Annotated in this window: 94 protein-coding genes, 3 tRNA genes and 1 pseudogene; 54 read left to right on the top strand and 44 right to left on the bottom strand. The window is 67.2% G+C overall.

Features of this window, described 5'->3' with window-relative positions; all coding sequences use genetic code 11:
* The first annotated feature begins 48 nt into the window (after positions 1-48).
* Positions 49-125: transfer RNA gene (locus CA236_RS14680), tRNA-Met, on the top strand.
* A gap of 137 nt (positions 126-262) precedes the next feature.
* Here CA236_RS14680 and CA236_RS14675 read toward each other — a convergent pair.
* Positions 263-1,165, bottom strand: coding sequence for a LysR family transcriptional regulator (locus CA236_RS14675; RefSeq protein WP_164518953.1), 903 nt, complete (start codon positions 1,163-1,165; stop codon positions 263-265).
* Between the two features lie 93 nt (positions 1,166-1,258).
* Between CA236_RS14675 and CA236_RS14670 the strand changes: the two genes are divergently transcribed.
* The 4 genes from CA236_RS14670 to CA236_RS14655 are packed head-to-tail and all read left to right on the top strand — an operon-like array spanning position 1,259 to position 6,344.
* Complete coding sequence (locus CA236_RS14670; RefSeq protein WP_125946139.1) at positions 1,259-2,428, top strand: isovaleryl-CoA dehydrogenase; 1,170 nt, start codon at positions 1,259-1,261, stop codon at positions 2,426-2,428.
* Positions 2,429-2,437: 9 nt separating this feature from the next.
* Complete coding sequence (locus tag CA236_RS14665; protein ID WP_125946138.1) at positions 2,438-4,033, top strand: carboxyl transferase domain-containing protein; 1,596 nt, start codon at positions 2,438-2,440, stop codon at positions 4,031-4,033.
* Positions 4,034-4,038: 5 nt separating this feature from the next.
* Entirely contained in the window at positions 4,039-5,892 is a 1,854-nt protein-coding gene (locus tag CA236_RS14660) for a biotin carboxylase N-terminal domain-containing protein (protein WP_125946137.1), read from the top strand.
* Entirely contained in the window at positions 5,892-6,344 is a 453-nt protein-coding gene (locus CA236_RS14655; protein WP_125946136.1) for a MaoC family dehydratase, read from the top strand. Before CA236_RS14660 ends, CA236_RS14655 begins: the two co-directional genes overlap by 1 nt.
* 50 nt (positions 6,345-6,394) lie before the next feature.
* Here the strand turns inward: CA236_RS14655 and CA236_RS14650 are convergent, their stop codons facing one another.
* Positions 6,395-7,840 carry an FAD-linked oxidase C-terminal domain-containing protein gene (locus tag CA236_RS14650; protein ID WP_241212680.1) on the bottom strand — a complete coding sequence of 482 codons (1,446 nt, stop codon included), beginning with the start codon at positions 7,838-7,840 and terminating at the stop codon, positions 6,395-6,397.
* 111 nt (positions 7,841-7,951) lie between these two features.
* On the opposite strand from CA236_RS14650, the gene CA236_RS14645 reads away from it, so the two are divergent.
* The gene (locus CA236_RS14645) at positions 7,952-9,550 is read left to right on the top strand and encodes a peptidase dimerization domain-containing protein (protein ID WP_241212679.1); all 1,599 of its coding nucleotides are present in this window, start codon (positions 7,952-7,954) and stop codon (positions 9,548-9,550) included.
* Here the strand turns inward: CA236_RS14645 and CA236_RS14640 are convergent.
* Genes CA236_RS14640 through CA236_RS14625 form a run of 4 tightly spaced genes read right to left on the bottom strand, consistent with a single transcriptional unit; the run spans position 9,537 to position 12,387 of the window.
* A complete protein-coding gene (locus CA236_RS14640) occupies positions 9,537-9,911 on the bottom strand; it encodes a reverse transcriptase-like protein (RefSeq protein ID WP_125946135.1) in 375 nt (124 codons plus the stop codon). The two genes, CA236_RS14645 and CA236_RS14640, sit on opposite strands and share 14 nt — an antisense overlap.
* Positions 9,908-10,447, bottom strand: a complete 540-nt coding sequence (locus tag CA236_RS14635) for a pseudouridine synthase (protein WP_046407218.1) — start codon at positions 10,445-10,447, stop codon at positions 9,908-9,910. Before CA236_RS14635 ends, CA236_RS14640 begins: the two co-directional genes overlap by 4 nt.
* Positions 10,444-12,063 carry an NAD(P)/FAD-dependent oxidoreductase gene (locus tag CA236_RS14630; RefSeq protein WP_125946134.1) on the bottom strand — a complete coding sequence of 540 codons (1,620 nt, stop codon included), beginning with the start codon at positions 12,061-12,063 and terminating at the stop codon, positions 10,444-10,446. Before CA236_RS14630 ends, CA236_RS14635 begins: the two co-directional genes overlap by 4 nt.
* Positions 12,064-12,072: 9 nt before the next feature.
* Positions 12,073-12,387: a hypothetical protein gene (locus CA236_RS14625; RefSeq protein WP_125946133.1), complete on the bottom strand. Its 315-nt coding sequence runs from the start codon at positions 12,385-12,387 to the stop codon at positions 12,073-12,075.
* Between the two features lie 129 nt (positions 12,388-12,516).
* On the opposite strand from CA236_RS14625, the gene CA236_RS14620 reads away from it, so the two are divergent.
* The 5 genes from CA236_RS14620 to CA236_RS14600 all read left to right on the top strand — a co-directional run bounded on the left by CA236_RS14620 (position 12,517) and on the right by CA236_RS14600 (position 17,391).
* Entirely contained in the window at positions 12,517-12,888 is a 372-nt protein-coding gene (locus tag CA236_RS14620) for a DUF6481 family protein (protein ID WP_125946132.1), read from the top strand.
* The gene (locus tag CA236_RS14615; protein ID WP_046407223.1) at positions 12,885-13,556 is read left to right on the top strand and encodes a spermidine synthase; all 672 of its coding nucleotides are present in this window, start codon (positions 12,885-12,887) and stop codon (positions 13,554-13,556) included. The genes CA236_RS14620 and CA236_RS14615 overlap by 4 nt, the downstream gene beginning before the upstream one ends.
* A 99-nt stretch (positions 13,557-13,655) precedes the next feature.
* Positions 13,656-14,882, top strand: coding sequence for a polysaccharide pyruvyl transferase family protein (locus CA236_RS14610; protein ID WP_125946131.1), 1,227 nt, complete (start codon positions 13,656-13,658; stop codon positions 14,880-14,882).
* Positions 14,879-16,141, top strand: a complete 1,263-nt coding sequence (locus CA236_RS14605) for a Coenzyme F420 hydrogenase/dehydrogenase, beta subunit C-terminal domain (protein ID WP_125946130.1) — start codon at positions 14,879-14,881, stop codon at positions 16,139-16,141. The genes CA236_RS14610 and CA236_RS14605 overlap by 4 nt, the downstream gene beginning before the upstream one ends.
* A gap of 50 nt (positions 16,142-16,191) precedes the next feature.
* The gene (locus tag CA236_RS14600; RefSeq protein WP_125946129.1) at positions 16,192-17,391 is read left to right on the top strand and encodes a hypothetical protein; all 1,200 of its coding nucleotides are present in this window, start codon (positions 16,192-16,194) and stop codon (positions 17,389-17,391) included.
* A 12-nt stretch (positions 17,392-17,403) separates the two neighbouring features.
* Here the strand turns inward: CA236_RS14600 and CA236_RS14595 are convergent, their stop codons facing one another.
* Genes CA236_RS14595 through gltX form a run of 3 tightly spaced genes read right to left on the bottom strand, consistent with a single transcriptional unit; the run spans position 17,404 to position 20,330 of the window.
* Positions 17,404-17,604, bottom strand: coding sequence for a hypothetical protein (locus CA236_RS14595; protein WP_046407229.1), 201 nt, complete (start codon positions 17,602-17,604; stop codon positions 17,404-17,406).
* A gap of 1 nt (position 17,605) precedes the next feature.
* Positions 17,606-18,886: a citrate synthase gene (locus CA236_RS14590; protein ID WP_125946128.1), complete on the bottom strand. Its 1,281-nt coding sequence runs from the start codon at positions 18,884-18,886 to the stop codon at positions 17,606-17,608.
* Positions 18,879-20,330 (bottom strand): glutamate--tRNA ligase, encoded by a 1,452-nt coding sequence (gene gltX / locus CA236_RS14585; protein WP_125946127.1) that lies wholly within the window; start codon positions 20,328-20,330, stop codon positions 18,879-18,881. Before gltX ends, CA236_RS14590 begins: the two co-directional genes overlap by 8 nt.
* A gap of 29 nt (positions 20,331-20,359) precedes the next feature.
* On the opposite strand from gltX, the gene CA236_RS14580 reads away from it, so the two are divergent.
* A complete protein-coding gene (locus CA236_RS14580; RefSeq protein WP_206430580.1) occupies positions 20,360-22,597 on the top strand; it encodes a ComEC/Rec2 family competence protein in 2,238 nt (745 codons plus the stop codon).
* On the opposite strand, the gene lexA is transcribed toward CA236_RS14580, so the two are convergent.
* The 6 genes from lexA to CA236_RS14550 form a co-directional block, all read right to left on the bottom strand.
* On the bottom strand, positions 22,588-23,250 hold the full coding sequence (lexA, locus tag CA236_RS14575; protein WP_125946126.1) for a transcriptional repressor LexA: 663 nt from the start codon (positions 23,248-23,250) through the stop codon (positions 22,588-22,590). The genes CA236_RS14580 and lexA overlap by 10 nt on opposite strands.
* A gap of 55 nt (positions 23,251-23,305) precedes the next feature.
* Positions 23,306-24,490, bottom strand: a complete 1,185-nt coding sequence (locus CA236_RS14570) for a molybdopterin molybdotransferase MoeA (protein ID WP_046411621.1) — start codon at positions 24,488-24,490, stop codon at positions 23,306-23,308.
* Positions 24,491-24,556: 66 nt separating this feature from the next.
* Positions 24,557-25,024, bottom strand: coding sequence for a cyclic pyranopterin monophosphate synthase MoaC (gene moaC / locus CA236_RS14565; RefSeq protein WP_125946125.1), 468 nt, complete (start codon positions 25,022-25,024; stop codon positions 24,557-24,559).
* Positions 25,021-25,824: an indole-3-glycerol phosphate synthase TrpC gene (trpC, locus tag CA236_RS14560; RefSeq protein ID WP_125946124.1), complete on the bottom strand. Its 804-nt coding sequence runs from the start codon at positions 25,822-25,824 to the stop codon at positions 25,021-25,023. The genes moaC and trpC overlap by 4 nt, the downstream gene beginning before the upstream one ends.
* Positions 25,825-25,844: 20 nt before the next feature.
* On the bottom strand, positions 25,845-26,834 hold the full coding sequence (trpD, locus tag CA236_RS14555) for an anthranilate phosphoribosyltransferase (protein WP_125946123.1): 990 nt from the start codon (positions 26,832-26,834) through the stop codon (positions 25,845-25,847).
* The gene (locus CA236_RS14550; protein WP_125946146.1) at positions 26,831-27,409 is read right to left on the bottom strand and encodes an aminodeoxychorismate/anthranilate synthase component II; all 579 of its coding nucleotides are present in this window, start codon (positions 27,407-27,409) and stop codon (positions 26,831-26,833) included. Before CA236_RS14550 ends, trpD begins: the two co-directional genes overlap by 4 nt.
* Before the next feature lie 142 nt (positions 27,410-27,551).
* Here CA236_RS14550 and CA236_RS14545 point away from each other — a divergent pair, with 142 nt between their 5' ends.
* Positions 27,552-28,073, top strand: coding sequence for a hypothetical protein (locus CA236_RS14545; protein WP_206430579.1), 522 nt, complete (start codon positions 27,552-27,554; stop codon positions 28,071-28,073).
* Positions 28,074-28,126: 53 nt separating this feature from the next.
* Here the strand turns inward: CA236_RS14545 and CA236_RS14540 are convergent, their stop codons facing one another.
* The 4 genes from CA236_RS14540 to CA236_RS14525 are packed head-to-tail and all read right to left on the bottom strand — an operon-like array spanning position 28,127 to position 33,035.
* Entirely contained in the window at positions 28,127-29,224 is a 1,098-nt protein-coding gene (locus tag CA236_RS14540) for an alpha/beta fold hydrolase (protein ID WP_125946122.1), read from the bottom strand.
* 55 nt (positions 29,225-29,279) lie between these two features.
* Complete coding sequence (locus CA236_RS14535) at positions 29,280-29,594, bottom strand: YciI-like protein (RefSeq protein WP_125946121.1); 315 nt, start codon at positions 29,592-29,594, stop codon at positions 29,280-29,282.
* Positions 29,591-31,114, bottom strand: coding sequence for an anthranilate synthase component I (trpE, locus tag CA236_RS14530; RefSeq protein WP_241212678.1), 1,524 nt, complete (start codon positions 31,112-31,114; stop codon positions 29,591-29,593). Before trpE ends, CA236_RS14535 begins: the two co-directional genes overlap by 4 nt.
* Entirely contained in the window at positions 31,092-33,035 is a 1,944-nt protein-coding gene (locus CA236_RS14525; protein WP_125946120.1) for a SurA N-terminal domain-containing protein, read from the bottom strand. The genes trpE and CA236_RS14525 overlap by 23 nt, the downstream gene beginning before the upstream one ends.
* Before the next feature lie 78 nt (positions 33,036-33,113).
* Between CA236_RS14525 and tpiA the strand changes: the two genes are divergently transcribed.
* On the top strand, positions 33,114-33,848 hold the full coding sequence (gene tpiA / locus CA236_RS14520) for a triose-phosphate isomerase (protein WP_046411606.1): 735 nt from the start codon (positions 33,114-33,116) through the stop codon (positions 33,846-33,848).
* 51 nt (positions 33,849-33,899) lie between these two features.
* Here tpiA and CA236_RS14515 read toward each other — a convergent pair whose 3' ends face one another.
* The gene (locus tag CA236_RS14515) at positions 33,900-35,285 is read right to left on the bottom strand and encodes a leucyl aminopeptidase family protein (protein ID WP_125946119.1); all 1,386 of its coding nucleotides are present in this window, start codon (positions 35,283-35,285) and stop codon (positions 33,900-33,902) included.
* Between the two features lie 77 nt (positions 35,286-35,362).
* Here CA236_RS14515 and trxB point away from each other — a divergent pair, with 77 nt between their 5' ends.
* Together trxB and CA236_RS14505 are read left to right on the top strand one after the other, a co-directional pair.
* Positions 35,363-36,331 (top strand): thioredoxin-disulfide reductase, encoded by a 969-nt coding sequence (trxB, locus tag CA236_RS14510; protein WP_046412027.1) that lies wholly within the window; start codon positions 35,363-35,365, stop codon positions 36,329-36,331.
* A 127-nt stretch (positions 36,332-36,458) separates the two neighbouring features.
* Positions 36,459-37,973: a peptidase S10 gene (locus tag CA236_RS14505; protein WP_125946118.1), complete on the top strand. Its 1,515-nt coding sequence runs from the start codon at positions 36,459-36,461 to the stop codon at positions 37,971-37,973.
* Here the strand turns inward: CA236_RS14505 and CA236_RS14500 are convergent.
* From CA236_RS14500 to CA236_RS14490, 3 genes are read right to left on the bottom strand one after another with little or no spacing between them, the layout of a single operon-like run.
* Positions 37,960-38,754 carry a hydrolase 1, exosortase A system-associated gene (locus CA236_RS14500; RefSeq protein WP_125946117.1) on the bottom strand — a complete coding sequence of 265 codons (795 nt, stop codon included), beginning with the start codon at positions 38,752-38,754 and terminating at the stop codon, positions 37,960-37,962. The two genes, CA236_RS14505 and CA236_RS14500, sit on opposite strands and share 14 nt — an antisense overlap.
* Complete coding sequence (locus tag CA236_RS14495) at positions 38,751-39,419, bottom strand: hypothetical protein (RefSeq protein WP_125946116.1); 669 nt, start codon at positions 39,417-39,419, stop codon at positions 38,751-38,753. The genes CA236_RS14500 and CA236_RS14495 overlap by 4 nt, the downstream gene beginning before the upstream one ends.
* Positions 39,420-39,423: 4 nt before the next feature.
* Positions 39,424-39,696, bottom strand: a complete 273-nt coding sequence (locus tag CA236_RS14490) for an acyl carrier protein (protein ID WP_125946115.1) — start codon at positions 39,694-39,696, stop codon at positions 39,424-39,426.
* Positions 39,697-39,775: 79 nt separating this feature from the next.
* On the opposite strand from CA236_RS14490, the gene CA236_RS14485 reads away from it, so the two are divergent.
* The 12 genes from CA236_RS14485 (at position 39,776) to CA236_RS14430 (ending at position 55,052) form a co-directional block, all read left to right on the top strand.
* Positions 39,776-41,299 (top strand): AMP-binding protein, encoded by a 1,524-nt coding sequence (locus CA236_RS14485; RefSeq protein ID WP_125946114.1) that lies wholly within the window; start codon positions 39,776-39,778, stop codon positions 41,297-41,299.
* Positions 41,296-42,516, top strand: coding sequence for a pyridoxal-dependent decarboxylase, exosortase A system-associated (locus CA236_RS14480; protein ID WP_125946113.1), 1,221 nt, complete (start codon positions 41,296-41,298; stop codon positions 42,514-42,516). Before CA236_RS14485 ends, CA236_RS14480 begins: the two co-directional genes overlap by 4 nt.
* A 100-nt stretch (positions 42,517-42,616) precedes the next feature.
* Complete coding sequence (locus CA236_RS14475) at positions 42,617-43,264, top strand: XrtA/PEP-CTERM system exopolysaccharide export protein (RefSeq protein ID WP_046411593.1); 648 nt, start codon at positions 42,617-42,619, stop codon at positions 43,262-43,264.
* A 12-nt stretch (positions 43,265-43,276) separates the two neighbouring features.
* Positions 43,277-44,800, top strand: coding sequence for an XrtA system polysaccharide chain length determinant (locus CA236_RS14470; RefSeq protein ID WP_125946112.1), 1,524 nt, complete (start codon positions 43,277-43,279; stop codon positions 44,798-44,800).
* Positions 44,797-45,930, top strand: coding sequence for an AAA family ATPase (locus CA236_RS14465; RefSeq protein WP_125946111.1), 1,134 nt, complete (start codon positions 44,797-44,799; stop codon positions 45,928-45,930). The genes CA236_RS14470 and CA236_RS14465 overlap by 4 nt, the downstream gene beginning before the upstream one ends.
* On the top strand, positions 45,914-47,554 hold the full coding sequence (locus CA236_RS14460) for a hypothetical protein (RefSeq protein ID WP_125946110.1): 1,641 nt from the start codon (positions 45,914-45,916) through the stop codon (positions 47,552-47,554). Before CA236_RS14465 ends, CA236_RS14460 begins: the two co-directional genes overlap by 17 nt.
* Positions 47,555-47,565: 11 nt before the next feature.
* A complete protein-coding gene (locus tag CA236_RS14455; RefSeq protein WP_125946109.1) occupies positions 47,566-48,630 on the top strand; it encodes an AAA family ATPase in 1,065 nt (354 codons plus the stop codon).
* Position 48,631: 1 nt separating this feature from the next.
* Positions 48,632-49,471 (top strand): XrtA system polysaccharide deacetylase, encoded by an 840-nt coding sequence (locus CA236_RS14450; protein ID WP_241212677.1) that lies wholly within the window; start codon positions 48,632-48,634, stop codon positions 49,469-49,471.
* A gap of 8 nt (positions 49,472-49,479) precedes the next feature.
* Positions 49,480-50,493 (top strand): FemAB family XrtA/PEP-CTERM system-associated protein, encoded by a 1,014-nt coding sequence (locus tag CA236_RS14445; protein ID WP_206430583.1) that lies wholly within the window; start codon positions 49,480-49,482, stop codon positions 50,491-50,493.
* 1 nt (position 50,494) lies between these two features.
* Entirely contained in the window at positions 50,495-51,634 is a 1,140-nt protein-coding gene (locus tag CA236_RS14440; protein WP_125946108.1) for a TIGR03087 family PEP-CTERM/XrtA system glycosyltransferase, read from the top strand.
* A 47-nt stretch (positions 51,635-51,681) separates the two neighbouring features.
* Positions 51,682-53,160, top strand: a complete 1,479-nt coding sequence (gene xrtA / locus CA236_RS14435) for an exosortase A (RefSeq protein WP_241212676.1) — start codon at positions 51,682-51,684, stop codon at positions 53,158-53,160.
* The gene (locus CA236_RS14430) at positions 53,160-55,052 is read left to right on the top strand and encodes an XrtA/PEP-CTERM system amidotransferase (protein ID WP_125946106.1); all 1,893 of its coding nucleotides are present in this window, start codon (positions 53,160-53,162) and stop codon (positions 55,050-55,052) included. The genes xrtA and CA236_RS14430 overlap by 1 nt, the downstream gene beginning before the upstream one ends.
* Before the next feature lie 6 nt (positions 55,053-55,058).
* Here the strand turns inward: CA236_RS14430 and CA236_RS14425 are convergent, their stop codons facing one another.
* The gene (locus CA236_RS14425; protein ID WP_125946105.1) at positions 55,059-56,744 is read right to left on the bottom strand and encodes a M1 family metallopeptidase; all 1,686 of its coding nucleotides are present in this window, start codon (positions 56,742-56,744) and stop codon (positions 55,059-55,061) included.
* A gap of 123 nt (positions 56,745-56,867) precedes the next feature.
* Here CA236_RS14425 and lon point away from each other — a divergent pair, with 123 nt between their 5' ends.
* The 3 genes from lon (at position 56,868) to CA236_RS14410 (ending at position 59,849) form a co-directional block, all read left to right on the top strand.
* Complete coding sequence (gene lon, locus CA236_RS14420; RefSeq protein ID WP_046411577.1) at positions 56,868-59,264, top strand: endopeptidase La; 2,397 nt, start codon at positions 56,868-56,870, stop codon at positions 59,262-59,264.
* 160 nt (positions 59,265-59,424) lie between these two features.
* Positions 59,425-59,697 (top strand): HU family DNA-binding protein, encoded by a 273-nt coding sequence (locus tag CA236_RS14415; protein ID WP_046411576.1) that lies wholly within the window; start codon positions 59,425-59,427, stop codon positions 59,695-59,697.
* Positions 59,698-59,774: 77 nt separating this feature from the next.
* Positions 59,775-59,849, top strand: a tRNA-Val gene (locus tag CA236_RS14410).
* Between the two features lie 163 nt (positions 59,850-60,012).
* Here the strand turns inward: CA236_RS14410 and CA236_RS14405 are convergent.
* Positions 60,013-60,627 carry a methyltransferase domain-containing protein gene (locus tag CA236_RS14405; protein WP_125946104.1) on the bottom strand — a complete coding sequence of 205 codons (615 nt, stop codon included), beginning with the start codon at positions 60,625-60,627 and terminating at the stop codon, positions 60,013-60,015.
* A 206-nt stretch (positions 60,628-60,833) separates the two neighbouring features.
* Between CA236_RS14405 and CA236_RS14400 the strand changes: the two genes are divergently transcribed.
* From CA236_RS14400 to CA236_RS14365, 8 genes are all read left to right on the top strand, one after another.
* Entirely contained in the window at positions 60,834-62,111 is a 1,278-nt protein-coding gene (locus CA236_RS14400; protein ID WP_241212675.1) for an MFS transporter, read from the top strand.
* A 43-nt stretch (positions 62,112-62,154) separates the two neighbouring features.
* Positions 62,155-63,378 (top strand): argininosuccinate synthase, encoded by a 1,224-nt coding sequence (locus tag CA236_RS14395; RefSeq protein ID WP_046411570.1) that lies wholly within the window; start codon positions 62,155-62,157, stop codon positions 63,376-63,378.
* 160 nt (positions 63,379-63,538) lie between these two features.
* Complete coding sequence (locus CA236_RS14390) at positions 63,539-63,802, top strand: hypothetical protein (protein WP_046411568.1); 264 nt, start codon at positions 63,539-63,541, stop codon at positions 63,800-63,802.
* A gap of 2 nt (positions 63,803-63,804) precedes the next feature.
* Positions 63,805-65,397, top strand: a complete 1,593-nt coding sequence (locus tag CA236_RS14385) for a L,D-transpeptidase family protein (protein WP_241212674.1) — start codon at positions 63,805-63,807, stop codon at positions 65,395-65,397.
* A gap of 87 nt (positions 65,398-65,484) precedes the next feature.
* The gene (locus CA236_RS14380; protein WP_125946102.1) at positions 65,485-66,999 is read left to right on the top strand and encodes an NAD(P)/FAD-dependent oxidoreductase; all 1,515 of its coding nucleotides are present in this window, start codon (positions 65,485-65,487) and stop codon (positions 66,997-66,999) included.
* A 16-nt stretch (positions 67,000-67,015) separates the two neighbouring features.
* Positions 67,016-68,860: a hypothetical protein gene (locus tag CA236_RS14375; protein ID WP_125946101.1), complete on the top strand. Its 1,845-nt coding sequence runs from the start codon at positions 67,016-67,018 to the stop codon at positions 68,858-68,860.
* Between the two features lie 9 nt (positions 68,861-68,869).
* Positions 68,870-70,540, top strand: coding sequence for a hypothetical protein (locus CA236_RS14370; RefSeq protein WP_125946100.1), 1,671 nt, complete (start codon positions 68,870-68,872; stop codon positions 70,538-70,540).
* Positions 70,541-70,692: 152 nt separating this feature from the next.
* Positions 70,693-71,430, top strand: coding sequence for a DUF2490 domain-containing protein (locus CA236_RS14365; RefSeq protein WP_125946099.1), 738 nt, complete (start codon positions 70,693-70,695; stop codon positions 71,428-71,430).
* 3 nt (positions 71,431-71,433) lie between these two features.
* Here CA236_RS14365 and CA236_RS14360 read toward each other — a convergent pair whose 3' ends face one another.
* From CA236_RS14360 to CA236_RS14345, 4 genes are all read right to left on the bottom strand, one after another.
* Entirely contained in the window at positions 71,434-72,561 is a 1,128-nt protein-coding gene (locus tag CA236_RS14360; protein ID WP_046411563.1) for a GNAT family N-acetyltransferase, read from the bottom strand.
* 149 nt (positions 72,562-72,710) lie between these two features.
* On the bottom strand, positions 72,711-73,175 hold the full coding sequence (locus CA236_RS14355; protein WP_046411562.1) for a RidA family protein: 465 nt from the start codon (positions 73,173-73,175) through the stop codon (positions 72,711-72,713).
* Positions 73,176-73,208: 33 nt separating this feature from the next.
* Positions 73,209-73,865 carry a hypothetical protein gene (locus CA236_RS14350; RefSeq protein WP_046411560.1) on the bottom strand — a complete coding sequence of 219 codons (657 nt, stop codon included), beginning with the start codon at positions 73,863-73,865 and terminating at the stop codon, positions 73,209-73,211.
* Entirely contained in the window at positions 73,862-74,137 is a 276-nt protein-coding gene (locus CA236_RS14345; protein WP_125946098.1) for a DUF3572 family protein, read from the bottom strand. Before CA236_RS14345 ends, CA236_RS14350 begins: the two co-directional genes overlap by 4 nt.
* Before the next feature lie 38 nt (positions 74,138-74,175).
* On the opposite strand from CA236_RS14345, the gene CA236_RS14340 reads away from it, so the two are divergent.
* A complete protein-coding gene (locus tag CA236_RS14340) occupies positions 74,176-74,538 on the top strand; it encodes a response regulator (protein WP_046411556.1) in 363 nt (120 codons plus the stop codon).
* A 13-nt stretch (positions 74,539-74,551) separates the two neighbouring features.
* Here the strand turns inward: CA236_RS14340 and CA236_RS14335 are convergent, their stop codons facing one another.
* Complete coding sequence (locus CA236_RS14335; RefSeq protein WP_125946097.1) at positions 74,552-74,956, bottom strand: DUF1489 domain-containing protein; 405 nt, start codon at positions 74,954-74,956, stop codon at positions 74,552-74,554.
* Positions 74,957-74,995: 39 nt separating this feature from the next.
* On the bottom strand, positions 74,996-76,405 hold the full coding sequence (gene mgtE / locus CA236_RS14330; RefSeq protein ID WP_046411553.1) for a magnesium transporter: 1,410 nt from the start codon (positions 76,403-76,405) through the stop codon (positions 74,996-74,998).
* A 137-nt stretch (positions 76,406-76,542) separates the two neighbouring features.
* On the opposite strand from mgtE, the gene CA236_RS14325 reads away from it, so the two are divergent.
* Complete coding sequence (locus CA236_RS14325) at positions 76,543-76,998, top strand: peptidylprolyl isomerase (RefSeq protein ID WP_046411551.1); 456 nt, start codon at positions 76,543-76,545, stop codon at positions 76,996-76,998.
* Between the two features lie 102 nt (positions 76,999-77,100).
* Here the strand turns inward: CA236_RS14325 and CA236_RS14320 are convergent, their stop codons facing one another.
* Positions 77,101-77,991, bottom strand: a complete 891-nt coding sequence (locus CA236_RS14320) for a LysR substrate-binding domain-containing protein (protein WP_046411550.1) — start codon at positions 77,989-77,991, stop codon at positions 77,101-77,103.
* Positions 77,992-78,318: 327 nt separating this feature from the next.
* Here CA236_RS14320 and CA236_RS14315 point away from each other — a divergent pair, with 327 nt between their 5' ends.
* Positions 78,319-80,610, top strand: a complete 2,292-nt coding sequence (locus CA236_RS14315; protein ID WP_046411548.1) for a CDC48 family AAA ATPase — start codon at positions 78,319-78,321, stop codon at positions 80,608-80,610.
* A 54-nt stretch (positions 80,611-80,664) separates the two neighbouring features.
* On the opposite strand, the gene rlmN is transcribed toward CA236_RS14315, so the two are convergent.
* The 3 genes from rlmN to CA236_RS14300 are packed head-to-tail and all read right to left on the bottom strand — an operon-like array spanning position 80,665 to position 83,044.
* Positions 80,665-81,870 (bottom strand): 23S rRNA (adenine(2503)-C(2))-methyltransferase RlmN, encoded by a 1,206-nt coding sequence (rlmN, locus tag CA236_RS14310; protein WP_046412018.1) that lies wholly within the window; start codon positions 81,868-81,870, stop codon positions 80,665-80,667.
* Between the two features lie 58 nt (positions 81,871-81,928).
* Positions 81,929-82,378 (bottom strand): hypothetical protein, encoded by a 450-nt coding sequence (locus CA236_RS14305; protein WP_125946096.1) that lies wholly within the window; start codon positions 82,376-82,378, stop codon positions 81,929-81,931.
* Between the two features lie 24 nt (positions 82,379-82,402).
* The gene (locus tag CA236_RS14300; RefSeq protein ID WP_046411545.1) at positions 82,403-83,044 is read right to left on the bottom strand and encodes a histidine phosphatase family protein; all 642 of its coding nucleotides are present in this window, start codon (positions 83,042-83,044) and stop codon (positions 82,403-82,405) included.
* Positions 83,045-83,328: 284 nt separating this feature from the next.
* Here CA236_RS14300 and CA236_RS14295 point away from each other — a divergent pair, with 284 nt between their 5' ends.
* Both CA236_RS14295 and dnaN read left to right on the top strand, forming a co-directional pair.
* A complete protein-coding gene (locus CA236_RS14295; protein ID WP_046411544.1) occupies positions 83,329-83,982 on the top strand; it encodes an outer membrane beta-barrel protein in 654 nt (217 codons plus the stop codon).
* A gap of 155 nt (positions 83,983-84,137) precedes the next feature.
* Complete coding sequence (gene dnaN, locus CA236_RS14290; RefSeq protein ID WP_125946095.1) at positions 84,138-85,256, top strand: DNA polymerase III subunit beta; 1,119 nt, start codon at positions 84,138-84,140, stop codon at positions 85,254-85,256.
* A gap of 60 nt (positions 85,257-85,316) precedes the next feature.
* Here dnaN and recN read toward each other — a convergent pair whose 3' ends face one another.
* Both recN and CA236_RS14280 read right to left on the bottom strand, forming a co-directional pair.
* Entirely contained in the window at positions 85,317-86,972 is a 1,656-nt protein-coding gene (gene recN / locus CA236_RS14285) for a DNA repair protein RecN (protein ID WP_046411542.1), read from the bottom strand.
* A gap of 49 nt (positions 86,973-87,021) precedes the next feature.
* Positions 87,022-88,071 (bottom strand): outer membrane protein assembly factor BamD, encoded by a 1,050-nt coding sequence (locus CA236_RS14280; RefSeq protein WP_125946094.1) that lies wholly within the window; start codon positions 88,069-88,071, stop codon positions 87,022-87,024.
* Between the two features lie 120 nt (positions 88,072-88,191).
* Between CA236_RS14280 and CA236_RS14275 the strand changes: the two genes are divergently transcribed.
* The 5 genes from CA236_RS14275 (at position 88,192) to CA236_RS14255 (ending at position 92,663) form a co-directional block, all read left to right on the top strand.
* Positions 88,192-89,016: a class I mannose-6-phosphate isomerase gene (locus tag CA236_RS14275; RefSeq protein WP_125946093.1), complete on the top strand. Its 825-nt coding sequence runs from the start codon at positions 88,192-88,194 to the stop codon at positions 89,014-89,016.
* Between the two features lie 76 nt (positions 89,017-89,092).
* Positions 89,093-89,851, top strand: coding sequence for a sulfite exporter TauE/SafE family protein (locus CA236_RS14270; RefSeq protein WP_241212673.1), 759 nt, complete (start codon positions 89,093-89,095; stop codon positions 89,849-89,851).
* An 80-nt stretch (positions 89,852-89,931) separates the two neighbouring features.
* On the top strand, positions 89,932-90,630 hold the full coding sequence (locus tag CA236_RS14265; protein ID WP_241212672.1) for a cytochrome b/b6 domain-containing protein: 699 nt from the start codon (positions 89,932-89,934) through the stop codon (positions 90,628-90,630).
* Positions 90,627-91,382, top strand: a complete 756-nt coding sequence (locus CA236_RS14260; RefSeq protein WP_125946090.1) for a molybdopterin-dependent oxidoreductase — start codon at positions 90,627-90,629, stop codon at positions 91,380-91,382. The genes CA236_RS14265 and CA236_RS14260 overlap by 4 nt, the downstream gene beginning before the upstream one ends.
* A gap of 51 nt (positions 91,383-91,433) precedes the next feature.
* Positions 91,434-92,663: a cyclopropane-fatty-acyl-phospholipid synthase family protein gene (locus CA236_RS14255; protein ID WP_125946089.1), complete on the top strand. Its 1,230-nt coding sequence runs from the start codon at positions 91,434-91,436 to the stop codon at positions 92,661-92,663.
* A gap of 205 nt (positions 92,664-92,868) precedes the next feature.
* Here CA236_RS14255 and CA236_RS14250 read toward each other — a convergent pair.
* Together CA236_RS14250 and CA236_RS14245 are read right to left on the bottom strand one after the other, a co-directional pair.
* Positions 92,869-93,477 (bottom strand): annotated as a pseudogene (locus CA236_RS14250) (SDR family NAD(P)-dependent oxidoreductase); the annotation flags it as partial.
* Positions 93,474-94,268, bottom strand: a complete 795-nt coding sequence (locus tag CA236_RS14245) for an enoyl-CoA hydratase/isomerase family protein (protein ID WP_231023644.1) — start codon at positions 94,266-94,268, stop codon at positions 93,474-93,476. The gene CA236_RS14245 and the pseudogene CA236_RS14250, both read right to left, overlap by 4 nt.
* A gap of 133 nt (positions 94,269-94,401) precedes the next feature.
* Here CA236_RS14245 and CA236_RS14240 point away from each other — a divergent pair, with 133 nt between their 5' ends.
* From CA236_RS14240 to CA236_RS14230, 3 genes are all read left to right on the top strand, one after another.
* Positions 94,402-95,190 carry an SDR family NAD(P)-dependent oxidoreductase gene (locus tag CA236_RS14240; protein ID WP_125946088.1) on the top strand — a complete coding sequence of 263 codons (789 nt, stop codon included), beginning with the start codon at positions 94,402-94,404 and terminating at the stop codon, positions 95,188-95,190.
* A 73-nt stretch (positions 95,191-95,263) separates the two neighbouring features.
* Positions 95,264-96,361 carry an acyl-CoA dehydrogenase family protein gene (locus tag CA236_RS14235; RefSeq protein ID WP_125946087.1) on the top strand — a complete coding sequence of 366 codons (1,098 nt, stop codon included), beginning with the start codon at positions 95,264-95,266 and terminating at the stop codon, positions 96,359-96,361.
* Positions 96,362-96,381: 20 nt separating this feature from the next.
* Positions 96,382-97,581, top strand: coding sequence for an acyl-CoA dehydrogenase family protein (locus CA236_RS14230; protein ID WP_046411527.1), 1,200 nt, complete (start codon positions 96,382-96,384; stop codon positions 97,579-97,581).
* A gap of 125 nt (positions 97,582-97,706) precedes the next feature.
* Here CA236_RS14230 and CA236_RS14225 read toward each other — a convergent pair whose 3' ends face one another.
* The 4 genes from CA236_RS14225 to CA236_RS14210 form a co-directional block, all read right to left on the bottom strand.
* Entirely contained in the window at positions 97,707-97,892 is a 186-nt protein-coding gene (locus tag CA236_RS14225) for a hypothetical protein (RefSeq protein WP_046411525.1), read from the bottom strand.
* 2 nt (positions 97,893-97,894) lie between these two features.
* Complete coding sequence (gene tgt / locus CA236_RS14220; RefSeq protein WP_125946086.1) at positions 97,895-99,031, bottom strand: tRNA guanosine(34) transglycosylase Tgt; 1,137 nt, start codon at positions 99,029-99,031, stop codon at positions 97,895-97,897.
* Entirely contained in the window at positions 99,028-99,507 is a 480-nt protein-coding gene (locus CA236_RS14215; protein WP_241212671.1) for an EF-hand domain-containing protein, read from the bottom strand. Before CA236_RS14215 ends, tgt begins: the two co-directional genes overlap by 4 nt.
* A 96-nt stretch (positions 99,508-99,603) precedes the next feature.
* Positions 99,604-99,677: transfer RNA gene (locus CA236_RS14210), tRNA-Gln, on the bottom strand.
* Positions 99,678-99,915: 238 nt separating this feature from the next.
* Here CA236_RS14210 and CA236_RS14205 point away from each other — a divergent pair.
* Both CA236_RS14205 and CA236_RS14200 read left to right on the top strand, forming a co-directional pair.
* A complete protein-coding gene (locus CA236_RS14205; protein ID WP_241212681.1) occupies positions 99,916-100,908 on the top strand; it encodes a Ppx/GppA family phosphatase in 993 nt (330 codons plus the stop codon).
* Positions 100,905-101,609 carry an RlmE family RNA methyltransferase gene (locus tag CA236_RS14200; RefSeq protein WP_046411519.1) on the top strand — a complete coding sequence of 235 codons (705 nt, stop codon included), beginning with the start codon at positions 100,905-100,907 and terminating at the stop codon, positions 101,607-101,609. Before CA236_RS14205 ends, CA236_RS14200 begins: the two co-directional genes overlap by 4 nt.
* An 88-nt stretch (positions 101,610-101,697) precedes the next feature.
* Here the strand turns inward: CA236_RS14200 and CA236_RS14195 are convergent.
* On the bottom strand, positions 101,698-102,558 hold an 861-nt coding region (locus CA236_RS14195; protein WP_164518952.1), incomplete at its 5' end, for a ferritin-like domain-containing protein.

Raw genomic sequence — 102,558 nt, 5'->3', positions numbered from 1 at the left:
CTAATCACGGAGGCGTTCGTGTTTCCAAAACGGACAAAAACACAGTGTCGCGGGGTGGAGCAGCCCGGTAGCTCGTCAGGCTCATAACCTGAAGGTCACAGGTTCAAATCCTGTCCCCGCAACCAAATACACACACACGCTCGCCGCCCTTCGGGGCGGCGTTGTCGTTTGTACGGTCCGGCCAGTGCCCTGAGAACGCACCAGCTCCGGCGCGGCAACTAGCCTCGCTCAGCTGCGGCAGGCCGACGTCTTCCACGTCCGACTAGAGCGGCCGCGCAAAGCTGTCCTCGTCGGAATCAGCGCGGACAATGCGTTCCAACGCCGCGGTCAACGACGTCCGCCGGCCCCGCTCTGCCTGCATGTGCGGTGCCCACAAGAGCGAAACGTCACGCGTGAAGTCGAACCCCTCCAGCGGGACCATTATGATGCCCGGCTCCGCCAAGGTGCGGGGCATGATGGTGACGCCCAACCCAGCTCTGACGTAGCTCACCGCCTTGGCCTCACTGGTAGTCCGCGCCGCAAAGAAGGGGCGGACGCCGTGAGCGGTGAAGAAGCGGCTCGTTTCCGGCAGCAATTCGCACTGACGGCGCAGGATCATCGCGTCGTTCATCAGTTCCTCGACCCGCACCGTGCGGCGTGCCGCCAGCCGGTGGTTACGGCTCAAAGCGAGCTGGTAGCTTTCGCGGTTGAGCCGCTGGGCAGCGCCACCCGCATCACCCTCCCGCAGGATCGTCACTGCAGCGTCGATGCGGCCTCGACCGAGGCGGCCGCGCAGGTCGCGTTCGCTGCCCTCGACGATTTCGATCCGCGCGCCATCGCGAAACAAGTCCGCGTCGCCGAGCAGTTCCTCGATCCAGCGGCGGGCGATCGTCGTCAGGACGCCGAGCCGCAGCGTCTGCGGCGCGCTGCTGCCCGCGACGTCGCGCTCCGCTGCGGCAAAGCCCGCCTCGATCGTCCGCGCATGAAGCAGCAGCTTGGCGCCGGCATCGGTCAGCGCCACGCGCCGGTTGGTGCGACTGAATAGCGGCCCGCCCAGCAGCTTCTCGAGCTTCGCGATCCCTACCGACAGCGTCGGCTGGGACACATTGCATGCCGCCGCCGCCCGCGAGAAATTGCCGGTCGTCACCACCGCGAGAAAATAGCGTAGGTGATAGCGCTCGATCATAGAGCGCATCTATAACGTGCTTCCCGCGCTTTCAATTTTCCAAATGTCCTCGCTGATCCTAGGTTGCCGCCAAAGGATCGATCGGAGGCTGACATGGCGGATCTGGATTTCAGGCTGGGTGAAATGGCGGACACGATCCGCGCGACCACGCGGCGCTTTGCGCTCGACCGGATCGAGCCGATCGCCGCGCGCGTGGATGCGGAGGACAGCTTCCCGCGCGATCTGTGGCCGGAAATGGGCGCGCTTGGCCTGCACGGCATCACGGTCGAGGAAAAGGACGGCGGCCTTGGCCTCGGCTATCTCGAACATCTGATCGCCTGCGAGGAAGTCAGCCGCTCCTCCGCCGCGATCGGCCTCAGCTATGGCGCGCATTCCAACCTGTGCGTGAACCAGATTCGCCGCTGGGCGAGCGAGGAGCAGAAGACGAAATATCTGCCCAAGCTCATCTCCGGCGAACATGTCGGCAGCCTCGCCATGTCGGAGGCGGGTGCCGGCTCAGACGTCGTGTCGATGAAGCTGCGCGCCGACAAGGTCGATGGCGGCTGGCGCCTGAACGGCACCAAATTCTGGATCACCAACGCGCCTTATGCGGACACCTTGGTCGTCTATGCCAAGACCGCGCCCGACGCCGGCTCGAAAGGCATCACTGCCTTCCTGATTGAAAAGGATTTCCCCGGTTTCTCGATCGGGCAGAAGATCGACAAGGTCGGCATGCGCGGCTCCCCCACGGCGGAGCTGGTGTTCGACGATTGCTTCGTGTCCGATGACCAGGTGATGGGGCCGCTGAACGGCGGCGTCAAAGTGCTGATGTCCGGCCTCGATTATGAGCGCGTGGTGCTGTCGGGCATCCAGATCGGCATCATGCAGGCCTGCCTCGACGTGGTGCTGCCCTATGTGCGGGAGCGCAAGCAGTTCGGCCGGCCGATCGGCGACTTTCAGCTGATGCAGGCCAAGGTGGCGGACATGTATGTCGCGCTCAATTCCTCGCGCGCTTATTGCTACGCGGTCGCCCAGGCGTGCGACGCGGGGCAAACGACACGCTTCGATGCCGCCGGCTGCATCCTGCTGGCGTCCGAGAATGCGGTGAAGGTTGCGGGCGAGGCGATCCAGGCGCTGGGCGGCGCAGGCTATACCCGTGACTGGCCGGTCGAGCGTTATTGGCGCGACGCCAAGCTGCTCGACATCGGCGCCGGTACCAATGAAATCCGTCGCATGCTGGTCGGCCGTGAGCTGGTCGCCGGCGACGCGCCGCGCGCGCAATAGGGAGCGGCCATGCCACGTATCGCAACGCAGGTGTCGGCGTCGTCCGACGATTTCCAGGCCAACGCCGCGCACAATCGCACGCTCGCGGACGATCTGCGCGCCACCATCGCCCGCACCGCGCTCGGCGGGTCGGAGCAGCATCGCGCCCGCCATGTCGCGCGTGGCAAGCTGCTGCCGCGCGACCGGGTCGAGCGGCTGCTCGATCCCGGCTCGCCGTTCCTTGAGATCGGCGCGCTGGCCGCCAACGGCATGTATGACGATGGCGCGCCGGGCGCCGGCATGATTGTCGGCATCGGCCGGGTGTCGGGCCGCGAGTGCATGATCGTCGCCAATGATCCCACGGTGAAGGGCGGCGCCTACTTCCCGATGACGGTGAAGAAGCATTTGCGCGCGCAGGAGATTGCGCAGGAAAATCATCTGCCGTGCATCTATCTGGTCGACAGCGGCGGGGCGAACCTGCCGCACCAGGCGGAGGTGTTCCCCGACCGCGATCACTTCGGTCGCATCTTCTTCAACCAGGCGCAGATGTCCGCGAAGGGCATTCCGCAGATCGCCTGCGTGATGGGCAGCTGCACTGCCGGCGGCGCCTATGTCCCGGCGATGTCCGACGAAAGCGTCATCGTGCGCAACCAGGGCACGATCTTCCTGGCCGGCCCCCCGCTGGTGAAGGCCGCGACGGGCGAGGTCATCTCGGCCGAGGAACTGGGCGGCGCGGATACGCACGGGCGCAAGTCCGGCGTCGTCGATCACGTCGCCGAGAATGACGAACATGCCCTCCTGATCGTGCGCGACATCGTCGCCACGCTCAACCGGCCCAAGGCGATCGATATCGAAATCACCGCCCCCGTGCCCCCGCGGCTGGACCCCGCTGACCTCTACGGCATCGTGCCGCAGGACGTGCGCGCGCCCTATGACGTGCATGAGGTGATCGGGCGGATCGTCGACGGCTCCGAATTCCATGAGTTCAAGCCGCTCTACGGCACCTCGCTCGTCTGCGGCTTCGCCCGCATCTGGGGCATGCCGGTGGCGATCCTCGCCAACAATGGCGTGCTGTTCTCCGAAAGCGCGCTGAAGGGCGCGCATTTCATCGAACTGGCCTGTCAGCGGCGCGTGCCGCTGCTGTTCCTGCAGAACATCTCCGGCTTCATGGTCGGCGGCAAATATGAGGCGGAGGGGATCGCCAAGAATGGCGCCAAGCTCGTCACCGCCGTCGCCACTGCCTCGGTGCCCAAGATCACCGTGCTGATCGGCGGCAGCTTCGGCGCGGGCAATTACGGCATGGCCGGCCGCGCCTACAGCCCGCGTTTCCTGTTCACCTGGCCCAATGCGCGCATCTCGGTGATGGGTGGCGAGCAGGCCGCCAGCGTGCTCGCCACGGTGCACCGCGATGCCGAGACGTGGACGCCGGAGGAGGCCGAGCAATTCAAGGCGCCGATCCGCCAGAAATATGAGGATGAGGGCAATCCCTATTATGCCACCGCCCGGCTGTGGGACGATGGCATCATCGATCCGGTGCAGACCCGCGACGTGCTGGGCCTTGCCTTCTCCGCGGCGTTGAACGCGCCGATCCCTCAGACGCCGTCCTTCGGCGTGTTCCGGATGTAATGGCCATGATCGACAGTCTCCTTATCGCCAATCGTGGCGAGATCGCGCGCCGCACCATCCGCACCGCGCGCCGCCTCGGCATCCGCACCATCGCGGTCCATTCCGACGTCGATGCCGGCATGCCCTTCGTGCGCGAGGCGGATGAGGCGGTGTGCATCGGCACCGCCGCCGCTGCCGACAGCTATCTGCGGCAGGACCGCCTGCTGGACGCCGCGCGCGCAACCGGCGCACAGGCGATCCACCCCGGCTACGGCTTCCTGTCCGAAAATGCGGAATTCGCCGAGGCAGTGGTTGCCGCCGGCCTCGTCTGGGTCGGTGCGCCGCCGGCCAGCATCCGCGCCATGGGGCTGAAGGATGCGGCGAAGGAACGGATGATCGCCGCTGGCGTGCCGGTCACCCCCGGCTATCTCGGCGCGGACCAGTCGCCCGACCGCTTGCGCGCGGAGGCGGATTCGATCGGCTACCCCGTGCTGATCAAGGCGGTCGCCGGCGGCGGCGGCAAGGGGATGCGCAAGGTCGACGCCGCGGCCGATTTCCACACCATGCTGGAAAGCTGCAAGCGCGAGGCCGCGGCCTCGTTCGGTGACGATCGCGTGCTCATCGAAAAATACATCCTGTCGCCCCGCCATATCGAGGTGCAGGTGTTCGGCGACACAATGGGCAATGTGGTCCATCTGTTCGAACGCGATTGCTCGCTGCAGCGCCGCCACCAGAAGGTGATCGAGGAAGCGCCGGCGCCGGGCATGGACCCGGAAACCCGCGCCGCGATCTGCGACGCGGCGGTGCGCGCCGCCAAGGCGGTCGATTATGTCGGCGCGGGTACGATCGAATTCATCGCCGACGGCTCTGAGGGGCTACGCGCGGATCGCATCTGGTTCATGGAAATGAACACGCGGCTTCAGGTCGAACACCCGGTGACCGAAGCGATCACCGGGCAGGATCTGGTCGAATGGCAGCTGCGCGTCGCCTCGGGTGAGCCGCTGCCGCTGCGGCAGGAGGATCTGGCGATCGACGGCTGGGCGATGGAGGCACGGCTCTACGCGGAAAATCCCGCCAGCGGCTTCCTTCCCTCCACCGGCCCGCTCGACCGGCTGCGCTTCCCCGCGGGCGTTCGCATCGACAGCGGCGTCGAGGAAGGCGGGGAGGTCACGCCCTTCTACGATCCGATGATCGCCAAGCTGATCGTCCATGGCGACACCCGCGCCGCCGCCGCCGCGAAGCTGGCCGACGCCGCGCGGCAGGTTCAGGTCTGGCCGGTGCGCACCAATGCCGGTTTCCTCGCGCGCGCCGCTGCGGACGGTGATTTCGTCGCCGGCCGGATCGATACCGGCTTCATCGAGCGGCATGCCGACCGGCTGATCCCCGGCGCGACGCCGTCGGAATCGGTGCTTCAGGCGGCGGCTGCCGCGATCGTGCCGGCGCCGAGCGGCGATCCGTGGCAGGATCTGGTCGGCTTCCGCGCCAATGCCCCGGCGGTACGGCGCGTGGAGGTGGAGGTCGACGGCACGCCCTATCTGGTCGAGCGTACCGTCGCACCGGCCGCCACGATCGACGGCGATGTGCTGTATCTCGACGGCGAGGCATGGTCCTTCGGCCTGCCGCGCGCGGATCATGCGGGCGGCACAGGTGAGGGCGATGGCGCGATCATGTCACCGATGCCCGGCCGGGTCATCGCGGTTCTCGTCAAGGAAGGGCAGGCGGTCGCCCGTGGTGAGCGGCTGCTGGTGCTGGAAGCGATGAAGATGGAGCAGGCACTGCTCGCGCCGTTCGATGGCGTGGTCGGCGCGCTGAAGGTGGCGGCTGGTGAGCAGGTGCCCGAAGGCACGCTGCTGGCGCGGATCGAAGTGGGAGAGGGCTGATGGCGGGACGCTATTTCGATCAATGGCAGGTGGGCGACCGTCTGGTACATGAGATCCGCCGAACGGTCACGGAAACGGACAACCTCCTGTTTTCCACCATGACCCACAATCCGCAGCCCCTGCACCTCGATGTGGAGGCGGCGCGGGCTAGCGAGTTCGGCCAGATCCTCGTCAACGGCACCTTCACCTTCGCGCTGATGGTGGGGCTATCGGTCGGCGACACCACGCTCGGCACGCTGGTCGCCAATCTCGGCTATGACAAATTGGTCATGCCGAAGCCGGTGTTCATCGGCGACACGCTGCGCGCCGAGAGCGAGGTGCATGAACTGAAGGAAAGCCGCTCGCGCCCTGGGGCCGGCATCGTTACCTTCGCGCACCGGCTGCTGAACCAGCGTGACGAGGTCGTCTGCCAGTGCCTGCGCTCGGCGCTGATCAAGAAATCGACCGCCTGAGCGGGTTCTGGTGTGCGCCGGCGGTCACCTGCCGGCGCACCAGCGATCCTTTAGAGCGCGAAGATCTTGCCCGGGTTGAACAGGTTCTTCGGGTCCATCGTCCGCTTCAGCATGCGCATGATGTCGACGGCATCGCCCAGTTCGGCGACCAGCCAGTCCTGCTTGCCAAGGCCGATGCCATGCTCGCCCGTACAGGTGCCGTCCATCGCCAGCGCGCGCTCCACGATCCGCGCATTGACCGCGGCGACCTCCGCCAGTTCGTCGGGTGACGTCGGGTCGATCGAGAAGATGACGTGGAAATTGCCGTCGCCGACATGGCCGACGATCGTCGCCGGCACGCTGCACGTCGCCAGATCCGCCTGGGTCGCCAGGATGCACGCCGGCAGCCGGCTGATCGGTACGCACACGTCGGTTGACCAGCCGACCGCATTGGGCCGCAGGTTCACCGCCGCCCAATAGGCCTCGTGCCGCGCCTTCCACAGCCGCGCGCGTTCCTCCGCCAGCGTCGACCAGGCGAAATCGCCGACGCCATTCTCCGCCGCCAGCGCCTCCACCGTCGCGACCTGTTCGGCGACGCCGGCGGGCGATCCATGGAATTCAAAGAACAGGGTCGTCGTCTCCGGTAGGTCCAGCTTCGACCAGCGATTGACCGCCCGGATCTGCATCACGTCGAGCAGTTCGACCCGCGCCAGCGGCACGCCCGACTGGATCGACTGAACCACCGTATCCACCGCCCCCTGCAACGTCGCGAAGCCGCAGACCGCGGCGGAAATCTGCTCCGGGATCGGATGCAGCCGAAGCGTCACTTCGGTGATGATCCCAAGTGTTCCGTCGGCGCCGACGAACAGCCGTGTCAGGTCATAGCCGGCGGCCGACTTGCGCGCCCGGCTGCCGGTCCTGATGACCTTCCCATCGGGCGTGACGACGGTCAGCGCCAGCACCGCCTCGCGCATCGTGCCATATCGTACCGCGTTGGTGCCGCTGGCGCGCGTCGACGCCATGCCGCCGATCGTGGCATTGGCGCCGGGGTCGATCGGGAAGAACAGCCCCATGTCGCGCAGGTGCAGGTTCAATTCCTCGCGCCGGCACCCCGCCTGAACGGTGCAGTCGAAATCCTCGGCATGGACAGCGAGGATCGCGTTCATATCCGACATGTTGACGCTGACCCCGCCATGGATCGGCAGCGCATTGCCCTCGATCGATGTGCCGGCACCAAAGGGCACGATCGGCACGTCATGCGCGGTGCACAGCTGGACCAGATCGACGACATCCTGCGTGCTGCGGGCGAACAATACCGCGTCCGGAGGAGCGGGGCCGAAATGTGCCTCTGAGCGGCCATGTTGCGCCAGCATCGCGCCGCTCTCATGCCATTGGTGGCCGAACCGCTCCCGCGCCGCTTCGAGAAAGGCCGGGGCAAGTGGCGGACGGGCGGGGGAAGGGGCGTGGTGCATCCCCCGATCCTGCCCCGAAAGCGGCCCGATGAGAACCGCGGTCATGCGCGATGGCTATGGCCGTCGCGCCGATTTGCCTGCCCCGCCGCGACCGGCGTCGTTGCTTTACCCCCTCGATCCGCCATCCTTGCGTCCTTCTCGCGAAAGGACCGCTCTTTGACCGCTCGCCCCATGCTTCGTGCCGCTCTTCTCGCCGGCGTGTTCCACCTCGCCACCGCTTCCCCCGCAGCGGCTCAGGTCGACCCGGCAAGGCTGGACGCGCTGAAGACGGAGGCAGCGGCGAAGGTCGATCGTCAGGCGAAGATGGTTCAGGAGATGGTCGATTCCCTGTTCAGCTTCGGCGAACTGGGCATGCAGGAGGTCGAATCCTCGCGCTACATCACTGCGGTTCTCGAAAAGAACGGCTTCAAGGTGGTGCGCGGCGTGGCGGGCATCCCCACCGCCTGGACGGCGACCTGGACCAACGGCAGCGGCGGCCCGGTGATCGCGGTCGGCTCCGACATCGACGGCATCCCCAAGGCCAGCCAGAAGCCGGGCGTCGCCTGGCGCGAGCCGCTGGTGGCTGGAGCACCGGGCCACGGCGAGGGGCATAATTCCGGCCAGGCGGTGAACATCGCCGCCGCGATCGCGGTCAAGGAACTGATGACGCGTGAGAAGATCCCGGGCACGCTGATGCTGTGGCCCGGCGTTGCGGAGGAGCCGGTTGCCGCCAAGGCCTTCTTCGTGCGCGACGGTCTGTTCAAGGATGCCGACGCGGTCCTCTTCACCCATGTCAGCTCCAACCTCGCCACCAACTGGGGACAGCCGAGCGGGACAGGCGGCGTGTCCGTCCTCTACACTTTCTCAGGCGAATCGGCGCATTCCGCGGGCGCCCCGTGGCGCGGCCGCAGTGCGCTGGACGCGGTCGAACTGATGGACGCCGGCTGGAACTTCCGCCGCGAGCATCTGCGACCTGAGCAGCGCTCCCACTATGTGATCAAGGACGGCGGTGACTTCCCCAACGTCGTGCCCTCGGAGGCGACCGTCTGGTATTATTTCCGCGAACAGAGCTTCGCGGACATCCACAAGAATTTCGAGATCGGCACCAAGATCGCCAATGCCGCCGCGATGATGACCGACACGACGGTCAGCCACCGCATCATCGGCACCGCAGCGCCGCAGCACATGAACCGCCCGATGGCGGAGGCGGCCTATGCCAACATGCAGAAGATCGGTCTGCCGACATGGACGGCGGAGGAGCAGCAATTCGCTCGCGCGGTGCAGAAGCTGGTCGGGGGCAAGGAGACCGGGCTCGACACCGAACTGGGCAAGCTGACCCCGCCAGATGCCGAGCCCAAGAGCGGCGGATCGGACGACATCGGCGACGTGTCCTGGACCCGGCCGACGATTACGATCCGCTATCCATCCAACATCCCGAACCTTCCCGGGCACAATTGGTCAAACGCCATCGCGATGGCGACGCCGATCGCGCACAAGGGGGCGATTGCCGGGGCGAAGGCGATGGCGATGACCATGCTGGACCTGTTCCTTGATCCCCGGTTGCTTGCCGATGCCAAGGCCTATTTCACCGAGGTCCAGACGAAGGACGTCAAATATCAGCCCGTCCTGACCAACGAGAAACCCTATATCGAGATGAACGCCGATATCATGGGCGCCTATCGGGAGCGGATGCGCCCGTTCTACTACAACCCCGCGAAGCACCGGACCTATCTGGACCAGATCGGGGTGAAGTGGCCGTCGATCACCCAGCCGTGAAACAGCCCTTTTCCAGCGCGATCCCGGCGAGGTTCTGTGTCCGCTTTATGTGGCGCAGCCTGAGGGCGCTGCCCGGCGGCACCAGCGCCTGAAAGGTCAGCAGGTGGTGGCGCAGCGCCGGCGGCGTGCGCGCGCGTCCCCCTGCCTGGCGAATGACGGGCAGGCAGTCGCCGAGCAGGATGGACTCGCGATACGCCTGCGCGAGGGCAAGGCGAGCGGCGGCGATCAGCGCCAGCCACTCCGCCTCCATGCTCGTCCCCGCGCCAAGCTGACGCGTGACGTGCGCGCGCCCGCCAGCGACCACTGCAATCTCCATGCCCGCGGGCAGCGGGCGCATCCCGCCGTCGAAGTAGATCTTCATGCGCGGCGATAGGCGCCGGGGGCGAGATCACCCAGCGACCAGTCACCGATCTGCCAGCGCACCAGCCGCAGCGTTGGGTGACCGACCGCCGCAGTCATCCGGCGGACCTGCCGGTTGCGGCCCTCGCGAATGGTCAGCCGCAGCCAGCAATCGGCTATGTTGGCGCGAAAGCGGATCGGGGGATCGCGCGGCCAGATCGCTGGCGGATCGATCCGCTCCACCTCTGCCGGGCGCGTCGGTCCGTCCTTCAACCTCACCCCGCCGCGCAGCGCGTCGAGTGCGTCACCCGCCGGCTCACCCTCCACCTGCACCAGATAGGTTTTCGCCAGCTTGAAGCGCGGATCCGCGATGCGCGCCTGCAACCGGCCGTCATCGGTCAACAGCAGCAGCCCCTCGCTATCGCGATCAAGGCGGCCCGCGGGATAGACGCCCGGCACATCGATGAAGTCCGACAGCGTGGCGCGCTTGGTGGGGGAGCCGCGATCGGTAAACTGGCTCAGCACGTCATACGGCTTGTTGAACAGCAGCAGCGTCATCGCGCTGCGGCGATGCTTTGGGCAACCGCTTCGGCCGTTCGGATGCCGTCCACCGCCGCGGACAGGATGCCACCGGCGTAGCCAGCGCCCTCGCCAGCGGGGAACAGCCCGGCGGTGTTGAGGCTCTGGCCATCCTCGCCGCGGGTGAAGCGCACCGGCGACGACGTGCGCGTCTCCACGCCAGTCATCACGACATCGGGATGGTCATAGTCGCGGATCTGGCGTCCAAACACCGGCAGCGCCTCACGCATCGCGGCGATGACGAAATCGGGCAGGCATAGCGACAGGTCGGTCGGCTCGACGCCGGGCTTGTACGACGGCGTCACCGATCCAAGCGACGTGGAGGGGCGACCGGCCAGGAAGTCTCCCACCCGCTGCGCCGGCGCCTTGTAGTTCGATCCGCCAGCCACGAACGCCTGCTCCTCCAGCTGGCGTTGCAGCGCGATCCCGGCCAGCGGGTCGCCCGGATAGTCGCGCGCCGGATCGATCGCGACGACGAAGCCGGAATTCGCATTGCGCTCGTTGCGGGAATATTGGCTCATCCCGTTGGTGGCGACCCGCCCTTCCTCCGAAGTGGCGGCGACGACGGTGCCGCCCGGACACATGCAGAAGCTGTAGACGGTGCGCCCGTTCGAGCAGTGATGCGAGATGTGATATTCCGCCGCACCCAGGATCGCATTTCCGGCCTCATGGCCGAAGCGGGCGCGGTCGATCCATGGTTGCGGATGCTCGATCCTGACACCGATCGAAAAGGGTTTCGCCTCGGCATGGACGCCCGCAGCGTGCAGCATGGCGAAAGTGTCGCGCGCACTGTGCCCGATCGCCAGCACGACATGATCGGCCTCCAGATACGATCCGTCATGCAAGTGCAGCCCGCGCACCTGCCGCTCGCCGGCCGCGTTCGTCTGCACGTCCAGCCCGTCGACTCGGGTGCCGAAGCGATATTCGCCGCCAAGCTCCTCGATCGAAGCGCGCATGCTCTCGACCATGGTGACCAGGCGGAAGGTGCCGATGTGCGGATGCGCTTCGGTCAGGATCTCGGGCGGCGCACCGGCCTTCACGAACTCGGTCAGTACCTTGCGGTTGAGGTGCCGGGGATCCTTGATCCGGCTGTACAGCTTTCCATCGGAAAAGGTGCCGGCGCCGCCCTCGCCGAACTGTACGTTTGACTCGGGGTTCAGCACGCTACGCCGCCATAGCCCCCATGTGTCCTTGGTCCGCTCCCGCACCACCTTGCCGCGTTCCAGCACGATCGGTCGGTGGCCGGCCTGCGCCAGGATCAGGGCGGCGAACAGGCCGCATGGCCCAGCACCGATCACTACTGGCCGTCTTGTACCGGCCGGCGGCGCGGCGGGCAGGTGGTAGCGGGTGTCCGGGGTCAGCTGGATATCGCGATCGCGGCGAAAGCGGGCGAGTACCGTCGCCTCGTTCTTCACCGCGACATCAATGGAATAGACCAGCGCGATGTTGTTCTTGTCGCGCGCATCATGGCCGCGCCGGGCGATCGTATAGCGGATCAACTCGCGCGGCGTGATCCGCAGCCGGCGGCAGATCGCGGCCGGCAGCGCCTCGTCGGCATGGTGTAGCGGCAGTTTCAGTTCACTGATGCGTAGCATGCCAGCGCTCTACACCGCCGGTCGACGAGCGCCAGACGGCTGATCCCGCTCGGTTCTCCCGTCTGGTCCCGTGGTCTCTTCCAGTGCCGCGACCTCGAACTCATATCGTTCCCAGCCGCGCTGCCGTGCCGCTTCCTCGCTGGCGGCTTTCTTGCCGGTCGCCTCCTTCAGCGACTTGGCATGACCCCAGAATACCTCCGTCTTGCCGCCGGGCAGATACGCCACCAGCCGCCAATAATGGGTGAAGGGGGCATTGGTCGGCCCGATCGTCTTCACATAGCCGTCGGCCATGGTCGCCGTGAGGTAGCGCTTTCGTTTCGCCATGCGCCGATCTTGAACCATCGTGGGGCCGCCAATCAGGCAGACGCCAAAGGGAATAGAGACTAGGGAGCGATTGCAGCTTTGGAAACTCTTTCTTCCATGATCGGCAGTTTCTGCTAAGCGGGCGGGCATATGGCAGGTTTCAAACTCCCCACGTTCAATGATCGTGCGGCCGCTTCGCGCGCCGCGAAGCAGCGCGCTGTCGAAAAGCAGCGCACCAAGACGGCGCCGGATCCAGAGGCAGCCGCGGCCCGCGCGGCCGCGCTTGCCGCGAAGGAGGCCGCTGCGGCCGAGCGCCGGGCAGCCCACAAGGCCGCGATCGAGGCCGAAAAGGCCGCCAAGGCAGAGCAGCGGGCCAAGGCACAGGCCGAGGCCGACGAAGCAGCTGAGCGGGCCGCAGCCGCGCGCCGTGCGGCGCCGGTGCCCCACATCCCGACCGCGGCCGAGCTGAAGGCGGCGCGCGACGCGCGCTACGCCGCGCGCAAGGCTCGCCAACGCAAGTGACCCCGCGCGAGCTGGTCGGCATCGCCGAGGTGCCGGGCGGTCCGCCGCTGCGACTGTTCCGCCGCGGCAAAGACTTCATGATCGTGCTCGAGCGTAACGAGCTGATGAGCACGCGGATGAGCGGCTCTGAGGTGGCGCTCGGCACGCTGGCATGCCAGCGGCTCGTCGGCCGCCCCGCGCCCCGGCTGTTGATTGGCGGCTATGGCATGGGCTTCACGCTGCGCGCGGTGCTTGGCCTCGTCGGCAAGGACGCCAGCGTGGTCGTCGCTGAACTGGTGCCCGGCATCATCGAATGGGCGCGCGGCCCGATGGTGGACCTGACCGACGGCTGCCTCGATGATCCGCGCGTCGCGCTCGAAATGGGCGACGTGGGTGACATCATCCGCCGCCAGACGGGCGGCTATGATGCGATCCTCCTTGACGTCGATAACGGCCCGGACGGCCTGACCCGTCCGGCGAACGACAGTATCTACACTGTTCGCGGGCTTGAGGCAGCATGGCGCGCCTTGCGACCCGGTGGGATCCTGGCGGTCTGGTCCGCCGCGCCCGACCCGGTATTTGCGCGCCGTCTGGGCAGCGTCGGCTTCAGCGTTGACGAGGTGCGCGTGAAAGCGCGCGACAACGGAAAGGGCGCGACACACATCATCTGGTTCGCCCGCCGGGACTGATCGGTACCATTACGTAGATTGCGCCAGAACGGCGCTAAACCGAACATCTCCGCATGAATTGCGCCACACAGCCGCACGGACTGATGGGGGCGCACAGGAATGCATGGCCGCGCGGCACTTCGCGATGATTGTCACGGCAATGGACAGATCGCCCCTACGATCACGATCGGCCTGCTGTGGCACTCGCTGAATTCCGGCAATCTCGGGATCGGCGCGCTGACGCTGGCCAATCTTGCCATCGCGCGGGAGGCGGCGCGCCGGGCGGGACTGACGCCGCGCTTCGTCATCATGGGTGCGCGCGAGTCCGAACCGCCCCCATTTGCCGGCCTCGATATACAGTGCGTTGCGATCGACTCGCGCGCGCTGAAGCCGGGCGGCGCCATCTGGCGCGCCATGGGGAAGGTGGATTGCGTCCTCGATATCGGGGCAGGTGACAGCTTCACCGACATCTACGGCCCGCGCCGTTTCCTCTTCCTCACGCTGACCAAGCTGTTTGCCCTCGCGCGTGGCCGGCCGCTCGTTCTGTCCCCGCAGACCATCGGGCCGTTCACCGGCGCCGGGTATAAGGCGATCGCAGCCTTCATCATGCGCCGCAGCCGTGCGGTCTTCGCCCGCGATGAAGCATCGCTGGCCGCCGCGCTGTCGCTTGCGCCGGACGCCAATGTGAAGCTTGCGGTCGATGTCGCGTTCGAACTGCCGTTCACCGATCGCGCGTCGCTGCGCGGCTCGTCGGTGCTGCGGATCGGGGTCAACGTCTCCGGCCTGCTGTTCGGGGAGGCGGAACGCGGCACCAACCATTTCGGCCTTTCCTATGATTATACCGTCTTCACGCGCCGCCTGCTCAGCGCGTTGACGCAGCAGCCGAGTCTCCAGGTCCATCTGATCCCCCATGCGACCAACCGGGAGAACCCGGTCGACGACGACGGGGTGGTGGCCGACCGGCTTGCCCGCGAATTCCCCGCTGTGATCCGTGTGCCCGACTTTGCCGATCCGAGCCGGGCGAAAAGCTATATCTCGGGGCTCGATCTGTTGGTGGCCGGACGGATGCACGCCTGTATCGCGGCGTTCTCGACCGGCGTGCCAGTCGTGCCCGTGGCCTATAGCCGCAAGTTCACCGGCCTCTTCGGCCTGCTCGATTACGACATGATGATCCCTGTGAAGGGTATGGATGAGGATGCCGCGGTCGCGTGTGTCATGCAGGCGCTCGGCAGCCGATTGCAGCTCGCGGCGACGGAGGTGGAGGGGCTTGCCAAGGTGGAGACGCTCCTCGCCGGCTACCGCGCCACGCTCAGCGGGCTTTTTGCGTCCGTGAGCCAGCGGTCGTGAAGGACACCTCCGTAACGGTCGACCGCGTGCTCAAGAACGATCTGTGCAGCGGCTGCGGCCTGTGCGCCGGCGTGTCGGGGAATGCGATCGTCATGGGCATGGCCGCGCCGGGGTACGCGCGCCCTGTACAACGCCAGCCCATCCCACCGTCTGTCGAAGCCAAGATCGCGGCCAGCTGCCCCGGCGAAGTCGTCGCTCCTTGGCCGAATGCGATGGAGCGGCATCCGCTCTGGGGCCCTTGGCGCCAGAACATGGTTGGTGCGGCTACCGACCCGACGATCCGTTTCGCCGGCGCGTCGGGCGGGGCGCTATCCGCGCTGCTGGTCCATGCACTGGAGTCGGGTCTCGTCGATCGGGTGCTTCACGTGGAGGCGGATCCTGACCACCCGCTTGGCAACCGGATGCGCTCGTCCACCGATGCGGCGCAGGTGCTTTCAGGGGCGGGATCGCGCTATGCGGCATCCTCTCCCCTGGCTGCGATCAACCGTGCCTTGGCTGACGGTGGGACGTTCGCCTTTGTCGGCAAGCCATGTGATGTGTCGGCGCTCCGTCGCCTCGGCCGGCACGATCCGCGCGTGGCCGTGCAGGTGCCGCTCATCCTGTCCTTCTTCTGTGGCGGCATGCCCAGCGAGGATGGCGCCCGGCGCATCGTTGCGGCGATGGGGCTGGAGGGCGGGGAGGTGCAGGCGTTCCGCTACCGGGGGCAGGGTTGGCCTGGCCTGACGGTCGCCACCACACGCGAGGGGCGACAGGCCGACATGCCTTATGCCGAAAGCTGGGGTCGCCACCTCAGCCGCGAAGTGCAATTCCGCTGCAAGATCTGCCCGGATGCGGTCGGCGGGACTGCCGACATCGCCTGCGCCGACGCCTGGTACGGCGACGAGACCGGGTACCCGCTGTTCGATGAGGAGGAAGGACGCAGTCTGATCATGGCGCGGACCGCGGCGGGGGCGGCCTTGCTGGCGTCCGCACAGGCCGCCGGCGTCCTCGCCGCCTCGCCGCTGCCGCTCGCCGACGTGGCACGAATGCAGCCAGCGCAGGCGCAGCGCAAGCGGATGGTGGCCGCACGGATCGCCGCGACGCGCCTGCTGGGCCAGCGCACCCCCAAGATGCGCGATCTGGACGTGATGCGGGCCGCGCGTCTTGGCAGAACCTATGATCTTGCCCGCAACTTCCTCGGCACCATGCGGCGTGTCTGGCAGCGCCGGTGGCGACGCGGCGTCGCACGGACGCCGCTGTCGTGGCGGGGGGTGTCGTGACGCGGGCAGCGGCGCTGGTGCAGGGGGGCGTCCTTTCCCTGGCGCTATTGATGCCTGCGCTCGCAGATGGCCAAACGCGGCCGATCGACGGCCACACCTTCAATCCCCCGCCACGCAAGATCACCCTGTCGGTCGCATCGGACCTCCTCTACGACACCAATGTCGCCCACGGCACCGAAACGGCGGCGCGGCTGCGCGACATCGAGCAGGAGGACGTGCGCAGCACCAATGTTGCGGCGATCGACCTGGCGCTTCCCGCCGGGCGTGCCGCGTTCACCTTCCTCGGGGTCGTCGGCTATGATGCTTACGCCCGCAACGATCAGCTTGATCGCGAGCGGATCGATCTGTCCGCCGGAACAAAGCTTCCGCTGGCGTTCTGCATGTTCGATGGCGACCTGCATTACGCCCGTGCACAAAGCGATCTTGCCGACCTGTCGCTTGTCCCGAACGCGCCGGCCGAGGCGGCGGCCAACGCCCGAACCGACCGTCGCGCGGACGCCCGGCTGGCGTGTGGGCCGGCAATCGGCATCCGGCCCTTTGTCTCGCTCGGGCATACGGAAACGACCAACAGCGCAGCGGCACGGCGCTTTCAGGACGTGAGCGAGACGCGCTATGCGGCCGGCCTTTCCTATGCCAATCCCGTCGTCGGCGTCGTCAGCTTGGTCGCTCGTCGCACCAGCTTTGACTATGATCGTCGGCCGCCCGACGGTTCGCTCGGCAGCCCGCGCTTTCGCGTCAGCTACGCCGGCGTCGGCTTCGACCGCCGGCTCGGCGCACGGCTCCAGATGACGGCGTCGCTCGGTTACGCGTGGATGGGTGAGCACGACGCGCGATCGGGGCGCCGCCTTAACGGACTGAATTGGGATCTTGCTAGCACGGTGCGGCTGGCAGACCGGGCGCAACTGACCGTGCGGACATCGCGGGCCATTGATGCGGCTACCGGCACCTTCGCCAATCTGGTGCGCACCAGCAGCTTTGCGGGTACTATTATCTATGCGCTGGGGCCGAGCGTCAGGGTTGATGCCACCGCGTCATTGATGACGCGGGCGTTCGATGCCGGCGCACTACCGCAGCCGTTCCAGCTGATCGACGACCGCAGCCAGGATTATGTTCTGGGGCTCGAATATCGCCGCGCCCGCGCGCGGGTGCGGCTCGCCGCCGCCTATCGCCAGCGCGATGCGACGCCTGATCTTTATGACTATAGCGGATTTCTGCTGTCGCTTGGGGTTCGCTACGCGCTGGAGCGATAAGCCGATCTCGGCTCAGCGAAGCCGGCGTGACAGCAGGATCAGGAGCAGGCCGCCGGCTGCCAGAAAGGCGCCGCGATCGGCCCAGACGCGTTGGTCGAGCATGAAGCTCGACGCGGGCCATTGTACATAGCCCAGTCCCTGGCCGATCCACAGCAGACCGACCAGGGCGAGGATGGCGCCCAGCGCGAACAGCACCGGGCGCCAGCGCCGCATCTCAGCGCTCGTTCAGCGGAACGTACGCACGTGCCGTCGGTCCGGTGTACAGCTGACGCGGACGGCCGATCTTCTGGTCGGGATCGGTGATCATCTCGTTCCACTGCGCGACCCAGCCGACGGTACGGGCAAGGGCGAACAGCACGGTGAACATCGACGTCGGGAAGCCGATCGCCGACAGGATCACGCCCGAGTAGAAGTCGACGTTCGGGAACAGCTTCTTCTCGATAAAGTAATCGTCGCTGAGCGCCAGTTCTTCCAGCCGCAGCGCCGTCTCGAACAGCGGATCGTTGACGTTCAGCGCCTCGAACACTTCACGCACGGTCTTCTGCATCACCGTCGCGCGCGGATCGTAGTTCTTGTACACGCGGTGGCCGAAGCCCATCAGGCGGAACGGATCGTTCTTGTCCTTTGCCCGGTTGATGAACTCGGGAATGCGATCCGGCGTGCCGATTTCCTGCAGCATGTTGAGCGCAGCTTCGTTGGCGCCGCCATGCGCCGGGCCCCAGAGGCAGGCGATGCCGGCCGCGATGCACGCGAACGGGTTCGCGCCCGACGAACCGGCAAGGCGCACGGTCGAGGTCGACGCATTCTGCTCGTGATCGGCGTGGAGGATGAAGATGCGATCCATCGCCTTTTCGACCGCCGGGTTCACCTCATAAGGCTCGGCCGGCACGCCGAAGGTCATCTTCAGGAAGTTGCCGGTGTAGCTCAGCGAGTTGTCCGGATACTGGAACGGCTGCCCGACGCTGTACTTGTACGCCATTGCCGCGATCGTCGGCATCTTGGCGATCAGGCGGTGCGACGCGATCATGCGCTGCTGCGGATCGTGGATGTCGGTCGAATCGTGGTAGAAGGCGGAAAGCGCGCCGACCACGCCGCACATGATCGCCATCGGATGCGCGTCGCGGCGGAACCCGCGGTAGAAGGTCGCCAGCTGCTCGTGCAGCATGGTGTGGCGGGTGATCGTGTTCTCGAACTTGTTCAGCTCTCCGCCCTTGGGCAGCTCGCCGTTCAGGAGGAGGTAGGCCACCTCCATGAAGCTCGACTTCTCGGCCAGCTCGCCGATCGGATAACCGCGGTGGAGCAGGACGCCCTCGTCACCATCGATATAGGTCAGCTTCGACTGGCATGACGCGGTCGACGTGAAGCCGGGGTCATAGGTGAAGGCGCCGGTCTGACCATACATCTTGCGGATGTCGACCACGTCGGGGCCAACCGTGCCCGACAGCACGGGATAGCCGAAGTTCTTGTCCCCAAGGGACAGCTTGGCATCAGTCATCGTTTTCGTCCTTCCCATGGGCGGCCGTTTGATCCGCGGCATGATCGGCGATGCGGGCGAGACTTTCGTCACGCCCGAGCAGTGCGAGCACGTCGAAGATGCCGGGTGAGGTCCGGCGGCCGGTGAGTGCGGCACGGAGCGGCTGGGCCACCTGGCCGAGCTTCAAGCCCAGCGTCTCGGCGACCTGCCGCACCGCTTCTTCGAGCGCTTCCGTATCCCACTTGGCCACAGCGTCAAGCGCGTGATGTACCTTTGCCAGCGTCAACGGTGCGTCTCCCGCCAGTAGCGGCTCCGCATCGGTGGCGATCGGCAATGGGCGAGAAACAATCAGGAAACGTGCGCCGTCCGCCAGCTCGTTCAGATTGGCCGCGCGGGGCTTCAGCGCGGGCATCGCCGCCGTGATCACCGGGCGGCGCGGATCATCCTCCGCAAGGCCCAGGCGCCCGGCCACCAGCTCTGCGAGCCGGGCGTCATCCGCGGTGCGGATGTAATGGCCGTTCAGATTTTCCAGCTTCTTCATGTCGAAGCGGGATGGCGCCTTGCCAACGTCGGCGAGGTCGAACCATTCGATTGCCTGTTCGCGGCTGATGATCTCGTCGTCGCCATGTCCCCAGCCAAGGCGGAGGAGGTAATTATCGAGCGCCTCGGGCAGGATGCCCAGTTCGTCGCGATAGGCGTCGATGCCGACCGCGCCGTGTCGCTTGGACAGCTTCGCGCCGTCCGCGCCATGGATCAGCGGAATGTGCGCATAGGCGGGTTCGGGCCAGCCCATCGCCTTGATGATGGGCAATTGGCGAAACGCATTGTTGAGGTGATCGTCGCCGCGGATGATGTGCGTGACGCCCATGTCGTGATCGTCGACGACGACCGCCAGCATATAGGTGGGCGTGCCATCGGACCGCAGCAGCACCAGATCGTCCAGTTCGGCGTTCTGGACCGTCACCGGCCCCTGCACCAGATCGTTGATCGTCGTCGCGCCTTCGGTCGGCGCCCGCAGCCGGACGACGAACGGCGCCGTCGGATCATCGTTCACCCGATCACGCCACGGTGAGCGGATGCGCAGCGGCTGCTTCTTGGCCTGCGCCTCCGCACGCATCGCCTCGATATCCTCGGCGGTCATGTAGCATCTATAGGCCGCGCCTGCCGCCAGCATCGCATCGACCACTTCGGCGTGGCGCGGCGCGCGGGTCGACTGGAAGACCTCTTCGCCGTCCCAGTCGAGGTTCAGCCAGCGCATGCCCGACAGGATCGCATCGATCGCTGGCTGGGTCGAACGCGCGCGATCGGTGTCCTCGATGCGCAGCAGGAAGCGCCCGTTGTGATGACGCGCGAAAAGCAGGTTGAACAGCGCTGTTCGCGCGCCCCCTACATGCAGGAATCCGGTGGGTGAGGGGGCGAACCGTGTGACGACGGTTGCATCGCGGGTTTCAGTGGTTGCGCTCAAGCGCGCTTGCTCCCAGGCTGATGGATAACATGGCGACTACGGCCGCGCCCGCCCCTAGCACTTACGCCCCCGCGCTTCAAACCGCGCGGGCGCGTGTGGAATCGTGGCTGGAGGCGGAGCGCGACCAGCTGCCGCTATGGCTGCCGGTGGCGCTGGGCGGCGGGGTGGCGGCGTGGTTCGTCCTTCCCAATAGCAGCGCGTGGCGCGCCGCGTTGCTGGGCGCCGCCGCGCTCGCCCTCCTCGCGCTTGCGGCATCCTCCGCCGGTAGTCGCGCTGCCCGGGTGGCGGCGATCGGCAGCATTGCTTTCGCGGCCGGGCTCGCGCTGGTGTGGCTGCGGGCGGAAACGGCGGCCGCGCCCGTCCTTGCGCGTCCCGCGATCGCGACTTTCACTGGGCGGGTGGAGGCAATGAACGCATTGCCGGCGCGGGGCCTAGTGCGGCTGCGGCTCGGCGATCTTGAGTGGCTTGATCGCAGGCCGCCGCGTGCGCCCCTCCACGTGCGCGTCAACGTAGCAGAGCAGGACGTGCCGGCCGGGCTGCTGCCTGGGACGCGGATCAGCCTGCGCGCGCGGTTGATGCCGCCTCCGCCGCCGGCGGTGCCGGGCGCCTATGATTTCGCGCGCGTGGCATGGTTCAGCGGGATTGGTGCCACCGGGCGGGCGCTCGGCTCACCCGAGATCCTGGCGGGTGCGGTCGCTGGAGAGCCGTTCCGCGCGCGCCTGTCCCGCCACATCCAGCACAATTTGGAGGGAAGTGCCGGCGGCATCGCCGCCGCGCTGGCGACCGGCGATACCGGGGGGATCGAGGAACCGGATCACGAGGCGATGCGCCGCTCCGGCCTTGCGCATCTTCTGTCGGTCAGTGGACTCCATATCACCGCGGTCGTCGGCCTGACGATGCTGCTCGCCGCACGACTGCTCGCGCTCAACATGCGGCTCGCGCTCACCGGTCGGGTTCCGCTGATCGCAGCGGCGACCGCTGCCGTGACCGCGCTCGGCTATACCTGGCTGACCGGGAGCGAGGTGCCCACGATCCGCAGTTGCATCGCCGCCTTGCTGGTGCTCGCCGCCATGGCGATGGGGCGAGAGGCGCTGACCTTGCGGCTGGTGGCGACCGGCGCACTCGTCGTGCTGCTGCTCTGGCCGGCGTCCCTGGCGGGGCCCAGCTTCCAGCTCTCCTTCGCCGCCGTCACTGCGATCATCGCGCTGGCTGAGCATCCGGCGGTCCGCCGCTGGTTCGCGCCGCGCGAGGAATCATGGGGCCGCCGCCTCCTGCGCAATGGCGGCTCGTTGCTGCTGACCGGCGCGATCGTCGAAGTCGCGTTGATGCCGATCGCCGTCTTCCACTTCCACAAGGCCGGCATCTATGGCGCGCTGGCCAATATCGTCGCCATCCCGCTGACCACCTTTGTCGTGATGCCGCTGGAGGCATTGGCGCTGCTGTTCGATACGACGGGGCTCGGCGCGCCCTTCTGGTGGCTGACGGGGCAGGGGTTATCGCTATTGTTGTGGATCGCCCGGACGACGGCGGCGGCGCCTGGGGCGGTCGCGGCACTGCCAGCGATGCCGGCGGGCGCCTTCGCGTTGATGGTCGGCGGCGGGCTGTGGCTGGCGCTCTGGCGGACGCGCTGGCGGCGGATCGGCTTGATCCCGGTCGCGGTCGGCGCGCTTTGGGCGCTCGCGACACCGCCCTCCGACCTTCTGGTAACCGGCGACGGACGGCATCTCGGCGTGCGGCTGCCCGATGGGCGCGTAGCGCTGCTGCGCGATCGGGCGGGCGATTATGCGCGTGACATGCTGGCGGAAAATGGCGGATCTGACGCCGAACCGGTGCTCTTGTCCGATCAGGGCGCGGCGCGCTGTTCGCGCGATCTATGCCGCGTCGATCTGCCGGTCGGCGACCGCACATGGCGCGTGCTGGCGACGCGCAGCGCCTATCTGGTTCCCGTCGGCGCGCTGATCCAGGCATGCCGCAATGCCGATATCGTGGTCAGCGAACGCCGCCTGCCGCGTCGCTGTACGCCGCGATGGCTGCGCCTCGATCGTGAGATGCTCGCGCGAACCGGCGGGGTGGCGATTTCGCTCTCTACCGGGCGCGTCGATACCGTGATCCGCCCCGGCGATGCTCACCCCTGGGTGCTCGCCGGGATGCCAATCCTGCCGGGCCGCTCAACGAACCGCTGGCGCAAGGATGAACAACCGACGTTTCGCCCGGAGAAAGCGTTCAGCCCGCTGCCGGCGGGCCTGCGCCCGGCCAATCAGGAATAACGCCGCAGAATCCCGGCCAACTTGCCCTGCACCCGCACCTGCGCTGGCGCATAACGCTGCGGATCATAGGAGCGGTTCGCCGGGTCGAGCCGGATCATCGTGCCTTCGCGCCGAAAATATTTCAGCGTCGCCTCGCTGTCCTCGATCAGCGCGACCACGATCTCGCCATCGCGCGCCACATCCTGCTTGCGGATCAAGGCGAAGTCGCCGTCGAGGATGCCCGCCTCGACCATCGAGTCGCCGGCAACCTCAAGTGCGAAATGCTCACCCGAGCCCAAAAGCGCCGCCGGCACCGGCAGGCTGGTGGAGCCTTCGAGCGCCTCGATCGGGGCGCCGGCCGCGATCCGCCCGTGCAGCGGCACTTCGACGACGTCGTTGGCCGGTTCCGGCAATGTAGGCGCCGGCGTGGATGAACGGACCGCCTCGCGGCTTTCCGGACGGTCGGGCACCTTCAGCACTTCCAGCGCGCGGGCGCGGTTGGGCAAGCGACGCAGAAAGCCACGCTCTTCCAGCGCAGAAATGAGGCGGTGGACCCCGGACTTCGATTTCAGGTCCAGCGCATCCTTCATCTCTTCGAACGAAGGGGAGACGCCGGTTTCGGCCAGTCGATCATTGATGAAACAGATCAACTCGTGCTGCTTTTTGGTGAGCATGCATCATCTCCGCGGCGAACAGACTGGGAACCTTTAAGGAACGTAAACCGACGCGTCAAGCAATCACGAGGATTTCTGCCGAGTCGCCCATCGCCGCAGCAGGAGCATGTGGTTGACGAACGACGAGGCAGCCTGCCCGTGCCAACGTTCGTAGCATGGAACTGTCCTGGATCGTAGCAACATAGGCCCGTCCATCGCGCAACTCTGCGCGTAGATAATCAGTGCGCGGGCCATTGGCCGGCAACGCTTCGCCAAGGATGCCGGTGGTCGTTTGTGGCAGGGGCTGCGCCGCCCCGGCAAGCGCCGCGACCATCGGCTTCACGAACAGCAAGCCGGTGACAAAGGCGGAGACGGGGTTTCCCGGTAGCCCCAGCACGGCCATGTCGCCGCGCCACCCCGCCATCAGCGGCTTGCCGGGGCGAAGCGCGATGCGCCAGAAATCGATCGCGGCGCCCGCCGCCTGCAGCGCAGGACGAACCAGGTCGTGATCCCCAACCGAGGCGCCACCGGTGGTGACGAGGACGTCGGCCGCCACATGGCGGAACGTGTCGGTCAGCGGTTCCAACCGGTCAGGGAGGATGCCGAGGTCGATGATCTCCACCGGAAGATCCGCGAGCAGCGCCCGTAGCAGCAGGCGGTTCGATTCCGGTAGTCGGCCGGGCTCGACGGCCCGTCCGGGTTCGACCAGTTCATCGCCCGTCGCGGCGATCGCCACACGAACCCGGCGCCGGACGGTGACGTCGCCCAGCCCCCCGGTGGCCGCCACCGCCAGGCGCGCCGGCGTCAGCCGTTCGCCGGCCGCGACCAGCGTATCGCCGTTCGCAAAATCGAGCCCGCGTCGCCGGATGTTGGCGCCCTCGCGTGCCGGTCCTTCGCCATCGAGCCATAAGGTATCGCCGTCGTGACGGGCCTCTTCCTGCACCATCACCGTGTCGGCGCCCTCGGGCACGGCGGCGCCAGTGAAGATCCGGGTCGCCTGGCCCGCCTTCACGGCACCTGCAAATGGCCGTCCGGCGGCGCTCTCGCCGATCACTCGCATCGGGCCCGGCAGGTCACTGAACCGCACGGCATAGCCGTCCATCGCCGACAGGTCGCGCTCGGGCTGGGTACGGCACGCGATCAACGGGACCGCCACCCAGCGTCCGATCGCGTCCGCCAGCGGCAGCGTTTCGGTCGACAGCGCGGGCGCCGCAGCCAACAGGCGCGCCTGCGCCTCTGCGACAGGAAGCAATTCGCTCATGATCCGGCGAGTGACAGATTCATGCTGTCGGCAACACCCATAATAATCGCGGCGCGGCCCTGAGGGTCAGGCGACGAAATCGCCCGACTTGCCGCCGGTTTTCTTCAGCAGGCGGATGTTGCCGATCGTCATCCGCTTATCGAGTGCCTTGGCCATGTCATAGACGGTCAGCAGCGCCGTGGAGACGGCGGTCAGCGCCTCCATCTCCACGCCCGTTCGGCCGTTGGTGGCAACGATGGCCTGCGCGCTGACGCCGTCGTCCTCGATCGACAGGTCCAGCGTCACCTTCGACAGCGGCAATGGATGGCATAGCGGGATGAGGTCACTGGTGCGCTTTGCCGCCATGATCCCGGCGATCCGCGCGACCGCCAGGACATCGCCCTTCGCCACTGCGCCGGCCGCAATCGCGTCGCGTGCCTCGGCCGACATCGTGATCCTGCCCCCCGCCACCGCCTCGCGCGCGGTTTCGGTCTTGCCGCCGACGTCCACCATCCGGGCGGCGCCCTGCTCGTCGAGATGGGTCAGGCGGCTCATTGCACCAGCGCGCGCGTGGCCGCCGCCACATCGGCCTGCCGCATCAGGGATTCGCCGATCAGGAAGCAGCGCACGCCGTGCTCGGCCATCGCATCCAGGTCGGCCCGCGTGTTGAGGCCGCTTTCGGCGACAAAGGTGCAATCGCTGGGCGCGCTGCCGACCAGCTCGTACGTTCGTTCGAAACTGACCGAGAAGTCGCGCAGGTTGCGGTTGTTCACGCCGATCAGCCGCGATTGCAACTTCAGGGCGCGTTCCAGTTCCTCCGCGTCATGCACCTCGACCAGAACGTCCATGCCCCGTTCCATCGCGGCGGCTTCGATCTCGGAGGCGGCGGCATCGTCGAGCGCGGACATGATGACCAGGATGGCGTCGGCGCCGATCGCCCGCGCTTCGGCGACCTGCCACGGGTCGACCATGAAATCCTTGCGGATCACCGGCAGGTCACACGCATTGCGCGCGGCGATCAGATAATCCTCGTGCCCCTGGAAATAGTCATGGTCGGTCAGCACCGACAGGCACGTCGCGCCGCCTTCGGCATAGGCGCGTGCATGCGCCGGGGGATCGAAGTCGGGTCGGATCAGGCCCTTGGAGGGGCTGGCCTTCTTGATCTCGGCAATCAGGCCGTAGCGCGGCAGCGCATTGCCAGCACCGCCGCTCGCCAGCCGGTCCAGCGCCGCCTTGAAGCCACGGGGCGGCGTCTGGTTGCGCGCCTCACGATCAAGCGCCGAGATCGACCGATCACGTCGACGCGTCGCCACTTCGTCCTGCTTGGTTGCCAGGATCCGGTCGAGAATCGTCATGCTGCTCCCCGTCGCGCCGCTCATGCCCAGGCGATCCAGCGGTCGAGCAGGTCGTTGGCCGCCCCACTGTCCAGCGCTTCGGCCGCGCGGGCGGCGCCATTCGTCAGCGTCTCGCCAGTCAGTGCCAGCGCCACGGCAGCGTTGATCAGCACGGCATCGCGATAGGCCCCGTGCTCCCCTTTCAGCAGGCGGCGCAGGGCATAGCCGTTATGCGCCGGGTCACCACCGCGGATCGCCTCGATCGGGTGGCGGCGCACCCCGGCATCCTCCGGCACGATCCGCTTGCCCAGCAACACGTCACCGATCGCGACCGCCACCGTCGGCCCGGCGCCGGACACTTCGTCCAGCCCTTCCTCGCCCGACACGACGATCGCCGCCTCGGTGCCCAGTTGCTCCAGCGCCTCGGCGTACACCGGCGCATAGTCCGGTCGCGCGATGCCGATCAGCTGGCGCGTGACACGCGCCGGATTGGCCAGCGGCCCCATCAGGTTGAAGATCGTGCGCTTGCCGATACGGCGGCGGATCGGCGTGATCCGCTTCATTGCCGGGTGGTGATTGGCGGCAAAAAGGAAACAGATGCCCAGTTCGTTCAGCGTCTCCTCCGCCAGCATCCCGGCACGCTCCATGTCGAGGCCGAGTGCTTCCAGCGTGTCGGCGGCGCCGGCCTTGGACGATGCTGCGCGGTTGCCGTGCTTGGCCACCGGCACCCCGCACGCCGCCACGACCAGGCTGACCGCGGTCGAGACGTTCAGCGTATGGTGCCCGTCGCCGCCGGTGCCGCAGACGTCGATCGCACCGGCCGGCGCACTGATCGGGATCAGCCGCTCGCGCAGCGCACGTGCCGCCTCGGCGATCTCGATCGATGTCTCGCCGCGATCGGACAGGTCGATGAGGAACCGCGCGATCGCGTCCTCGCTGGCGCGTCCGTCGAGAATGTCGGCAAACGCCTGCGCCGCGCTCTCACGCGACAAGGGCGACCGCGGGTCGGGCAGCAAGGCGATCGTTGTCATGCTGCCACCTTCGCGCCCGTCAGCGCGACGAAATTGGCCAGCAGGTCATGGCCATGTTCCGTCGCGATGCTTTCGGGGTGAAACTGGACGCCGTGGATCGGCAGCTCCCGGTGGCGCAGCCCCATCACCGATCCGTCCGCCGCATGCGCATTGGGGATCAGCACGTCGGGCACGTCCTCCACGACCAGCGAGTGATAGCGCGTTGCGGTGAAGGGGGACGGAAGGCCGGCAAAAACGCCGGTGGAGTCATGGTCGATCGCGCTTGTCTTGCCGTGCATCAATCCCCCACGGACGACCCGCCCGCCGAAATGTTGCCCGATCGCCTGATGGCCAAGGCACACGCCCATCAACGGGCGGCGGCTCTCGGCACAGGCCGCGACCAGGTCCAGGCTGATCCCGGCCTCATTTGGCGTGCAGGGGCCCGGCGACAGCAGAAAACCGGTGGCATTCGACGCCAGCGCTTCGGCCGCGGTCAGCGCGTCATTGCGTTCCACCCGCACCTCGGCCCCCAATTCCATCAGATAATGGACGAGGTTCCAGGTGAAGCTGTCGTAATTGTCGATGACGAGGATCATGTTGGCCCCGACATAGCGTAACCCGCCGTCGCCGCAACGGCCGTTGCGGGCGCCGCCGGATCGCGTAATCACCGCCGCGACGTTCAGCGGGGAGAAAGCTGCTGGCGTGATCGTTGATGGACCATCCAGGAGGTCGCCTCGCATGTTCCGCCCCGTGTATCTCGTTCCGCTAGCGGCGCTGTCGCTCCTGCCGCTGCCGGCGCTCGCCCAGGCCCAGGCCCAAGCCCAGACACAGCCCCAAGCTCAGGCGCAGGAAGGCGCATCCTCGCAGGCGGAAACGGGTCAGCCGCCGCAGCGAATCCGCCAGGTGACGCTGACCGGGAATGAAGCGTGCCCGACCGCCGCGGCGGACGAGATCGTGGTGTGCAGCCGGCTCGATCCCAACGACCAGTTCCGTGTGCCTAAGCCGCTGCGCCGTCCGCCAGAGGTGCCGGCGCAGAACCAGAGCTGGGTCAACCGCGCCGCCACCGTCGATCGTGTCGGCCGCGTCGCCGGCGGGCTCCCCAACACCTGCTCGCCGATCGGCGCCGGCGGCCAGACCGGCTGCGGGATCCAGGCAGGCCAGGCGTGGGCGGCGGAAAAGCGCCAGCAACAGCGCGAAGTGGAGCAGGCGACGCCCGAATCGCGCACCGACATCGACATCGAGGACGATCCGCGCGACTGACACGCATCCCCATCATCGCGGCCAGTCGTCAGCCGCGATGATGCGCCTGCGGCCTAGTTCGTCGCCATCAGGCGCGACAGGTCGGCCTTCCAGAATTTGGCCCAGGTATGCGTGCCGTGGCCCTTGGTCTCGGGCGTGGCGGCAATCAGGCGAAACGTGGCGCGCGGCATCCTCTTCGCCGCGGCCTCGGTGATGCCATAGCCTGCCGGGTTGATGAAATCGTCGGCGGAGTTGATCCACAGCACCGGCACGGTGATCTTCTCCAGCCCGGCCGACGGATCATAGGTCCGCGACGCGTCGAGCTGGTAGATATAGTCATTGGCGTCGCGATTGGCGCTGTTGCGCGTGAACGCCTGATCGAGGAACGCCTCGGCGGCCTCGCGCGTCGGATATTGCTGTTGCAGCGCCAGCGGGTTGGAACCGGCGATGATCGACAGGCTGGCCACCGTCCGCAGGCCCTGGGCCGGCTGCGCGGTGTAATTGCCGCCATTCCAGGCCGGATCCGCCTTGATCGCGTCGATCGACAGCTTGCGCCACATGCGGTTCAGCCCGGCGATCGGCACCGGCAGACAGGCGAACGGCGCGAGCCGCTCGGCAAAGCCCGGATAGGTCTGCCCCCAGACAAAGGCGTGCATACACCCCATCGACGTGCCCAGGATCACCTTCAGCCGGGTGACGCCCAGCTTCTCCAGCATCGCCTTCTGCGCCGCGACCATGTCGCCATAATCATATTTCGGGAACGTCATTCGCATCCCGTCGGACGGCTTGGACGATCCGCCATGACCAATATTGTCGGGCAGGATGACATAGGTCGTCTTGAGGTCGAACGGCTGGCCGGGACCGTAAAGCTCGTCGGCGAATTGCGGCGAGAGGAACTGCTTGCCCGTGCCGCCGGTGCCGTGAAGGACCATCACGGCATTGTTGATCGCGCCGTCAGGACCGCGCCGCGGCGTGCCGAGCGTCGTGTAGTGGATCTTCAGGTCCATCGTCTCGCCCGTACCGAAGCGAAAGCCCGGCAGCGTCACATCGCCTTCCCTGGTGGGCCAGTTCGTCGGCGCGGGCGCAGGGTTCGCCGGCGTGGCGACGGGCTGGGTGGTCTGGGCAGCGGCGGGCGCGGCGGCGGCGATCAGCAGCAGGGGAAGGAGGCGCATGCCCCGTGCGTATCGGGCGGATCGCCGGTTGAGAAGCCCGCGGGTTACGCCCGGCTCAGCGCAGCGGTGTCGCGGCACCCGATCCGACGACGGTGTGCCAGCGGCTGACCTGCCAGCGCATCACCAATCCCTCGCGCACATAAGGATCGGCATTGGCAAAGGCCTCGGCCGCCGCGCGGTCGGTGAACAGCAGCAGCGCGGACTCGATCGGCTCTCCCACCGCGCCGCCCAGCAGCAAGGCGCCGCGATCCGCCGCTTCCCATGCAAGCGCCAGATGAGCGTCGCGCAACGTACCGCGCCGTTCCAGATAGTCCGCCGCCAGTTCGTATCGCAGCAGGAAATGGCCGTCGGTGGCTGCGCCGTCGCTCACTGGCCGAAGCCGCCGGCACTCGCCTGCGCGATCGCCTCGCGCGCGGCGGCCAGCAACGCTCCCGACTTCGCCTCGCACTCGCGCTGCTCATAGGCCGGGTCGCTGTCCGCCACGATGCCCGCGCCCGCCTGGACGTGCATGGTGCCGTCCTTCACCACTGCGGTGCGCAGGACGATGCACGAGTCCATCGATCCGTCGGGCGAGAAATAACCAACTCCCCCCGCATAAGCGCCGCGCTTCTCGCTCTCCAGTTCGGCGATGATCTGGCAGGCGCGCACCTTGGGCGCGCCGCTGACCGTCCCCGCCGGGAAGCCGGCGAACAGCGCGTCGATCGCGTCACGCTTGGGGTCGAGCGCACCGACCACGTTCGACACGATGTGCATGACGTGACTGTAGAATTCGACCGTGTAGCTGTCGGTGACCGTGACTGACCCGGCCTGTGACACGCGGCCCACGTCGTTGCGCCCGAGGTCGAGCAGCATCAGATGCTCGGCGCGTTCCTTCGGATCGGCAAGCAGGCTGGTCCGATTGGCCTCGTCCTCACTCGCGGTCTTGCCACGCGGGCGGGTGCCGGCGATCGGCCGGATCGTCACCTCGCCATCGCGCACCCGCACCAGGATCTCCGGGCTCGATCCGGTCAGCGCGAAGCCGGGCAGGTCGAGGTGGTAGAGGAACGGCGACGGATTGATTCGCCGCAACGCGCGGTACAATTCGAACGGCGGCAGCGTGAACGGCGCGGTGAAACGCTGCGCCAGGACGACCTGAAAGATGTCGCCAGCGACGATATAGTCCTTCGCGGCGCGCACCATCTCGGCATAGCGCCCCTCCGGCAGCACCGGGGACAGCGCCACGTCGCTGGCCTCGGCCCGAACGCGCGGGGGCAGGGCAGTGGCCTCCAGCCGCGCCTCGATCGCGTCCAGCCGCTCGGCCGCCGCGGCGATCACGCTCTCGGGCGATCGCTGGTCGTCGGGCCAAACAGGCGCCACCAGGAACAGGGCGTCCGCCAGCCGGTCAAAAACAAGGATCACGGTCGGGCGGACGAACATCATGTCCGGCAGGCCAAGCGCATCGGTCTTTGGCGCGGGCAGGCTCTCGACCAGCCCGATCGTCTCATAACCGAAATAGCCGACCAGGCACGCGAGCGCCGGCGGTAGTTCCGCTGGCACGTCCATCCGGCAGGAGGCGACCAGCGCGCGCAGCGCGGCCAGCGTCGGGGTGTCGCATGGCGCGAACGCCGACCGATCCGTCAGCCACTGGCGGTTGATCGCGGCGTCGTTTCCTTCGGCGCGGAAGACGAGGTCAGGCGCAAGCCCCAACATGCTGTAACGACCGCGGATCGCGCCGCCCTCGACCGATTCGAGGAGGTAATCGCCGCGCCCCGGCTCGATCAGCTTCAGCGCCGCGGCGACCGGCGTCTCGGTGTCCGCGATGCGGCGGCGCCACAGCAGCGCCGGCCGCCCGTTCGTCAGCGCAGCCGCGGCTGCGTCCTGCCCAGCGTTACGGATTGGAGCCCCCCTCACCGGAGAGGCTGGCCTTCACGCGGGCCAGCGCGTCCGCGTTCTGCGACACCTTCATCGCCCGCTTCACCGCCTCGGTGAATTGCTGGGCATATTCCGGGCCCATCGCACGGCCAAGGTCCTGACGCGTGGCAGCGATCACCTGCGGCGCCTTGGCGGCGTCGCCGGGCGAGATCTTGTCGACCTTGACGATCAGCCAGCCACTGCGATCGGGCGCTTCTAGCATCTTGGCGGTGCCGCCCTTCATGCTGAACAGCAGGGCCAGTACCGGGTTCGGCCCACGCGGATCGGCGTTGATCTGTGAGCGGGCGGCGACCACGCTGTCGGTCTTGGCACCCTTGGCGCCCGCCTCGGCTAGTGCCTTGTCGAATGCCACACCCTTGTTGATCGCGGCCAGTGCCTTGCTCGCGGCGGTGCGCGCGGCGCGGCGGGCGCGATCCTCCTGCAAGTCCTTGGTCACCTGGTCGCGGACCTGCGCGATCGGGCGCGGCGCGGCGCGAACGATCCGGTCGAGCGCGACAAGGGCGAAGCTGCCGTCAGGCCCGGTCTGCACCACCTGCGGATCGTCGCCCTCTTCGGACTGGAAGGCGGCGGACAGGATCGGCATCAGCGCCGCGTCAGGCTGCGCGGTCGGAGCCTCCGGGTTGGCGCCGGTTGCGGTCAGTGCCGGCGTGGTCGCGGCACTCAGCTTCTGCTCGGCCACCAGCTCGGAGAAGTTGGCATTGTCAGCGATCGCATTTTCCAGCGAGTCGCGCATCGCCGTCAGAGCGTCGGCGGTCTTCTTCTTGGTCAATTCCTCGACCAGCGTCGGGCGCGCCTCGGCCAGCGTCTTGCCGGGGAACTGCGCGACCTTCTCGATCTTGCCGACGACGAAGCCGATCGAACCGCGGACGGGGCCGATCACGCCATTGGCCGGCGCGGCGAAGGCGGCATCGGCCACCGCGCCAGAGGTCGCGCCGGTCAGCGCCTGCTTGTCCTGCGCCTCGAGGCGGCGTGCCTCCAGCCCGGCGGCGCGCGCCGCATCCGCGACAGGGGTGCCGCCGCGGATCTTGGTCGCCAGGGCATTGGCGGCATTCTGGTCAAGCACGGTGACCAGCGACACGGTGCGCGTCTCGCGCGCTGCCCAGCGGGCCTTGTCGCCATTGTAGGCTGCGGCGATCTCGGCATCGGTGGGCGTGCCGCGGGCCTTCACGAACTCGGGCGTCACCATGGCGTAGCGAACGATGCGACGCTCGGGCAGCGAGTAACGTGCGATGTTGCGCTTGTACCAATCCTGCAGTTCCGGGTCGGTCGGCGCGGCACCGCCCGGCATCGCGGCGGCCGGGATCAGCGCGACCTGACCGGCACGACGCTCCAGCAGCAGCGAGGCATAGGGCAGCGCCAGCGATTCCGGCACCTGCGTCGCGCCCATCTGCGGCCGCAACAGGAACTGCACCATCGTCTCGCGCGCAATGTCTTCCTGCACCTGCGCATCGGTCAGCCGGTTGCGGGCGAGCACCTGCTCATACACCGCCTGGTCGAACTTGCCCGTCGGGCCCTGCAGCCCGGGGATGTTGCGCAATTCGCTGCCGACCAGCGCCTTGCTGACGACCATGCCCTGGTCGCGGCCGAACGCTTGCAGCGCCAGGCCGTTCAGCATCCGGTCGAGGATCGCCTCGACGCCGCCCTCGGCGACCAGCTGGCTCATCTCGAGCCCCGGGTTGCGCTGCTGCGCGCCGCGCAGTTCGTCCTGCACGCGCCGGGTCAGTTCGGTCTCGTTGACGCTCTGGCCGCCCACCTTGGCGACGGTCGCGCCAGACGCGCCGCCGGTCTGGAGGCCGGTGATGTCACCCAGCGCAAACGCGATCGCGATAAGGCCAAGGACACCCATGGTGACGATCACGCCGACGCGCGAATTGATGATACGACGAAAGAACCCGAGCATGCAGCGCCAATCCGTTGAACGACGCTCGCTTTAGGGTGCCGCCTTCGTTACCGCAACGGCACAACCAAGTGGGGAGAGATCATGCGGCGCAAGTTGGTAGCCGGAAACTGGAAGATGAACGGCAGCCTCGCGGCATTGGCCGAGCTCGATGCGATCAATGACGCGGCGGACGGCGGTGTCGATGTGGCGATCGCGGTCCCGGCGACCCTGATCCATCCGGCCGCTGGCCGCGCGCGTTTTCCGATTGGTGCCGAGGACGTGCACGGCGCCGACAGCGGCGCGCATACCGGCTGCGTCTCCGCTCCGATGGTGAAGGAGGCGGGCGCGTCCTTCTCGATCGTCGGCCATTCCGAACGGCGGCAGGGCCAGCATGAAAGCGACGCCGACGTGAAGGCCAAGGCGGAGGCGCTGCACCGCCACGGCCTCACCGCCATCCTGTGCGTCGGCGAAACGCTGGAGCAGCGTGAGGCGGGCAAGGCGGAAGCAGTCGTCACGGCGCAGCTGCGTGCCTCACTGCCGGATGGCGCGTCGGGTGACTGGCTGTCGATCGCTTATGAGCCGATCTGGGCGATCGGCACGGGCAAGGTTGCGACGGTCGCCGATGTGGAGGCGATGCACGCCGCCATTCGCGCGGCGCTGGCAGAGGCGCTGGGTGTGGATCAGGCGGACAGCATCCGCCTGCTCTACGGCGGCTCGGTGACGGCGGAAAACGCCGCCGGCCTTCTCCATGCGGCCAATGTGGATGGCGCGCTGGTCGGCGGCGCCAGCCTGACCGCGGCCAAGTTCGTCCCGATCATCAAAGCAGCCGGCTGATCCGCGCCACGGCGTCGCGCCCGTGCGCGACGCCGGACGCTGGCAGAAGCGTCAGCCGTAGCGCTTGCGCAGCACACCCCAGGCGGCGGCCAGCCCCAGCGCCGCGCCGCCCTTGGGCCTGCCCGGCCGGGGGGCAGGGCGCCACGCGAATGTATCGACATGCGCCCAGGCGATATCCTTGGGCACGAAGCGCCGCAGGAACAGCGCCGCCGTCACCGCACCGGCAAAGCCGCCATCGGGCGCATTGACCATGTCTGCGACGTCCGACTTCAGCATGTCGTCATAGCCATCCCACAGCGGCAACCGCCACAAAGGGTCATGCGCGGCGGTGCCTGCGGCAAGGAAGTCGGCCGCCAGCTCCTCGTCATTGGCGAACAACGGTGGCAGGTCCGGCCCCAGCGCAACCCGCGCCGCACCGGTCAGCGTCGCAAAGTCCACGATCAACTCCGGCCGATCCTCCACCGCGCGGGTCAGTGCGTCGGCCAGGATCAGTCGCCCCTCGGCATCGGTGTTGGTATTCTCCACCATCAGCCCCGCCCGACTGCGCAGCACATCGCCGGGACGAAAGGCATTGCCGGCAATCGCATTCTCCACCGCCGGCACCAGCAGGTGCAGCCGCACCTTCAGCTTCGCGCCCATGACCAGCCCGGCAAGCGCGATCATGTGCGCCGCGCCGCCCATGTCCTTCTTCATCAGCCGCATCCCGCCCGACGTCTTGACGTCGAGCCCGCCCGAATCGAAGCAGACGCCCTTGCCGACCAGCGCGATGCGGGGGTGGGCAGGATCGCCCCATTCCAGCTCGATCAGCCGCGGCGCACGTTCCTTGCTCGCTGCCTGGCCGACGACGTGGATCATCGGATATTCCACCGCCAGCGCATCGCCGCGCGTCACTCGCGTCGTCGCACCATGCGCCTTCGCCAGCAGCTCGACCTGCGCCTCCAGATCCGCCGGCCCCAGGTCCGATGCGCCGGTGTCGACCAGATCGCGGACCAGCGCGGTCGCCTCCGCCAGCCGGACGATCTCCTCGATCCGCCCCGGCTCGCCGGTCAGCAGCACGCGCGGCCCCTGCGCGTCGGGCGCGCTACGATAGCGGGTGAAGCGATGCTGCGCGAGGCACCAGCCCAGCATCGCCGCGCCCGGCTCGCCCTCCGCCAGCCGGTACGTGCCTTCGGGCAGGCCATCACCCAGCGACGCAATCCGCCACGGCGATGTCACATCCTCGTTGCACACCAGCAGCATCGCCCAGTCGTCGGGCGCATCGCCGGGAAGGATCGCGCGATTGCCCGGCTTTCCCACCACCTTGTTGGCCGCCACCGCGGTGCGCGTGCGCGCCGGCTGGGCGATGAGCCATTCCTCGAACCGGTCGGGGTGGACGACATGGATGGTGCGGGCAGGCTGGCCCCGGTCGGGGGCGAGAAGGCTGGAAAAGTCGGTCATCGGGCCAGCAAAGCAGGACTTCACCGTCGGCGCAACGCGCGGTTCCCTTGGGTCGCGCCGCATCCTACATCGCGGGCATGACCACTCACTCGACTCGCATGCTCATCCTCGGCTCGGGCCCCGCTGGCCTTTCTGCCGCCATCTATGGTGCCCGCGCGGGCATGAAGCCGATCCTGGTGCAGGGCATCCAGCCCGGCGGCCAGCTGATGACCACCACCGACGTGGAAAATTACCCCGGCTTTGCCGAGGTGATCCAGGGCCCGTGGCTGATGGAGCAGATGCAGAAGCAGGCGGAGCATGTCGGCACCACGCTGGTGTGGGACACGGTCGTCTCGGTCGATCTGTCGCGCCGCCCGTTCCGCCTTACCGGCGACAGCGGCGATATCTATGAGGGCGACGTGCTCGTCATCGCCACCGGCGCGCAGGCCAAGTGGCTCGGCCTCGCCAGCGAGGATGCGATGAAGGGCAAGGGCGTGTCCGCCTGCGCCACCTGCGATGGCTTCTTCTATCGCGGCAAGAAGGTCGCGGTGATCGGCGGCGGCAACACCGCGGTGGAGGAGGCGCTCTACCTCACCAACCATTCCGATGACGTGACGCTGATCCACCGCCGCGACTCGCTTCGTGCCGAGCGCATCCTGCAGGAGCGGTTGTTCGCCCATCCGAAGGTGAAGGTGCTGTGGAACAAGGAAGTGCGTGAGTTCGTCGACGGCGGCGGCAATGCCGGCCTCGTCGCGCTCGACCTTGTCGATACGGTCACTGGTGAGCACAGCCGCCTCGACGTGGAGGGCGGCTTCGTCGCGATCGGCCACCATCCGGCGACCGAGCTGTTCCGCGGCCACCTCGAACTGGACGAGGATCATTATATCAAGGTCGATACCGGCTCGACGCGCACCAGCGTGCCCGGCGTGTTCGCCTGCGGCGACGTGATGGACAAGACCTATCGCCAGGCGATCACCGCGGCGGGCACCGGCTGCATGGCCGCGCTCGACGCCGAACGCTTCCTCGCCGAGGCGGACTTCGAGAAAATGGCCGAAGCCGCAGAGTAAACCTCCAAAAAACAGCCGTGCCGGGCTTGTCCCGGCATCCACCCTGCCGCAGTCTCGGCGCGCGTTTATCACGCGGAAAAAGAGTGGATGCCGGGGTAGGGCCGGCACGGCCTATTTGGGGGATTGCATGAAGTTACGCATCGCGCTGGCGCTTGGCGCCGCGCTCGTTGCCGCGCCGTTGAGCGCGCAGGACAAGCCGAACAGCAAGGCCGAACAGGCCGCCGACGACACCAGCATTCCGCCGCCAGTCGTCTCCGTCACCCGCCATTCCGGCACCTTCGGCGGCACCCGCATCAATTATCGCGCGATCGCCGGTGAAACCTATCTGAAGGACAAGGCGGGCAAGCCGCTCGCCGCGATCACGTCATACAGCTACATCAAGGAGGGCCCGGTTGATCCCAAGCGTCCGGTGACGTTCCTGTGGAACGGCGGCCCGGGTTCCGGCTCCTTGTGGCTCCACATGGGCGCCTTCGGGCCGAAGCGCGTCGTGCTTCCCTCGGACGCCCGCGACGATGGCGCGCCGCCTTATCCCGTCATCGACAATGTCGATTCGCTGCTCGACGTCACCGACATCGTGTTCATCGATCCGGTCGGCACCGGCTTCAGCCGCGCGCTGGGGAAGACCGATCCCAAGGATTATTGGGGCGTGACGAAGGATGCTAAGTCGATGGCCGACTTCATCCGCCTCTGGCTGAACGAACATGGCCGCTGGAACGCGCCCAAGTTCATCGGTGGCGAAAGCTACGGCACCACGCGCTCGGCGGCGGTGATCAACGAGCTGGAGGGCACCTACACCGACGTGGCGGTGAACGGCATCCTGCTGATCTCCTCGATCCTCGATTTCAGCGTCGCGGCGGATTCGCCCGGCAACGAGCTTGGCTATGTCACCAACCTGCCGTCGATGGCGGCGACCGCCTGGTATCATAACAAGGTCGCCAATCGCCCCGCGACGGTCGAGGAATTCATCGCCGAGGCGAAGGCGTTTGCCATCGGCCCTTATGCCGCGGCGCTGCTGAAGGGTAATTCGCTCACCGCGCAGGAGCGCCAGCAGGTTCTGCCGCAGCTGTCGCGCTACACCGGCGTGTCGCAGGATTACCTTGCCCGCGCCGATCTTCGCCTCTCGCCCGGCCGCTTCTACAAGGAACTGCTGCGCGATCGTGGGCAGACGATCGGCCGCCTCGACACGCGCTACGTCGGCAAGGATTATGACGACGCCGGCGAAACGCCCGACAATGATCCCAGCTTCTACGCCATCGACGGCGCCTATACCGCGGCGATGAACGCCTACTCGCGCGAGACGCTGAAATACTCGCCCGACGTGACGTACGTGTCGATCGGTGGCGTGCGTGACTGGGACTGGAAGATCGGCGGCCCGCGTGGCGGGGAGGGCTATCTCAACGTGGCGCCCTACATCGGCAAGGCGCTGCGCGAGAACAGCGGCCTGCGCGTGTTCGTCGGCCAGGGCTATTATGATTTCGCGACGCCCTTCTTCGGCGCGGAATATTCGCTCAACCGCACCGGCATCCCCAATGACGGGCGCATCAGCTGGCATTGGTACAATGCCGGCCACATGATGTACGTTCGGGATGAGGATCTGCGGAAGCTGTCGAACGACATCCGCGCCTTCATCAAGGCGCGCTGAGGACCTGCCGGATCGCCGCTTCCAGCGCGGCCGCATCGCCGGGGCGGGCGAAGCTGTGCGATCCGGTGTCCAGGGTGACGGTGCGCGAGGAAATCCCCGCGCGCCGCGCCGCATCGGCATAGGCGATGGCGGTGCCGTCACCGCGCGCCAGCACGATCGTCGCGTCCGCCCCCCATTGCGCAATCGACGCGATGGTCTGCCCAGTCACGCCATCGTCGCGCGGCGATGCTGCGATGCTGCGCAACCCGCGCACCAGCTTGGGCAGCGACAGGCCGCGGCGCAGAATCCGCACCCATGCCGCAGGATCGCGTAGCTGCGCCGCGTAATGCGCGCGAACCGCGGCCGGCGGCGGCAGCGTGTCGCTCGGCTCGACCGCCCAGGGGTTGGCAAGCACCAATGCATCGCACCCGGCCTCGCGGCCCCACCAGGCCAGGCTGGTCGCGCCATCGCAATTGCCGAACCCGACTAGCCGCGTGACGCGCGGCGCCACCGCGCGGAATGTCGCCGCCGCAGCGAGCAGATCGTCGCGCGCGCCGCGAAAGCCGCTGTTGATCCCGCTGGCATCGCCGACGCCCCGCCGATCGTAGCGAAAGACGGGCGTGCCGTCCGCTGCCAGCCGCGCGGCAAGCTGCGCCATCCCCCGATGCGCCCCAGCCCGTATCTCGTTCCCGCCAGTGACGATCAGCAACCCGGTCGCGCCGCCTCCCCCCTCAGGTGGACCATCCAGCGTCCCGACCAGCGTGTCGCCTTCGCAGGGAAAGGTCAGCAGCCGGCGGCTCAAGCGGTATCCCCGTTGATCCAGCGCGCCACGTCGTCCGCGATCAGCGCCTGTAGCGCCGGGTCCACGCCCGGCTCGGCCGCACGCCACAGGGCGCTGCCGGAAAGCTTGCGATCGGCGGCTCTGGGGTCGCTCTCCAGCCGCACCACGCGAACGCTGCCCTCGGTCGTCGGCTGTGCCCCGGCCAGCTGCGCCAGCATCGCGTCCGAGATGATATTGCCGCCAGCGTCCTCGCCGCCGCCCGCCCGTTGCAGGCGCCGCAGCTCGCGCTCGGCCGCTTCCCCGGTCTGCGGCGCCAGATACCAGCGCCTCGACACCTCGGCGGTCCCATCGACCAGCGCGCCGGCCCGCCACGCCATGCTGTGCACTGGTCCCGACACGCTGGCGCAGGCAGCGGCAAAGGCATCGCGCCACATCGCCAATGTCGCCTCGCGGGTCGGCAGCAGACTTTCGTTGGTGCCCGGCAGGTCGGGCAGGGCGGCGGCGATCCCCCGTGCGGCCAGTCGCCGAAGCACATCGATCAGCGCGGCGCGCGTCCGGTTGGCTTCTTCGTAAAAGGGCAGGGCGGCGACCACGACCGGTCCCCGATCCGGTCCGAAGCGGAGCATCGCCTCACGCCCGCCGGACCAGTCATAATGTCTGATGGTCAGGCCGGACGCCCCGGCCATTCGCTCAGACCAGCGCCTTGGCGGACGCGAAGGTGCTCAACGCGCCGAATGTCTCCAGCATCTCGCCATCGACCTCGTCATCGTCGATCACGATGCCCAGCCGATCCTCGATCTCGGTCAGCACGCCGGCGACCGCCATCGAATCGAGCTCCGGCAACGCGCCGAACAGCGGGGTGGTATCGTCGAACCCAGCCACCTGTTCGTTCGACAGACCAAGCACGTCCTTGAGTATCGCGCGCAACGTGGCGTCAACTTCGGGCTTGCCTTCAGGAATCACCTGCGTCCCCTCAATTTTGTTGCACCGCCGTTAAGCCGGGGGGATGGATTCCGCAACTTTCCGGGGCAAGGATGGCGCAATGGTGCCGCTCGACCCCTTTCCGCAGCCGATCGATCACGTTCTCGCGGGTGCAGCAGACGCGCCCGCGCTGGTCGATCGTTCGGGCACGCTGAGCTACGTCGAGCTTGAGGATCGCGTGGCGCGGCTCGCCGGCTGGCTGGCGGCACAGGGCCTCGCGCCGGGCGACCGAGTCGCCACCTGGCTGCCCAAAACGCGCGAGGCATGTCTGATGCCGCTGGCCGCGCCCCGCGCAGGTCTGGTGCACGTGCCCATCAACCCGTTGCTCAAACGCGCGCAGGTGGCGCACATCCTCGCCGACAGCGGTACCCGGCTGCTGCTCACCCAGCCTGCGCGGGCGGCGACTCTCGATCCGGCGGACACGACCGGCATCGCCGTTCACGTGCTGGCCGGAGACGGGCCGTCCATCCCCCCGTCCGCGGCCGACCCGGATTCGCTTGCGGCCATTTTGTACACGTCCGGCTCCACCGGCAGGCCGAAGGGCGTGATGCTCAGCCACGCGAACCTGTGGCTCGGCGCCAACAGCGTGGCGCATTATCTGCGCCTCGCATCCGACGACGTGGTGCTCGGCGTCCTCCCGCTCAGCTTCGACTATGGGCAGAACCAGCTGTTCTCCACCTGGGCGGCCGGCGCCACCGTCGCTCCGCTCGATTATCTCACGCCCCGCGACGTGGTGAAGGGCGTGGAGCGTGTCGGTGCCACCACGCTGGCAGGCGTCCCGCCGCTGTGGGTTCAGTTGCTTGAGGCGGAATGGCCAACCGAAACGGCGGCCAGGCTGCGACGGCTGACCAATTCCGGCGGCGCGCTGACGCCCCGGCTCGTCCGCAACCTGCGCGCGCGTTTTCCGCGGGCTGATCTGTACCCGATGTATGGCCTGACCGAGGCGTTTCGATCGACCTTCCTCGATCCGTCGCTGGTCGATGCTCATCCGGATGCGATCGGTGCGGCCGTCCCCCATGCCGAGGTGATGATCGTCCGCGCCGACGGCGGCGAGGCCAGTCCGGGAGAGGCGGGGGAGCTCGTCCATGCTGGACCGTTGGTAGCGCAGGGTTATTGGCGCGATCCCGAACGGACCGCGCAACGCTTTCGCGCGGCCCCGAGCTTTTCGCGCTATGGCGGCGTCGCTGTCTGGTCGGGCGACACCGCGCTGCGCGGGCCGGACGGATTGCTCCGCTTCGTCGGTCGCGACGACGAGATGATCAAGTCGGCGGGCAACCGGATCAGCCCGGGCGAGGTGGAGGAAGCAATCGTGGCCGGCGGCGAGGCGTTGGAGGCGGTGGCGATCGGCGTTCCCGATCCTCGCCTGGGCCAGACGATCATGGTCATCGTGCGGGGTGATCCGGCGAACGAAGCCGCGTTGCGCGACCGACTGCGGCGAGATCTGCCCAATTTCATGCAGCCGGCGCAGTTCGAGTGGCGCGACGATCTGCCGCGCAACGCCAATGGCAAGCTGGACCGTGCGGGGCTGCGCGCGGCGATGCTGTCGCGGCAGGCGCCTGCCGCGCTCGGCGAGGAAAAAGCATGAGCAAGCCATTCGGGCCGCTACCCCCGGAATTTGCCGCTCAGCGCGGTGAGCTGATGATCGGCGATCGCGCCGCGTCGGCATGGGTGGCCGCACACGGATCGCCGCTCTTTGTCTATGATCCAGCGATCGTGGCCGACCGGGTACGCGCTTTTCGCGCGGCCTTCCCGGCTGTCGATCTTCATTATGCGATCAAGGCCAATCCGCACCCGGCGCTGCTTCAGGCGATGGCGCCGCTGGTCGACGGTCTGGACGTCGCGTCGGCCGGCGAACTCGACAAGGCGCTGCGCGTAAAGCCAGCCGGCGCAATCAGCTTTGCCGGTCCGGGCAAGCGCGATGCGGAACTGGAGGCTACGATCACTGCGGGCGCCACGCTTAACGTGGAATCCGAAGGGGAGGCGGCGCGCGCGCTGGCGATCGGCGGGCGACTTGGAACAGCGCCGCGGCTCGCGGTTCGCGTCAATCCGGACATGGAGCTCAAGGGGTCCGGCATGAAGATGGGCGGGCGCCCATCACCCTTCGGCGTCGATGCGGAACGGGCCGCCGCTCTCGTGCGGGCGATCGTCGCTGGTGGGGGTGACTGGCGCGGTTTTCACATCTTCGCTGGCAGCCAGGCGCTCGACAGCCAGGCGCTGATCGAGACACAGGCCGCGACGCTCGCACTCGCCGAACGTCTCAGCGACGAGGCGGGGCATATGCCGCCCCTGGTCAATCTTGGGGGCGGTTTCGGTATCCCGCATTTTGCCGGCGACACGCCGATCGATCTGGCAGCGATCGGCGCGGCGCTTGGTGACGCCCTAAGTCGCACCCGGCTTCGATCGACCTTTGCCATCGAGCTGGGCCGTTGGCTGGTCGGCGAAAGCGGCGTGTATCTCACCCGAGTCATCGACCGGAAGGAAAGCCGCGGCGAAACCTTCCTGGTGGTCGATGGCGGGCTTCACCACCAGCTCGCCGCCAGCGGTAATTTCGGCACCGTCGTCCGGCGCAACTATCCAGTCGCTGTGACGCACCGCATGGCCGAGGCGGGTGACGAGGAGGTGTCGGTGGTCGGCTGCCTGTGCACCCCGCTCGATCGCCTCGCCGACAAGGTCGCCCTGCCGCGTGCCGATGTCGGCGACACGATTGCGATCTTTATCGCTGGTGCCTATGGCGCGACGGCGAGCCCCGGTCTCTTTCTGGGACACCCCCCGGCGGTAGAGTGTGTCGTCCAGCGCCCCTAAACGCTATCTTCACATCTTACTTACATAGTTGACCGTGAGCGATGCTGGTCGGGAACCATGTTTTCCGTGCCGGTTGTGTGCGCCCGACGGAGGTTTTTCGATGCGTGTTTCGCGTGGGTTGAGTTTGCTGTCACCGGTCTTGCTGGCCGCCACCATGCTGGCGGGCTGCGCGACGAATGGCGGCGCCCGACCCGAACTGCCGCCGGCCGCCTTTGTCGCCAGCAAGGAGCAACCGGGCGAGGAATATGTCATCGGTCCGCTCGATTCGCTCCAGATCTTCGTGTGGCGCAACCCGGAACTGTCGGCCAAGGTCCAGGTGCGCCCCGACGGCCGCATCACGACGCCGCTGGTCAACGACATGCCGGCGGTTGGCAAGACCCCGGCGATGCTCGCCGACGACATGAAGCTGGCGCTCGCGGAATATATCCAGGACCCAATCGTCAGCGTCATCGTCGACAGTTTTTCGGGAACGTACAGCCAGCAGGTCCGCATCGTCGGTGCGACCGAAAAGCCGGCCGCGCTACCCTATCGCGCCAACATGACGCTGCTCGACGCGATGATCGCCGTCGGGGGACTGAACGAATATGCCGCCGGAAACCGCGCGCGGCTGATCCGCTACGATCGCGCGACCGGCAAGCAAAAGGAATATAAGCTCAGCATCAACCGGCTGCTGAAGAACGGCGATTCATCCGCCAACGTCAGGCTCGAACCGGGCGATGTGATCATCATCCCCGAGAGCATGTTCTAAAAGGACGATCGCGTGACCGGCCTTTACGAAGAGATCAGGATCGCGGCCCATGCGATCTGGACGCGGCGCTGGCTGGCGCTGGCGATCGCCTGGGGCATCTGCATCCTGGGTTGGCTCGCCGTCAGCCAGATCCCGAGCCGGTATGAAAGCCGGGCGCGCGTATTCGTTCAGATGCGCTCCATCCTGCCCGCCGGCGCTGACCCTTCGGCGATGGGCGACCAGCAGCGCGACATCGATACCGTGCGCCAGACGCTGACCTCGTCGGTCAACCTGCAGAAGGTCGTGCGCGGCACCGACCTGGCGAAGACGGTCTCGTCCGATCGCGACATCGCGGATCGTGCTGCCGGGCTGCAGAATGCGATCAAGATCACCGCGCAGCAGGACAATCTTTTCGAGATCGTCTCGACCGCAGCGTCGCCGAAGCTCGCCACCAGCATCACCCAAAAGCTGATCGACATCTTCGTCGAAACCAACCTGTCGGACGACCGCCAGCAGAGCAGCCAGACGCTGCAGTTCCTCGACGGCCAGCTCGAAACGCTCGGCGGCAAGCTGCAGGATGCCGAGGCGAAGCGCGCCGATTTTCAGAACCGCTACCTCGGCTCGCTGCCGGGCACCGGATCGGTCAGCGACCGCATCGGCGCGGCGCGCGCTCAGTTGAACCAGGTGGACGGCGATCTCGCCGCTGCCTCGACCAGCCTCGCTGCGTTGCAGGGGCAACTCGCCGGTACGCCTGCAACGATCGCGGGCGGCGGGGGCGGTGCGCCGGGTGTTGGCCCTGCACGCGCGCGGGTCGCTGCGATCCAGGGCCAGCTCGCCGACGCGCGTGGCCGCGGCTATACCGATAATCATCCGGACGTGGTGGCCCTGAAGGCCCAACTCGCCCAGGCACAGGCCGCTGCGCGCAGCGAACCGGCGGGCGCCGCTGCCGCCGGCGGGGTCCCGAATCCCGCCCATGTGTCGCTGCAATCGATGATGGCGGACCGTCAGGCCAATGTCGCTGCGCTGCGCATCCGTCGCCAGCAATTGCAGGGTGATCTCGACACGCTGAACGCGAAGCTGACCGAGGATCCCGAGGTCGCCGCGCAACAGGGGGAGATCGAGCGCAATTACACGGTGCTCAAGGATCAATACGATCGTCTGCTCGCACAGCGCGAACAGGTGAACCTGCGCAGCCAGGCCCAGACCCAGACAGACGCAGTCAAATTCTCGGTCATCGATCCGCCCACCCAACCGCGCGCTCCGTCCGCGCCCAACCGGGTGCTGTTGCTGACGGGCGTGCTGATCGCCGGCATCTTTGGCGGCATCGGCGGCGCGTTCGCCATGTCCCGGGTGCAGGCGACGTTCCCGACGGCGCAGCGGCTGGAGAAGGCGTCAGGCATGCCGGTGATCGGGTCGATCGGCGAAATGCTGACGCGTCGGCAGGCCGAACTGCGGCGCAAGCGCCTGAAGCTGTTTGCTGGCGGCGTCGGCGCGCTGGGTGTCAGCTACGTGGCGCTGCTTGGCGTCGAAATGCTCCAGCGGGGATTAGCGGCATGACCAACGCCAGAAAGCGCGAAGAGTCGCTGATCGAGCGTGCAGCGCAGGTCTATGACTTTGGCGCTCACCTCCGCCGCCGCGACGTGGTGCCGGCGTCGGAGCCGGAGGCGCCAGCGCAGGATCCGGTCGCCACCCGGTTGCTCGCCGACGATCCTGTTGCTTTGCCCCCCGCTGCGGACGACCCGGTCGACGCTACCGTGCCAGAGGCGGCGCCGCATGATCAACCGTCGGCTGACGACGAGCCGCTCGACCTCACCTTTGACCTTCTCGCTGCTGCGCCGCCTGCGCCGGAGGGGGCCGAGGCTCTGTCACCGATGGCCGCCGCAACGCTGATGGCCATTCCGCCCGAGCTTCGCGCTGGGGCCGAGGAAGAAGATGCGCCGATCCTCTACGACGACGGTATCGCGCGGATCGATCGGGCAATGCTGGCGGAGAAGGGCATGCTCGTCCCGGGCGCACCGATCGGCGCGCTGGCCGAGGAGTTCCGGCTGGTAAAGCGGCAGCTGCTGCTCAACGCCCGCGCCATCGCGAAAGGGCCATTGGGCGAGCGGTCCCGCACGATCCTGGTGGGGTCCGGCAAGCCTGGTGACGGCAAGACCTTCTGCGCGATCAATCTCGCGATCAGCCTCGCCGCCGAGCGCGATGTCGAGGTGCTGCTCGTCGACAGCGACTTCGCGAAGCCCGACATCATGGCCTCGCTCGGGCTCGATGATTCAACCGGCTTGCTCGACATCCTGGCGGACGAAACGCTCGATCCCGAGGCGTTTGTCGTCCGCACCGACGTGCCGCAACTGTCGCTGTTGCCCGCCGGCAAGCGCAGCCATTCCGATACGGAACTGCTCGCCAGCGCGCGGACCGGCGACGTGATCGATCAGCTGCTGGCCAACGATCCTCGCCGCATCATCGTATTCGATACGCCGCCGGCGCTCGCCGCGTCGCCAGCCTCCGTCCTCGCCCTGCTGGTCGGCCAGGTGATGCTGGTCGTTCGTGCCGACCGGACCACGGAAGCGGATGTGCGCGAGGCCGTCGCGCTGCTCGACGGTTGTGAACAGATCAGTCTGGTGCTGAATTCGCGGTCCTATGAGCCGGGCGGCGGCCGCTTTGGCAGCTATTATGGTCATCAGGGGTAACCCGGTGGGCGTGCGGCATCACTTGGCCGGCGGCGTGGCTCTGGCGGCGCTGGTGGCGTCCGGCGGAGCCGAGGCGCGTACCCGCTATGTGCAGCCTTATGTTGAGCTTTCGCAGGTCGTTGCAGCGGATCTCACCAACGATGAAGTGCTGACCTATTCTCAGGTTGCGGTCGGGGTCGATGCCGGCGTCTCGGGCCGGAATGTCGAGGGGCAGGTCAGCTACCGCTACGAACGGCGGATCCAGTGGAACGATCGCTACGCCGACGATAGCGTGCACACCGGCCTCGCCCGTGCCTCGGCGCGGGTCGCCCCGGGCTTTTCCATCGAGGGCGGTGCCATCGCGACGCGGGCGCGCAGCGACATTCGCGGTGCGGCGCCAGGCACATTTGTCGGGCCGGCCGACAATCTGACCCAGGTCTATTCGCTCTACGCCGGTCCCAGCGTCACGACGCAGGCCGGGCCAGTGCGGATCGCAGCATCCGCCTTTGCCGGCTACACGAAGGTGGAAGCGCCGCGTGCGACTGGGGTCGCACCAGGGCAGCAGCGGCTCGATTACTACGATGATTCGCGCAACGTCGTGGCGCAGGCGTCGGCCGGCGTTGCGGCGGGCACCGTATTGCCCGTCGGCGTGACGGTCAGTGGCGCGTATGAACGCGAGGAGGCGGGCCAGCTCGACCAGACATACGAGGGGTATTTCGCGCGGGGCGACGTGACGGTGCCGGTCAGTCGCACCGTCGCGCTCCGGGCGGGCGCGGGCTACGAAAAGATCGAAACGACCCAGCGCGACGCGCTGCTCGACGCGAGCGGCAATCCGGTGATCGATCGCAACGGACGCTTCGTGACTGATCCGGGCTCACCAGCGCGGATCGCCTACAACACCGACGGCCTCATCTACGATGCCGGGGTGATCTGGCGGCCCAGCCCCCGGCTCGAGCTTCAGGCCAACGCTGGATACCGCTATGGCGGCGACACCTATTTCGGCTCGCTCAACTGGAACATCGCGCGCGACAGCGGGCTCCAGATCGTGCTGTACGATGGCATCGGTACGTTCGGGCGACAGCTGCGCAACGGCCTGCGCGATCTGCCCACCGCCTTTCAGGGCTCGGCCAACCCGTTCGGTCAGCAGTTCAACGGCTGTGTCTTCGGCGGCAACCCCGGCGGAGGCGCCGTCGGCGGCGCAGGGGCATGTCTCAACGACGTCTTCCAGTCGATCTCCACCGCCAGCTATCGCGCGCGGGGCATCGACGGCGTGATCTCCACCCGTCGTGGCCGAACCGCATATGGCTTTGGCGCGGGCTACGCCAACCGCCGGCTCAACGTGCCGCAGCTTGCGGAGGGGACCGTCGCCTACGGGATCACCGACGAAAGCTATTATGCGCAGCTTTTCTGGTCACGCGCGCTCAGCCGCGTGTCGCAGGTCGATGCCAATCTGTTCGCCAATTATTATGAAAGCGGGCTGCCGGGCGCGGACGGCGTGTTCAACCTGGGCGCCACGGGCACCTACAGCCACCAGTTCGGCCGGATCGGCACGGTGGCGTCGCTGGGCGTTTACACCTTCGACCAGGAACGCTTCGATAGCCAATGGTCGGCACAGGCGCTGCTCGGCGCGCGTTATACCTTCTGAGGAAGCTTGGTATGTACGAGGATCATTTCGGCCTGACCGAACGCCCGTTCCAGCTGACGCCGGACCCGCGTTACTGGTTCGATTCGGCCACGCACAAGAAGGCGATGGCCTATCTCGGCTATGGCCTTGCGCAGGGTGAGGGCTTCATCGTCATCACGGGCGACATCGGCGCCGGCAAGACGACGCTGGTGGGCCACGTGACCGAACAGATTGATCCGGCGAACCTTTCGGTCATTACCATCGTGTCGACCGCGATCGAGGCGGACGATCTGTTGCGGGTGGTGGCGAGCGGGCTTGATATCGATCCCGTAGGCCGAACCAAGGCCGAGCTGCTGACGCTGATCGAACGCGGGCTTCACGCAGTCGCGCGGACTGGCCGGCGCACGTTGCTGATCGTCGACGAGGCGCAGGCGCTTCCTGTGTCGGCGCTCGAAGAGCTTCGCATGCTGTCCAACTTCCAGGCCGGCAACCGCGCGCTGCTGCAGATATTCCTTCTGGGCCAGCCCGAGTTCCGCGAGCGGCTGAACGGATCCGACCGGCTGGAGCAACTGCGCCAGCGCGTGATCGCCATCCATCATCTCGACCCGATGGAGCCAGAGGAAGTCGCCGATTACGTCGCCCACCGGCTACGCATTGCGGGGTGGAAGGGCACACCCGATTTCGCCGACAACGTGTTCCAGGTTTTGCACCGTGCGACCGGCGGCGTACCGCGGCGGTTGAACCAGTTGATGGGCCGTGTCCTGCTGCACGCAGCGATCACCGACGCGACGGTGATCGATGCGGCGCTGGTCAACACCGTGCGCGCCGACGCCGCCAAGGACCTGCCGAGCGCTGCACGGGTGACGCCGGCGGTGCGCGCCGTGCCCGACCCGATCCGGTCCGCGCCGTTGGAGGCCGTGTCTCCTAGCGCCGACACCGACGCCGAGCTGCGGCAGCGCATTGCCGCGCTGGAGTCGCGGGTGGAGGAGCAGGATGCCGCCCTGCGCCGCATCCTCACGCTGCTGGTCGACTGGGTGGAAAGCGACACGCCCGCCCCGCGCGGCAGCCTGGAGGCAATACGCGGCGCGGCTGCATGACATGCCCATCGTCAACGGAATGTCGGTCGACGTGGAGGAATGGTTCCAGGTCGGCGCCTTCGAACGCACCATCGACAAGAACGACTGGGATCGCCTCGAAAGCCGGGTCGTCGCGAACACCGGCACCGTCCTCGACCTGTTCGGCGAGGCAGGGGTGACGGCCACATTCTTCACGCTCGGCTGGGTGGCGCATCGTCACCCGGCATTGATCCGGCGGATCGTTGCCGAAGGGCATGAGGTCGCTAGCCACGGCTGGGATCATCAGCGGGTTTTCACCATGACCGCGGACCAGTTCCGTGCCGATCTGCAGCGGGCACGGATCGCGCTGGAGGATGCCGGCGGCGTCGCCGTGACGGGCTATCGCGCGCCCAGCTTCTCCATCGACACGCGCACGCCATGGGCGCATCCCGTGCTGGCGGAGGACGGCTATGCCTATTCCTCCAGCGTGGCCCCTGTGGCGCATGACCATTATGGCTGGCGGGAGAGCCCACGTTTTCCGTGGCGACCCCTCGCCGACGCATCGTTGATCGAGCTGCCGGTTTCCACTGCCGAGCTGGCGCGTCGGCGCATGGCCGTCGGAGGTGGCTTCTTCCGCCTGCTGCCGGCCGCGTTGACCGACACGGCGGTACGCCAGTCCAACCAGGCTGGCCACGCGGGCATGTTCTACTTTCATCCCTGGGAGGTCGATCCGGCCCAGCCGCGCGTCGCTGGAGCCCCGCTTCGCTCCAGGCTGCGGCACTACAGCCGGCTCGGCGCCATGGCCGGCAAGTTGCGCCGCCTGCTCGGACGCCATCGCTGGGGCCGTGTCGACGCCGTGGCCGTGCAGGAACGGCGCTGGTGAGCGGCGCGCTGGGTGCCGTCGCGGACCGGGTCCTCGTTCGCGATGCCGTCGGCGAGGATGAGCGTATAGATGCCTTCGTGCGCGCGCACCCGGATGCCACCCCCTTTCATCTGACCGGCTGGACGAAAGCGGTGGAGGTGGGTTGCGGGCAGCGTGGCCGTTTCCTGATCGCCGAACGCGACGGAGTAATTATCGGCCTGCTGCCGCTGACCGAGATGCGGTCCCCCCTCTTCGGCAAGGCGCTGGTATCGGCTGGCTTCGCCGTCGGCGGGGGCGTGCTGGGCGAAGGCACCCGGCCGCTCGCCGCCGCCGCCCGCGCGCTTGGCTGTCCCTCCGTGGAGTTGCGCGGCGGTCCGGTGCCGGACGGCTGGTCGAGCGACAGCAGCAGCTATCTCGGCTTTGCGCGACCGCTCGCGGCGGATGACGACGCCGAACTGCTCGCCATCCCCCGCAAGCAGCGCGCCGAGGTGCGCAAGTCGCTCACCAGCGATCTTGAGGTGGTCACCGGCGGCGCTGAACTCGCTGGCGAACATTACCGGGTATACGCCGACTCGGTTCGCAACCTGGGCACGCCTGTGTTTCCCCGCCGCCTCTTTACCGAGGCGCTGGCGCGTCTCGACAGTGACATTCTGACGGTGCGCTGGCAGGGCCGCGCCGTGGCGAGCGTCCTCAGCCTGTATTTCAACGGCGTGGCTTATCCCTTTTGGGGCGGCGGCACCGTGGCGGCGCGTGCGCTGCGCGCCAATGACCGGATGTATTTCGCGCTGATGGCGCATGCCCGCGCGCGTGGCTGCACGCATTTCGACTTTGGCCGGTCCAAGACGGGGACCGGGCCCGCGGCGTTCAAGAAGAACTGGGGGTTCGAGGGCGTGCCGCTGACCTACGCGCGATGGTCGGACGGCCCCGCGCGAGAGGTTAATCCCCTCAACCCGAAATATGCCCTGATGGTGCGCGGGTGGAAGAAACTGCCGCTTCCGCTGGCGACACTTGTCGGTCCCTGGATCAGCCGCGGGCTCGGCTAGGGTGGAGATCCTGTTCCTGGCGCATCGTGCGCCGTTCCCGCCTGACCGCGGCGATCGCATCCGCAGCTTCAACATCCTGTTGTATCTGGCAGCGCGGGCGCGGGTGCATCTGGTCGCCTTTGTCGAGGAGGACGGAGCCATTGCGCCAGAGCACCGAGCGCGGGTCGACGAATGCATCCTGGTGCGCCGGACCAAGCCGCACGTGCGTGCCGCGGCCGAGGCACTCGCCACCGGTCGCCCAGTGTCGCTGACTGCCTTCGCCGACTGCCGGATCAAGACCGCGGTGAACGATCTGCTCGCCCGCCGGTCGATCGACGCGATCTACGCCTTTTCGGGGCAGATGGCGCAATATCTGCCGGGGCAGTTCCCGCGCGTCATCATGGATTTCGTCGATCTCGATTCCGCGAAGTTCGCCGCCTACGCCGCCGATGCACACGGACCGATGCGGTGGATGATGCAGCGCGAGGCACGGCTGCTCCACGCGTTCGAGCGGCAGGTTGCGGGTCGCGTTACCGCCAGCCTGTTCGTCAGCGAACCCGAGGCCGCGCTTCTTCCCGGAAGCCTGGCTGTCGAAAACGGCATCGACACGCTCCGCTACGATCCGGCGCTGGTCACGCCGGTGCCCGCAGCCCATCCGTTGATCGTCTTCACGGGCCAGATGGACTATCGCCCCAATGTGGACGCCGTTGCCTGGTTTGCCGAGCGGGTCATGCCGCTGCTCCCCGATGCGCATTTCGCGATTGTCGGTCGTGCGCCCACGCCCCGGGTTCGCGCATTGGCTGGCCCCCGCGTCACGGTGACGGGGGAGGTCGCCGACGTTCGCTCCTGGCTGGCCGCTGCGGACGTCGTCGTTGCACCGCTGCATCTCGCGCGCGGGATCCAGAACAAGGTGCTGGAGGCAATGGCGATGGCTCGTCCGGTGGTTGCCAGCCCTGCCGCGGCGGAGGGCATCGATCATGCCGGCACCCTTCGTCTCGCGGTGCAGCCGGAGGATTATGCGGCCACGATCCGGGAACTACTCGCCGGCCCTGAGCAGGCCGACCAACTCGGCACAGCTGCGCGGCGGCAGGTGATCGGCCGCTACGGCTGGGATGCCCGGCTGAAGCCGCTCGACACGCTTCTCGGTCTGGGGCCGGCATGAGGCTCGCGCTCTCTCGCCCCGCTGCCCCGGCAGCCGCAGCGTGGAGGGTGCATCTCTCGTTGCTTGTGCTGGCGTCGGCGGCGATCCTCCTGCTGTTCCGTCGCGACGTTGCCGACCTGCTGACGCTGTGGTGGACCAGTACGACCTACGGCCACTGCCTGTTCATCCTGCCAGTGGTCGGGTGGCTCGTCTGGACGCGGGGGCGGGAACTTGCCGCGCTGCGCCCCGCCGCCTGGTGGCCCGGCCTCGCGCTGGTGGCGGCTGGCGGGGCGGGATGGCTGATGGGGGAGGCCGCCGGGGTTGCGGCTGCGCGTCATTTCGGCGTTCTGATCACGCTTGAGGGTGCCGTCGTCACCATTCTGGGGCCGCATGTCGGCCGCGCGCTCCTCTTTCCTCTCGCTTACGCTTTTTTCGCGATCCCCTTCGGCGAATGGCTTGAGCCGCCGCTGCAACAGGTGACGGTGCGGATCGTCATGCCGCTCCTGCATCTGGCCGGTGTGCCGGCCGCGGCGGACGGCGTCCTGATCCATGCAGGCCCCTATTATTTTGAAGTGGCAGAGGCATGTTCCGGGTCGAAGTTCGTGCTGTCGATGCTCGCCTTCGCCGCGCTGGTGGCGAACACTTGCTTCCGGTCGCGCCGCCGCCGGGCTATATTCCTTGCGGTGTCGCTGGTGCTGCCGGTGCTCGCCAACGGGGTGCGTGCGTTCGGCACGATCTACGCTGCGCAACTCGTCGGGCTCCAGGCCGCCACCGGATTTGACCACATCGTGTACGGCTGGCTGTTCTTCGCGCTTGTCATGGCCGTCGTCATGGCGGTCGGCTGGCGGTGGTTCGACCGAGCGCCCGATGATCCCGCTTTTGATCCTGCCACGCTTCCAGCGCCTTCGACCAGGGTCATTACCGCGCCGGTCGCCGCCCTTCTAGTGATCGCCACCACCGCGATCTTCCCGGCATGGGCCGGCGGACTTGGCGCGCGAACGCAACCGTTGCCGAGGGGGATCGACCTGCCGGAGGTGCCGGGCTGGACGCGCGCGCCGCTGAGCACCCGGGCGTCGTGGCAACCCTTCTATCCCTCTGCCGATCATCAGGTGATCGGCCGCTACGTCGATGCTCAGGGGCGCGCCGTCGACGTGGCGATCGCGGTGTTCGGCCACCAGGAAGAGGGCAAGGAGATCATCTCCTATGGCACCGGCGTCCTGCGCGAAGGGGATCGCTGGGTCCGTATCGCAAACCCGCCGCCAATAGACGGTGGTTCGGCCATGCGGATCACCGCGGCGGCAAGCGATGGGAAGCCGGTGGAGCGTCTCGTGGTCACATGGTACCGGGTCGGCGGAATCGTGACCAGCCAGCCCGCCATCGTCAAACTCGCCACACTGCGCGCCCGTCTGCTCGGTGGTGAGCCGGGGGCGGTCGCGCTTCACCTGTCCGCGGTGAAGGCGCCCGATGTCGATCCGGCAGCCGACGTGGCACGTTTCCGCGCGGCACTTGGCCCGCTCGATGAGGTAACCGCTGCGGTGATGCGCTGATGTGCGGCCTCGCCGGTCTCTATTATCCCGAGACGCCCAAGCCGGTCGATCCCGCGCGCATCCGCACGATGATCGACGCCATGGCCGCGCGCGGCCCCGACGGGGAGGGGGTGTGGACCGCGCCGGGCGTCGGCTTTGGTCACCGGCGATTGTCGATCATCGACGTCGAAGGCTCGCCGCAGCCGATGCACGATCCTTCGGGCGCGCTGTCGGTGCTCTTCAACGGCTGCATCTACAATTATCGCGAATTGCGCGCGGAGCTTCGCGCGAAGGGGTGGGCGTTCCAGACCGCTGGCGACACCGAAGTGCTGCTGGCGGCATGGTCCGCCTGGGGCCCGGCGATGCTGGACCGGCTCGACGGGATGTTCGCCTTCGTGCTGCACGACTCGCGATCGCAGCGGCTGTTCATGGCGCGCGACCGACTGGGCGTGAAGCCGCTACACTATGCCCGCCTTGCTGATGGGGCGCTGGCCTTCTCATCCGAGCTGAAGGGGTTGCTGGCGCACCCGCTGCTGCGCCGCGTCGCAGACGTGCGCGCGGTCGAGGACTTCATGGCCTTCGGCTATGTGCCGGATGACGCCTGCATCATCGCCGGGGTGAGTAAGCTTCCCGCCGGCCACTACCTGTTGGTGGAGCGCGGCAAGCCTGTCCCCGCACCCATTCAATGGTGGGACGTATCCTTTGCCGATCGGCGGCGTGGCTCGGTGCGCGCGCTGGAAGAGGAACTGGTCGACCATCTGCGCACCGCGGTGCGGTCGCGCCTCGTCGCGGATGTACCATTGGGTGCGTTCCTGTCGGGCGGGGTGGACAGTTCGGCGGTGGTTGCCCTGATGGCGGAGGCGACCCCACAGGCGGTGCGCACCTGTACGATCGGCTTTGACGAGGCAGGCCATGACGAGCGTGGCTATGCTGCGCTGGTCGCGGATCGCTTTCGCACCGATCATAGCGAGCGGGTGGTCCGATCCGACGATTTCGGTCTGATCGACCGCATCGTCGCCGCCTTTGATGAACCCTTCGCTGACGCGTCCGCGCTCGCCACCTATCAGGTCTGTGCCTTGGCGCGGGAGAAGGTGACCGTGGCGCTGTCGGGTGATGGCTCGGACGAGATATTCGCCGGATACCGTCGCTATCGTTTCCAGGCGGCGGAGGAACGCGTGCGCGCGATCCTTCCCGCTGAGTGGCGCCGTCGGGTCTTCGGCGCGGTAGGCGCCGCTTATCCGAAGGCGGATTGGGCGCCGCGGCCGCTGCGCGCGAAGACGACGTTGCTGTCGCTCGCGATGGACGGCGGGGAGGGATATGCACGCGCCGTCGGCGTGACCGATCCAGCGCTGCGACGCCGGCTGTTCACCGATGCCGCGCGTCGGGCGCTCGGCGGGCATCGGGCGGAGGATCGCTACGTCGCCGCCATGGCTGCGGCCCCCGCTCGCGACGCGATCGACCGGGCGCAATATGCCGACATCAAGATCTGGCTGCCGGGGGATATCCTGGCCAAGACGGATCGCACCAGCATGGCCGTCAGCCTGGAGGCGCGCGAACCATTGCTCGATCACCGGCTGGTCTCCTTCGCCGCGTCGCTCCCCGCCTCGCTTCGTCTGCGGCGAGGCGAGGGCAAGTGGCTGATGAAGAAGGCGATGGAGCGCTATTTGCCCAAGCAGGTGCTGTACCGGCCCAAGATGGGCTTCGTGACGCCGGTCAGCGCCTGGTTCCGTGGGCCGCTCGCCGGGGAAGCCGCGGCTCTCGCACGGTCGCGCACCCTCGCGGATACCGGCTGGTTCGATCTTGCCGCGCTGGCGGATCTCGCCGAAGCGCATCGCTCCGGCCGGGCCGAGCATGGACGGACCTTGTGGCAGTTCGTGATGCTGGAACGAAGCCTGCGGCGGCTGTTCGGCTGACCAGCACTACTGGCGCGCGCGCGCCTGCCACGTCTGATATTGCTCCACCGCTGACGAACGGCGCAGCACCCGCGCCATCGGGTCGACCACAACATGCTGACCCGCAGGAACGGTCAAGGTCCCGCTGCCACCCGCCATCGCGATCCGTTCGACGCGATCGCCGATCTTCACCTCCATCGGCATCGGGAAGCGACTGCCCTCGCGCCACTCCAGCCGCAGCGTGTCACCGTCACGCCGTACGGTCAGGTCGGGTAGTTCGGCGCGTCGAAGATAGGCATCGAAGAACCAGCCGAGATCCTGGCCGCTTTCCTCCTTTACGATCGCCTCGAACTCCCGCGTGGAGCCGAAACGCGGCCGGAAGTTGCCGGGTGCAGGATCTTTACGGCCGTAGACCAGCCGGCGTATCGCACGATAAAAAGCGTCATCGCCGATCAGCCCTCGCAGCGTGTGCAGTGTCAGCGCGCCCTTATAGTAGATGTCGGTCCCCGCGCCCCCGAGGGACGGCTCATACACCTCCTCCTCGCTCAGCAACTTGTCCCGGACAATTGGCGCGCGATTGGTGATCCGGTTGCGCTGTGTCTCCAGCATGGTGAGGTAACGCGCGTCGCCCTCGCGCCAGAGACCGTATAATGGCTGCATATATTGGGCAAAGCCCTCATGCAGCCAATAATCATCCCAGTTCGCCGCCGTTACTTGGTTGCCGAACCATTCATGCGCGAACTCATGGTGAAACAGCCAGTCGAAGCCTTCCGGTGCCTTGGCGTAATTGTTGCCATAGGCGTTGATGGTCTGGTGCTCCATGCCCATGTGCGGCGTTTCGACGACGCCGACCTTTTCATCGGCAAAAGGGTAGGGGCCGATGACTTGTTCGAAGAAGTCGAGGGTCGGCGCAAATTCGGCGAACAACGCCTTCGCCTGTTCGGTCTTTCCGGGCAAGTACCAGTAATACAGCGGGATTTCGTTGCCGTAGCGGCTGCGGTACGTGCCGGTGAGTTCCTCGAACGGTCCCACGGCGAGCGCGATGGCATAGGTATTCGGCTGCCGGGCGCGCCAGTTCCAGCGCGTCCGCCCGTCGCTGAGCGTATCGACGCCGATCAACCGCCCGTTCGACGGCGCCTTCAGCCCCGGTGGTACGGTGATGTGGAGATCGACCAGCGCCGGCTCGCCCGAAGGGAAGTCGAGGCATGGCCATAATTGGTCGCAGCCATAGCCCTGCGTGGTGGTGGCGACCCAAGGGCGACCATCGGGCGTGCTGCTCCAGACGATACCGTCATCCCAGGGGGCGTTCAGCGCGACGTGCGGCGTGCCGCCATAGGTGATCCGCGCCTGCACCTTCTCGCCGGCGGCCAACGGTTTCGGCAGCGCAATGACCAGCTGCCCCTCGGGATTGCTCCACGCCCGTTTCGACAGGGGCGATCCGTCGATCGCGATCGATGATACGGGAAGATTGCGATCCAGATCGATCACCAGCCGTGCCAATGGCGCGCGCGCGGTGAAGGTCAGGAGCGCATCGCCCCGGATGCGGCGCTGCCGCGGCACGACTTCGAACGACAGGTCGGCGTGGTCAAAGCGGACCGCAGTCTGCTCGGCCGGCCTCGGTCCGCCGGACATTCGGGTTTGGGCGGTCAGTGGTGGCTGGCCCTTGTCCGGCAGCGAGGATGCCGCCGCGATCAGCAGAAGAAGCGAGATCATGCAGAATAAGAATGCTGCAGCACGTTATCGGCTCCGCAAGCGACATGCGGCGATTGATGGACAAGCGCGCCACCCCATATACACTGCAAATCGCCGCCTGTTCGAAGCGGCGCCGGAGTTTGCATGACCCAGACCTACCCTCTTCTGCCCCTGCGCGACATTGTCGTTTTCCCGCACATGATCGTGCCGCTGTTCGTCGGTCGCGACAAGTCGGTCGCTGCGCTTGAGGCAGCGATGGCCGCGGACAAGGAAATTTTCCTCGTCGCGCAGCTTGATCCGGCCGAGGATGATCCCAAGGCGGACGACCTCTATGATATTGGCGTCACCGCGACGGTGCTTCAGCTGCTGAAGCTGCCTGATGGCACGGTGCGCGTGCTCGTCGAGGGCAAGCAGCGCGGCCGGCTCGGCGGTCTCGTCGACGCTGGCAGCTATGTGACGACCGAAGTGACTCCGATCGAGGAGGTTGAGGCCGAGGGCACCGAGGTGTCGGCGCTGATGCGGTCCGTGATCGACCAGTTCGAGAATTACGCCAAGCTCAACCGCAAGCTGCCCGCGGAAACCGCCTCGCAGCTGGGCGAGATCGAAGACGCCTCGCGCCTCGCCGATGCGGTGGCTGGCAACATCTCGATCAAGGTTGCGGACAAGCAGTCGCTGCTGATCGAGTCCGATCCTGCCCGCCGGCTGGAGATGGTCTATGCCTTCATGGAAGGCGAGCTCGGCGTCTTGCAGGTCGAGAAGAAGATCAAAAGCCGCGTCAAGCGCCAGATGGAGAAGACGCAGCGCGAATATTACCTCAACGAGCAGCTGAAGGCGATCCAGCGCGAGCTCGGCAACGAGGGCGAGGAAGGCGAAGGCGACGAGATCGGCGAGCTGACGCAGAAGATCGCGACGCTGAAGCTTTCCAAGGAAGCGCGCACCAAGGCCACGGCCGAGCTGAAGAAGCTGAAGACCATGGCGCCCATGAGCGCCGAGGCGACCGTCGTGCGCAACTATCTCGACGTGCTGCTCGGCCTGCCATGGGGCAAGAAGTCGAAGCTGAAGAAGGACATCGCCGCGGCGCAGGCGATCCTCGACGAGGATCATTATGCGCTGGAGAAGGTGAAGGACCGGATCGTCGAATATCTCGCGGTCCAGGCGCGCACCAACAAGCTGAAGGGGCCGATCCTGTGCCTCGTCGGCCCGCCGGGCGTGGGCAAGACGAGCCTCGGCAAGTCGATCGCCAAGGCGACCGGCCGCGAGTTCATCCGCCAGTCGCTGGGCGGCGTGCGCGACGAGGCCGAGATCCGTGGCCATCGCCGGACGTACATCGGCTCGCTGCCGGGCAAGATCGTGACGAACCTGCGCAAGGCAGGGGCGGCGAACCCCTTGTTCCTGCTCGACGAGATCGACAAGCTCGGCCAGGATTTCCGCGGCGATCCCGCCTCGGCGCTGCTCGAGGTGCTGGATCCGGAGCAGAACAGCAAGTTCAATGATCACTATCTGGAGATCGATATCGATCTTTCGGACGTGATGTTCGTCTGCACGGCGAACACGCTGAACCTGCCGCAGCCGCTGCTCGATCGCATGGAGATCATCCGCCTCGAAGGCTACACCGAGGACGAGAAGGTGGAGATCGCCGAGCGTCACCTGATCGCCAAGCAGATCGAGGCGCATGGCCTGAAGGACGGCGAGTTCACGCTGACCCAGGAGGGCCTGCGCGCGCTGATCCAACGCTATACTCGTGAGGCCGGCGTGCGCACGCTGGAGCGCGAGATCGCCAAGCTCGCCCGCAAGGCGCTGCGCCAGATCCTTGAGGGCAAGGCGACCAGCGTCACCATCACGCCGGAGAACCTCCACGAGTTCGCGGGTGTGCAGAAGTATCGCCATGGCCTGTCCGAGGAGGAGAACCAGATCGGCGCCGTGACCGGCCTCGCCTGGACCGAGGTGGGCGGCGAACTGCTGACGATCGAAAGTGTGACGGTGCCCGGCAAGGGCGCGATCAAGCTGACCGGCAAGCTGGGCGATGTGATGAAGGAATCGGCGGAGACGGCGATGAGCTTCATCAAGGCGCGCGCGCCGTCCTACGGGATCAAGCCGAGCCTGTTCCACCGCAAGGACGTGCACGTCCACTTGCCGGAAGGCGCGGTGCCGAAGGACGGCCCGTCGGCCGGTATCGGCCTCGTCACCTGCATCGTTTCCACGTTGACCGGCGTGCCGGTGAAGAAGGAAGTGGCGATGACCGGCGAGGTCACGCTGCGCGGCCGCGTGCTGCCGATCGGCGGCCTGAAGGAGAAGCTGCTCGCGGCGTTGCGCGGCGGTATCACCACGGTGCTGATCCCGCAGGAGAATGAGAAGGACCTCGCGGACATCCCGCAGAACATCAAGGACGGCCTGAAGATCGTACCGGTGACGCATGTCGACGAGGTGCTTCGCCTCGCACTGACCGAGCCGCTGGAAGCGATCGACTGGACCGACGCGGACGAGCTGGCGGCGCAGCCGCCGGCCCCGATCGCGCCGGCCGGGGGGGAGCTTCACCACTAAGTTCCTTTAAGGCAGCGAAAACGGGACACGGCGGTTCATCGCGACCGCCGTGGTTTCGTTTGACACTGAACGGGCCAGCCGTCTTACTGGAACGAGCGGCCTCGCGCGGGCCGAATCCGTATTTTTTCGAATATCCGCAAAGCCAAACGGGGGTCGGTGCATGAATAAGCAGGAGTTGATCGCGACGGTTGCGACCGCGTCGGGACTCGCCAAGGGCGATGCCACGCGCGCGGTCGAGGCCGTGTTCGACACGATTACTGCGCAGCTCAAGAAGGGCGATGAAGTGCGCCTGGTCGGCTTCGGCACCTTTGCGGTGACGAAGCGCAAGGCGTCGACGGGTCGCAATCCGCGGACTGGCGAACCGATGACGATCAAGGCGTCGAGCCAGCCGAAGTTCAAGGCGGGCAAGGTGCTGAAGGATTCGTTGAACTAATTTGATGATGGCGGGCTGGACAGGCGGCGCGATGCCTCCTAAAGGCCCGCTTCCGGTTTCGAGCTGAAAGGCTCTCCGGGCGCGTAGCTCAGCGGTAGAGCACACCCTTCACACGGGTGGGGTCACAGGTTCAATCCCTGTCGCGCCCACCATATACAAAGCCCCGCAGGTCGATCGACCGGCGGGGCTTCCTGTATCACGGGGCCTGAGCTTCGTGCCTCAAGCCATTGTGGTGGCGCGACTTGTCACGCGGCCCGGCGGGAGAGGAGCGGCGATGCGCCTGCTCCCCCCAGACGGGCCAGATCCTCGCCGCGATCAGTCCTTCCAGCACCAGTAGAGCTGCGCCGGCGGCACGTTCCACCATTCCATGTCATGGTCGATGCGGGCGAAGTGCGGGGACAGGAAGTCGCGCACCTTGGGGCTGAACTGATAGACGAGGAAGGCGCCGCCGGGGCGGATGACGCGGTGCGTCGCCTCCGCGATCGCCGGGCCGATCCCGGCCGGCAGCGTGGAGAAGGGGAGTCCCGACAGGACAAAGTCGGCCTGTTCGTGGCCATTTTCGGCCACGATCGCCTCAACGTCGGCCGCGGACCCGTGGACGGCCACGAAGCGGGAATCGACGATCGTGTGATCGAGGTACCGAACGAAATCCGCATTGGTGTCGATCGCGATCAGCGTCGCGTCCGGCGCCATCCGCTCCAGGATCGGGCGGCAGAAGGTGCCGACGCCCGGACCATATTCCACGAACACCTTGCAATTGGCCCAGTCGACCGGCGCCAGCATCTTGTCGATCAGCTTGGCGGAGGACGGGATGACCGAACCCACCATCACCGGATGCTTCAGGAAGCCGGAGAAGAACATCTGCCACGGCTTCGGCACGCCGGCCTTGCTGGTTCGGGCGCGGCGCACCGCACTGGTTGAGCTGGGCATGGAGGAAAAGTAACTCCCCGGAAAAGTCGTCAATTGTGCCGAACGCGGCACGGCCTAGACAGTTGCCATAGCGGGGTTGCGCGGCGCTCCCAAGCGCCTAATCGAGCGTCATGGTAGAGGAACGGGGGCACAAGCAGAGCGCCATCCCCAGGCGCCCGAGGATTCGACGCGCGTTCGACCGTCGGTTTGCGCTGATGTTCATGGTGATGCTGACCATCGCAGCGGGCAATACGGCACTGCAATCGGTACTCCCCGCATTGGGCCGCTCGCTGGGTGTGGCGGACAGCGCGGTCGCGGCGGCATTTTCGGTATCGGCGCTTCTGTGGGTGATCGCGGCGCCGTTCTGGGCCAATCGATCGGACCGTTATGGCCGACGGCTGATGATCCTGCTGGGCATGGGCGGATTCTGCGTGAGCCTCGCGACCTGCGGGCTATTCCTGGCCGCGGGGATCAACGGGTGGATCAGCGGATCGGCGGCATTCCTGCTCTTCATCATGGCGCGCCTGATCTACGGCACGTTCGGATCGGCCGCGCCGCCCGCGGTGCAGGCGATCGTGGCGGGCGAGACGACGCGCGAGGAGCGCACGCGCGCGCTGACGCTGATCGCCAGCGCGTTCGGCTTGGGCACGATCCTGGGACCAGCGATCGCGCCCTATCTGCTGCTGGGGCATATCGGGGAGATCGAGATCGGGCTCGCCGGGCCGGCGTTCGTGTTCACCCTGTTCGGCATCGCGATGTTCCTGACCGTGCGCACGATGCTGCCGGAGGATCGCGCGACGCCGCTGGGCGGCCACGGCGGGACGACCGGTTATCCGTCGATCGGCGGGCAGGGCACGGGGGCCAGCGTGCGCGGCGCAACCGCGCCCAAGGGCGGCGTCAAGGTCAGCTATTTCGATCGGCGGATCCGTGGCTGGATGATCGCCGGGCTGGTGATGGGCCATGCGCAAGCGATGACGGGCCAGGCAATCGGGTTCCTGGTGATCGACCGGCTGAACCTGCCGCCCTCGCAGGCGCTGGAGCCGACCGGTATCGTGCTGATGATGGGTGCCGGCACCGCACTGCTGGCGCAATGGGGCATTATCCCGACGCTGAACCTCGCGCCGCGCGCGCTGGTGCTTGTCGGCCTCGTCTTTGCTGCGGCGGGGACGGTGATGACCGGCTTTGCCACGTCGCTGTACGGCATCGCCACCGGCTATGCGCTCGCCAGCCTTGGCTTCGGCTTCACGCGGCCGGGCTTCACCGCGGGCTCGAGCCTTGCCGTCGGGCCCGCCGCGCAAGGATCGGTCGCGGGCAAGGTGACGAGCGTCAATGGCGCCAGTTTCGTGCTGGGGCCATCAATCGGCGTCGGCCTGTACGGCCTTTGGCATTCGCTGCCGTATCTAATCGCGGCGGTCGGCTGCGTCGCGCTGTTCGCTTATTGCTGGTTCGCGCTGCAGGAGCCCGATGAGCAGGAAGTCGCGGCATTCGACGACCCGGTGATCTAAACGCGATTGCCGTCAAGGCGGCGAGCGAATAGACGCGCGCGCCATGACCGACTCCTCCATCAAGCGCGTCGTGCTCGCCTATTCCGGCGGCCTCGACACCAGCGTCATCCTGAAGTGGCTGCAGCAGACCTATAACTGCGAAGTCGTGACCTTTACCGCCGACCTCGGCCAGGGCGAGGAGCTGGAACCAGCGCGCCGCAAGGCGGAGCTGGCCGGCGTGAAGCCCGAGCATATCTTCATCGACGACCTGCGCGAGGAGTTCGTCAAGGATTACGTGTTCCCGATGATGCGCGCCAACGCGACGTACGAGGGACTGTACCTGCTGGGCACCTCCATCGCCCGGCCGCTGATCGCCAAGCGCCAGATCGAGATCGCCAAGATGGTCGGCGCCGATGCCGTGAGCCATGGCGCGACCGGCAAGGGCAACGACCAGGTCCGTTTCGAGCTGGGCTATTATGCCCTTGCACCCGACATCAAGGTGATTGCGCCGTGGCGTGAATGGGATCTCACCAGCCGCAGCCGCCTGATCGAGTTCGCCGAGCAGAACCAGATCATGGTCGCCAAGGACAAGCGCGGCGAAGCGCCGTTCTCCACCGACGCGAACCTGCTGCACACCTCGTCCGAGGGCAAGGTGCTGGAGGATCCATGGGAGGAAGTGCCCGATTACGTCTATTCGCGCACGGTGAACCCGGAGGACGCGCCCGACGCGCCGGAATATATCACGGTCGATTTCGAGCGTGGTGACGGCGTGGCGCTGAACGGCGAGGCATGTTCGCCCGCGACGCTGCTGACCAAGCTGAACGAGCTTGGCCGCAAGCATGGCATCGGCCGGCTCGACCTGGTCGAGAACCGCTTCGTCGGCATGAAGAGCCGCGGCATGTACGAGACGCCGGGCGGCACCATCTATCACCTGGCGCATCGCGGCATCGAGCAGTTGACGCTGGATCGCGGCGCGGCGCACCTGAAGGACGAGCTGGCGATCCGTTACGCCGAGCTGGTGTACAACGGCTTCTGGTTCGCGCCGGAGCGCGAGATGCTGCAGGCGGCGATCGATTATAGCCAGGAGAAGGTGTCCGGCACGGTGCGGCTGAAGCTGTACAAGGGCAGCGTCAACGTGGTCGGCCGCAAGTCGCCCAACTCGCTCTACAGCGAGAAGGTGGTGACGTTCGAGGACGACCAGGGCGCCTATGACCAGCGCGACGCGGAAGGCTTCATCAAGCTGAACGCGCTGCGCCTGCGCCTGCTCGGCCGTCGCGACCGCCTGTAATCGGCCTATCGCACGCCGGGGGAGGATTCCTGCCATCTCCGGCGTGCCGGCCACTGCGGACAACGCGTATGATCGTTGTCAATCAGGAACGATCCTGCCGCCATCGACGTTCTTTCCGCGCCTGGGGCGGCTCAAGGCCCCGAGTCTGAGGGAGATTGCGATGAAGGGTGCAACATTTGGCGCATTGCTGCTGGGGGCCACCGTGCTCACCGCCTGCGCCGAAAACCGCCAGGACGTGGTCGCTCCGGCGCCGCCGCTTGGCCCGGGTGCACTGGCCGGAACGGTCGCAGCTGATCGCAACGGCGATGGCCTCGTCGATGGCTATTACACGCCGGACGGCGTCTATGTAGCGTTCCAGGCGCCGCCGTGCCCGCCGCCGCCGCCGCCCCCGCCGCCGCCCACCCCGCGCGGCGAACGAGGCTGAGCTTGTCGGCCGGCGAGGGCGCGCCGGCGCGGCGCGCGAGCCGGCTGGCGCTTATCCTGTCATTGCTCCTGCCGGTGGCGGCGCTTCCCAGCGTCGCCGCCGCGCAGGACGATGTTCCGGTCGGCGAGTCGACCAACGCGGTTGCCCAGGCAATTCGGGGCCAGGTCGGCGGCCGGCTGAAGGATTTCTATCGCGCGCGCGGCTATTGGCCGCTGTGGATCGTCGATGACCGGCCCGGCCCGCAGGCCGAAGCACTGGTCGGCGTGATCGAAAGCGTGCGCGTCGATGGCCTCAACCCCGATCGCTATTCGCCGGACCGGTTGCGCCGGTTGATCGATGAGGGGCAGGACGGCAATCCGCGCGCGCTCGCCTATCTTGAGGTGGCATTGAGCGGCGCGCTCGGCAATCTGGTCCGCGACATGCGCGAGCCGACGATCGAGATCGAATATCTCGAGGAATCTCTGAAGCCGAAGCGCCTGCGCCCGGAAGAGGTGCTGCGGCGCGCGGCGCTGGCCAAGTCGATGACCGATTATGTGCGCAACATGGGCTGGATGAGCCCGCTGTACGTGCAGCTGCGCGCGGCATTGCCGACGACGGCGCCGGACGATGACCGTGATGTACCCGGGAGCGACGTCACCGTGCCGCGCGGGCCGTTGCTGAAGCCGGGCATGACCGGCGAGCGCGTGATGCTGCTGCGGCAGCGACTGGGGCTGGCGGACGGCGACACTTACGATGCGGAGCTGAGGGCCAGCGTGCGCCGCTTCCAGGCGTCGCGCGGCTTACCGGTCGATGGCATTGCGGGCGCACAGACGATCGCCGCGTTGAACGGCGAGGGCGGGGCGAGCGAGGACCGGATCGCGCAATTGCGGCTGAACCTGGAGCGCGCACGGCTGCTGCCCGATGCCTATACCCGGCATATCGTGGTCGACGCGGCCGCCGCGCGCCTGTGGTATTACGGTGGCGGGGCGGAGCAGGGCACGATGCGCGTCGTTGCCGGCACGCCCGAGACGCAGACGCCGATGATGGCGGGGCTGGTGCGTTACGCGACGCTCAATCCTTATTGGAATGTCCCGGTCGACCTCGTGCGCAAGCGGATCGCCCCCAAGGTGCTGGCGGGTACCTCGCTGGAGCGGCAGGGCTATGAGGCGCTGTCGGACTGGACGCATGACGCCACCGTCATTCCCTCCGCCTCGATCGACTGGCAGGGGGTGGCAGACGGCACGGTCGAGCCGCGCGTTCGCGAGCTGCCCGGGCGGGGCAATTCGATGGGGTCGGTCAAGTTCATGTTCCCCAACGATCACGGCATCTACCTGCACGATACGCCGCAGAAGAATTTGTTCGCCAAGGCGGACCGGCATTTCTCCAACGGTTGCGTCCGGCTGGAGGATGCGCCGCGGCTGGGCCGGTGGCTGTTCGATCGCCCGCTGAAGCCCGACAGCTCGCAGCCCGAGCAGCATGTGCCGGTGCCCGAGCCGGTCCCGGTGTATCTGATGTATTTCACGGCCAGTCCCTCCGAGACGGGACGCGGCGTGAAATATGTCGCCGATGTCTATGATCGCGATTCGCCCGCCCTGCAGCATCTCGCCAGCCGGTGATCTGGTGCGCCGCGCGGGCGGCGCATTAACCACGCCTCAATCATCGTCCTTCATTGCCGATGCTGCATTGCTATGGGGCAGCATCAGATGGCGAATCCTGTCGGCACGGTGGACGTGGCGATCATCGGCGCGGGACCGGCGGGGCTGACGGCGGCCTATCTGCTCGGAAAGGCGGGCTATTCCGTCACGGTGATCGAGAAGGACCCGCGCTACGTCGGCGGGATCAGCCGCACCGTCGAGCATGAGGGCTTCCGCTTCGACATCGGCGGGCACCGCTTCTTCTCGCGATCGAAGGAGGTGGTCGACCTCTGGAATGAGATCCTGCCCGACGATTTCATCGAGCGGCCGCGGATGAGCCGTATCTACTACGAGGGCAAATTCTACAGCTATCCGCTGCGCGCGTTCGAGGCGCTGTGGAACCTTGGCGTGTGGCGATCGGCGTTGTGCATGGCGAGCTTCGCCAAGGCCAAGCTTCTGCCCAACAGGAGCGTGAAGAGCTTCGAGGACTGGACCGTCAACGCCTTCGGATGGAAGCTGTATTCGATCTTCTTCAAAACCTACACCGAGAAGGTGTGGGGCATGCCGTGCGATGCGATGAGCGCCGATTGGGCGGCGCAGCGGATCAAGGGGCTAAGCCTGTGGGGCGCGGTGACCGACGGGCTGAAGCGGAGCCTTGGCCTCAACAAGCGGCCAAACGACGGGATGGCGGTGAAGACGTTGCTGGAAAGCTTCCGCTATCCGCGGCTCGGGCCGGGCATGATGTGGGAAGCGGCGCGCGATCATGTGGTCGCGCACGGTAACCATGTGCTGATGGATCACAAGCTGAAGCAGCTGGCGTTCAACGACGTCACGCAACAGTGGACGATGACCGCCACCGACGGCGAGGGTGCGCAGGTCGCGATAAAGGCGGCGCACGTGATTTCCTCCGCCCCGATGCGCGAACTGGCGAGCCGGCTGCATCCGCTGCCGGCTGCATTGTCCGAGGCGGCGAACCTCAAGTATCGCGACTTCCTGACCGTCGCGCTGATGATCCGCTCGCCCGACCTGTTCCCGGACAATTGGATCTACATCCACGATTCGAAGGTGAAGGTGGGGCGGGTGCAGAACTTCCGGTCGTGGTCGCCGGAGATGGTGCCCGATCCCGATCTTGCCTGCGTTGGCCTGGAATATTTCTGCTTCGAGGGGGACGGGCTCTGGTCCGCGAGTGACGACGAACTCGTTGCGCTGGCGACGAAGGAGATGGCGCAACTCGGGCTATGCGCGGCGGCGCAGGTGGTCGGCGGCACGGTGGTACGGCAGGAGAAGGCCTATCCCGTCTATGACGAGGATTATGCCGCCAATGTCGAGGTGCTGCGCCAGGAGATCGAGGCGCGCTATCCGACGCTGCATTGTGTCGGGCGCAACGGGATGCACCGCTACAACAATCAGGATCACGCGATGATGACCGCGATGCTGACGGTGCGCAACATCGAAGCCGGCGCGCGGGTCTATGACATCTGGGCGGTGAACGAGGACGCCGAATATCATGAGAGCGGCAACGAGGGGGAGCGCGCCGCGCTCGCCAGCGTGCGCGCCGTGCCGGAACGCCTGAAGGCGGCGTGATGTGGGAGTGTCATTTTTGACCACCTCATCGTTGGCGGACCGGGAGGGTATGCGCAGGACCTCAGCGCGAGCGGATGACGGCCCGGCGCCTTATATCCGGGAGGCCAAAGGCACGATCACCGTCTGGTTTTTCGTCGCTGTCTTGCTGATACTTGCCGCGTCTACGGACATAATGGCGCTGCGTTTCCCGGACCCCGATGACGCGATGCGCCTCCTGGAAGTGCGAGACTGGCTGGCTGGTCAGAGCTGGTGGAATGTTGGGCAGCATCGGTTCAACGGCGGAAATTTCCCGATGCACTGGTCGCGGCTGGTCGATCTTCCGCTTGGAGCGATCATTGCCGTGACCCAGCCGCTTGTGGGCGCTGAACATGGCGCGCGCGTGGCCATGATCCTCGTTCCATTACTGCTTCTGCTGACAGTGATGATGTTGTTGGCGTACATCACGCGTCGGGTGGCGGGCCGTGAGGCAAGTCGGCTCTCGGTCTTGCTGGTGCCTATGGCAATTCCGCTCTTGGCCCAGGTCCGTCCGATGCGGATTGACCACCACGGATGGCAAATTGTGCTGACGGTAGCGGCCGCTGCCTTTCTTGTCGCCGTCCCGCGTATCCGTACGGGGTTCGCGTCTGGGCTTGCGCTGGCATGGCTGCTCACGATCTCGCTTGAGGGCATGCCCATGGCTGCCGCTGTGGTGGGGGTCGCAGCAATGGCATGGGCGTGGGATCCCAGCCGACGAGCCTTCCTCCTCAGTCTGACATGGACGTTGTTCGTCGGAGCGGTCGTTCTTCACGTGGTGACCCGTGGGCCGGGGATCTTCGCACCCGCCTGTGACGCAATTTCACTCGCGTGGCTGGCGACATTGGGCATCGCAGCGCTCGGGATCACAGGCGCAACAATCCTTCGGCCTGCTATGTTCGCCGGTCGCATCGTCGCCCTGGGCGCCGCGGCTGCTGCGACGGCGACGACGTCGCTCGCCCTATCGACGGATTGCCTTGCTGGGCCATTTGGCACGCTTCCACCAGTCGCTTATCGAATTTGGTATCTGAACGTGTTGGAGGGGCGACCCTTATGGGAGCAGCCTGTCAGCCACGCGCTTATGGTAGCGGCGTTACCCGCTGTAGATCTGTTCGCCACAGTGCGGGAATGGCGCAACGCGCACGGCGACCAGCGTTTTGTCTGGGCGATGCTGCTTGGGCTGTTGGTAGCGGCAAGCGGTGTGATGCTGTTTGTAGAGCGGGCCGGCGCGACGGCCAACGCGCTCGCCATCCCCGGCGCAGCAGCGCTGCTGCTCGCGCTGCTGACACGCGCGCGTACCATCCCAACGGTGGGGCGGCGGACTGTCGCAACAGCCGCTGCCTTTTTGGCCGTCAGCCCGGCCTATATTGCTTTGGCAGGCGCAGCGATCGCGAGCCGTGTCGATCCTGCCGTGCAGAAGCGCGCAGCCTTGAGGGAGAGCCGGCAGATCTGTCGTGAACTCTATGATATCCGGACGATCGGCACCTTGCCGCGCGGAATCGTGTTCACGCCGCTGGACGTCGCGCCTGATCTGATCGCTACGACGCATCACCGCGGGGTGGGGAGCGGTTATCATCGATCTCCCACGGTTATCGCGACCGTTATTCAAGCCTTCACCGGGTCGCCCGAACGGGCGCGAGAGATCGTGATGGCGAGCGGCGCTTCCTATCTCGCCGGCTGCCCGGGGCTGAGCGAGACGGAAATCTATCGCCGCGATTTTCCGGAAGGCTTCTGGGCGCGGTTGCAAGCTGGCGAGCGGTTCGACTGGCTGGAGCCGGTCGAGACCGGCACCCCGGCGCTGGCGTGGCGGGTCATTCGGCCCTTGCCCCCCGTCGCCCGACGCCCGTAAGGCAAAGCGATGGATCACATGGGGGCGCCCCTTCGTTGGTGGCAGACGCGCACGTTTGTCGTGATCGCGACGCTTATTTCGATCGTGCCGCTGATCTGGCCGGACATTCCGCCGCTGGTCGACCTGCCGGGGCATATGGGCCGCTACCGCGTTCAGCTGACGCCGGTGGAACAGGCGCCATGGCTGGCCGAATGGTATAATTTCCAATGGTCGCTGATCGGTAACCTGGGGATCGACCTGCTGGTCGTCCCCTTTGCCAAGGTTTTCGGCCTGGAACTGGGCGTCAAGCTGATCGTGATGACGATCCCGGCGCTGACGGTGGCCGGTTTGCTGTGGATCGCGCGCGAAGTGCATGGCCGGATCCCGCCGACGGCGATGTTCGCGCTGCCGCTGGCCTATTGCTACCCGTTCCAGTTCGGTTTCGTGAATTTCTCGCTGTCGATGGCGCTGGCGCTGTGCCTGTTCGCGCTGTGGCTGCGGCTGGCGCGGCTCGGCCGGTTGCGGCTGCGCGCGATCATCTTCGTGCCGATCTCCTGCCTGTTGTGGCTGTGCCATACGTTCGGCTGGGGCGTGCTGGGCGTGCTCGCATTTTCCGCCGAGATGATCCGCCAGCACGATATCCGCAAGGATGCGGGATCGGGCCATTGGGTGGAAAGCTGGATCCGCGCGGGGCTGGGTTGCGTGCCGCTGGCGCTGCCGATGCTGCTGATGATCTTCTGGCGGTCGGGCGACCATGTCACCGGCCAGACGGCGGACTGGTTCAACTGGCAAGCGAAAGTCGCCTGGCTGCTGATGGTGCTGCGCGATCGGTGGGAGCTGTGGGACGTCGCCTCGACCGCGGTTTACCTGCTGCTGCTGTTCTACGCGGTGCGGGACCCGGTGCTTGGCTTTTCGCGCAACCTCGTGCTGTCGGCGCTGTTCCTGGCGGCGGTGTACGCGCTGCTGCCGCGGATCGTGTTCGGATCGGCCTATGCCGACATGCGGCTGGCGCCGTTCGTGGTGGCGGTGACATTGATCGCGATCCGTCCGCTGCCGGGAATGAGCGCGCGCAAGGCCGGTATCCTGGCGATGCTGGCGACCAGTTTCTTCGTCGCGCGGATCGCGGGCAATACGGTCAGCTACTGGCTGTTCGATCGCGATTACGACACCGAGCTTGCTGCGCTGGACGAATTGCCGGAGGGCGCGCGGGTCGTGACGTTCGTCGGCACCAATTGCCGCAACGAATGGAAGATGAGCCGGCTGGAGCATTTGCCGGCCATCGCGCTGACCCGGCGGCTGGCCTATGCCAACGACCAATGGTCGATGCCGGGTGCCCAGCTGTTGACCGCGAAATACAGCAAGGCGGGCATGTTCGCGCATGATCCCTCGGAGATCGTGACGCCGGGCTGGTGCCCGCGCGAATGGTGGAAGCCGATCGATTTTTCGATGGCGCGATTCCCTCGTGAGGCGTTCGATTATGTGTGGCTGATCCGCACGCCGCCGTTCAATTCGCGTTATGCCAGCGACCTCGATCGGGTATGGCGGTCGCCGACCGGGGCGAGCGCGCTGCTGAAGGTGAACCGCGACCGTCCCACGCCGCAGATCGCCGACGAGGAACTGTACCCCAAATGGTTCCTGGAGCTGCGGGAGCGGCGGATGCGCGAGCGCAAGTTGGAGCTGCCGCCGCCACCGCGTTCGTGACGCCCCGTGCACTGGGCTGAACCCTCATAAAGCCGCAGCGCAAAAAAATGCGCCGCGCTGCGGCACCCTTCCGATCCTTAAGGTGTTGAAGAAGGAGAGGGGAGGACCGGCCATTGAACCGATGCTGGGCGGCAGCTGTGGCTGCATGTGCGATGGGGGTTGCGCTACCGGTGGCGGCCGAGACCAACCACGGCGGGCAGATCTGGGGCGGGATCCAGGTGACGGCGCCGCTTTCCGACGATGTTTTCATCACCAGTGAGATACAGCCACGCTGGTCGACCAAGAATGCCGCGACCGCACCGATCACGGTCATCCCGCCGATCATTTCCTGGCGAAAGAGCGAGTCGCTGATCCTGTCGGCGGGCTATCTTTATGCCTTCATTGATGGTGCGCGGCTGCCGCAGGACCTGCACGAGAACCGGTTCCTGCAACAGGCATCCTATCGCATCGGGGCGATCGGGCGGGTCGGCGTCCGCGCGCAAACGCGCTTCGAGCAGCGCCAGCGATCGACCGGCAAGGACTGGAATTTGCGCGTGGCGCAGCAATTGCTGCTGGCGACGCCGCTGACCAAGAAGGAAAGCGGCGGGCCGGTGGGCGTCGTCTCGGTCGAATTGTACTGGAACCTGACCAACGCCGACTGGGGCGCGCGCAAGGGATATGACGACCTGTGGACCTTTGCCGGGGTGCGCACGCCCATTTCGGAGGCGGCGGCGCTGGAGCTTGGTTATCTGAACCAGCGACAGCGGGCAGTGAACGGCCGCGCCAACATGAACCATGCCGCAGTGATCGGCATATCGTTCCAGCTGTCCACCAAGATCGTCCCGCCCAAGGTGGTGCCGACGACCGGGCCGGGATTGCAGCCGCTGCCCGACCGCGAGCGCGTGCGGTAGCGATCAGCCCTTGCGGAAGGGAGTGAGCTGACCGAGGAATTCCTGGTCTGCCTCCACCGCGACGCGTTCGCGGGCGAGGAAATCGGCCACCGCGCGGCGGAAGCCGGGGTTGGGGAAATAATGCGCCGACCAGGTGGGGACGGGCGCATAGCCGCGCATCAGCTTGTGCTCGCCCTGCGCGCCGGCCTCCACCGTCGAAAGCCCGCGTTCGATCGCAATGTCGATCGCCTGATAATAGCACAGCTCGAAGTGCAGGAACGGCACGTCCTCCGTACAGCCCCAATAGCGGCCGTAGAGCGTGTCGGCGCCGATCAGGTTGAGCGCGCCGGCGATTGGCTGGCCGTCACGCTCTGCGAGGATCAGCAGCACGCGATCGCCCATCCGTTCGCCCAGCATCGGGAAGAAGGCGCGGGTGAGATACGGGCGGCCCCACTTTCGGCTGCCGGTATCCTGGTAGAAGGTCCAAAAGGCGTCCCATTCGCGCTTGCCGATCTGATCGCCGACGAGGTGGCGGATCGTCAGCCCCTCAACGGCGGCGGCGCGTTCCTTGCGGATCGCCTTGCGCTTTCGGCTGGCGAGGGTGGCGAGGAAATCGTCGAAACTGGCGAAGCCCTGGTTGCGCCAGTGGAATTGCGTGCCCTCGCGGATCAGCCAGCCGGCGGCTTCGAAGGCGTCGATCTGATCGGGGGCGACGAAGGTGGCATGGGCGGAGGACAGATCATGCTGATCGGTCACCGCCTCCAGCGCCGCAATCAGCGCCGGCGCGGCGCTGGGATCGCGCAACAGCAGCCGGGGGCCGGGCACGGGGGTGAAGGGGGCGGCGACCTGAAGCTTGGGATAATAGCGCCCGCCTGCGCGCTCCCACGCATCGGCCCAGGCATGGTCGAAGACATATTCTCCCTGGCTGTGCGCCTTTGCATAAGCGGGGGCGACGGCGATCGGCGCGCCATCCGCGCCATCGACGACGACGGGTACCGGCTGCCACCCGGTGCGACCGCCGACGCTGCCCGAATCCTCCAGCGCGGAGAGGAAGGCGTGGCTGACGAAGGGATGGGCGGTGCCGGCGCAGGCATCCCACTGTTCCGCCGAGATGCTGGCGACGCCGTGCATCATGCGGGCCGAGAGGTTCATTCGGCCACAGTCCCCGTCATGTCCGGGGGGCAGACAGGATGGAGGAAGCGCGCCAGCGCGCGGGGATAAGCCGCGGCTGGCGCCGATTCGGAAAAGATCTGGTCAGGCAAGCGCACGGCTTGGCCGGAACGACCGGGTAGCGCGAAGGTTCAGCGCGCCACTTCGATGATGGCATCGATCTCGACCGCAGCGTTGCGCGGCAGGGCAGCGACGCCGACCGCGGCGCGGGCGTGCTTGCCGGCATCGCCGAACAGCGCGACCATCAGGTCCGACGCGCCATTGGCGACTTCGGGCTGATCGCCGAAGCCGGGGGCCGAGTTCACGAACACGCCGAGCTTCACGATGCGCGCGACGCGCGACAGATCGCCAAGCGCGGCCTTCACCTGCGCCACGACCATCAGCGCGCAAAGCACCGCGGCGTCCGAACCGGCGGCGACATCGAGATCGTCGCCGAGGCGGCCGGTCACGACCTTGCCATCGCGGAACGGCAGCTGGCCCGAGACATGGAGCAGGCCGCCGGCCTCGACCGTCGGGACATAAGTGGCGACGGGCGCAGCCGCCGTGGGGAGGGTGAGCCCGAGCTCTTCGAGCTTGCGATCGATACGGTCAGTCATGGTCCGGGGTAGAACACCAGCCGCCGTTCGCGGTCAACCGTGCGCGGCGGCGGTGCGCAGCGGGGTGGGCGCGTGCTGACCGCTGGCGAGACGATCGATGATCCAGGGAAGCGCATCCGGCCAGGCATCGATCCGCGCGTGCGCGGCCGGGGCGGCGGGCACGCCGGGGGCAAGCGCAGGCTCGGCCACCATGTGCAGGCGATGGACCTGCGGCGCATGTTCGGCGACCGATTCATGGTGCATCGGCAGATCATCGACGAACACCGTTACCGGATTGCCATGCTCTGCGACGAGCGCGGCGACCGGGCCGCCCTTTGGCCCCTGGTTGCATTCCACGCGGTGCGCGATGCCGAAGGCGGCAAGCTGATCCATGCGGTGGGTGCGGCAGCTGTCCTGCAGGTTGGTGAGGATGACGATGTCAGCAACCTCGGCGATCCGCGCCAGCGCGTCGCGCGCGTGGGGGACCAGCGTCTGGCGGTGCATCTCGGCCGGGAAGAAGCCATCGAGGAAGCCGCGCATCTCCTCCCGGCTGGGGGCGTCGCCACCGCTGCGCCGGCGCATGTTGCGTCCCAGTTCCCAGCTCGAGGGCGTGAATTCGATATCGTGCGCCTCATCCAGCCAGTCGCCGAAATGGCGCACCATGTGGATCAGCACCTCGTCGCAATCGGAAATCAGCAGCGGTCGGGTCATAGCCTCTCCAGTTCGTGGCGGGCGCGCACCAGCGCCTCGGGTTTGCAATCCAGCACAGACGCGCAGGCGATGAGATCGGGTTCATGCGCCTCCAGAAACAGGAGGCAGGCGGCGAGGACGGAGGGCTCGCCAATGCGTTCGCGCAGATCATGGGGGTGAAGCCCGGTGAGCGCCAGCAGGCGTCCCGCGCGGTCGGAATCGGACAATGTCCAGGCCAGCGCCTGCAGCGCGAGCGCGTCGGCAGGTTCTCCGTTTGAATCGGCTGTTTTCATTGCCTATTGTCGTTCACCAATCGGGGGATCCAACGCGCGTGGCAAAGAAGGTGCTCGTTGTCGAGGACAACGAACTCAACCTCAAGCTGTTCTGCGACCTGTTGCGGGCGCATGATTTCGAGGCAGAGCCGGTGCGCGACGGACGCGAGGCGGTGGCGCAGGCGCGCGCCTGCCTGCCCGACCTCATCATCATGGACATCCAGATGCCCTATGTGACGGGCTATGAACTGATCCTGGAGTTGAAGGCGGACGAGGAATTGCAGCGTATCCCGGTGATGGCGGTCACCGCCTATGCCGGGCGCGACGACGAGGAGCGGATCCGGGCGGCGGGGGCGGAGGCCTATGTGTCGAAGCCGATCAGCCTGGTGCGGTTCATGGAGACGGTGCGCGCGCTGATCTGATCGGCGCGCCCGCTTATACGAGGCCAAGCTCCGCCAGCTTGCCGAGCAGGGCGGGGGGCAAGGTCGCCATGCCGCTGCCGACGCCGCCGAGATCCGCCGGGGCATCGGCATCCTCCAGATAGCGCCAGCCCTGATGCGCGCGTTTGGGCCGCGCGGCGACGAGGCGAAGCACCGGATCGATGTGGATCGCGACGCGGCCGCCCTCCGCCTCGCCGAAGCCGAGGATCGGCGAACGGGCGACGAGCTGGTGCTTGATGATCCAGAACAGCGAACCGTGGCCGGCAATCTCCTCATGCCGTTTGGGCAGATAGCGGGTGGTCAGGAACAGCGGGCCTTCCTCGCCGCGCTCACGCAGCCGATCGGCGAGATGCTCGACGGCCGTGTGGCCGAAAGCGACTTTCGTGATGTGAAGCGGCATGGCTCTCCGGCAGCAGGGGAGGCTGCCATGTGGGGAGTGTCAGCCCACCAGGCCAGAGGCGCTGGCGAGGCCGAGGAAGGCGAGGAAGCCGATCGAATCGGTGGTCATGGTGACGAACACCGAGGAGGCGACCGCGGGATCGGCGCGCAGCCGTTCCAGCACCACCGGCACGAGGACGCCGGCGAGCCCGGCGACGAGGATGTTGGTCATCATCGCCGCGGCAATCACGCCGCCCAAGAGGACGTTGGCGAAGATCAGCGCGACGCCGGTGCCGATCACCAGCGCGATGGTCGCGCCGTTGAGCAGGGCGACGCGGATCTCGCGGCCGATCGCGCGCGCGGTGTTGGATTGCGTCAGCTGGTTGGTGGCCATGGCGCGCACGGTGACGGCCAGCGTCTGCGTGCCGGCATTGCCGCCGACGCCAGCGACGATCGGCATCAAGGTGGCGAGCGCGACCATGCGTTCGATCGTACCCTCAAACCGGGAGATGATGAACGAGGCGAGGAGCGCGGTGAACAGGTTGGCGATCAGCCAGCGGACGCGCGCCTTGTAGCTGTCGAACACCGGCTCGTTGATGTCGCCTTCGCCAGCGCCCGAGAGCAAGAGCGCGTCCTCGCCGGCCTCTTCCTGAATGATGTGGACGATATCGTCGACGGTGATCATGCCGACCAGGCGGCCGGAATTGTCGACCACCGCGGCCGAGATGAGCGCGTATTTCTGAAAGCGGAGCGCGACCTCTTCCTGGTCCATGTCGACCGGGATCAGCGTCTGTTCGCGCGCCATCACGTCCGAGATGGCGATCGCGCGGGGCGTGCGCAGGATCCAGGACAGCGCGCAGGTGCCGACCGGCTTGTGCTGCGGATCGACGACGAAGATTTCCCAGAAGTCGGTGGTGAGTTCCTCGTCACCGCGCAGGAAATCGAGCGTGTCGCCGACCGTCCAATGTTCCGGCACCGCGATCAGCTCGCGCTGCATCAGGCGGCCGGCGGATTCCTCCGGGTAGCTCAGCGCCTCCTCGATCGCGGCGCGATCGTCGGGCTCCATCGCGCGGAGCACCTCGCGCTGGTCGTCGGCGTCGAGATCCTCGATGATCGCGACCGCGTCGTCGGTGTCGAGTTCGGACGCGATGTCTGCGACCTGCCGCGCGTCGAGCGCGTCGATCAGCTGTTCGCGGACGTAATCGTTCATCTCGGCGAACACGTCGCCGTCGAGCAGGTCCGCCACCGCCGACGCCAGCGCGGCGCGGCGGTCCTCCGGCGTCAGTTCGAACAGGTCGGCAATGTCGGCGGGGTGGAGCGGTTCGACGAGGCGCTGCGCCTCCTCGGTATCGCCGCGCTCGACCGCATCGAGCACCGCATCGACAAAATCGGGCTTCAGCCGATCATCCGCGTCGAGCTGGCCTTCATCCTCGCCCGCGCGATCGGCATGACGGAGTTCGGTTTCGCTCATCGCTGGCCTCCTCCGGCGGGTTGATCCGTGCGGCTCCTAGCGGGCGGAAAGTCGCGTGCCAACCGCCTGCGGGTTTGCGTTCGGGAGGGCCGACGGGTAGGGCGCCGGCTTTCCGGATAACCCGAAGGAGGCTTGCGATGGCCGATACCTACAACACCCTGACGCTGACGCTGGATGGCGGCGACGTGACGATCAAGCTGCGCCCGGATCTGGCGCCCGAGCACGTCAAGCGCATCGCCGAACTGGCCAACGAGGGCTTTTACGACGGCGTCGTGTTCCACCGCGTGATCCCGGGCTTCATGGCGCAGGGCGGTGATCCGACGGGCACCGGCATGCACGGGTCGGACAAGCCGAACCTGAAGCAGGAGTTTTCGAAGGAGCCGCACGTGCGCGGCGTCTGCTCGATGGCGCGGACCAATGATCCGAACAGCGCCAATTCGCAGTTCTTCATCTGCTTCGACGACGCGCGCTTCCTCGACGGCCAGTACACCGTGTGGGGCGAAGTGACGAACGGCATGGAGCTGATCGACGCGCTGCCCAAGGGCGAGCCGCCGCGCGAGCCGGGCAAGATCGTCAAGGCACGCGCCGAGTAAGCGACAGGTTACGCCGCCGGGTGGCTGCGTGACTGTTCGGCCGGGGCGCGGGCGGAGAGATCCGTCCGCGCCGCCCGGTATTCTGCCGATACCCGCTGACGGTCAGACGTTCTCGGCCGCGAGCGTCGTCACGAGCCAGTCGCGGAAGATCCGCACCTGTTTGAGCTGCAGCGCCCGCGGGCGGCAGACGAACCAATAGCTGTACGGGCTCACCACCTCGATATCGAACAGCCGGACGAGGCGCGGATCGGCCGCGTCCTGAAAATGGCTTTCGTGCATGAAGGCAACGCCGAGCCCCTGTGCCGCCGCCTCCAGCATCAGCGCGCCCGAATCGAAATGGTCGACCGCCAGCGGCTCGATATCGTGGAGCCCCGCCGCCTGGCGCCAGGCGGTGAAGGTGTCGGGCATCTCGCGATGGACGAGCGCGGTCAGCGTCGCGAGTTGCTGCGGCCGGACGATCGGGTCGGCGCGATCCACCAAGGTGCGGCTGCCGATGACATAGACGCTGTTGCGGTCGAGCCGGCGGGCATAGAGGCTGGGGTCGATATCGCGGGCGAGCGCAATGACCGCATCGAGCCCCTCGCCGAGCCGGGCGATGCCGTGGGCGCCGGTATCGATGTCGAGATGGATTTCCGGGTGCGCGCTGCGCAACTCGCCCAGCCGCGGGAACAGCCGCTGCGAGGCGAACAGCGGGAGGACGCCGAGGCGCAGGCGCAGCACGTCGACCGCGCTGGTCATCGATTCGACCGCGTCGGACAATTGATCGAGCAGCGGCGCGATCTGCGCCAGCAGCCGTTCGCCATCGCCGTTCAACACCATCGCCTGATGCCGCCGGTCGAACAGGGGGCGGCCAAGGAAGCGTTCGAGCGTCTGGATCCGGCGGCTCAAGGCAGGATTGGACAGCGCCAGTTCCTGCGCGGCGGCCTTGATCGAGCCCAGCCGTGCCACGGCCACAAAGGCCTCGATCGCAGTCAGCGGCGGCAAACGGCGCATGGACTGATCATTCCCCTATATCCGGCCATCATGAGACCGGCCCGGTGCCGGAACAAGCGGCACGAGTGACGATTGCAGGTTTTGCATTCATCATTCGTTTCTTCGCACTTGCACAAAAGACACCCCGACGGCAATTAGGGCGGGCCTTTCAGGCATCCTCTCCTAAAAACTTTCATGGGCTGGTCTTCGGACCGGCCCTTTTTTTTGCCTGTCGCGCGCGCGCGGGCACGTCGTCCGACCCGAAGCGTTACGATCACGGGTGGCACCCCTCTAAAAACGCGGGCGCGCTTCCATATCTATCGTCGCCTAGCCCGGAGGAGAAGTGCATTGGCGGACGTCGAGACACAGGCGCAAAAGCTGCAGGTCGCGAATTCGAGGCCGGAGGACAGCGGCCGGGGCATCGCCCACCTGCCGCGTGCGTTCATGGCATCGCTGGGCCTGACGGAAGGCGATGTGATCGAGATCGTCGGCAAGAAAACGACTCCGGCGCGCGCGGTTGGGCCCTATTCTGAGGACGAGGGGCTGGCGATCGTCCGGATCGACGGCCTGCAGCGCGCCAATGCCGGCGTCGGCTCGGGCGATTTCGTGGAAGTGCGCAAGGCCGAATCGAACCCCGCGACGCGGGTGGTGTTCGCGCCGGCGGCGCAGAATTTGCGGCTGCAGGGATCGACGGTGGCGCTGAAGCGCACCTTCATCGGCAGGCCGCTGGCGCAGGGCGACGTGGTGGCGACCGCAGGGCATCAGCGCGTGGCGAACATGCCGCCGGGCATGCAGCAGTTCGTCAACGCGCCGGCCTATGCGCTGCAGGAGATCCGCCTGGTCGTCGTCTCCGCGGCGCCCAAGGGCATCGTCCACATCGACGAGAATACCGAGGTCGAGCTTCGGCCCGAATATGAGGAGCCGAACGAGGCGCGGCGTGCCGACGTCACCTACGACGATATCGGCGGCATGGCGGCGACGATCGACCAGCTGCGCGAGATGGTGGAGCTGCCGCTGCGTTACCCGGAGCTGTTCCAGCGGCTGGGCGTCGATCCGCCCAAGGGCGTGCTGCTGCACGGCCCGCCCGGCACCGGCAAGACGCGGCTGGCGCGCGCCGTCGCCAACGAGAGCGACGCGCAATTCTTCCTGATCAACGGCCCCGAAATCATGGGCTCCGCCTATGGCGAGAGCGAGGGGCGGCTGCGGCAGGTGTTCGAGGAGGCGTCCAAGTCAGCGCCGTCGATCGTGTTCATCGACGAGATCGATTCGATCGCGCCCAAGCGCGGGCAGGTATCGGGCGAGGCGGAGAAGCGCGTTGTCGCGCAGTTGCTGACGCTGATGGACGGGCTGGAGGCGCGGGCGAACCTGGTCGTCATTGCCGCCACCAACCGACCCGAGGCGCTGGACGAGGCGCTGCGTCGGCCGGGGCGGTTCGATCGCGAGATCGTGGTCGGCGTGCCGGACGAGCGCGGGCGGCGCGAGATTCTGGGCATCCACACCCGCGGCATGCCGCTGGGCGACAAGGTGGACCTGGGTGAGCTGGCGCGCACGACCTTCGGCTTCGTCGGTGCGGACCTTGCCGCGCTGACCCGCGAGGCCGCGATCGAGGCGGTGCGCCGGATCATGCCGCGGCTGAACCTGGAGGAGCGGACCATCCCGCCCGAGGTGCTCGACACGCTGGCGGTGACTCGCGAGGATTTCATGGAGGCGCTGAAGCGCGTCCAGCCGAGCGCGATGCGCGAAGTGATGGTGCAGGCGCCCACGGTGCGCTGGGACGATGTCGGCGGGCTGGACGATGCCCAGATGCGCCTGAAGGAAGGCGTCGAGCTGCCGCTGAAGGACCCGGATGCGTTCCGGCGCCTCGGCATCCGGCCGGCCAAGGGCTTCCTGCTCTATGGCCCGCCGGGCACCGGCAAGACTCTGCTGGCGAAGGCGGTGGCGCGCGAGGCGGAGGCGAATTTCATCGCCACCAAATCGAGCGACCTCTTGAGCAAATGGTATGGCGAGAGCGAGCAGCAGATCGCCCGCCTGTTCCAGCGCGCGCGGCAAGTGGCGCCGACGGTGATCTTCATCGACGAGCTCGACAGCCTGGTGCCCGCGCGTGGCGGCGGGCTGGGTGAGCCGCAAGTGACCGAGCGGGTGGTGAACACCATCCTCGCCGAGATGGACGGGCTGGAAGAATTGCAGTCGGTGGTGGTGATCGGCGCGACCAACCGGCCCAATCTGGTCGATCCGGCGCTGCTGCGGCCCGGGCGGTTCGACGAGCTGATCTATGTCGGCGTGCCGGACGAGGCCGGGCGGCGGCGGATCCTTGGCATCCAGACCGCCAAGATGCCGCTGGCGCATGACGTCGATCTCGACGTGGTGGCGCGGCGGACCGAGCGGTTCACCGGCGCTGACCTTGGCGACGTGGTGCGGCGGGCGGGCCTGATCGCGCTTCGCCGGTCGCTGGGTGCGCGCGAGGTCTACATGGGCGACTTCGAGGCGGCGCTGGGCGAATCGCGCGCCAGCGTTACCGACGAGATGGAGCGCGATTACCAGCAGATCGCGTCCCGGCTGAAGCAGGACGCGGCATCGATCCAGCCGATCGGCTTCATCTCCCCGGGGCAGCTCAGCCCACGCGGCGACCGCCGCGACTGAACGCAAGAAGGGGAGGGCAATGCCCTCCCCTTCATGGCGTTTGTGCCGATGGGATCAGGCGGCGGCAGCTTCGGCCGCTGCTTCGCGATCCAGCTGGGCGCGGCTCTTGCGCTCGGCCGCGGTCTTGAGCTGGCCGCAGGCGGCGTCAATGTCGCGGCCGCGCGGGGTGCGCACCGGCGCGGAAATGCCCGCTTCGAAGATGATGTTCGAGAAGGCGCGAATCCGCTCCGGCGTCGAACATTCATAGGCGGTGCCCGGCCAGGGATTGAACGGGATCAGATTGACCTTTGCCGGCAGGCGATAGTGGCGCAGCAGGCGCACCAGTTCACGCGCGTCATCGTCCGAATCGTTCTTGTCCTTCAGCATCACATATTCGAACGTGATGCGGCGGGCATTGTTGGCGCCGGGGTAGTCGGCGCACGCCTGGAGCAGTTCCTCGATGCCGTATTTGCGGTTGAGCGGCACGATCTCGTCACGCACCGGTTTCGTCACGGCGTGGAGCGACACGGCGAGGTTGACGCCAATCTCCGCCCCCGCGCGCGCCATCATCGGCACGACGCCCGAGGTGGAAAGGGTGATACGACGCTTAGACAGGGCAAGGCCGTCGCCGTCCATCACCACCGAGAGCGCGTCGCGCACATTGTCGAAATTGTAGAGCGGCTCCCCCATGCCCATCATCACGATGTTGGTGAGCATGCGGCCTTCCGGCTGGCTGGGCCATTCGCCAAGGCCATCGCGCGCCAGCATGACCTGACCGACGATCTCGCCGGCGGTAAGATTGCGCACGAGCTTCATCGTGCCGGTGTGGCAGAAGGTGCAGTTGAGCGTGCAGCCGACCTGGCTGGACACGCACAGCGTCCCGCGGTCCGCATCGGGGATGAAGACCATTTCGAAATCCTGGCCGTCGTCCGAACGCAGCAGCCACTTGCGCGTGCCGTCCGACGACACCTGCGCCTCGACCACCTGCGGGCGGCCGATGACGAAGCGTTCGGTGAGCCACGGATGCTGCGCCTTGGCGATGTCGGTCATGGACGAGAAATCGGTCGCGCCGCGATTGTAGATCCAGTGCCAGATCTGCTTGGCGCGCAGCTTTGCCTGACGCGGCTCAAGCCCGGCGGCGGCGAGCGTCTCGCGTAATTCGTCCTTGGACAGCCCGACGAGGTCAATGCGGCCATCGGCGCGCGGGGTGACCGCACGGGCAACGGGCACGGGATCGAAGTGCCCCGGGATGGGCATGGGCGCGGCCGACACTGTCTGCATCGCGCGCATATAGCGCAGGACAGGGGGAATTTCCAGCACGGCCGCCGGACAGCGGCGCCTAGCCGGCGCAGCCCAGCGTCGCGGCGTCGATGGCGGTGGCGGCACCGCCCAGCGCATAACTGTCGGCAAAGGGGCGACCGGCGCGGTTGAGCGTCGAGACGCTCATGCTGCGCGCGCCGCGCATCGCCGCGACGATCGCGCGGTCGGTGGCGGCGTCGGGCGACCACACGGCGCGATCGTTGCCGGTCAGCACGAAGCGCCGCTCACCGATCGCCAGCGTGACCGGCGCTGCCGCATCGCGCGGGCGCGACAGGCGGACGTAGAGCGCGGGGCGGCGGCTGGTGCCGAAGCGCGCGGCGATGCTGGCGAAAGCGCCGTTGCCTGCGCGCACGGGAGAGGTGATCGCATAACAGCGCGGTGGCGACCCGGCGCGAAACGCACCCCACGCGTCGTACACGCCGATCGCCGTCGGCTCCCCGGCGAGCAGGAGCGCGGCGACGAGGATCATGCTCACAGGACCACGCGGCCAGGATCAGGCCGGGGCGTGGCCGGTGCCCAGATGCACCACCGTCTCGCGGCCGCGCTCGATCATCGTCACCGTGCCCTGTGGGTGGCCGGGCAGCACCGGCGCGCCGCACGGATCGATCGGCGCACCCGTCATCACCCCGCGCATCACGCGGCTGGAGATTCCATGCATGATGACCAGCCGATCGCCATCGTCGTCAGCGGTATCGGCGAGCCAGCCGCCGACCCGCGTCGCAATCGCCTCATAGCGCTCGCCGTCGGGGGCGCAGCGCAGCAGCCCACGTTCGTCGATTACCGGGCCGACTTCATCGACGACATCGGCGTAATAACGGCCACCCCATGCGCCCATGCCGATTTCGATCAGGCGATCGTCGTGGCGGGCGTCGTGCCAGTCGAGTTCGAGATGCTCGGCAATGATCGCAAGCGTCTGCAGCGCGCGACCCGTCGAGGAGGCCCACATGGTCAGCTTCGGCCTGGCGCCGAGATGCGCACGCAGCGCGCGGCCCATCTCCTCCGCCTGAGCGAAGCCGGCGCGGGTGAGGGGGGTGTGCGGGGCATCCCCCTGCAGCCGGCGCGCGGCGTTGAAGACGGTTTCGCCGTGACGGGCGACGAAATCGCGGCCACGCCGCTGGGTGGGATCGATTGCCATGGCGCTGCTTTTGGTCGGACGGGACGCGAAAGCAATGATTTTTGCCGGTTGAGCGCGCGCGAAAACAGTCAAACCGGTCGTCAAGACGTCGCGTGTCCGAGCGAGGTTCCAACGAAACAAACGGCTTGTCGCGGATAGGTCGGCAGGATCGTTGTTCAAGCCCCTGTGGCGCAAAAACAACGAAAATCCTTGTTTATCTGAGGTTCATGCAACAGCCCGCGAAATTCATCATTTGACCGTCACCCGCCCACGCTTGTGGGACGGAAACGCAAATGGAGTTGTTTATGCGTAAGCTTATCCTGGCGACGCTCGCCGCCACCACCGCTGCCGTTGCTGTTCCGGCTGCTGCGCAGGACGCCGGCCCGTTCACCGGCCCGCGCGCCGGCGTGATCCTGGGCTATGACGCGCTGCGCCCCGGCGACACGCAGGATTCTCTGATCCGTGGCGATCAGGGCAGCGACGGTTTCCTGTACGGTGGCGACATCGGCTATGACGTGGCGTTCAACAACCTGGTGGTTGGCGCCGAGGCCGAAATCACCGGTTCGACCGGCAAGGTGACCAACGATCCGCGCAACCCGAACGATTTCGGCTATGGCCGCGTGAAGGCTGGCCGTGACCTGTACATCGGTGGCCGTATCGGCGTGATCGCCGCCCCGACCACGCTGATCTACGGCAAGGTCGGCTACACCAACGCCCGCCTCGACCTGACCCGCGACGACACCACGACGGTGACCGGCCGCAACTTCAACCTCGACGGTTTCCGTCTGGGTGCCGGTGTCGAGCAGTCGCTCTCGCCGAACACCTACGCCAAGCTCGAGTATCGCTACTCGAACTACGGCGAGGCGAAGCTGCGTTACCCGAACGGCGCGACGACCGGCACGTTCGGCGTTGACACCGACCGTCACCAGGTGGCGGCCGGCCTCGGCTTCCGCTTCTGATGCGGACGGGCGCGGCCGCTGGCCGCGCCCGACAGGCGGTGGATGTGAACAATCCACCGAAAAGAGGGCCGGGGCGCTTGCTCCGGCCCTTTCTGTTTGGCTAGGAAACGGGCGAGTTGCCCCTGGTCGAATCCGGCGGGCCGGGGGATCAAGTGATGAAGGCGACGATCGAACGCGCAACGCTCCTGAAGGGGCTGAGCCATGTCCAGTCCGTGGTGGAACGCCGCAACACCATTCCGATTCTGTCCAACGTGCTGATCGAAGCGACGGTCGAGGGTGCGCTGCGCCTGATGGCGACCGACCTCGACCTGCAGATCAACGAGAGTGTCGCGGCATCCGTGGAACAGCCGGGCGCGACCACCGTGTCGGCGCACACGCTGTTCGACATTGCGCGCAAGCTGCCCGAGGGCGCGCAGGTGTCGCTGAGCGCCGCCGACGGCCGGATGACGATCGTCGCCGGGCGGGCGCGATTCTCGCTCGCGACGCTGCCGCGGGACGATTTTCCGGTGATCGCCGAGGGCGAGCTGCCGACCCAGTTCGAGATGCCGGCTGAGGCGCTGAAGCAGATCATCGACAAGACGCGATTTGCGATCTCGACCGAGGAAACGCGTTATTATCTGAACGGCATCTTCCTCCACGTGTCGGAGGATGGCGGATCGCAGCCGGTGCTGAAGGCTGCCGCGACCGATGGCCATCGCCTGGCGCGCGTCACGTTGCCGCGGCCCGAGGGCGCGGAGAACATGCCGGATGTGATCGTGCCGCGGAAGTGCGTGGCGGAGTTGCGCAAGCTGCTCGATGAGGTGGACGGTTCGGTCGGCGTGTCGCTGAGCGGCACCAAGATCCGGTTCGACCTGGGTCAGGCGATCCTGACGTCCAAGCTGATCGATGGTACCTTCCCGGATTACAGCCGCGTCATCCCGACCGGCAACGACAAGATCCTGAAGCTCGACCCGTCGGCGTTCATGGAGGGCGTGGATCGCGTGTCGACCATCGCCACCGAGAAGACCCGCGCGGTGAAGATGGCGCTGGATCGCGACAAGATCACGCTGTCGGTGACGAGCCCGGAGAATGGCACCGCAGCCGAGGAAGTGCCCGGCGAATATGTCGCCGCACCGTTCGAGATCGGCTTCAACAGCCGGTATCTGATGGACATCCTGGGCCAGATCGATGGCGACGTGGTCGAGGTGCACCTGGCCGATGCGGCGGCGCCGACGCTGATCCGTGAGAATGACAAGGCGCCGGCGCTGTACGTGCTGATGCCGATGCGGGTCTGAGCAGCGAGCGAGAATGGTGCCGGGGTGATGAGCCCCGGTGCCGACCTTAGGCGTTTCCGATCAGGCTGTTTCGATGAGGCGGTCGGCCTGCGCCCGGGCCTCGTCGGTGATCGTCGCGCCGGACAGCATCCGGGCGATTTCCTCGCGCCGTTCCGAATTGTCGAGCTGACGCACGCCGGTGCGCGTGACGATGCCGTCATTGCGCTTGGCGATCAGCAGATGCGCGGCACCGCGGGCGGCGACCTGTGGCGAGTGGGTGACCACCAGGAGCTGCGCCTGCGTGGCGAGGCGATGCAGCCGCTCCCCGATCGCCGAGGCGACCGCGCCACCGACGCCGCGATCGATTTCGTCAAAGATCATCGTTGCCGCGCCGCCTTCTTCCGCGAGCGCGACCTTCAGCGCGAGGATGAAGCGTGACAGTTCGCCGCCGGACGCGATCTTGATCAGTGCGCCGAAGGGCGCGCCGGGATTGGTCGCGATCTCGAACTCGACCCGATCCTGGCCGGCCGGGCCCCAGAGATCCTCGGGCAGCGGCGCGATGGTGGTGCGGAAACGCGCGGCATCGAGCTTGAGCGGGGGAAGCTCGCCAGCGACCGCGACGTCGAGCCGCTCGGCGGCGGCCGCGCGTGCCGTGGACAGGGACGCGGCGGCGGCGAGATAGAGGTCGCGCGCCGCCCGCGCGCGCTGCTCCAGTGCGGCGATGCCTTCCTCACCCGCCTCGAGCCGGTCGCGGCGCTCGCGCAATTCATCGGCCAAAGCGGCGAGATCATCGGGCTGTACGCGGTGCTTGCGGGCCATGCCGCGCAGGTCGAACAGCCGCGCCTCGTCCTGTTCGAGGTCGCGGGGGTCGAACGCCAGCGCGCGGCTGGCCTCGCTCACCTGATCGCCGGCGTTGCCCGTTTCCACCATCGCACGGTCGAGCGCGGCCAGCGCCTCGGTCAGCGCCGGATGGTCGGGGGCGATTCGGTCGAGGATGCGCGCTGCCTGGCGCATCCTGGCCAGTGCGCCGTCCGAGCCGTCGAGCGCGTCGACGAGCGCGTTCAGATCCTCGGCGATCTTTTCCGACCGTTGCATGATGCGCCGGCGCTCGGCGAGCGTTTCCTCCTCGCCGGGCTCGGGCGCGAGCGAATCGAGTTCGGTGACGGCGTGGTCGAGCCACTCGCGATCGCGGGCGGCAGTCTCGATTTCGTCCCGCGCCGACGCCAGCGACGCTTCGGCGGCGCGCCAGTCGTGCCAGGCGGCAGCGACGCCTGCGGTGTCGAGTCGCGCGAAGGTATCGAGAAGCGCACGGTGGCCGCGCGGGTTGAGCAGGCCGCGATCGTCGTGCTGGCCGTGGATCTCGACTAGCCGGCTGCCGAGTTCGCGCAGGAGCGCAGCCGAGGCGGGCTGATTGTTGACGAACCCGCGGCTGCCGCCGTCCGCCTTCACCACCCGGCGGATGATCAGCGGTTCGCTATCCTCCGCCTCAAGCCCGTTGTCGTCGAGCAGCGCGGCGATGCCGGCGGGCGGATCGAAGGTGGCGGTGACGCTGGCCTGCGCCGCGCCGTGCCGCACGAGTCCGCTGTCGCCGCGTGCGCCGAGCGCCAGGCCGAGCGCGTCGAGCAGGATCGACTTGCCTGCGCCGGTTTCACCGGTGAGCACGCCAAGCCCGGGGCCGAAATCGAGGTCAAGCGCCTCGATCAGGACCACATCGCGAATCGAGAGCGCCGTCAGCATGAAGGGCCCAACGCCCGAACGGCCGGGCGGTGCATCAGCGGTGCTGCGCTCACTGGTCCTGCGGCGGCGGGACGTCCGCTGGAGCGGGGGGCGTGCCCGGCTGCACGCCGGTCGGCGTCGCGGCGGACGGGGCGTTGCCACCCGGCGTCGCGCCGGCGCCGCCGCTGGTGGTTGCCGGCGTCGGGGCGCCCGGCGCCTCGGCACGCGGCGTGGGCGTTTCCTCGACCGGCAGCACCTCCACCTCCTTGCGGATCGGCGCCTCGGGCGCGGGGACGGTCGCCTGGGGAATGATCTGCTCGCCCGGGGCGAGCGGACGAATCGGCGTGGTCGGGTTCTCGCCCAGCAGATCGTAGGCGCGCTTGTACCACCAGGTTTCGGGATAGTTGGCGCCGAGCACCGCCGCGGCGCGCTTTGCCTCCTCGCGCACGCCGAGCGCCAGATAGGTCTCGGTCAGGCGCATCAGCGCCTCCGGCGTGTGGGTGGTGGTCTGATAATCGTCGATCACCTTGCGGAAGCGCAGCGTTGCCGCCAGCCACTGGCCACGCCGTTCGTAGAAACGGCCGATCTCCATTTCCTTGCCGGCGAGGTGATCGCGCACGAGATCCATTTTCAGCCGGGCGTCCGCGGCATAGCGGCTGTTGGGATAGCGGCGGGTGAGCTCGCCCAGCGCATCCTGTGCCTGCGCGGTGATCTTCTGATCGCGCGTGACGTCGTTGATCTGCTCATAATAGCTGATCGCGATGAGGTAATAAGCGTAGGGAGCGTCGCGATTGCCCGGGTGGACCGACAGGAAGCGCTGTGCGCCCTGGATCGCCTCCGTATAATTTTTCGCCAGATAGTTGCTGAACGCGCCCATCAGCTGCGCCCGGCGGGCCCAGACCGAATAAGGGTGCTGGCGCTCCACCTCGTCGAACAGCGCCGCCGCCAATTTGTACTGGCCCTGGTCCAGCTTCTGCCGGGCCGCGGTGTACAAGGTGCCCACGTCGCGCGCGACGTACGGGAGATCGCCGCCGGCGCGATTACGCGCACAACCTGCGATCGGCAGTGCCATCGCCGCAAGGAGCAGGGCGACGAGCGGACGGGACGGGAGTTTACGCATCGTTGTGGCCTTTAGCGCAGGGCCGCGCACGCGAACAATGCTGAAACGTCGTGAATGAAACGCATTGAGGGCGGCGGCGTTCGGCGGATAGGACTAAGCCTTATCATTATGGGACCTCATATGACTGCAACCTTGCTGGCCACCAAGCGGGTCGAGAAGCCGTGGGGGCGGCATAGGCTGTACCCGGGATTTCCCGATCCGGCCCCCGGGGGGGAACCGATCGGTGAGGTGTGGTTCCAGTCGCCGCATCCCGAAGAGCCGGAATTGCTGATCAAATATCTGTTCACCAGCGAGAAGCTGTCGGTGCAGGATCACCCGTCGGACGAGGAGGCGCAGAAGCGCGGCCTGCCGCGCGGCAAGGACGAATGCTGGCTGATCCTGGATGCCGAGCCCGATTCGACCATCGCGATCGGGCCGAAGCAGCCGATGACCGCGGACGAATTGCGCCAGAGCGCGCTGGACGGGTCGATCGAGGACAAGCTCGACTGGAAGCCGGTGAAGGCGGGCGACTTCTATTATTCGCATTCCGGCGTGGTCCACGCGATCGGCGCTGGACTGACGCTGATCGAGGTGCAGCAGAATTCCGACACGACCTATCGCCTGTACGATTATGGCCGACCGCGTGAATTGCATCTGGATGACGGCATCGCGGTAGCCGACCTGCAGCCTTATGTCGCGCCGCCGCGGCCGGGCGAGGTTGCGCCGGGGCGAACGATCCTGGTCGAAGGGCCCAAGTTCGTGCTGGAACGCTGGGGCGGCGGCAAGCGCGAGATCGACCTTCCTGAGGGCAAGAGCGGCTGGCTGGTGCCGATCCGCGGCGAGGGTGTCGTTGGTGGCGTCGCCTGGCGCGCGGGCGAGTGTGTGATGGTGACCGGTCCCGAGCTGCTCCATGCGTCGGAGGATGCCGACCTGCTGTTCGCCTATACGGGTACCAGCCGAATCTGATTCGCGGGGGGCCGCGCGGTCCGTCGCGGCAACACGGCCCCTCGACAAGCAGGGCATGCGCGGCAAAGAGCCGCGCGTGCCTGATCTTGCCATTATTGCCCTTGTCACCGGTGCCGGATTCCTGGGCGGCGCCATGAATGCGCTCGCCGGCGGCGGATCGTTCGCGACCATGCCGGCGCTGCTTGCCATCGGGCTGCCGGCGAACATCGCCAATTCGACCTCCAATTTTGCTGTCCTGCCGGGCGCGGCGATGAGCAGCTGGTCGTTCCGGCATGAGCGCACGCCGCTGGGCGGCGTCGACCTGCGCGTGCTCGGCTGGGTGACATTCGTCGCGGGGCTGGTCGGCAGCATGTTGCTGGTGCTGACGCCGGCGACGACGTTCGACGTGATCGTGCCCTGGCTGGTTCTGTATGCCTTCGTCGTGCTGGCGATCGGCAAGCGCGCGTCGGTGTGGCTCGCGCAGCGAGTGACGATCGGCGGCCGCACGCTGATCGCGGCGCAGGCGCTGCTGGGCATTTATGGCGGCTATTTCGGCGGCGGCGTCGGGCTGATGATGACCGCGACCTATGGCCTGCTCGCCGGGATGGACCCGCGGGCCATGTTCGCGCCGCGCACGCTGATGCTGGCGGTGGCCAATGCCGCGGCGGCGATCGTTTTTGTCGCGACTGGGATGATCCACTGGGGATCCGCGGTGCCGATGCTGATCGGGGCGCTGGTCGGCGGCTGGGCTGGGGCGGTGATCGGCAAGATGCTGCCCGCGGCGGTGATCCGGTGGTGGACGCTGCTGCTGTCGGGCGCGACGACGATCGTTTTTTTCTGGCGCGCCTACGGCTGATTTCGGCGGCGGCGCGGCCGCCTTCCGGCGACAATCGGCCACGGATGGACGCCGCGCGGAATGATGGTAGCCTGCGGCCGATGCGCGCCGTTTTCCGCCACCGTCTCGCCACCCGATTGTGGCATTGGATCAATGCGGTTGCGATTTTCGTGCTGATCGGATCGGGGCTGGGCATCTCCAACGCGCATCCGCGATTGTACTGGGGGCGCTATGGCGCGAACTTCGATGCGGCGTGGCTGGAGCTGCCGCGCTTTCCCGCCTGGCTGACGATCCCGGCGAACTACAATCTGGCGCTGTCGCGGCGCTGGCATCTGTTCTTTGCGCTGGTGCTGGGCTTTGGCCTGCTGGCCTATATGATCGTCAGCCTGCTGAACCGGCATTTCGCCCGGGACCTGCGGGTGCGGCGGCGCGACTTGTCGCCGCACAACCTGGCCGCGGACGTGCGCGAGCATCTGGCGCTGCGTTTCCATGATCCGGCCGATCCGACCGCGTACAATATCTTCCAGAAGCTGTCGTACGTGACGGTCGTGTTCGTGCTGTTGCCGCTGGTGATTTTTAGCGGGATTGCGCTGTCGCCGATGATGAACGCCGGCTTCCCCTGGATGCTCGACCTGTTCGGCGGGCGGCAATCGGCGCGGTCGATCCATTTCCTGTGCATGGTGGGGCTGAGCGTGTTCATCGTCGGCCATCTGGCGCTGGTGATCCTTGCCGGGCCGGTCAACGAGGTGCGCGCGATGATCACCGGCTGGTGGCGGGTGCCCGAGGAGCCGCGGCCATGATCGTCGGACGACGCGACCTGATCGCCGGCGGCGTGGCAGGGGGCGCGACGCTGCTCGCCGGGTGTGACAGGGTGATCGAGCATCCCGCCGCGCGCCGCATCCTGTTCATGGGCGAGGACATGCAGCGCGGGCTGCAACGCGCGCTGGTCGACCGCAACGCATTGGCGCCCGAATTCACGCCCGAGCAAAGATCGCCCTTCTTCCGGCCCAACGGCACACGTGACCCGGGAACGCCCGAATATAATGCGCTGCGCGAGGGCCGGTTCGCCGACTGGCGATTGCAGGTCGATGGGCTGGTGGCACGGCCGCTGTCGCTGGCGCTGACCGACCTTGCCGCCTTTCCGCAGCGCGCGCAGATCACGCGGCACGATTGCGTCGAGGGGTGGAGCGCGATCGCCAAATGGCAGGGGCCGAAACTGGGCGATGTGCTGAAGGCGGCGGGGATGCGCGACGGCGCGCGCTACATCGTGTTCACCTGCGCCGACATGTATGGCGGCGCGCCTTATTATGAATCGATCGATCTGGTGGACGCGTTCCACCCGCAGACGATCCTGGCCTGGGCGCTGAACGACCGCTTCCTGCCGGTGATGAACGGGGCGCCATGCCGCCTCAGGGTCGAGCGGCAACTGGGCTACAAGCACGCCAAATATCTGATGCGCGCCACCGCGGTCGCCAGCCTGTCCGGGATCGGCAAGGGCAGGGGCGGCTATTGGGAGGATAATGTCGACTATGACTGGTATGCCGGGATCTGACGGGTAGGTACGTACTGGTAACGATCGGACGAGGCGGCTAGCAGGTGGCCCATGGCGCTGATCGATCTGTTTCTCTCGCGCGCGGTGACACGCGGTACCCTGACCCTCCATCGTCCCGATGTCGCGACCAAGACCTTCGGCACGTCCGAAGCCGGCTTCCCCGATGTGGTGATCCGCTTCACCGACAAGAATGTCGGGCGCTCGATCGTGTCCGACCCCGGGCTGGGCGCGGCGGAGGCGTTCATGGACGGCCGGCTGGTGATCGAGCAGGGCGATATCCGCGCGCTGGTCGAGCTGCTGACGTCCAACGACCCGTGGGAGGACGGGCGGTCGGCGCTGGCGGCGAGCCCCCTGCGGCGCGCGGTCGCGGCGGCGGCGCATCGCTTCGGCCGGATCAACATGGAGCGCGCGTCCAAGCGCAACGTGGCGCATCATTACGACCTGTCGGATCGCCTCTACGACCTCTTCCTCGACGCCGACCGGCAGTACAGCTGCGCCTATTTCACCGACCCGGCGAACAGCCTGGAGCAGGCGCAGGCCGACAAGAAGGCGCATATCGCCGCCAAGCTGGCGCTGAAGCCGGGGATGCGCGTGCTCGACATCGGCTGCGGCTGGGGCGGGATGGCGCTGTACCTGCACCAGAAGACCGGCGCCGAGGTGCTGGGCGTGACGCTGTCGGAAGAACAGCTGAAGGTCGCGCGCCGCCGTGCCGAGGAAGCGGGCGTTGCCGACAAGGTGCGGTTCGAGCTGATCGATTATCGCCACGTGACCGGGCAGTTCGACCGGATCGTGTCGGTCGGCATGTTCGAGCATGTCGGCGTGAAACATTATCGCGCCTTCTTCGGGAAGTGCCGCGAGCTGCTGACCGAGGATGGCGTGATGCTGATGCACACGATCGGGCGGCTGGGCGGCCCGGGCGTGACCGACCAGTTTACGCTGAAATACATCTTCCCCGGCGGCTACAACCCGGCGCTGAGCGAGATCGTTCGCGGTTACGAGGGGATGCGGCTGTTCCCGACCGATATCGAGGTGCTGCGCGTCCACTATTCCTGGACGCTGGACCATTGGTACGATCGCACGGTGGCGGCGAAGGACGAGATCGTCGCGCTGTATGACGAGAAGTTCTTCCGCATGTGGACCTTCTACCTCGCCGGGGCGGCGGCGGCGTTCCGGCATGGCGGCCTGTGCAATTACCAGGTGCAGCTGACGCGCGGGCGATTCTCCGTGCCGGTGACGCGCGACTATATCTATGAGGAGGAGCGGCGCCTGCGCGCCGAATGACGGCCATGCCGGGCGAGCCCGGCATGGCGTGCCCGATCAGCCGCCGCCGTGGAGGTTGATCTTCTGCCCGTTGGCATATTCGCCATCGGCCGAGACGAAATAGGCGACCGCCGCGGCGACATCCGCCGGGGTGGAGACGCGGCCGAAGGGTGATTGCGCGGCGAGATCGTGGATGGCCGCGCGTCGCCTTCGCCAGCCGTTCGCCCATGTCAGTGACGGTGAGGCCCGGGGCGACGATGTTGGTGCGGATGTTGTTGCCGCGCTCCTCCTTCGACAGCACCAGCGCCAGAGCCTCTGCGGCGGCCTTGCCCATCGAGTAAGGCGCGCCATTGGGGGCGTGGTAGAGTGTCGCGACGCTGGAGATCATGATGATGTCGCCGCGGCCCTTTTCCTTCGCGCGCTCGCGCATCGAGGGGAGGACCAGCTTCGACATGTAATGCGGCGCGAAGCAGTGGGTGCGCATGACGCGCTCGAACTCGGCCGGGTCGGTATCGGCGACGCTCTGCCCGCGGCTGGCGATGCCGGCGTTGTTCACGAGGATGTCGATGCCGCCGAAGTCGGCGACGACCGCGTCGACCAGCTTCTCGCAATCCTCGAACCGGTCGACCGAGCCGGCATAGGCCTTGGCGCGGCGGCCGAGGCCCTCGATCTCGCGCACGACTTCCTCGGCGGCCTCGGCGTCGCGGCGGTAGTTCACCGCGACGTCGGCGCCGTCCCGCGCCAGTCGCAGCGCGATCTCGCGCCCGATGCCGCGGCCCCCGCCGGTTACCAGTGCAACGCGTCCCTGAAGTCCCCTCTCGCTCTTGGCACTCATGCAGCCTGCTCCTTTTTCTTGGTGTAATCGGGGCGGCGCTTCTCGAAGAACGCCTTGATCCCTTCGCCGAAATCCGGGGAGGTCGCGCACAGGATCTGGTTGCGGTCCTCCATCGCCACCGCTGCCTCGAGGCTGGGCGCGTCGATCGACATGCGCAGGCATTCCTTGGTGAGGCGCAGGCCCATCGGCGAGGTGGTGAGCATCTGTTCGATCAGCGGGGCGGCGGCTTCCTCCATCTGATCATCGGGCACGACGCGGCTGACGAGGCCGGTGGCAAGCGCGCGATCGGCGGTGATGAAATTACCGGTGAGCATGAATTCGGCCGCCACGCTCGCGCCGACCAGGCGGGGGAGGAAGTAGCTGACGCCGATGTCGCAGGCGGAAAGGCCGATGCGGATGAAGGCGGCGTTCATGCGGACGGATTCGCCGGCGATGCGGATGTCCGACGCCAGCGCCATGGCGAAGCCGCCGCCGCACGCGGGGCCGTGGACGAGGCTGATGATCGGTTGCGGGCAATAGCGCATCTTCATCACGATCTCGGCGATCGAGCGCTGGTGCGCGAGGCGATCGATCGTGTCGAATTCGGAACGGCCGCCCTCCTGCAGATCGAGGCCGGCGCAATAGGCGCGGCCGGCGCCCTTCAGCACGACGACGCGGCAGTCGCGATCCTTGTGGAGCGCGCCGAAATAGTGGTTCAGCTCCTCGACGTGGCGATCGTTGAGCGCGTTCAGGACGTGCGGGCGGTTCATCGTCACCCAGTCGACTTCGCCCCGGCGCTCGACCGAGATCATCTCATATTCCACGATGCCTCTCCCACTCATGCTTGTTGCGATGCTTGTTGACGGCGCACTCTACATAACTAAAGTTATCCTGCAATCGCGGACGGCCAATGGGGCCGCCGCCAGGAGTTTAGGGGAGAGGGGCGTGAAGCTCGGACCGGATATTGCTGCCGTCATCACCGGGGGTGCCTCGGGATTGGGGCTGGCCACCGCCAAGGCGTTGCGCGCGCAGGGCGTGAAGGTCGCGCTGTTCGACAAGAATGCCGAGATCGGTCCGGGCGTCGCGGAGGAGATCGGCGCGGTGTTCTGCGAAGTCGATGTGATGGACCAGGCATCGGTCGACGCCGGCTTTGCCAAGGCGCGCGCCGCCAATGGCCAGGAGCGTGCGCTGGTGAATTGCGCGGGCGGCGGCTTCGGCGGGCCGAACAAGACGGTGGCGCGGTCGAAGGAGGACGGATCGATCGTCCCTTATCCGATCGAGAATTTCCAGAAGACGCTGGAATTGAACCTGGTCGGATCGTTCCGCTGCATCGTCGGATCGGTGGCCGGGATGATGACGCTGGACCCTACCGAGGACGGGGATCGCGGGGCGATCGTCAACACCGCCAGCGTCGCGGGCGAGGAAGGACAGATCGGGCAGGTGGCCTATGCCTCCGCCAAGGCGGGCGTGATCGGCATGACGCTGAACGTTGCGCGCGACCTGTCGGCCGAGGGTATCCGCTGCAACACGATCCTGCCGGGCATTTTCGACACGCCGCTGCTGGCGCGCGCGAAGCCGCAGGTGAAGGCGGCGCTGTCGGCGATGGTGCCGTTCCCCAAACGGCTGGGCATGGCGGAAGAATATGCCGCGCTGGCGGTCGAGATGCTGCGCAACGGCTATTTCAACGGTGAGGACGTGCGGCTGGACGGCGCGATCCGGATGCAGCCGAAGTAACCAACAGGATGGCAGCTTCCCGTTCGTGCTGGGCATGGCCGAAGCACGAACGGCGCGGGCGGGGAGAGTTTAGATGAACTTCGATTATTCCGACGACCAGAAGATGCTGAAGGACGAGGCGCGCAAGTTCCTCGCCGCGAAGTGCGACGCCAAGGTGGTTCGCGGCGTGCTCGACAATGACGACCGCGCCTATGACGAGGCGCTGTGGAAGGGCGTGGCCGAGCAGGGCTGGCTGGGCGCGGCGATCCCCGAGGAGTTCGGCGGGCTTGGCCTTGGCCATGTCGAATTGTGCGCGCTGGCCGAGGAGCTGGGCCGTGCGTGCGCGCCGATCCCGTTCGCCTCCACGGTGTATTTCGTCGCCGAGGCGCTGATGAAGTTCGGCTCGCAGGAGCAGAAGGCCAAGTGGCTGCCGAAGATCGCCGCCGGCGAGGTGATCGGTGCCTTTGCGACGGCCGAGGGCAAGGGGCCGGTGACGGCGCGCTCGATCAAGACCAGCGTGTCGGGGGGCAAGCTGACCGGCGAGAAGATCCCGGTGACCGATGGCGATGTCGCTGACCTGATTGTGGTGCTGGCGAAGGACGGGCTGTACCTGGTCGAGAAGGGCGAGGGCGTGTCGGCCGAGGTGCTGACGACGCTGGACCCGACGCGGTCGGCCGCGAAGCTCACCTTTTCGGGCGCCCCGGCCGAGCGGCTGGGAGATCAGGATGGCATCGCGGCGATGCAGGCGGTGTTCGACCGCGCGGCGATCCTGCTGGCGTTCGAGCAGGTCGGGGGCGCGGACAAGTGCCTGGAGATGGCTAAGGCCTATGCGCTCGATCGTCAGGCGTTCGGGCGCGTGATCGGCGGCTATCAGGCGATCAAGCACAAGCTGGCCGACATCTATGTGAAGAACGAGATCGCGCGGTCGAACGCTTATTACGGCGCCTGGGCGCTCAATACCGATGCGGGCGAGCTGCCGCTGGCGGCGGCGACCGCGCGCGTCGCGGCCAGCGAGGCGTTCTGGTTCGCCGCCAAGGAAAATATCCAGACGCATGGCGGCATCGGCTTCACCTGGGAAGCGGACCCGCAGCTTTATTACCGTCGCTCGCGGCAGCTCAGCCTCGTGGCGGGTGCGCCCGCGACGTGGCGTGAGCGGCTGGTGAGCCAGCTTGAAATGAAGAACGCCGCCTGAGCGCGTGAGAGGATAGCGAGATGGACTTCAACGATACCCCGGAAGAAGCCGACTATCGCGCCAAGGCGCGCGCCTGGCTGGAAAAGAACGTCGCCGAGCACAAGGCGATGAACCACGCCGACGACATGGCGGCGGGCAAGGCATGGCAGCGGCGCAAGGCCGAGGCGGGCTATGCGCAGATCACCTGGCCCAAGGAATGGGGCGGGGCCGGCGGCACGCCGATCCAGTCGGTGATCTTTGGCCAGGAAGAGGCCAAGTTCCCCGTTCAGTACGGCTATTTCACCATCGGCCTTGGCATGTGCGTGCCGACGGTGATGGCGTTCGCCGATGCCGACACCAAGAAGCGCTTCGTCGGGCCGGCGCTGCGCGGCGAGGAGATCTGGTCGCAATTGTTCTCCGAGCCCGCCGGTGGCTCGGACGTGGCGGCGATCCGTACCCGCGCGGTGCGTGACGGCGACGATTGGGTGGTGAACGGCCAGAAGGTGTGGACGTCCGGCGCGCATTATTCGGACTATGGCATCGTCCTGGTGCGCACCAACCCGGACGTGCCCAAGCACAAGGGCCTGACGATGTTCTGGCTCGACCTGAAATCGCCGGGCGTCGAAATTCGGCCGATCCACCAGATGTCGGGCGGCTCGAACTTCAACGAAGTGTATTTCACCGACGTTCGCATTCCCGACGCACAGCGGCTGGGTGCGGTGGACGACGGCTGGAAGGTCGCGCTGGTCACGCTGATGAACGAGCGGCTCGCGGTCGGCGGGGCGAGCGGAGCGAGCCCGAAGGAGATCCTGGCGCTGGCCAAGGATCTGGACGCGGCGGACGGCCCGCTGATCAAGGACAGCGCGTTCCGCCAGCGGCTGGCTGACTGGTACGTCCAGTCCGAGGGGCTCAAGAACACCCGCATGCGCACGATGACCGCGCTGAGCCGCGGGCAGACGCCGGGGCCGGAAAGCTCGATCGGCAAGATCATCGCCGCCAACGTGCTTCAGGACCTGGGCAATGCCGCGGTCGAGGCGGAGGATCAGTATGGGATCATCAACGATCCCGCGCTGCTGCCGCTGAAGGGGCTATTCCAAGGCGCGGTGATGAACGCGCCGGGCCTGCGCATCGCGGGCGGCACCGACGAGATCCTGAAGAACATCATCGCCGAGCGGGTGCTTGGCCTGCCGGGCGAGATCCGGACGGACAAGGATGCCGCGTTCAAGGATCTGGCGGGCTGAGGGGGAGCGGTGATCGGATCCGCGTGCCGCGGGGATGATCGCCGCTCGACCGGGGCGCCGTCGCGGCGGCGCAAACAGAAGCGAGGGCGTGTCGCTGGCCGAACCGGCGCACGCCCGTTGTCGCGTCAGTCCTTCTTGCGGGTGAAGAGGACGGCGGCCGCGATGGCGGCGGAGCCGATGCCGACGCCGAGCCCGATCTTGCCCAGATCCCAGCCACGCTTCTGACGCGCGGCCTTGGCATCCTTGGCGGCGGTTTCATGCTGCTTGGCGGCAGCGGCGGCGGCGAGAATTTCGTTGGGTTCGTCAGACACGCTTACTCTCCTTTGCCGCGCTGGTACCGCGACCGGAACGCATCGGCAAAGGCTTTGAGCCTCTGTTCGGCGATCGCAGAGCGCAGGTCGGCCATCAGCGTTTCGTAGAAGAAGATATTGTGTTCGGTCATCAGCATGGCGCCGAGGATTTCGCCGGCGCGGACCAGATGATGGAGATAGGCGCGGCTCCAGGTGGCGCAGGTCGGGCAGCCGCATTCGGGATCAAGCGGACCCTGATCCTCGTTGAAACGCGCGTTGCGGATGTTGATCGGACCCGAGCGGGTGAACGCCTGGCCCGTGCGGCCCGAGCGGGTCGGCAGCACGCAATCGAACATGTCGATGCCGCGCTCCACCGCGCCGACGATATCGTCAGGCTTGCCGACGCCCATCAGGTAGCGAGGGCGATCGGCGGGTAGCTGGCCGGGGGCGAAATCGAGGCAGGCGAACATCGCCTCCTGCCCCTCGCCGACCGCGAGGCCGCCGATCGCATAGCCGTCGAAGCCGATGTCGATCAGCGCGTCGGCGGAGGTGCGGCGAAGCCCCTCGTCGAGCGCGCCCTGCTGGATGCCGAAGATGGCGTTCTGCGCGGCATGATCGCCGCCGCTGTCGAAAGCGTCGCGGCTGCGGCGTGCCCAGCGCATCGAACGCTCCATCGCCGCGGCCTGCACCTCGCGCGTCGACGTGGTCGGCACCAGTTCGTCGAACGCCATGACGATGTTCGAGCCGAGCAGCCGCTGGATCTCGATCGAGCGTTCGGGGCTGAGCAGGTGGCGGGTACCGTCGAGGTGCGATTTGAAGGTGATGCCTTCCTCGGACCGCTTGGTGAGATCGGACAGGCTCATCACCTGATAGCCACCCGAATCGGTCAGGATCGGCTTGTCCCAGCCCATGAAGCGGTGGAGGCCGCCGAGCCGCGCGACCCGCTCCGCGCCCGGGCGCAGCATCAGGTGATAGGTGTTGCCCAAGATGATGTCCGCGCCCGCCGCCTCGACATCGGCCGGCTTCATCGCCTTCACCGTGGCGGCGGTGCCGACCGGCATGAAGGCGGGGGTGCGGATGGTGCCGCGGTGCATCGCGATGCTGCCGGTGCGGGCAGCACCGTCAGTGGCGGCGATGGTGAAGGCAAAACGATCGGTCATCGGCGGGAGCGCTTCTTCTTCTTGCCGTCGGGCGGCAGATCGGGGGTTGAGCGCGTGGCGTTGGCGCGGATGGTGAGCAGTTCGGCCCGAGTCACGACCGCGTCGCGATCGCGATCGAAACGCGCGCAATAGCCGGCCAGCGTTGCCTGAAGCTCATCCAGCGTGATCCGGTTGTCGGCGTTGCGATCAGTCTCGAACGGGCTGGGCAGGGCATTGCGATCGCCCAGATACCGCTCCGCCCAATCGGCAAAGGCGATATAGCCAAGCGAGCCGGTGCGACCGGTGTCCATCGCCTCGAAGGTGCGGCGAACGCCGGCCTCAAGCTCCGCCTTGGTAACGCGGGCGTCGCCATCGGTGTCGAAGGTCGCGATCAGCATGCCGACCGGTTCCACCACCATGGTTGCGGGTGGCTGAGGCGGCAGGCCGGGCGTGGGCGTGGCAACCGCTGCCTGGAGCAGCAAGGACAGGATCAGCATGGGCAACCCGCGCGCTATTCAGGAAAACAGGGGGCGCCGTGGTGGCTTGCCAGCAGGAACGTCAGCGGCCTTTGTGCGCCGGCGAAGATAGAAAGGTGGATGCCCGACAAGGATTCGAACCTTGATTGACGGAGTCAGAGTCCGCTCTCTTACCATTAGAGGATCGGGCAACAGCCGCGTCGCAGCGATGAAGCAGCGACAGGAGGGCGCCTCTAATCCCGCTGTTTCGCAAGGTCAAGCACCTGATTGCGTGCGCGGGTTGCAGTGGGGGGCGGTGCACGCTAGCTTCGCTACCAAGCACCGGGCGGGCCAACCCGCGACGGAAGAACAAAAGAAAGACGACGGCACGTGGCGCATCATCACGCCGACCTGCCGTACCGGCGCGATCATCGCCGCGCCCGTTCGGCACTGGAGGGTCACCAATCGGCCCCTTTTCGCCAGCATTTCGCGCGCCATTATGCCGCGCTGGATCTCGGCACCAACAATTGCAGGCTGTTGATTGCCCGGCCGCAGGGCGATGGTTTCGCGGTGGTGGACGCCTTTTCGCGAATCGTCCGGCTGGGCGAGGGGCTGGCGACCAGCGGGCGACTGTCGGACGCGGCAATCGAACGGACGATCGGCGCGCTTCGGATCTGCGCCGACAAGCTGAAACGGCGCAACGTCACGCTGGCGCGATCGGTCGCGACCGAGGCGTGCCGGCGCGCCATTAACGGACCCGCGTTCATCGAGCGCGCTTATGGGGAAACGGGCATTCATCTCGACGTGATATCGGCAGAGGAAGAGGCGCGGCTGGCCGTGCTTGGCTGCCATGTGCTGCTGGAGCCGGGCAATGCCCCGGCGCTGGTGTTCGACATTGGCGGCGGATCGACCGAACTGGTGCTGATCGACACATCGACCACGGTGCCGACGGTGATCGACTGGCATTCGGCGCCCTGGGGCGTCGTGTCGCTAACCGAGAGCGCTGGCGGCGGCGACGGTGATGGCGCGGCGGGCCTGGCGAGCGCCTATGAGCGGATGTGCAACCTGGTGCGCGAGAGCTTTGCGCCCTTTGCCGCGCGGCTGCCGAAGGTCGAGGGGCCACGGCGGCTGCTGGGCACGTCGGGGACGGTAACGACGCTGGCCAGCGTCCACCTGGGGCTGGACCGGTATGATCGTGCGCAGGTCGACGGGCTGATCGCGCCGGCGGCGTCGATGCGTGCGATCAGCCAGCGGCTGGCGCATCTGCCGATCGCCGAGCGCGCGAAGCTGCCGTGCATCGGCCGCGAACGCGCCGATCTGGTCGTCGCAGGATGCGCCATCCTGGAGACGATCCTGGACCTGTGGCCAGCCGAGCGGCTGGGCGTGGCGGATCGTGGCATTCGCGAGGGCATCCTTCGCCGCCTGATGGCGTCTGCGGCATGAGGGGTGGGGGCGGACTTCGCACGCGCGTGAAGACGGCGCGTGGGCGCACGGCGCAGTCGACGCGCTGGCTGGAGCGGCAGCTGAACGATCCGTACGTCAAGCGCGCCAAGGCCGAAGGGTATCGCAGCCGGGCGGCGTACAAGCTGATCGAGCTGGACGAGCGCTTCGGCTTCCTGCGTGGCGGCAAGCGGATCGTCGACCTGGGCATGGCGCCGGGCGGGTGGAGCCAGGTGGTGCGGCGCAAGCTGCCGGGGGCGGCGGTGGTCGGCATCGACCTGTTGCCGGTCGACCCGCTGGACGGCGTGACGATCCTGCAGATGGACTTCATGGCGGACGAAGCACCCGATCGGCTGATCGCCGAACTGGGCGGTGCACCCGACATCGTGCTGTCCGACATGGCGGCGAACACCGTCGGCCATCCGCAGACCGATGCGTTGCGCACGATGGCGCTGGTCGAGGCGGCGAGCGACTTTGCGATCAGCGTGCTGAAGCCGGGCGGGACGTTCGTCGCCAAGGTTTTCGCCGGGGGTGCGGATTCGACGCTGGTTGCGCTGCTGAAGAAGAATTTTGCCACGGTGAAACACGCCAAGCCGCCGTCGAGCCGCAAGGGATCGGTGGAGTGGTTCGTCGTGGCGCAGGGCTTCAAGGGCCGGCGCGGCGACGTGGCTGAGCGAGACGAAAGCGACGCCGATCAGGATTGATCGGCCGCGGAACCGGCAGGCTCCATAACAAATGCGGCCGCATCACGGGGGAGGTGATGCGGCCGCCGCTGGCTAAGGCTGACGAGGCTTACGGGCCGCCGCTGTCACGGATTGTCCCGTTCACACCCGAGGGGAAGAAGCCGCCGCCCTGCGTAGCCGCCGGGTTGAGATAGACGACGTTCAGCACTTGCCGCCCGGTTCGCCCGAGGACGAGGCCGCCCGGATCGGTCGGGACCAGATTGGCGACCGCTGCATTGCCGATGTCCTGATCGAGATCGAACGAGCCATCGAGCGCGTCGCGCCCGGCGGAGATCCGCGCGACGGCATCGTAGATGGCGGGTACGGTCAGCCCGCGCCGCCACAGTTCCGCCCGGATCACCCCGTCATGGTAGCATTCGGTGGCGAGGATGCCGGCCGATGCCTCCAGGAAGGTCTTGTTGGTGATGAGCCGCGCCGCGCCGCGATAGGCGCTGACCCCGACGTCGGTGAGGAGATACGACCCGATCAGGAAGTTCTCGTCATTGGCGAAGGGATCGAAGATGGCGTTGGGCCCGACCACGCCCGCCGCCCGGGCCGCCGCGGTGAAGGCGCCAACCGGCGTTGCATTGCCCACCGTGACCGTGGCGCTACCCGACAGGTTGATGACGGGTTGCGCCGTCGCTGCGCTGCCCAGGGCGCCGCGCAGGAACGTGATATGGCCGATCTCGTCAAAGGCGATTTCGCGCGCATATTGCTGAACCACTGGATCGGTGAAGGACACCTGGCGTGCCGCGCCTGGACCCGTCCCTGTCACGACATTGCCCTGTGCGCCCGTGCCGGTCTGCAGCGCGGCGGGGATGCCCTGTCCGGAGACCGCATAGGAATAATAATTGCCCTCCAGATATTCGAGCTGCAGCGCGAAGTTCAGGACGTCCTGATCGGTCAAGGCCGGCGGGGTAGGAGAGGGGCC

The sequence above is a fragment of the Sphingomonas sp. ABOLG genome (genome assembly GCF_003950435.1).
Taxonomy (GTDB): Bacteria; Pseudomonadota; Alphaproteobacteria; order Sphingomonadales; family Sphingomonadaceae; genus Sphingomonas; species Sphingomonas panaciterrae.
Note: the sequence above shows the minus strand (reverse complement) of the source record. Positions and strands in the feature narration are given on the sequence as shown.

What these genes read in the sequence shown, in the direction of transcription:
- CA236_RS14675 (WP_164518953.1), bottom strand. Translation starts at nt 1,165, where the DNA reads ATGATCGAGCGCTATCACCTACGCTATTTTCTCGCGGTGGTGACGACC.
- CA236_RS14670 (WP_125946139.1), top strand. Translation starts at nt 1,259, where the DNA reads ATGGCGGATCTGGATTTCAGGCTGGGTGAAATGGCGGACACGATCCGC.
- CA236_RS14665 (WP_125946138.1), top strand. Translation starts at nt 2,438, where the DNA reads ATGCCACGTATCGCAACGCAGGTGTCGGCGTCGTCCGACGATTTCCAG.
- CA236_RS14660 (WP_125946137.1), top strand. Translation starts at nt 4,039, where the DNA reads ATGATCGACAGTCTCCTTATCGCCAATCGTGGCGAGATCGCGCGCCGC.
- CA236_RS14655 (WP_125946136.1), top strand. Translation starts at nt 5,892, where the DNA reads ATGGCGGGACGCTATTTCGATCAATGGCAGGTGGGCGACCGTCTGGTA.
- CA236_RS14650 (WP_241212680.1), bottom strand. Translation starts at nt 7,840, where the DNA reads ATGACCGCGGTTCTCATCGGGCCGCTTTCGGGGCAGGATCGGGGGATG.
- CA236_RS14640 (WP_125946135.1), bottom strand. Translation starts at nt 9,911, where the DNA reads ATGAAGATCTACTTCGACGGCGGGATGCGCCCGCTGCCCGCGGGCATG.
- CA236_RS14635 (WP_046407218.1), bottom strand. Translation starts at nt 10,447, where the DNA reads ATGACGCTGCTGCTGTTCAACAAGCCGTATGACGTGCTGAGCCAGTTT.
- CA236_RS14630 (WP_125946134.1), bottom strand. Translation starts at nt 12,063, where the DNA reads ATGCTACGCATCAGTGAACTGAAACTGCCGCTACACCATGCCGACGAG.
- CA236_RS14625 (WP_125946133.1), bottom strand. Translation starts at nt 12,387, where the DNA reads ATGGCGAAACGAAAGCGCTACCTCACGGCGACCATGGCCGACGGCTAT.
- CA236_RS14620 (WP_125946132.1), top strand. Translation starts at nt 12,517, where the DNA reads ATGGCAGGTTTCAAACTCCCCACGTTCAATGATCGTGCGGCCGCTTCG.
- CA236_RS14610 (WP_125946131.1), top strand. Translation starts at nt 13,656, where the DNA reads ATGCATGGCCGCGCGGCACTTCGCGATGATTGTCACGGCAATGGACAG.
- CA236_RS14600 (WP_125946129.1), top strand. Translation starts at nt 16,192, where the DNA reads ATGCCTGCGCTCGCAGATGGCCAAACGCGGCCGATCGACGGCCACACC.
- CA236_RS14595 (WP_046407229.1), bottom strand. Translation starts at nt 17,604, where the DNA reads ATGCGGCGCTGGCGCCCGGTGCTGTTCGCGCTGGGCGCCATCCTCGCC.
- CA236_RS14590 (WP_125946128.1), bottom strand. Translation starts at nt 18,886, where the DNA reads ATGACTGATGCCAAGCTGTCCCTTGGGGACAAGAACTTCGGCTATCCC.
- CA236_RS14580 (WP_206430580.1), top strand. Translation starts at nt 20,360, where the DNA reads ATGGCGACTACGGCCGCGCCCGCCCCTAGCACTTACGCCCCCGCGCTT.
- lexA (WP_125946126.1), bottom strand. Translation starts at nt 23,250, where the DNA reads ATGCTCACCAAAAAGCAGCACGAGTTGATCTGTTTCATCAATGATCGA.
- CA236_RS14570 (WP_046411621.1), bottom strand. Translation starts at nt 24,490, where the DNA reads ATGAGCGAATTGCTTCCTGTCGCAGAGGCGCAGGCGCGCCTGTTGGCT.
- moaC (WP_125946125.1), bottom strand. Translation starts at nt 25,024, where the DNA reads ATGAGCCGCCTGACCCATCTCGACGAGCAGGGCGCCGCCCGGATGGTG.
- trpC (WP_125946124.1), bottom strand. Translation starts at nt 25,824, where the DNA reads ATGACGATTCTCGACCGGATCCTGGCAACCAAGCAGGACGAAGTGGCG.
- trpD (WP_125946123.1), bottom strand. Translation starts at nt 26,834, where the DNA reads ATGACAACGATCGCCTTGCTGCCCGACCCGCGGTCGCCCTTGTCGCGT.
- CA236_RS14550 (WP_125946146.1), bottom strand. Translation starts at nt 27,409, where the DNA reads ATGATCCTCGTCATCGACAATTACGACAGCTTCACCTGGAACCTCGTC.
- CA236_RS14545 (WP_206430579.1), top strand. Translation starts at nt 27,552, where the DNA reads ATGTTCCGCCCCGTGTATCTCGTTCCGCTAGCGGCGCTGTCGCTCCTG.
- CA236_RS14540 (WP_125946122.1), bottom strand. Translation starts at nt 29,224, where the DNA reads ATGCGCCTCCTTCCCCTGCTGCTGATCGCCGCCGCCGCGCCCGCCGCT.
- CA236_RS14525 (WP_125946120.1), bottom strand. Translation starts at nt 33,035, where the DNA reads ATGCTCGGGTTCTTTCGTCGTATCATCAATTCGCGCGTCGGCGTGATC.
- CA236_RS14515 (WP_125946119.1), bottom strand. Translation starts at nt 35,285, where the DNA reads ATGACCGACTTTTCCAGCCTTCTCGCCCCCGACCGGGGCCAGCCTGCC.
- trxB (WP_046412027.1), top strand. Translation starts at nt 35,363, where the DNA reads ATGACCACTCACTCGACTCGCATGCTCATCCTCGGCTCGGGCCCCGCT.
- CA236_RS14505 (WP_125946118.1), top strand. Translation starts at nt 36,459, where the DNA reads ATGAAGTTACGCATCGCGCTGGCGCTTGGCGCCGCGCTCGTTGCCGCG.
- CA236_RS14495 (WP_125946116.1), bottom strand. Translation starts at nt 39,419, where the DNA reads ATGGCCGGGGCGTCCGGCCTGACCATCAGACATTATGACTGGTCCGGC.
- CA236_RS14485 (WP_125946114.1), top strand. Translation starts at nt 39,776, where the DNA reads ATGGTGCCGCTCGACCCCTTTCCGCAGCCGATCGATCACGTTCTCGCG.
- CA236_RS14480 (WP_125946113.1), top strand. Translation starts at nt 41,296, where the DNA reads ATGAGCAAGCCATTCGGGCCGCTACCCCCGGAATTTGCCGCTCAGCGC.
- CA236_RS14475 (WP_046411593.1), top strand. Translation starts at nt 42,617, where the DNA reads ATGCGTGTTTCGCGTGGGTTGAGTTTGCTGTCACCGGTCTTGCTGGCC.
- CA236_RS14465 (WP_125946111.1), top strand. Translation starts at nt 44,797, where the DNA reads ATGACCAACGCCAGAAAGCGCGAAGAGTCGCTGATCGAGCGTGCAGCG.
- CA236_RS14460 (WP_125946110.1), top strand. Translation starts at nt 45,914, where the DNA reads ATGGTCATCAGGGGTAACCCGGTGGGCGTGCGGCATCACTTGGCCGGC.
- CA236_RS14455 (WP_125946109.1), top strand. Translation starts at nt 47,566, where the DNA reads ATGTACGAGGATCATTTCGGCCTGACCGAACGCCCGTTCCAGCTGACG.
- CA236_RS14450 (WP_241212677.1), top strand. Translation starts at nt 48,632, where the DNA reads ATGCCCATCGTCAACGGAATGTCGGTCGACGTGGAGGAATGGTTCCAG.
- CA236_RS14430 (WP_125946106.1), top strand. Translation starts at nt 53,160, where the DNA reads ATGTGCGGCCTCGCCGGTCTCTATTATCCCGAGACGCCCAAGCCGGTC.
- CA236_RS14425 (WP_125946105.1), bottom strand. Translation starts at nt 56,744, where the DNA reads ATGATCTCGCTTCTTCTGCTGATCGCGGCGGCATCCTCGCTGCCGGAC.
- lon (WP_046411577.1), top strand. Translation starts at nt 56,868, where the DNA reads ATGACCCAGACCTACCCTCTTCTGCCCCTGCGCGACATTGTCGTTTTC.
- CA236_RS14415 (WP_046411576.1), top strand. Translation starts at nt 59,425, where the DNA reads ATGAATAAGCAGGAGTTGATCGCGACGGTTGCGACCGCGTCGGGACTC.
- CA236_RS14405 (WP_125946104.1), bottom strand. Translation starts at nt 60,627, where the DNA reads ATGCCCAGCTCAACCAGTGCGGTGCGCCGCGCCCGAACCAGCAAGGCC.
- CA236_RS14400 (WP_241212675.1), top strand. Translation starts at nt 60,834, where the DNA reads ATGCTGACCATCGCAGCGGGCAATACGGCACTGCAATCGGTACTCCCC.
- CA236_RS14395 (WP_046411570.1), top strand. Translation starts at nt 62,155, where the DNA reads ATGACCGACTCCTCCATCAAGCGCGTCGTGCTCGCCTATTCCGGCGGC.
- CA236_RS14390 (WP_046411568.1), top strand. Translation starts at nt 63,539, where the DNA reads ATGAAGGGTGCAACATTTGGCGCATTGCTGCTGGGGGCCACCGTGCTC.
- CA236_RS14380 (WP_125946102.1), top strand. Translation starts at nt 65,485, where the DNA reads ATGGCGAATCCTGTCGGCACGGTGGACGTGGCGATCATCGGCGCGGGA.
- CA236_RS14370 (WP_125946100.1), top strand. Translation starts at nt 68,870, where the DNA reads ATGGATCACATGGGGGCGCCCCTTCGTTGGTGGCAGACGCGCACGTTT.
- CA236_RS14365 (WP_125946099.1), top strand. Translation starts at nt 70,693, where the DNA reads ATGGGGGTTGCGCTACCGGTGGCGGCCGAGACCAACCACGGCGGGCAG.
- CA236_RS14360 (WP_046411563.1), bottom strand. Translation starts at nt 72,561, where the DNA reads ATGAACCTCTCGGCCCGCATGATGCACGGCGTCGCCAGCATCTCGGCG.
- CA236_RS14355 (WP_046411562.1), bottom strand. Translation starts at nt 73,175, where the DNA reads ATGACTGACCGTATCGATCGCAAGCTCGAAGAGCTCGGGCTCACCCTC.
- CA236_RS14350 (WP_046411560.1), bottom strand. Translation starts at nt 73,865, where the DNA reads ATGACCCGACCGCTGCTGATTTCCGATTGCGACGAGGTGCTGATCCAC.
- CA236_RS14345 (WP_125946098.1), bottom strand. Translation starts at nt 74,137, where the DNA reads ATGAAAACAGCCGATTCAAACGGAGAACCTGCCGACGCGCTCGCGCTG.
- CA236_RS14335 (WP_125946097.1), bottom strand. Translation starts at nt 74,956, where the DNA reads ATGCCGCTTCACATCACGAAAGTCGCTTTCGGCCACACGGCCGTCGAG.
- mgtE (WP_046411553.1), bottom strand. Translation starts at nt 76,405, where the DNA reads ATGAGCGAAACCGAACTCCGTCATGCCGATCGCGCGGGCGAGGATGAA.
- CA236_RS14325 (WP_046411551.1), top strand. Translation starts at nt 76,543, where the DNA reads ATGGCCGATACCTACAACACCCTGACGCTGACGCTGGATGGCGGCGAC.
- CA236_RS14320 (WP_046411550.1), bottom strand. Translation starts at nt 77,991, where the DNA reads ATGCGCCGTTTGCCGCCGCTGACTGCGATCGAGGCCTTTGTGGCCGTG.
- rlmN (WP_046412018.1), bottom strand. Translation starts at nt 81,870, where the DNA reads ATGCAGACAGTGTCGGCCGCGCCCATGCCCATCCCGGGGCACTTCGAT.
- CA236_RS14305 (WP_125946096.1), bottom strand. Translation starts at nt 82,378, where the DNA reads ATGATCCTCGTCGCCGCGCTCCTGCTCGCCGGGGAGCCGACGGCGATC.
- CA236_RS14300 (WP_046411545.1), bottom strand. Translation starts at nt 83,044, where the DNA reads ATGGCAATCGATCCCACCCAGCGGCGTGGCCGCGATTTCGTCGCCCGT.
- CA236_RS14295 (WP_046411544.1), top strand. Translation starts at nt 83,329, where the DNA reads ATGCGTAAGCTTATCCTGGCGACGCTCGCCGCCACCACCGCTGCCGTT.
- dnaN (WP_125946095.1), top strand. Translation starts at nt 84,138, where the DNA reads ATGAAGGCGACGATCGAACGCGCAACGCTCCTGAAGGGGCTGAGCCAT.
- recN (WP_046411542.1), bottom strand. Translation starts at nt 86,972, where the DNA reads ATGCTGACGGCGCTCTCGATTCGCGATGTGGTCCTGATCGAGGCGCTT.
- CA236_RS14280 (WP_125946094.1), bottom strand. Translation starts at nt 88,071, where the DNA reads ATGCGTAAACTCCCGTCCCGTCCGCTCGTCGCCCTGCTCCTTGCGGCG.
- CA236_RS14275 (WP_125946093.1), top strand. Translation starts at nt 88,192, where the DNA reads ATGACTGCAACCTTGCTGGCCACCAAGCGGGTCGAGAAGCCGTGGGGG.
- CA236_RS14265 (WP_241212672.1), top strand. Translation starts at nt 89,932, where the DNA reads ATGCGCGCCGTTTTCCGCCACCGTCTCGCCACCCGATTGTGGCATTGG.
- CA236_RS14260 (WP_125946090.1), top strand. Translation starts at nt 90,627, where the DNA reads ATGATCGTCGGACGACGCGACCTGATCGCCGGCGGCGTGGCAGGGGGC.
- CA236_RS14255 (WP_125946089.1), top strand. Translation starts at nt 91,434, where the DNA reads ATGGCGCTGATCGATCTGTTTCTCTCGCGCGCGGTGACACGCGGTACC.
- CA236_RS14245 (WP_231023644.1), bottom strand. Translation starts at nt 94,268, where the DNA reads ATGATCTCGGTCGAGCGCCGGGGCGAAGTCGACTGGGTGACGATGAAC.
- CA236_RS14235 (WP_125946087.1), top strand. Translation starts at nt 95,264, where the DNA reads ATGAACTTCGATTATTCCGACGACCAGAAGATGCTGAAGGACGAGGCG.
- CA236_RS14230 (WP_046411527.1), top strand. Translation starts at nt 96,382, where the DNA reads ATGGACTTCAACGATACCCCGGAAGAAGCCGACTATCGCGCCAAGGCG.
- tgt (WP_125946086.1), bottom strand. Translation starts at nt 99,031, where the DNA reads ATGACCGATCGTTTTGCCTTCACCATCGCCGCCACTGACGGTGCTGCC.
- CA236_RS14215 (WP_241212671.1), bottom strand. Translation starts at nt 99,507, where the DNA reads ATGCTGATCCTGTCCTTGCTGCTCCAGGCAGCGGTTGCCACGCCCACG.
- CA236_RS14200 (WP_046411519.1), top strand. Translation starts at nt 100,905, where the DNA reads ATGAGGGGTGGGGGCGGACTTCGCACGCGCGTGAAGACGGCGCGTGGG.